Source organism: Streptomyces mayonensis, assembly GCF_018982965.1.
Classification (GTDB): Bacteria; Actinomycetota; Actinomycetes; order Streptomycetales; family Streptomycetaceae; genus Streptomyces; species Streptomyces mayonensis.
In genome coordinates, this window is sequence record NZ_JACBYP010000022.1 from 1 (window position 1) to 88,639 (window position 88,639).

An 88,639-nucleotide genomic window follows, 5' to 3' on the forward strand; every position below is an offset into this window, starting at 1 on the left:
ACGCCGCCCCGCTGAAGAAGGGGACGGGCGGTTCTGGGGGGGGGGGCCCCCCCCACCCCCCCCGGGGCGGGGGGGGGTGGGGGGGCGGGGGGGGGCGGGGGGGGGGCCCCCCCCGCGGTGGGGGGGGGGGCGGGGGGCCGGGGGGGCGGGCCCGCCCCCGGGGGGGGGGGCGGGGGGGGGGTGGGGGCGGGCCCCCCCCCCCCGGGCGGCGCCCACGGCATGTGCCGCGGAACGTCAGCCCTCCCCCGAAGGAGACGTTCCGCGGCACATGCCGTGTCCGCCGCGAGGGGGCGGCGGACACGGCAACTTCCGCGCGCTCAGCGCCCGGCGGGGCGCGTCCCGGCCGCCGGTGACACCGGGCCCCACGTGAACGGCGGGTCGGGCAGGTCCCGCCGCAGGACCGGCGCGACCTCGGACTGGAACAGCTCCAGCGACCGCCGGTGGTCGGTGGCGTCCAGCCCGCCCGCGTCCGCGTGCAGATGGGTCACCGTGTGCCCGAACCGCCGGTGGTAGCGGTGCACCTTGTCGATCACCTGCTGCGGACTGCCGATCAGCGCGGAGCTGCGCGCCACGAAGTCCTCCACGGTCTCGAAGACGACGGGCAGGCCGGTCTCCCGCCGGAAGGCGAGGTCGCTCTCGAAGACCGGCCGGTAGTCGTCCAGGGCCTGCTGCGAGGTGCGGGCCACGTACAGGCCGGCCGTACCCGCGCCGACGGCGAGGTCCGCCGGGTCGTGGCCGTAGTGCGCCCAGCGTTCCCGGTAGTGGTCGATCAGCTCGGCGTACGGTTCGATCGGGTGGGTCACGTTGGCGGAGAAGAGCGGGTCTCCGTAGCGGGCGGCCAGGTCCACGGACTCCCTGCTGGTGGCGCTGCCGTGCCAGACGCGCACCGGCTGCTGGTAGGGCCGCGGCCAGACCTCGGCGTCGGTCAGTTCCGGCCGGAAGCGGGTGCGGGCGGTGACCCTGTCCTCGCGCCACAGGCGCCGGAAGACCTCGTAGCTCTCGGCGTTGCGCTCCCACTGGTCCTCGGGCGTGACGTGGAACAGCTCGCGCTGGGCGGTGCCGTTGCCCTTGCCGATGATCAGCTCCAGGCGCCCGCCGGACAGGTGGTCGAGGGTCGCGTAGTCCTCGTGGGCTCGGACGGGGTCGAGCAGGCTCAGGGTCGTCACGGCCGTGAACAGCCGTATGCGGCGGGTCAGGGCCGCGATGTGGCTCAGGACGACCGGGGGCGAGGACGAGATGAAGGGGCGTTCGTGCCGCTCCCCCACACCGAAGCCGTCAAAGCCCAGCTCCTCGGCGAGCACGGCGTTGTCGAGGACCTCGCGGAACCGCGCCTGTGTGCTCCCCGGTTCACCGGTGGCCGGATCGGGGCGGTGCACGATCAGGGTGATGGCGAGGAACTTCACGACGCCTCCCGCCGCCTTGCGCCCGCGGCGTCGGGGTGGGCGAGGCCGAGGTGGTCGCGCAGGGTCGTGCCCTCGTAGTCGGCGCGGAAGACGCCCTGTTCCTGGAGGATCGGGACGACCGTGTCGGCGAACTCGTCCAGACCGCCCGGGGTGATGTGCGGGACGAGGATGAAGCCGTCGGCGGCGTCGGCCTGGACGAAGTCGTTGATGGTGCGGGCGACGGTGGCCGGGGTGCCGACGAAGGTCTGGCGGTTGCCGGTGTGGATGACGAGGTCGCGGATGGACCAGTTGTTGGCCGCGGCCAGTTCGCGCCACTCGCGGGCGGTGGCGAGCGGGTCGCGGTACATCCGCACCTGGGCCCGGCCGCGGGCGATGTGCTCCCCGCTCACGTCCGGGTCGATGTCGGGGAGCGGGCCCTCCGGGTCGTAGGAGGACAGGTCGCGGTTCCAGACGAACTCCAGGTGTTTGAGGGCGGTGGCCCCGCTCACCTGCTGCCGGCGGACCTCGCGGGCGCGTTCCTGGGCGTCGGCGTCGGTGTCGCCCAGGACGAAGGTCGCGGCGGGCAGGATCAGCAACTCGTCGGGGCCGCGGCCGTACTTGGCCAGGCGCCGCTTGACGTCCCGGTGGAAGGCCCGGCCCTCCTCCAGGGTGGCGTGCCGGCTGAAGATGGCGTCCGCGTCGGCGGCGGCGAACTCGCGGCCCTCCTCGGAGTCCCCCGCCTGGAAGATCACCGGACGGCCCTGCGGTGAGCGCGGGACGTCGAAGCGGCCGTGGATGTCGAAGTGCTGTCCCCGGTGGACGAAGGCGCCCGCCCTCGCGTCGGCGAGGAAGGTTCCGGTGTCCGGGTCGGCCACGATCTCGTCCCCGCGCCAGGAGTCGAAGAGTTCGTTCGCCGTGCCGAGGAACTCGCGGGCGCGGGAGTAGCGTTCGTTCTGCGGCAGGAAGCCGCCGCGCCGGAAGTTCTCGCCGGTGAAGGCGTCCCAGGAGGTGACGACGTTCCAGGCGGAGCGTCCTCCGGAGAGGTGGTCGAGGCTGGCGAACTGGCGGGCGACCTCGTAGGGCTCGTTGAAGGTGGAGTTGATGGTGCCGGTCAGGCCGAGGCGGTCGGTGACGGCGGCGAGTGCGGCGAGGACGGTGAAGGTGTCGGGGCGGCCGACGACGTCGAGGTCGTAGATCTGTCCGCCCTGTTCGCGCAGGCGCAGTCCCTCGGCGAGGAAGAGGAAGTCGAACTTGGCGCGTTCGGCGGTCCGCGCGAAGTGCGCGAAGGAGCTGAACTCGATGTGGCTGCCGGCCCTCGGGTCGCTCCACACGGTGGTGTTGTTGACGCCGGGGAAGTGCGCGGCCAGGTGGATCTGCTTCAGCGGCTTGGTCATGGCGGGGTGCCCTTCCGGCTCAGGCGGCGTAGCGGTTGGCGGGGCGGGACAGGCCGAGCAGTCCGCGCAGGCTGTCGGCCTCGTAGGCGCGGCGGAAGGCACCGCGGCGCTGGAGTTCGGGGACCAGGCCCCGGGTGATCGCCGGGAGGTCGTGGCCGTGGACGGCGGGCCGCAGCCGAAAACCGGTCAGCCCGGCCGACACGAAGTCTTGTATGAGGTCGGCGAGTTGGGCGGGGCTGCCGGTGAAGATCCGGGCGTCGCCGGTGTACGGCTGCCCGGCCCGCTCGTCGAGGCGGTCCCGGCGGGCGGCGGCCCGGGCCGGGTCGTCGTCCAGGAAGACCACCAGGTCGGCGAAGACGTGCAGGGGTTCGGCGGCGCGTCCGGCACGCTCCTGTTCGGCGCGGATCTCGGCGACGATCGCCCGTGCCTGGGCCGTGTCGTGCGGAGTGACGTACCCGACGTCGGCCTGCCGGGCCACGAGCCGGTACGGCACCGTCGCGTGGGCGAGGGCGGTCACCGGCGGCTGGCCCTGCGGCGGGCGGGGCGTGATCGAGGGGCCCCGGACACTGAAGTGCGGTCCCTGGAAGTCGATGTAGTGCAGCTTGTCCCGGTCGACGAAGCGGCCGGTCGCCGCGTCCCGGATCTCCGCGTCGTCCTCCCAGCTGTCCCAGAGCCGGCGGACGACCTCGACGTGGTCGGCGGCCTCGTCGAACAGCTCGGCGACCCGCTCCTGCGAGGCCGGGCTCTCGTAGTCGCCGATGGCCGGCGCGGTGCGGCGGCCGAAGTGGGCGGCCTCGTCGGGACGCGCGGAGATCTTCACCCGCAGTCCGGCCCGGCCGGTACTGACGTAGTCGAGGGTGGCGATCGCCTTGGAGATGTGGAACGGCTCGGTGTGAGTGGCGATCACCGTCGGCACCAGCCCGATGTGCCGGGTCAGGGGCGCGACGCGGGCGGCGACCAGGACGGCGTCCAGCCGGCCGCGCACCTGGTCGACGCGGTCGTCGGGCGCGAGGAGGTGGGAGGACTGCAGGCCGAGCCCGTCCTCGAGGGTCACGAAGTCGAGCAGGCCGCGCTCGGCCTCGGCGACCAGGTCGGCCCAGTGCCCGGCGGTGAACAGGTCCCGGGCGCGGGCCGAGGGCTCCCGCCAGGAGGCGGGGTGCCAGCCGGTGCCGTCGAGCGCGACGGCGAGATGCAGTGGAGGGGGCGAGGTCCTGGACACAGGTGTCCCTTCGTGGTTGTCCGACTTGGTTGGCGTCCCGGGCGTCCCGGGCGTCCGGTTCGGGGGTTCGGCTCGGGGCGTTCGTCTCGGGGGCCGGGTCCCGCTCGGGCGTCCGGCTCGGGCGTCGGCGGGGCTGCCCGTACGGGCGCGTCGCCGCAGGGCGCGGGCCGCACGGCCGCGTTGGCCGCACAGCCGTGTCGGCCGTACGCGAACGCCGGCCGTCACGCGCGACGGCGCACGGCGGTGGGGCGACGGTCAGCGGCGACAGAGCGCGCCGGCCACACGCCCGAGGTCGATGTACGGCCGGGAGTGGAGCCGGACGGGGTGCGGGGCACCTGCCACGCCGGTCACCTCCGTCGTCCGGGCGGGCAGCCTCCGCGGCCCGCCGGTCTGCTCGCCGCTCTGCGCGGTGTTGCTCACAACACCTCCGCCGCTGCGGCTGTTCCTGGCGCGCGCACCTCGCGGAAGTCGGTGTGGCGGCGCAGGGTGAAGCCGAGTGACTCGTAGAGCGCGACGGCACCGGTGTTGCTCGCGGCCGCGTGCAGGAACGGGGTGTCACCGCGTTCGCGGATGCCCGCCGCCACGGCACGGACCAGGCGGGTGGCCAGGCCCCGGCCGCGGTGCGCGGGGTCGGTGCACACGGCGCTGATCTCGGTCCAGCCCGGCGGCCGGAGCCGTTCCCCGGCCAGGGCGACGAGCCTGCCCCGGTGCCGGATGCCGAGGTAGGTGCCGAGCAGCACGGTGCGGGGCAGGAAGGGACCGGGCCGGGTCCGGGCGACCAGGTCCAGGATCTCGGGGACGTCGCCGGGGCCGAGCCGCACCGCCTCGGGGTCGGGTTCGGCGTGCAGCGCGGTGTCGACGAGCTGGACGCCGGGCACGTCGCCGGAGGTCCGCCAGCCCGGCGGGACCGAGCGGACGCCGGGCAGCGCGACGGCCGTGCCGGGACCGAGGAGGCGGTGCAGGTCGGCCCAGGCGGCCGGGTCCGCGGGGTCCTCGACGGCGGCGAAGACGCCGACGTCCGTCGCGTAGCGGGCCGCTCTGCCGACGCGTTCGGCGAGGGCGGCGTGCGGGCCGGTCAGGGCGGCCCACACGGCGTTGTCGAGGGGGTGCAGGGCGAGGTCCACCGGGGTCGCGCTCCTGAGCGGACGGGTCGGCCGGGTCACGTGGGGCGGGCTCCTTTCGTGCGGGTGCTGCGGCTGCACCGTGTCCTCGTGGGTCCCCGAGCCGGGTCCCGCCGGCGGAACTTCCGTGTTCTCGCCCCGGGTTCCGGCCGGGCGGGGACACCGGGGGCGTATGTCCGCCGGTGCCGGCCGTCACGGCAGGGCGGCGGCGCGGCGGTGTGGGGCCGCTTCCGTGGGAGAGGCGACCTCGCAGGGGCCAGGGGCGTGACGGGCCACGGCACACGGGGGCGTGACGGGCCACGCCGCACCGGGCGGTGTTCGGCGTGGCCGGGCAGCCGCCGTGGGCCGGGAAGAAGGTCAGTGCAGGCGGCGGGCCCGGCCGGAGCCGGTACACAGTGCGCTGCTGACGCGGAGCAGGTCGACGGAGCGGTCGGCGACGAGGCGGCTCGGGCACGGGCGTACGCGGCCCTGGGGGCGGCCTGCTGCCGGCCGGCCGGTTGTGCGCATGTCCCTCACCCCTCCCCCGTCACTGTCGAGGTGTGCCGGTCAGCAAGCCGGAGCCGGCCGCTGACGCTCATGACCTTCACCGCGTCCGCAAGTAACGCAGTTGCCCGTACGCCTGTCAACGTCCGTCCGTCAGGCGGGACGGGCCGGCGAGAGCCGGCGGCCGAAGGCCGGGTGGGCACTCAGGCGGCGCACGTGGGACCAGAGGGCGGGGTGCGCGGCCGCCCGCTGCGGGGTGTCGCGTCGGACCAGGGCGACCCACACCTCCACGTCGGCCGCGGTCAGCCGGTCGCCGAGGACGTGGGAATGGGCGCTCAGGCGCCGTTCCAGCACGTCCAGCACCTCGGGCAGGGCGTCGGCGTCGGCGGTGCGCGCGCACAGTTCCTCGACGGCCTCCGTCTCGGCCTCGGTGCCGCACGGGTACAGCTGCGGGCCGGCGGCGGACGGGAAGCACCGGGCGAGGTCGCGCATGATGTCGCGGGCGTGCGTGCTGACGATCCGGCCCGACCAGCCGTCGCTGAGCACCGGCGCGACGGCGGGGCCCCGGTAGTGGTGCGCGCTCGCCTCGTAGAGCGGGCGCAGCACCGAGTGGCCGCCGTCGGGACAGTCGGGGACGGGGTCCAGGACGGTCACCGGACAGGTGTCGTCCAGACCGAGCAGGGCGTGCACGACGGCGATGGCCAGACAGTCGTCGTGGGCGGGCGACAGGTGGAGGCGGTAGCGGCGCGGCACGGCGTAGTGGCCGCTGCGCGGGTCGCGGCCGATCCGCCCCCGGAAGACGGGAGCAGGGGTGAGCGGTGTGACGGACATGGTTCTCCCCGGGTGCGGGACGCGTGGACGTACGCGCGGTGAGGGCGGACGGCGGGCCTGTGCGGGCGCGGGTCCGGGCCGGGTCCGTACGGGGACCTCCACGGGCCGGCGCCGGGCGGGCTCAGCGCGGGGAGCTGATCGCGCTGCTGACGCGGAGGAGGTCGATGTGGCGGCGGGAGGTGAGCAGCGGGGACCGTCCGGGCGTGCGGTGCTCGTCGCCGGTGACCTGGTGGAGGCGCCCCATGTTTCCCTACCTGTTCACTAGGATTACTGGGGAAGTGTCGAACGGCGCGGGGGGCGCGTCAAGGGGGCGTCCGCCCAGCAAGAACCAGCAAGAACCAGCAAGGACAAGAACCAGCAAGCAGGAGAGCCGTCACGATCCTGCGCCGGCGCAGATGTCCGGTGGGGGGCTCGCTCAGCGGTCGGGGCGCGCCTCGCGCGGCGTGAGGGTCCAGGCGGCGAGGAGGTCGAGGGCCTCGCGGGACGCCGATGCGGCTTCGGTGGTGTAGAGGAAGACCGTGGCGTCGCTGTCGCCCGGCAGCGTCAGGGTCTCGAACTCCACGGTGAGCTCGCCGACGAGCGGGTGCAGCAGTCTCTTGGAGCCGTGCGTGCGCTGGTGGACGCGGTGCTGCTGCCACCAGCGGTCGAACTCCTCGCTGCGCTCCCTCAGCTCGGTGACGAGGTCCTGGGTGGGCTGGTCGCCGGGGGTGCGGCCGACGTCCAGGCGGAGGTTCTCCACCGCGGCGCGCGCATGGATCTCCCAGTCCAGGAACAGGGACCGCGCGTCCGGGTCCAGGAAGAGCCACCGGGCGTAGTTGCGCTCGGCCGGCGGGAGCGCCTCGAAGTCGGTGAACAGGGCCTGGGCCATGCGGTTGGCGCCCAGGACGTCGGTGCGGCGGCCCAGCACCAGGGCCGGCGTGCCCGACAGCGACTCCAGCAGCTGGTGGAGTCCGGAACGCAGGCGCTGGACGGTGGGCGGGCGCCGCCGTACCGGTGCGGCGGCGGTGCCGATCAGGTCGCTGAGGTGCGCCCTTCCCGCGGCGTCCAGCTCCAGTGCCTGGCCCAGCGCCTCGACGACCGCGGGCGACGGGGTGATGCGGCGGCCCTGCTCGAGACGGGTGTAGTAGTCGGCGGAGACGCCGGCGAGCCGTGCCACCTCCTCGCGCCGCAGGCCCGGTACCCGGCGTACGCGGCCGTCCGGCGGCAGTCCCGCCCGCGCCGGATCGCACTGGGCGCGGGCCCGTCTGAGGAAGTCGGCGAGTTCGCGGTTGTGGGAGGTCATGCAATCCAGTGTGGCCGATGTGCCGTGCCCGCTGCGGCCACAGGTGGGACGGCCAGTCCTAGGCTGCCCCGACCGAGTCCGGGCAGGGCCGATGATGACCGCTTTCGAGCCGGTGCGGCGGGCCACGCTGGATCCAGCGGCGGATCAGACATCCACCGTGATCGAGCGAACAGCGCCACCGAGAGCGAGAAGTGAGGAACAGGCCATGGGCCGCATTCTGATCGTCATGTCCGCAGCCGACATCTGGGAGCGCACCGACGGTTCCCAGTACCCGACGGGCTACTGGGCCGAGGAGCTGGCCGCCCCGCACGAGCGGTTCACCGCCGCCGGCCACACCGTCGACTTCGCCTCCCCCGGCGGCGTGCTCCAGCCGCTGGACCAGCACAGCGCCGACCCCGAGATCGCCGGCGAGGACTGCGCGCGCCACGTGGCCCACGCCCAGCAGGCGCTCGAGGAGTTCGGGCCGCTGCTGAAGCTCGACGAGGTCTCCGCCGCCGACTACGACGCGATCGTCCTGCCCGGCGGCCACGGCCCCGTCGTCGACCTCTTCCAGGACGGCGACCTCGGCAGGCTCCTGGTCGACGCCGACCGCGCGGGCAAGGTGATCGGTGCCGTCTGCCACGGTCCGGCCGCGCTGCTGAGCGCCGTCGACGAGCGGGGCGACTGGATCTTCGCCGGTCGTCGGATGGCCGCGTTCACCGACGAGGAGGAGCAGATGTTCGGCACCGCCGAGAACGCTCCGTGGCTCCTGGCGAGCCGACTGCGCGAGACGGGCGCCCGTCACGAGCAGGGCGCGCCCTACGAGGCCTTCACCGTCCAGGACCTCAACCTCTTCACCGGCCAGAACCCGGCCTCCAGCGCCCCCATGGCCGACGCCATCAACAACGCGCTGGCCGCGGGCTGACCACCCGCCGTCCCGGCCGCTGCCCGAGGGGACTCCCGCGGTTCCCCGGGCAGCGGCCGGGCAGAGCGTCCCCCTTCCACTCACGACGGGTGAGAACCATGACGGACAACACGACTTCCCTCTACGCGGCCGGCCGGCTCCCGACGGGCCTGCTCGTCGGCGGAGAGTGGCGCACGGCCTCGGCGGCCGCCACCTTCACCGTGGAGAATCCCGCCACGGGCGAACCGGCGGCATCGGTCGCCGACGCCACCGCGGCGGACGCCCTCGACGCCCTCGCGGCGGCGGCGGGCGCGCAGGCCCAGTGGGCCGCGTCGCCACCGGGGCTGCGCAGTCGCATCCTGCGCCGCGCCCATTACCTGCTGATCGGACGCCGGGAGCAGTTCGCCGCGCTCATCACCCTCGAGATGGGCAAGTCCCTCTCCGAGGCCCGCGCGGAAGTGGACTACGCGGCCGGCTACCTGCGGTGGTTCGCGGAGGAGGCCGTCCGGATCGACGGCACCTGGAAGACCAGCGAGGACGGGACGGCCCGGGTCCTCGTCACGCACGAGCCCGTCGGCCCCTGCCTGCTGATCACTCCGTGGAACGCCCCCCTCGCCATGCCGGCCCGCAAGGTCGCGCCCGCGGTGGCCGCCGGCTGCACGATGGTGCTGAAACCGGCCCCGCAGACACCGCTGAGCAGCATCGCCTTCGCCGAGCTCATGATCGAGGCCGGGCTGCCCGACGGCGTCCTGAACGTCGTGCCGACGACGGACGCGGCGGCACTGTCCGATGCCCTGATGCGCGACAGCCGTCTGCGCAAGGTCTCCTTCACCGGATCGACCGCCGTCGGCCGGCTGCTGCTGGCCCAGGCGTCGCGCAATGTGCTGCGCACGTCGATGGAACTGGGCGGCAACGCCCCGTTCGTCGTCTGCGCCGACGCCGACCTGGACGCGGCGGTGGACGGCGCCATGACGGCGAAACTGCGCAACATCGGCGAGGCGTGCATCGCCGCCAACCGGTTCCTCGTCCACGCCGACATCGCGGAGGAGTTCACCGACCGGCTCGTGCGGCGCATGAGCGATCTCGCACTCGGCGACGGCACCGACTCCTGCACCCACCTGGGGCCGCTGATCGACGCCACCCAGCGCGACCGCGTCGCCGAGCTCGTGTACGAGACCGTCGCCGCCGGGGCCGAACTCCACCTGGGTGGACGTGTCCCGGACCGCGCCGGGTACTTCTATCCCCCCACCGTGCTCACCCGCGCGCCCGCCGGCGCCCGCATCAGCCGGGAGGAGATCTTCGGGCCGGTCGCCGTCATCCACACCTTCACCGACGAGGAGGAGGCCCTGGAGATGGCCAACGCGACCGAGTTCGGTCTGGTCTCCTATCTCTACACACGTGACCTCGCGCGCGCCCTGCGGATGAGCGGCCGGCTCGAATCGGGCATGGTCGGGCTCAATCGCGGTTACGTCTCCGACCCCGGTGCCCCGTTCGGCGGGATCAAGCAGTCCGGCCTCGGCCGTGAGGGCGGGAACTCCGGCATCGAGGAGTACCTGGAGCAGAAGTACGTCGCCATCGACAGTACGGGCGTCGTCAGTACGGGCGTCGTCCCGGCGCCGGTCGCCGGGGAACAGCCGTGACCGCGCCGCTCGCCCACCCCACGCCGTTCTCGCTGACGGAGCGGCTCGTCGGCGACCGGGACCAACTGGCCGTCTTCTCCGAGGACTCGGCGATCGAAGGCTGGCTGGCCGCCGAGCGGGCCCTGGCCCGGGCCCAGGCGGAGGCCGGCGTGCTGTCGCCCGCGGAGGCCGAGGCCATCTGCCGTGCGGCCCGTCTTCCGGCCGTCGACCGGGAGGCACTGTGGCGCACGGCGCGCACCGTCGGCTATCCCGTGCTGGGTCTGGTGCGGCAGATCAGCGGCCTGCTGCCGGAGGGGCCCAACGGGCGCGTGCACTACGGCGCGACCACGCAGGACATCATGGACACCGGGCTGGCCCTGCAGATGGCCCGGTCCCTGGCGGCGCTGGACCGGGGCCTGGGCGAGCTCGGCGACGCGCTGGCCGAGCAGGTGACCGAGCACGCCACCACGGTGATGGCGGCGCGCACCCACGGTCAGCAGGCGGTGCCGACCACGTTCGGAGCCACCCTGGCGACGCTGCTGGGCCAGTTCACCCGGCACCGGCGACGGTTGGCCGAGGCCGAGCCGCGTGTCGCCGTGGTCTCGCTGTTCGGCGCCGGCGGAACGGCCGCCGCCCTCGGACCGCAGGCGGCCGCGACGAGGGGCGGCATGGCCCGGCTGCTCGGCCTGCACGACGCCGACACGCCCTGGCACGTGGCCCGGGACGGGGTGGCCGAGTTCGGCTGGCTGTGTTCCCTGGTCACCGCGACCTGCGCCCGCCTCGCCCGCAACGTCGTGGATCTTTCCCGCACCGAAATCGCCGAGGTCCTCGAGCCGGGCGGCGATCACCGGGGCGCGTCCTCGACCATGCCGCAGAAGGCCAACCCGATCACCTCCGAGATCGTCATCGGGCTGACCGGCACCACCGGGGCGCTGGCCTCGGCGCTGCTGCGGATCCAGGAGGCGGGCCACGAACGCGCCGCCGGCGAATGGCAGACCGAGTGGCAGGTCCTGCCGGAACTGGCCGTAGCGGCGGGAACCGCACTGTCGGAGACGACGGCCCTGGTGCGCGGGCTCCGGGTCGACGCCCGGCGCATGCGTGCCAACCTCGACCACGACGGCGGACTGCTCATGGCGGAGTCCCGGATGATCGCGCTGGCCGCCTCGACGGGCCGGGAACGCGCCCACGACCTCGTGCACGAGGCCGCCGCGCGCACCCGGTCGTCCGGCCGGCCCCTGACCGAGACGCTGCGGGAGGTCCTCGTCGACCAGGGCCTCGGCGCTCTGCTGGCAGAGGTGCCCGCCCGGCCGGACGACTATCTGGGACAGGCGCGGCAGACCGCCGAGGCAGCGGTACGGCTCTGGCGGGCGGAGCCCGCCGCGCACACCGAGCCCCTCACTCCCCTGGCGCTCCTCGCGAGCGCGTGAACACCTGGAAAGGGTCAGGGTCCTGCCCCACCGAAGTGGGACAGGACCCTGATCAGGGCCGAAGGCCCTCGTGCACCGTCGGGACGACAGGATTTGAACCTGCGACCCCTTGACCCCCAGTCAAGTGCGCTACCAAGCTGCGCCACGTCCCGGTGGGCGACCCGCGTTCTGCGGTGATCGCGCTGGTCAAGCGTACCCCATCCGGTATGTGGGGCGGCCCACCCCGGGCTCGGACGGATGATCACATCGCGAGACGGTTTTGCGTCCGCCGTCCACGAGGCGTTACCTCGCACGGTGCGAACCGAACGACCCGAACACACCAGCAACGACGTCACCGCCGACCGCAACGCCCGGCGGGCCGTGACCGTCTTCCCGATCCTCGTCCTGGTGGCCGGCGCCCTGGGTCTCCTCCTCCCCGGAAGCTTCAAGGGGTGGGGCGAGTCGGTGCCGTACCTGCTGGGAGTCGTGATGTTCTGCATGGGCATCACCATGACGCCGGAGGACTTCCGCGGGGTGGCCAGGCGTCCGTGGGCGGTGGCCCTGGGACTGGTCGCGCACTACGTCATCATGCCGGGGCTCGGCTGGGCCGTCGCGCACCTGCTCGACCTGCCCCCTCAGCTGGCGGCCGGCGTGATCCTGGTCGGCTGCGCGCCCAGCGGCACGGCGTCCAACGTGGTGACCTACCTGGCCCGCGGGGACGTGGCCCTGTCGGTCTCCGTCGCCACCGTGTCCACGCTGGTCGCCCCGCTGGTGACCCCGCCGCTGACGCTGCTGCTGGCCGGCGAGTACCTCCCGGTGGACGCCGGGTCCATGGTGACCGACATCCTGAAGACGGTGCTGCTGCCGGTGCTGGCCGGTGTCGTCGTGCGGCTGCTCGCCGGGCGGTACGTGCAGCGGGCGCTGCCGGGTCTGCCGTGGCTGTCCGCGCTGACGATCGCCGTGATCGTGGCCGTCGTGGTGGCGGGCAGCGCGGACGCCATCAAGTCGGCCGCCGGGCTCGTCTTCGTCGCCGTGGTGCTGCACAACGGCCTGGGCCTCGCACTCGGTTACGGGGCGGGGCGCCTGGGCAGGCTCGGCGAGCCCGGCAGCCGTGCGATGGCCTTCGAGGTCGGCATGCAGAACTCGGGCCTCGCCGCGTCGCTGGCCACCGCCCACTTCAGCCCGCTGGCGGCGCTCCCGGCCGCGGTCTTCTCGGTCTGGCACAACGTCTCCGGCGCGGTGACGGCCGCGTGGCTGTCCCGTCGGGGGCGGTGACCGGCGGCCGGGCCCGCGCCGCTTCGGAAGCGTTCAGGGGGCCGGGGCAGGCCTGCCCGCGGAGGGGCCGGCGGCGGCCGTACGCAGGGACGCAATGCCGATGAGGACCATGGAGGAGAACCCGGCGAGCGCGAACGCGGTGAAGCCCCAGTCTCCCTTGTCGGCGGCGAGCAGCTGCCCGCCCAGCCAGGGGCCGAAGACCGCGCCGAAGCGGCCCATGCCGGAGGTCCAGCCGACCGCGGTGGCCCGGTTGGCCGGGGTGGAGCCGATGGCTACCGTCGCGTAGATCATGGTCTGGGCGCTGTTGAGGAAGACGCCGGTGAGGAAGACGACCACGAAGGTCAGCACCAGCGGCATGTGGGCGCTCAGCAGGAAGACCCCGGCCGCGGTCAGCGCGAACCAGACCGCCGAGATGCGCGGGGCGCCGAACCGGTCGGAGGCCCGGCCCGCGACCAGCATGCCGACGATGCCGCCGAGGTTGAACAGGACGACGAAGGTCAGCGCGGAGCCCAGTTCGTAGCCCTCGTCGCGCATCAGGGTGGGCAGCCAGGTGGCGACGCCGTAGACGAGGAGGAGTCCGCCGAAGGACGCCAGCCAGTACAGCAGGGTCTGTATCCACTCCCGGCCGCGGAAGAGGCCCGCGAGGTTCTCCCAGCGGGCGGTGGCCGGGCGGTCGGCCGGGGCGGCGGGGAGTTCGACCTCGTGGCGTCCGGCCAGGGTGCGGGCCTCCTCGGCGCGGCCCCGGGCGACGAGGAAGCTCAGTGACTCGGGCAGGAACTTGGCGAGGACCGGGACGAAGAGCAGCGGGACCACGCAGACCCAGAAGGCGGCGCGCCAGCCGAGCGGCTCGACGATCCACAGGGCGACGTAGGCGGAGAGGATGCCGCCGGCGTGGTGGGCGGTCATCAGCAGGCCGATGGTGAGGGCGGCGCGGCCGCGGGGTGCGTAGTCGGAGACCATGCTGATCGCGGTCGGCAGCAGACCGCCGAGGCCGACTCCGGCCAGGGTCCGTCCGAGGCCGAAGAGGGCGACGCCGTTCGCGAGGGCGCAGAGGCCGGAGGCGAGCGAGAAGAGCGTGACGCAGGAGAGCATCAGCTTCCTGCGGCCGATCCGGTCGGCCACCGTCCCTGCCCCCAGCGCGCCGACCAGCATGCCGAAGGTGGCGTAGCTGCCGAGGTCGCCGGCCTGGCCGGAGGTGATGCCGAGGGCCTTCTCCTCGAGCATGTGGGGCAGCACCGAGCCGTAGATGAACATGTCCAGGCCGTCGAAGAGCACGGCCAGCCAGCAGAGGCCGACGACCAGCAGGGCCAGCCTGCTGCCGCGGGCGGACGGCGCGGGTGAGGAGGACATCGTTGTTTCCTCTCGTCCAGAGGGTCCGGAGGCTCGTCCAGGAGGCGATGCCGGGAGGCGGTGCCTGGAGGCGGTGCCCGGCGGGGACGGGTGACGGGGCGACGCTAGAGACCCCCGGCCGCATCGTCAACGCTTTTGTTGACAATCACAGCGACAATTGAGGATCGGCCTGCGGACGAGCGAGGGGTGGGCCGCGCGACGACATGCGCGACCCACCCCTGTGCGGCCCTGTGCGGACGGTGGGAACCCGCCGGAAACCGTCAGTCGACCGGTGGTGTGCCGTGGGTGTGGAAGGACTGGATGGTCTTCAGGCCCCAGGCCTGGCCCTTGGCGCGCTCGGCCTCGGTCCAGGTGACGAGTGGCCAGTCCGGCGCCAGCACCAGCCGGGTCAGCGGGTTGCACAGCTCGATGCGGTTGCCGCCGGGCTCGTAGACGTACAGGAAGAACGTCTGCTGGATGGCGTGCTTGTGCGGTCCCGTCTCGATGAACACGCCGGTGTCGATGGCGAGGTCGGCGGCGCGCAGGATGTCCTCGCGGGTGTCGGTGGCGAACGCGATGTGGTGCAGCCGCCCCGAGGAACCGGTCCAGTCCTCGGTGTAGACGACGTCGTAGGACTTGTTCGTGAAGGTCAGCCAACGGCCCGCGATCCGGCCGGAGTCGAGCCGTATCTGCTCCGTCGGCCTGGCTCCGAGGAGCCCCTCCTGGAACTCGGCGTTGGCCAGTACGTCGGCGGCGAGGAAGTTGACGTGGTCGAGGCGGCGCACGCCCACGCCCCGGTTGGGCTTGGCCTGCGGCTGGTTCTTCAGCGCCGGCCTCAGCTCGTCCGGCGCCCGGTAGTGCTCGCTCTCCCAGTACAGGGCGTGTTCGTGTCCGTCGGGGTCGGCGGTGAGGTAGAGCCTGCCGAGGCCCGGTTCGTCCTCGGCCCACTTTCCGGGCCGCCCGGCCGCCTCCAGGGCCGCCACCCTGCGCGCGAGGGCCTCCTCGCTGGAGGTACGCAGCGCGAGGCGGCCGAGGCCGGGCCGGTCCCGGGCGGTGAGGACCAGGCTGTGGTGTTCGTAGTCGTCGTAGGAGCGCAGGTAGACGGTGCCGCCGTCCCGGCCGCTCACCGTCAGCCCGAGGTAGTCCGTGCAGAAGGCGACGCTCGCGTCCAGGTCGGGGGTGAAGAGCTGGGCGTGGCCGACGTGGGCGATGTCACCGAGCGGCGGGGTCATGGTCGCCTCCGGGGCGGGGTGCGGGGACGGCTGCCGTGGCGGCGGGCCGGGGGAAGACGGTGCCGTCGAAGATCTTGCGCGCGGTGCGTACGACGGCGGTGCGCCGGACCACGGGCGAGCTGGGGTCGACGTCGACGTCGACCTCGAGGAAGCCGGTGGGGTGCTCCACGCGCACCCGGTCGCCGGACTCGGGGAGCAGGGCGATGCCCTCCCCCACCGCGCCGGGCACCCGCAGGCCCGCCGCCACGCTCGCGGCGCCCAGGACGCCGATGGAGGTGTGGCAGCGCACGGGGATGAAGGTGCGGGTGGTGACCGCGCCGCCGTCGCGGGGCGGCGCGAGCAGGGTCAGCTTGGGCACGGTGGTGCCCTCGACGTCGCCGAGGCCCATCAGGTGCCCGGCGGCCAGCCGGATCTCGCGGAGGCGGCCGGCGAGCACGGCGTCCTGCTCCAGTTCGGCGGGCGTCTCGTGGCCGCCGACGCCGAGCGCGGCGGCCGGGACGAGCACGACCGGCATGCCGTTGTCGACGCAGGTCACCTCGGTGCCGGCGACGGTGTCGCGGACGTTGCCCGTGGGCAGCAGCGGGCCGGCGCCCTGCGGGAACTCGATGACGACCGCGGCGGCGGTGCCGGGCACGCCGGATATCGCCGCGTCCCCCGTGTACGCGACGCGCCCGTCCGGGGTGGGGAAGGTGGCGACCGCGAGTTCACCGGTGTTGCGCATGCGGATGCGTACGGAGGTCTCGGCGCCGTCGGCCGGGACGAGTCCGCGTTCGACGGCGAACGGGCCCACCCCGGCGAGGATGTTGCCGCAGTTCTGCCGGTCGGTGACCTCGGGCGCGTCCACGCCGACCTGGAGGAACAGGTAGTCGACGTCCGCCTCCGGGTCGGCGGAGCGGGAGACGACGGCGACTTTGCTGGTCAGCGGGTGCGCGCCGCCCAGGCCGTCGATCTGGCGCGGGTCGGGGCTGCCCATGATCCGCAGGAGCAGGTCGTCGCGGGCACCGGGGTCGGCGGGCAGGTCGCCGGCGAGGAAGTAGGCGCCCTTGGAGGTGCCGCCGCGCATCAGCGTGCAGCGCACCTCCCCGGTGCCGGTCACGACCGCTCCCCTGCGGTGTACTCGTCGTACGACTGGTAGGTGACGCCGAGTTGCGCCAGCTTCTCGCGCAGTCCGTACCGGTCCAGGCCGAGCTGGCCCTCGAGGAAGGCGGCGCGGGTGGCGGCCTCCTTCTGCTCGCGGGCCTCGGACGCCTCGGCGACCTGCCGGGCTTGTTCGCGGGGAACGACCACCACGCCGTCGTCGTCGGCGACGATCACGTCGCCGGGGCGGATCACCCGGCCGTCGACGGCTACCGGCACGTTGACCGAGCCGCCGGTGGCCTTGACCGTGCCCTGCGCGGACACCGCCCTGGACCAGGCGGCGAAGCCCATCTCGCGGAGTTCCTGGGTGTCGCGGATGCCCGTGTTGATGACGATGCCGCGGACGCCGCGCTGCTGGAGCGCGGTGGCGAACAGCTCGCCGAACAGGCCGTCGGTGGACGGGGAGGTGGTCGTGACGACCAGGATGTCGCCCTCGCCGCACTGCTCGACGGCGGCGTGGATCATCAGGTTGTCGCCGGGCCACCCGAGCACCGTGACGGCGGTACCCGCGACCCGTACGCCCTGCTGGACGGGGCGGATCTCCGGCCCGAGCAGGCCGGTGCGGCCCATGGCCTCGCTGACGGTGGCCACGCCGTACGCGGCGAGCGCCTCGACGTCCTCGGCCGCTGCCTTCGGCGGGTTGGTGACGATGACGCCGCTCATGCGAGCTCCTTCGTGATCTGCGGGTAGGGGCGCATGTACGCCTCGGCCATGGTGGTGTGGGCGAGGCCCAGGTTGGGTCCGGCGTTGCGCCTGAGCTGGACGCCGCGGCGCACGGCCAGGTCGGTGTAGTAGTCCCAGAGGTGCTGCTGGGCGGCGAGGCACTCCATGGCCGCGCGCTTGGTCTCCCACACCTCGGTGATGTCGAGCAGCACCTCGGGCCGGAACCCGCTCATCTCGGGCTGGTGCGGTTCGAAGAAGAAGACGGGCGGGGCGCCGATGATCTCGCCCTCGCCGGGGTAGCCGACGGCCTGGGCGAGGACGCGGGCCTGGAGCGCCATGCGGTGGGCGGCCGGGTGGTCGCCGTTGTACGGGTCCTCGGCCGGGTGGGTGAGCACCACGTCGGGCTGGGTGGCGCGGTAGACCTCGACGAGCCGGTCGGTCAGTTCGGCGGTCTCGGTCAGCGGGTAGTCGCCGGCGTCGAAGAAGCGGACCTCGGCCCCGAGGACGGCGGCGGCCTTCTCGGCCTCGTCCCGGCGCAGTGCCTTGACCTCCTCCAGCCGCTTGCCCTCGCGCCAGGCCTTGGCGGACTCGCCGCGCTCGCCGAAAGTCAGGCACGCGAGGGTCACCTTCTCGCCGCGCGAGGCGGCCAGGGCGATGGCACCGCCCGCCCGCCAGACGAAGTCCCCGGCGTGCGCGGTGACGACGAGGGTCGAGCGTGGGACGGCGGCGGGCGCGTTGCCGTGCGTCATGCGTGGAATCTCCTTGGTGGACAGGTGGCGCCCGCCTCGTCGCGCGGGTCAGTCGCGCAGCGCCTCGATCACGCTGGTGAGGTGGGCGCGGACGGCTTCCTCGGCCGCCTGCGGGTCCCTGGCCCCGATCGCCTCGATCATGGCCAGGTGCTCGTTCAGGGACTGCTGCGGACGCCCCGGGCGCAGGGCCAGCTGGAAGCGGTGGCGCACCAGTTGGGCGTTGAGCCGCTCCAGCAGTTCCACGGCCGTGCGCTGGCCGGAGAACTCCCGGATCCTGGTGTGCAGTTCGTGGTTGAGGTCCGAGTAGGTCAGCGGCTCCCCGGCAGCCACCGCCTTGCGCATCGCCGTGCCGAGGTCCTGCAGCCGGGCGACCTGCCCGTCGTCGACCGCCGCGGCGGCCTTGGCCGCGCAGAGCCCTTCGAGGACCAGCCGGCACTCGGTGATGGCGACCGCTTCCTCCACGGTCACCACCCGCACCCGTGAGCCGCGGTTGCGGATGCGCTCGACGAGCCCCTGGGCCTCCAGGTCGATCAGCGCGGCCCGGATGCTGGCCCGGGTCACGCCGAACTGCTCGGCGAGTTCGTTCTCCACCAGCCGCTGCGCGGGGGCCATGTCGCCGCGCAGGATCGCCTGCCGCAGCTGCCCGAGCGCAAGCTGTTTCGCCTGCTCCCCGGTGCCCGGACGGGCCTGGTTCGGCATGGTCGCCCTCCCTGGGTGAGTGCCTGTCGAACGTAAATCTAGCCGGACGAAATTGTCAACAATTTTGTTGGCGACGGCCCTCCGATGAATGGTCCGGGTGAATGGTCCGGGCGGCAAACTTTGTCCTGTCAAAAGGTTGACATGATGCCGTGGCCCGAACAGGGTGGGCTGGACAGATCACGGACCGGTCCGAAGAGGGGCTCTCATGGTCGATGCGCTCGGTGTCGCCGTTGTCGGATTCGGCTGGATGGGCCGGGTGCACACGCAGGCGTACGCCCGCGTCCGGCACCATTACCCGCACCTCGCCCTCCGTCCGGAGCTGGTGACGGTCGCGGAGGAGGTGCCGGGACGGGCCGAGGAGGCCGCCGCGCAGTTCGGTTTCGCCTCGACGACGCGCGACTGGCGCGAGGTGGCCGCCGATCCCCGGGTGGGCGCGGTCAGCATCACCGCGCCCAACTTCCTGCACCGTGAGATCGCCGTGGCGATGGCCGAGGCCGGCAAGCACATCTGGATCGAGAAGCCCGTCGGCCTGAGCGCGGGCGACGCCCGCGCGGTCGCGGACGCGGTGGCCAAGGCCGGCGTCCAGGGCGCGGTCGGCTTCAACTACCGCAACGCGCCCGCCGTCGAGGCGGCCCGCGATCTGATCGCCACCGGTGAGATCGGCACCGTCACGCATGTCCGCATCCGCCTCTTCAGCGACTACGCCGCCCACCCCGAATCCGCTCTGACCTGGCGGTACGAACGTGAACGCGGCGGCAGCGGCGTCCTGGGCGACCTGGCCTCGCACGGCGCCGACCTGGCCCGCTTCCTGCTCGGGGACATCGCCTCGCTCACCGCGGACACGGCGGTCTTCCTGCCCCGGCGGGCCCGCCCCACCACCGCCACGGCAGGCCATTCCCGCGCCACGGGCGGCGAGTTGGGCCCGGTCGAGAACGAGGACTACGTCAACTGCCTCCTGCGCTTCGCCTCCGGCGCCCGCGGTGTCCTGGAGGCCTGCCGGGTCTCGGTCGGCGAGCAGAACAACTACGGTTTCGAGGTGCACGGCACCCGGGGCGCGGTCTCCTGGGACTTCCGCCGGATGAACGAGCTGGGCGTCAGCCGCGGCACGTCGTACCAGGACCAGCCGGTCAGCACGGTGTACGTCGGCCCGGGGCACGGCGAGTTCGCCGCCTTCCAGCCGGGCGCCGCCAACGCCATGGGCTACGACGACCTCAAGGTGGTCGAGGCGCACCGCTTCCTGCGCTCGGTCGCCGAGGGCACCCCGTACGGCGCCACCCTGCCGGACGCCGTGCACAGCGCGGCCGCACTGGACGCGATGGCACGCTCGGCGGAGCGGGGCACCTGGGCCGAGGTCCGGCCGGAGGGGTGAGGGCGCAGCACCCGGCGCAGCACCCGATGCAGCCCCCGGAGGAACGCTCGGAGGAGCACTCCGTGGAGCACCCGGAGGAGCACCGCCCCCCATCCCGGCGCCGTCCGGCGCGACACGTCCCGGGCGCTCGTCGAGCGGCCCCACTCACCAAGGAGCAGAGCACGTATGCGTATCGGAATCCTCGGCCTCGGCCGCATCGGCGCCTTCCACGCCGAGACCCTCTCCGGCGTGGACGCCGTCGGCTCGCTGGTCGTCTCCGACCCGTTCGCGGACGCCGCGCGGGCCGCCGCCGAGCAGTTCGGCGCCGAGATCGCGGACTCCCCGGAGGGGATGCTGGCCGCAGGGGTGGACGGCGTGGTGGTCGCCGCCGCCACCGACGCCCACCCGGACCTGATCGTGGCCGCCGTCGAGGCCGGAGTGCCGGTCTTCTGCGAGAAGCCGGTCGCCCGCACCATGGCCGAGGGCGTGGACGTGCTCAAGGCGGTCGCGGGCCGTGACGTGCCGGTCCAGATCGGCTTCAACCGCCGCTTCGACGCCGGGTTCACCGCCGCGCGGGCGGCGGTGCGGAGCGGCGAGCTGGGCACGCTGCACACCGTACGGGCGACGACGCTGGACCCGGCGCCGCCGCCCGCCGCGTACATCGCCGCCTCCGGGGGCATCTTCCGGGACTGCTCCGTGCACGACTTCGACGTCATCCGCTGGGTGACCGGCCGCGAGGTGCGCGAGGTGTACGCCGTCGGCGGCAACCGGGGCGCCGACTTCATCCGCGAGGCGGGTGACGCGGACACCGCCGGCGCGGTCCTCACCCTGGACGACGGCACGATCGCGGTGGTCTCCAACAGCCGCCACAACGCCCGCGGTTACGACGTCCGCATGGAGATCCACGGCTTCGACGACTCCATCGCCGTCGGACTGGAGGACAAACTGCCGCTGCGCTCCGTCGAGCCCGGCACGGCCTTCCCCGCGGGCACCCCGCACGACTTCTTCATGGACCGCTTCGCGGCCGCCTACCGCGCCGAGCTCACCGCGTTCACCGAGGTCGTGGCGGGCGCCCGGCCCTCGCCCTGCACCATCGAGGACGCGCTGGAGGCGGGCTGGATCGCGGAGGCGTGCACGCTGTCGCTGCACGAGCACCGGCCCGTGACGATCGCGGAGGTACGACGCGGCTGAGCGGGGCGCACCGAGGGGCGGCGGGCTGTGCGGTCAGCCCGCCGGCTCGCTGATGTTCACCATCCAGGGGACGCCGAACCGGTCCCTGCACATGCCGAACACGTCGCCCCACATCTGCTTCTCCAGCGGTACGTCGACCGTGCCGCCGGCGGACAGCTTCTCCCAGTAGCCGCGCAGCTCGGAGGCGTCGTCGCCGCTGAGGCTCACCGAGAAGTTGCTGCCGGTGCTGCGCTCCATGCCGGGCGGGGTGTCGGACGCCATCAGGGTGAAGCCGCCGGAGGTCTCCAGGAGACCGTGCATGATCTTGTCTGTGTACGCGCCGTCGGGCATGCCGGCCGCGCCGAAGGTGTTCAGCGTCAGGGTGCCGCCGAACACCTCCTCGTAGAACTCCATCGCCTGACGGGCGTCGCCGTCGAAGCTGAGGTACGGGTTGAGACGTGAGGTCATGACTGCCTCCCGGAACGGAACGAAGTGCCATTACCGGGAACGCTAGCGCGCGGTACTGACAACGGCCCGCCGAGCGGCGCGCCGGCGGGCCCCGCCCCCGCCGGCGCCGTGGCTCAGGCTCCGCAGGAACGCAGGAACTTCCGGGTGCGCACCGCGATGGGCAGCGGCGTGTCCGGCTCGCAGGGGTACATGTCCTGCTCGACGATGGCGAACAGGTCGACGCCCAGGTCCTGGGCCGCCGTGAGCACCGGGCCCAGCTCCGGCACACCGCCCGGCGGTTCGCACATCACGCCGCGCTGCACGGCCGGGCCGAACGGCACCCCGCCCTCCCGGACCCCGGCGAGGATCTCCGGGTCGACCTGCTTGAGGTGCAGGTAGCCGATGCGCTCGCCGTAGGTCTCGATCAGCTTGACGCTGTCGCCGCCGCAGTAGGCGTAGTGACCGGTGTCCAGGCAGAGGTTCACAAGGTCGGAGTCGGTGGCGTCGAGGAAGCGTTCGACGTGTTCCTCGTTGTCGATGTGGGTGTCGGCGTGCGGGTGTACGACGATGTCCAGGCCGTAGGTGTCCCGCACCTCGCGGCCCAGGCGCTCCATGCCCTCGGTCAGGTGGGTCCACTGCTCGCCGGTCAGCTCCGGCGGCTCCAGGATCTCGGCGGTCTTGTCGTCGCGCCAGAAGGACGGGATGACGACGAGGTGCTTCGCGTCCATGGCCCGGGTGAGGGCGGCGACGCGGCTGACCTGCTCCCAGGTGGCGTCCCACTCGGAGGGACCGCGGTGGAGCCCGCAGAAGATGGTGCCCGCGGAGACCTTGAGACCGCGCCGGGTAACCTCGTCGGTGAGCCGGGCCGGGTCGGTGGGGAGGTAGCCGTAGGGGCCCAGCTCGATCCAGTCGTACCCGGCCTCGGTGACCTCGTCCAGGAACCGTTCCCACGGCACCTGCTGGGGGTCGTCGGGGAACCAGACGCCCCAGGAGTCGGGGGCCGAGCCGACGCGGATGCGATCGAGGGCAGAGGGCATGTCAGGCCTTCCCTTCGGCGGTACCGGATGGTGTGCTGTCGGACTTCTCGGCGCCGGGGGGCTTCCCGGTACCGGCGGGCTTCTCGGGGTCGGTGGTCGTCTCGGGGCCCGTGGACGTCTCCGAATCGGTGATCGTCTCGGGGCCGGTGGCCGTCTCGGGGCCGGCAGTCTCTCCCGCCCCGGCGGCCTCGGCTGCGCCCTCGCTCCTGTCCACGGCGGCGGGCTCGTCCGCGTCGGTCGGCTCCTGCGCGTCGGTCGGCTCCTCCGCGGAGGCGGCCGACGCCGGGCGGGCGGGCGCGTTGACCTCGGGCGTGACCGGCGCGTCGTCCGGGAGCGCGGCCGTGTCGACCCCGCCGACCTGCGCCAGCTCGTGCTTGAGCGCGGCGAGTTCGGCGCCACCCGCCATGTGGTTGGTGAGTTCCTCCAGCGTGATGTCGGCGCGCGGCGCGCTCAGTTCGAGGGTGCCCAGGCGCAGCACACTGAAGTGGTCGCCGACCATGTAGGCGTGGTGCGGGTTGTGGGTGATGAAGACGACGCCGAGTCCGCGTTCGCGGGCCGCGGCGATGTACTTCAGGACCACGCCGGACTGCTTGACGCCGAGCGCGGCGGTGGGCTCGTCCAGGATGAGGACGCGGGCGCCGAAGTAGACGGCGCGGGCGATGGCGACGGACTGGCGCTGGCCGCCGGAGAGGGTGCCGATGGGCTGTTCGAGGTCGTCCAGGACGATGCCCATGTTGCGCAGTTCCTCGTCGGCGGTGCGCTTCATGCGGGCGATGTCGAGGCGGCGGACGGGCCAGGGGCCCTTGGTCATCTCGGAGCCCAGGAAGAAATTCCGCCACACCGGCATCAGCGGGATGGTGGCGAGGTCCTGGTAGACCGTGGCGATGCCGCGGTCCAGGGCGTCGCGCGGGGTGGCGAAGCGCACGGCCTCGCCGTCGACGAGGAACTCTCCCTCGGTGTGCTGGTGCAGCCCCGAAATGATCTTGATGAGGGTGGACTTGCCGGCACCGTTGTCGCCGAGCACGCAGGTCACCCGGCCGGGGCGGACCGCGAGGTCGACACCGTGCAGGGCGCGGATGTTGCCGTAGGCCTTGCCGGCGCCGCGCAGTTCGACGAACGGCCGGTCGTGCTGCTCGGGCGCGGGGTCGGCGAGGACGGCGCCGTGGGTGCCGGTGGTCTTGCTGGTCACTGCGATCACCTCCGGGTCGCGGCGCGGCGGACGTACAGGTTGATGAGGACGGCGCCGAGGAGCATCACACCGAGGAAGGCCTTGAACCAGTCGGGGTTCCAGCCCGCGAAGACGATGCCCTGGTTCACCATGCCGAACATGAAGGCGCCGAACACCGGGCCGACGGCGGAGCCGTAGCCGCCGGTGAGCAGGCAGCCGCCGATCACCGCGGCCGCGATGTAGATGAGCTCCTGGCCCACGCCCTGGCCCGACTGCACGGTGTTGAAGGAGAACAGCTGGTGCATGCCCACGAACCAGGCGCCGAAGCCGACCAGCATGAAGAGCGTGATCTTGGTGAAGGTGACGGGCACGCCGACCGCGCGGGCGGACTCCTTGCTGCCGCCGACGGCGAAGATCCAGTTGCCGTACTTGGTGCGCAGCAGCACCCAGGTGGCGAGGGCGGCGAAGACCAGCCACCACACGACCGTGATCTTCACCTCGACGCCGCCGACGTCGAAGGAGGAGGCGAAGAGGGCCTTGGCCTGGTCGAAGCCGTCCATGTCACTGATGTCGTCGGTGGCGACGTTGCCCGTGACGAGCTTGGTGACGGCGAGGTTGACGCCCTGGAGGATCAGGAAGGTGGCGAGCGTGACCAGGAAGCTCGGCAGGCCGGTCTTCACCAGCACCCAGCCGTTGAAGGCGCCCACGGCGAGGGATACCACGAGGGCGACGATCACGCCCATCCAGGCGTTCAGCGTGAGTTGGTAGCTGAGCATGCCCGCGGTGAGGGCCGAGGTGACCACGGCGACACCCGCCGACAGGTCGAACTCGCCGCCGATCATCAGCAGGGCGACGGGGAGCGCCATGATGCCGATGGTGGACGACTGGTACAGCACCGTCGCCATGGAGCTGCCGTCGCGGACCGTGGGGGCGGCGATCAGGAAGAAGACGAACACCGCGACGGCGCCGAGGAAGACCCCGACCTCGGGCCGGGCGAGCAGCCTGAGCGCCACGGAGCGCTCGCGGGTCCGCCCGTCGGTCTGCCGGGGTCCGGGAGCCGGCGGTGTGGTCACCGCCGGCTCAGCCTGTTGGGTCATGCTCATCACCGGGTGCCCTTCGAGGCGAACTCGGCGACGGCCTTCACGTTGGACTTGTCGACGAAGGCCGGTCCGGTCAGCACCGGCTGCTCACCGCCGCCGCTGTAGTTGCCGTTGTTCTTGTAGAGCCACAGGCCGTCGATCGCGAGGTAGCCCTGGAGGTAGGGCTGCTGGTCGACGGCGAAGGCGATGTCGCCCTTGTCGATGGCGCCGGTCAGCTCCTTGTTGAGGTCGAAGGTGGCGACCTTCGCGTCACTGCCGGACTCGTCCACCGACTGCACGGCCGTCATGGCGAACGGCGCGCCCAGCGTGACGAGGTGGTCGATGTCGGCGTCCTGCTTGAGCTTGGCGGTGATGGTGGACTTCACCGAGGGCATGTCGGTGCCGTCGACGTACAGGTTCTCGATCGAGCCCTCGAAGGTCTTCTTCACGCCGTCGCAGCGCTGGGTGAGGCCGACGTTGCCCTGTTCGTGGAGCACGCAGACCGCGTTCTTCGCGCCGTCCTCGTTGAGCCGCTTGCCGAGCGCCTCGCCGGCCACGGTCTCGTCCTGGCCGAAGAACTCCATCAGGCCGAGCTTCTTCCAGTCCGCCAGACCGGAGTTGAGCCCGACCACGGGTATGCCGGCCTTCTGGGCCTTGCCGAGGACGCTGCGCAGGGCGTCCGGCTTGGCGAGGGTGACGGCGATGCCGTCCACCTTCTGGTCGATCGCGTTCTGCACCAGGTTGGCCTGGTTGCCGGCGCTCGGGTCGGAGGAGTAGACGAGCTTGATGTTGTCCTTGTCGGCGGCGGCCTGGGCGCCCTTGCGGACGATGTCCCAGAAGGTGTCGCCGGCCGCCTGATGGGTGACCAGGGCGACGGTCATGCGCGGGGTGTTCGCCTTGCCCGCGGAGGCACCCGAGTCCCCCTCCTCGTCGGCCTTCTTGCCGCCCGAGCTGCTGGAGCAGCCGGCGAGGGTCAGGGCCGCGGCGGCGGCGAGGGCCACGGCAGGGGCGAATCTGCGGGGGCGGGCGTGCGAAGAGCGGTCCATCTTTTCCTGCACCTCACTGTGCGACTGTGCGACGGGGAAGGCCGTGTGCCAGACCGGAAGAACGGCTGTTGCTGCGCTGGGACCGGATACAAGTCCTTGAGACGCCTGCTGTCAATGCTTTGTCAAGACATCATTTCACTCACAGGTCCGAATGTAAGTACAAAGTATTGACAGCGTCGTCCAGGAGTCATACACCTGGGAGGCGGCAGGCCCCCGCCCAGCCCGAGGAGCGTCGCACATGGCCGAGTCAGTCCAGCATTTCGATCTGATCACGATGGGTCGCATCGGTGTTGATCTCTATCCCTTGCAGACCGGCGTGCCCCTGGGGGAGGTCGAGACCTTCGGCAAGTTCCTCGGTGGTTCGGCCAGCAACGTGGCGGTCGCGGCGGCCCGGCTCGGCCGCGCCTCGGCCGTCGTCACCCGCACGGGCGACGATCCCTTCGCAGCCTATCTGCACACGGCGCTCAAGGAGTTCGGGGTGGACGACCGATGGGTCACCCCGGTCGCCGCGTACCCGACACCCGTGACGTTCTGCGAGATCTTCCCGCCGGACGACTTCCCGCTGTACTTCTACCGCCGCCCCAAGGCACCGGACCTGGAGATCCACCCCGAGGAACTGGACCTCGACGCGATCCGGGCGGCCTCGATCTTCTGGATGACCGGCACCGGGCTCAGCGAGGAGCCGAGCCGCACGGCGACGCTGGCCGCCCTCGCCCACCGCGCGAAGTCCGGCACGACGGTCTTCGACCTCGACTGGCGCCCCATGTTCTGGACCGACCCGGACCAGGCACGCCCGCACTACGCCGAGGCGCTGCGGCACGCGACCGTGGCGGTCGGCAACGTGGCGGAGTGCGAGGTGGCGACGGGCGAGCGCGAACCCCGGGCGTGCGCCGAGGCGTTGCTCGCCGCGGGCGTGGAGCTGGCCGTCGTCAAGCAGGGTCCGAAGGGCGTGCTCGCCGTGCACCGCGACGGCCGGTCGGCCGAGGTGCCGCCGGTCCCGGTCGACGTGGTAAACGGCCTCGGCGCGGGCGACGCGTTCGGCGGCGCCCTGTGTCACGGTCTGCTGTCCGGCTGGGACCTGGAGCGGACCATGCGGTACGCCAACGCGGCCGGCGCCCTCGTCGCCTCCCGTCTCGCCTGTTCCTCCGCGATGCCCACCGGGGCCGAGGTCGACGACCTCCTCGCGCGCACGACTGCCTGAACGGAGCTTTCGTCTTGTCCCCCAGCATCCCCAGCATCGCCGACCTCACCACGGTCAGAGCCCGGCACCCGGAGGCGATCGCCGAGGCCGCCGCCCGACGGGTGCGCCGGCCCCTGATCGGCGACTCCGGCCGCCTGATGATCGTGGCCGCCGACCACCCGGCGCGCGGCTCGCTCGGTGTCGGCGACCGCCGGCTCGCCATGGCCAACCGGGCCGACCTGCTGGAACGCCTGTGCACCGCACTGTCCCGGCCCGGCGTCGACGGAGTGCTCGCCACCGCGGACGTGCTCGAGGACCTGCTGCTGCTCGGGGTGCTGGAGAACAAGGTGGTCATGGGCTCGATGAACCGCGGCGGCCTCGCCGGCGCCGCCTTCGAGATGGACGACCGCTTCACCGGCCACCGCGCCGAGGACATCGAGCGCCTGCGCTTCGACGCGGGCAAACTGCTGCTGCGCATCGACTACGCCGACACGGGCTCGCTGACCACGCTGGAGGCGAGCGCCCGTGCGGTCGACGCGATGGCCGCGCGCGAACTCCCGGTCTTCGTCGAGCCGTTCATCTCCCACCGGGTAGACGGCCGGGTCCGCAACGACCTCTCCGCCGAGGCCGTCACCCGCTCCGTCGCGGTCGCGTCGGGCCTCGGCGGCACGTCCGCCTACACCTGGCTGAAACTGCCCGTCACCCACGACCCGGACGACATGGCCGAGGTCCTGGAGACCTCCACGCTCCCCGCGGTCCTGCTCGGCGGGGACATAGGGGGCTCCCCCGCGGACCAGAACGCCGCCTACGAACGCTGGCGCAAGGCACTGCGGCTGCCCACCGTGCAGGGCATGGTCGTCGGCCGCTCGCTGCTCTACCCGGCCGGGGGCAGCGTGGAGGAGGCCGTGGACACGGCCGTCGGACTGCTGTGACCGGGAAGGGACACGAGCCGTGACCGGTAGACGGACACGGGCTGCGGCCGGGGAACAGACAAGGGCTGCGGCCGGGAACGGACACGACAAGAGGCGCGCAAGGACGCGGAGGAGCAGACGATGACGTACCACCTTCCCGCGGGCGGGGCCGCGGCGGACGGACCGTACGCCGTGGACGTGACGCCCGAGGGCGCCGGCTGGGGCTACAGCAGCCTGCGCGTGGTGAACCTGCCGCCCGGCGGCAGCCACAGTTTCGACAGCGGCGAGAGCGAGTGGATCGTCCTGCCGCTGAGCGGCGGCTGCACGGTCACGGCCGCCGACGACTTCGGCAAGGACACCTTCGAACTCGCCGGACGCGACAGCGTGTTCGCCGGGGTCACCGACTTCGCGTACGTGCCGCGCGAGTCCCGTACGACGGTGACGTCCACCGGCGGCGGCCGGTTCGCCCTGTCCGGGGCCCGCTGCACCCGACGGCTGCCCGCACGGTACGGGCCGGCGTCCTCGGTCCCGGTGGAGCTGCGCGGCACCGGATCCTGCTCGCGGCAGGTCAACAACTTCGGCGCGGCGGGCGTGTTCGAGTGCGACAAGCTCATCGCCGTCGAGGTGCTCACGCCCGGCGGCAACTGGTCCTCCTTCCCACCCCACAAGCACGACGAGCACCGGGCGGGCGAGGAGTCGGTGCTCGAGGAGATCTACTACTTCGAGTTCGCGGACCACGACGGCACCCCCGGCCTGGGCTACCAGCGGGTCTCCCCGTCCGGTCGGGGCCACGGCACCGACGTGCTGGCCGAGGTGCGCGACGGGGACGTCGTGCTGATCCCCGACGGCTGGCACGGCCCGTCGATGGCGGTCCCCGGCCACCACATGTACTACCTCAACGTCATGGCCGGTCCGGAGGCCGAGCGCGCCTGGCTGATCTGCGACCACCCCGACCACGCGTGGATCCGGGACACCTGGTCCGACAGCCCGGTCGACCCCCGACTCCCCCTCTACACCGCACCGGAGAGGTCCGCATGAGCACCGCCGCCACCCGCCGACTGACCACCGCCCAGGCCCTGGTGCGCTTCCTGGCCGCGCAGTACACCGAGCGCGACGGCGTACGACGCCGCCTGATCACCGGCACCTGGGGCATCTTCGGCCACGGCAACGTGGCCGGACTCGGCCAGGCGCTCGTCGAGTACGGCGACGTGATGCCGTTCCACCAGGGCCGCAACGAGCAGGCCATGGTGCACGCGGCCGTCGGCCACGCCCGCCAGCTGGACCGGCTCTCGGCGCAGGCGGTGACGACGTCCATCGGCCCCGGCGCCACCAACCTGGTCACCGGCGCCGCGCTCGCCACCATCAACCGCCTGCCGGTCCTGCTGCTGCCCGGCGACTACTTCGCCTCGCACGCCGCCGACCCGCTGCTCCAGCAACTGGAACACCCGGTCGAGGCCGACGTGTCGGTGAACGACGCCCTGCGGCCCGTCTCCCGCTACTTCGACCGCGTCACCCGCCCCGAGGCCCTCGTCGCCTCCGCGCTGAGGGCCGTACGGGTCCTCACCGACCCGGCGGAGACCGGCGCGGTCACCCTGGCGCTCCCGCAGGACGTGCAGACGGAGGCCCACGACTGGCCCGAGGAGTTCTTCGCCGACCGCGTCTGGCGGGTCCGCCGCCCCGCGCCCGACCCCGACGAACTCACCGAAGCGGTGCGGGCGGTCCGCGCCGCCGAACGCCCGCTGATCGTCGCGGGCGGCGGAGTCCACCACAGCGGGGCCGAGCAGGCCCTGAAGGCACTCGTGGACGCCACCGGCATCCCGGTCGCCTCCACCCAGGCGGGCAAGGGCGCCCTGCGCCACGACCACCCGGCCGACCTCGGCGGGATCGGCCACACCGGCACCGCGGTCAGCGACGACCTCGCCCGCACCGCCGACCTGGTGATCGGCGTCGGCACCCGCTACTCGGACTTCACCACGGCCTCCGGCACCCTCTTCCAGCACCCGGACGTCCGCTTCCTGAACCTCAACATCACCGCCTTCGACGCCCACAAGCTCGCCGCCCGCACCCTGGTCTGCGACGCGCGGGCGGGGCTGGCGGCGCTGACGGAGGCGCTGTCCGGCCACCGCGTGGACGCGGCGTACGAGACGGAGTACCGCGCGGGGAAGGTCCGCCTGGACGAGACGGTCCGGGCGGCCTTCCGGGCCGACGACGACGGCGCGGTGCCGACCCAGACGCAGGTCCTCGGCGCCCTGGACGCGGTGGTCGGCGACGAGGACGTGGTGATCAACGCGGCGGGCTCGCTCCCCGGCGACCTGCACAAGCTGTGGCGGGCCCGGTCCCCGCGCCAGTACCACCTGGAGTACGGCTACTCCTGCATGGGCTACGAGATCCCGGCCGCCCTCGGCGTCCAGCAGGCCGCGCCGGACGCACCGGTGTGGGCCCTGGTCGGCGACGGCACGTATCTGATGAACCCGACGGAGATCGTCACGGCCGTCCAGGAGAAGCTGCCGGTGAAGCTGGTCCTGGTCCAGAACCACGGCTACGCCTCGATCGGCGGCCTGTCCGAGTCGGTGGGCGCCGAACGCTTCGGCACCGACTACCGCCACCGCGCCGCCGACGGCTCCTTCACGGGCGCCCCGCTCCCCGTCGACCTGGCCGCCAACGCGGCCAGCCTCGGCATGGACGTACTGCGCGCCAAGACGGTGCGGGAGCTGCGCGAGGCCCTGGTGACGGCCCGCGCGGCGACCCGCCCGACGTGCGTGTACGTGGAGACGGCACCCGCGTCGGCGGATCTCCCGGCCGAGGCCTGGTGGGACGTGCCGGTGGCCGAGGTGTCGGCCCGCGACGCCGCGACGAACGCCCGGACGGCCTACGAGCGCTCCGTCGCCGACCGCCGCCACCACCTCTGACGTCTCGCGCCCGCCCCACTGCCCGTCGCCTACGCAAGGGAGGTCCGTCCATGGCGAAGACCGGCGGCCCCGCACGTGCCGTGAGCGCCGCCGCGCTCAGCACCCTGGACTTCGCCCTGGACCGGAGCAGTCCGGTGCCGCTCTACTACCAGCTCGCCCAGCAGCTGGAGGCGGCGATCGAGCACGGCGTCCTCGCGCCGGGGAACCTGCTGGGCAACGAGGTGGACCTCTCCGTGCGCCTCGGGCTGTCCCGGCCGACCGTCCGCCAGGCCATCCAGTCGCTCGTCGACAAGGGGCTGCTGGTCCGGCGGCGGGGGGTGGGCACCCAGGTGGTGCACAGCCAGGTCAAGCGCCCGCTGGAGCTGAGCAGCCTCTACGACGACCTGGAGGCGGCCGGGCAGGGCCCCGGCACGCGGGTGATGCGCCACGCGTGCGTCCCGGCACCCGCCGACGCGGCGGCGGCGCTGGGCGTCGCGGAGGACGCCGAGGTCGTCGTCCTGGAACGGGTGCGGCTCACCCACGGCCAGCCGGTGGCGCTGCTGTGCAACTACCTTCCGGCGGGCCTGCTGGAGCTCGACGACGCCCGGCTGGAGTCGACCGGCCTGTACCGGTTGCTGCGCACGTCGGGCATCGTTCTGCACAGCGCCCGCCAGACCGTCGGGGCCCGCACGGCCGGCCGCGAGGAGGCCGCGCGCCTCGACGAACCGGAGGGCGCCGCACTGCTCACCATGCAGCGCACGGCCTACGACGACACGGGCCGGCCGGTCGAGTACGGCACCCACATCTACCGCGCGTCCCGGTACGCGTTCGACTTCCAGCTACTGGTCAGGTCCTGACCACAACCGGTCACTCCCGTCACCCCAGCCACTCGATCGGGTGATTTCACGAGACCCCTCGCAACCGCACAACATCTCCACAAGTCGTACCTGCGAGCGCGCCGGGCGCTCCGTCCGACGCAGGGCTCGGACGGCCGTCGACGGGAAAACGACTCTGTGGCAATCACCACCGGCACCACCGGCACGAAGCGGCGCAACGCCGTGCTGGGCCTGTACGACAGCCCGCTGCACAGGGACTGGGCGTTCTGGATGACGTCCGGCTGGGGTGTCCTCACCGGCCTGGCCATCGGCACGAGCGACGAGCCGAGGACGATGCCCGCGTGGCTCGACACATCACTCGCCGCCCTGACGTTCGCCGGCCTCTTCGGGGTGCTTCCGAGCTGGATCCGGCTGCTGTTCCGACGATGGCGGGCGCGCAGACGCCGCCGCGCACGGCAGGCCTCGGTCGGGACTCACGCCGGTGCGGCCTCCAGCGCCCCCAGGCCGCCCGAGCAGCCCTTCCTGCCGCCGCCCCGGTCCCCGGGCCCGGGTCAGGCACCGCCGGCGGACGGCTCGGGCGGAACCCGGGCGAGGGGCGCGACTGCGGGCGGCGCCGAGGACACGACGCTCTCCGTCTCCACGGTCCTGGCCCGCGCCCGGAGCACCATGCCTCACCCCGTGGCCCGCGCCGTCCGCACGCTGCAGCAGGCGCATTCCAGCAAGGGGCAGTACGAGGCGGTCCTCGACGCGGCCGAAACCCTGGCGATCTGCGTCAGTGTCACATCGGCCGCACTGCTGCGGAAGTACGGTGAGAGCTCAGCGCCGGGGGCCGGGGCGGCCCTGCACCATGTGTCGCTGCTCCGCGGTGCCCTGCTCGGCAGGGACGCCACCTTCGGCACCTGGACCAACTGGCTGCAGGAGGTCAGCCACCTTGCGAACAGCCACCCCACGACGCTGCCGACCGAGCTGGGGCCGCTGAGCGGCGACTCGCACGGTCCTCTTCTGGTCGAACACCTCAACGCCCTGCGCGCGGAGCGGAATCGGGCGGCGCACGGGGACAGACCTCAGAGCACGGGCGAGTCCGCGCTGCGGGTCCGCGAGATGAGGCCTCACCTCGAGCAGGCGCTGGTGAAGGCGGGATTCCTCACCCGGACACCCTGGCTGCTCACCGTCACGTCCTCGTACCGGCCGGCGACACGCACCTTCGACGTGGAAGCACGTGACGCGACGGGCGACCACCCCGACTTCGAACGCCGGAAGTTCAACTGGGCCGAACCCGTGGCCACCAACGTGTTCCACGTGCTGGACGCGGGCGTCCCGGTCATGCTGACGCCCTTCGTGGCCAGCCGGTTCTGTCCGCAGTGCGGGCAGGACGAGGTCTGTTACGCCGTGTGGGCCGACAAGGCCGACGGGCCGGCGAAACTCAAGAGCTTCGCACGGGGCCACACCCTCCACGCAGCCGACCTCGGCGACGAGATCCGCTCGCTTCCCGCCTCCGGACGGGGAACCGGGTGAAACACCGGCAGCCGGAACTGGAGGTTCCGGCGCCCCCGGGGTGCGGACCCCGGCGGTGCGGGACGTGGCGCCCGGTGTGACGGCGGACGGGCCGGTACCGGAACTCGCCGGGGAGGTCCACGCGTTGCGCCGCGGGCCGGGGCCCGGGAAGGGCACCGTCCCGTCCACCACCATGCGGCGACCCGGTGAGCCGTCGGTCGCCCGTCGGCGCTGCCTCCGCACCCGCGCCCCTCGGGCCGCGACACCGCCCGGAGGCGCCGGGCCCGGGGCCCGCTTATGGTGATCGGGTGGCGCCGACCACGGGTCCGCGACGGGCGCCCGGGAGGCATCGATGCAGGTCAAGCTGGAGACGTGGCCTTCGGTCCGGCGCTGCGCGGTCACCGGGGTGCTCGGCCTGACCCTGCTGGGCACGGGGCTGCCCGGCGCCGGACCGTCCCCCGCCGGCGCGAGCGAGACCGACCCCGGCCGCCTCAGCCGGTTCTACGACCAGAAGGTCGCATGGTCGACCTGCGAGGGCCGGGAGATGCCGGAGGACCTCCAGTGCGGCAAGGTCACCGTCCCCCTCGACTACGCGCACCCCGGGGGCAGGACCCTGGACGTCGCCCTGGCCCGCTACCGCGCGACGGGCGACTCGCAGGGCTCGGTGCTGCTGAACTTCGGCGGTCCCGGCGGCTCGGGCATCAACGAACTGGCGGCCGGCGGCAAGGAGTTCATGCATCTCACCAACGGCTACGACGTGGTGACCTTCGATCCCCGCGGCGTGGGCCGGTCCTCCCCGGTGACCTGCGGCCCGGCCAGCCTGAAGATCATGGAGGCGACCGACTCGGACGAGGGGATCGCCGACCCGGCGGACGTGCTGAAGCGGCTGCGGGACGCGGCCGCCGAGTGCGCGAAGTACTCCGGACCGGTGCTGCCGCACATAGGCACGGTGGACGCCGCACGCGACATGGAGGTGATGCGCCGGGCCCTCGGCGAGGACCGGCTCGACTACCTCGGCTTCTCCTACGGGACCCGGCTGGGCGCGGTGTACGCCGCCCAGTTCCCGGACAGCGTCGGCCGGATGGTGCTGGACGGTGTGGACACGCTGACCGAGTCGCTCACCGAGCAGGGACTGGCCGGCGCCCGCGGGCAGCAGACGGCGCTGGAGAACTTCCTCGACTGGTGTGCGCGGGACGTGGCCTGCCCGTTCGGCCGGGACACCAGGGACGCCCGGGACCAGGTGGTGCGGCTCGTCGCCTCGCTGGACTCCGAGCCGGTGCCGTCGGCGTTCGGGGAGCCCTTCACCGGCCAGGACCTGGTCGGTGCCGTCGGTCAGGCGCTCTACAGCCGGGAGCTGTGGCCCTCGCTGGAGCACGCGCTGGCCCAGCTGGTCGAGAACGGGGACCCGAGCGCTCTGCAGGGCTTCTCCCTGGGCGGTGTGACCTTCCCCGTGCGTGAGCGGTTGCGCGCGGCCGACCGGGGGGACGGGGGCGCGGGCCTCACGGCAGAGGAGGACGTCCCGATGGACAACCTCCCGGCCGCCCTGATGGCTGTCAACTGCGCCGACGACCCGGACCGTCCCGGCGCGAAGGAGATCACCGGGTCCCTGGAGCGGCTGCGCGCCCGCTACCGGGAGGCGTCGCCGGTCTTCGGGCGCTACCGGCTCACCCAGGTCCTCATGTGCTACGGGCGCCCCAGGGGAACGGACTACATCCGTGACGAGGTGAAGAACCTCGACACCGCGAAGATGCTGCTCGTCGGCACCCGGGGCGACCCCGCGACGCCGTACCGCTGGACCACGGAGACGGCGAAGCGGCTCGGTTCCCCGGCCGTGGTCCTCGACAACCGCGGCGAGGGCCACACCGGTTACGCCTCCTCCGGCTGCGTGCACCGCAAGGTCGACGACTTCCTGCTCTACGGGTCCCTGCCGCCCGACGGCAGTTCGTGCGGGCCCGACGACTCCGGGAGCGAGTCCGGCTGAGCGGGCACGAACCGGCCCGGGCGGGAGCGAGTCCGACTGAGCGCGAAACGCCCCGAATGCCCCGTACGCCCTTCCGGCCTATCGTGTCGGCATGGAGCACGATCTGAGTCCCGCCGCCCTCGCCGGACTGCGGCGCCCCCGCCCCTACCCGGCCGTGTCCGTACTGGCGCCCACGCACCGCCGCGAACCGGAGGGCGCCCAGGACCGGATCCGGCTGCGCACCATGGTCGCCGAGGCCAAGAAGCGCCTGGAGGAGGACCCGGCGGTCGGCCGGGAGCGGCGCGCGGAGGTGTCCCGGGAACTCGACCGGGCCCTCACCGAGGTGGATCCGGCGCATACCGAGGACGGTCTGGCGATCTTCGCCGCTCCCGGTGAGCACCAGGTCTGGACCCTCTCGCGTGCCGTCCCGGAACGAGTGGTCCTCTCGGACACCTTCCTCACCCGCGGCCTCGTCGCCGCGCAGGCCGCCGAGCGGCCGTTCTGGGTGCTGTCGGTGGCCGCCGACCGCGCCAGGCTGTGGAGCGGCGGCGCCGGCCGGGTCGTCGAGGAGCACGCCGGCGGCTTCCCGATGGACCGGCCGGCGGAGGACTTCGACCCGGAGCGGCAGGAACGGATCGGTGACGCGCCGAGCACCTTCCGGGACGAGGGCACCCGCAGGTTCCTGCGCGACGCCGGCGCCGCGATGGGCGGGGTCCTGCGCGCCCGGCCGCGCCCGCTGTACGTCACCGGCCCCGAGCCCGCGCTGTCCCTGTTCGAAGAGGCGGGCACCCTGGCGCGGGACGCGGTGCCGGTCCCGCACGGCGGCCTGGCGCACGGCACCGCCGAGGACGTCCGGCGGGCGATGCGGCCGGTGCTCGACGCCGAGGCGCGCAGGTCCGTCGAGGCGGTGGCGAGGGAACTCGACGCGGCCCGCGGGCGCAAGGACTTCGCGGCCGGCGTCGACGAGCTGTGGGAGAGCGCCCGTACGGGCCGTGTCCGGTTGCTGGCCGTGGAGGAGAACTTCCGGGTGACGATGCGCGACGACGGCGAGCACCTGATCCCGGCGGACGACGGCGACCTCGACGCCCGGGAGGACGTCGTGGACGAGATCGTCGAGCAGTGTCTGGAGACCGGCGCCGAGGTCCGCTTCGTCCCGGACGGCGCCCTCGGGGACGCGGACGGCATCGCGGGAGTGCTGCGCTACTGACGGCCCGGGCCCGCCCGCCGCGAGGCCCCGCCCCGCTATTGACGACCACGCTCGACGACCGCGTTCTACGACCACGCTTGACGACCATGAAACCCTGATCGCCGGACAGGCACCCGCCGTCGGCGGGTGCGCGGCGGGTGGGGAAGGAGCATGCGGAACGTGAGCGGACTTCTGGGTGTGGCGGTCCTGGGCGCGGGACACATGGGCGCCGACCACGTACGACGCCTCGACCGGGTGGTGAGCGGCGCCAGGGTCGCCGCGGTCGCGGATCCCGACCCCGAGCGCGCCAAGGAGGCCGTGGGCGGGATCGACGGGGTCACCGTGCACACGGAGACCGAGGCCGCCCTGGACGCCCCGGGCGTCGACGCCGTCCTGATCGCCTCGCCCGGCGAGGCGCACGAACAGGCCCTGCTCGCGGCCTTCGCCCGGGGACTGCCGGTGCTGTGCGAGAAGCCGATGGTGCCGGACGCCGCGGGTGCGCTGCGCGTGGTGGAGGCGGAGGCGCGGCTGGGCCGGCGGCTGGCGCAGATCGGTTTCATGCGGCGGTACGACGCCGAGTACCGGCGGCTGAAGGACCTGCTGGACGGCGGTCGGCTGGGCCGGCCCCTGATGCTGCACTGCGTGCACCGCAACGTCTCCTCCCCGCCGCATTTCACCTCCGCGATGCTGGTCACCAGCTCCGTCTCGCACGAGATCGACGCGGCGCGCTGGCTGCTCGGCCAGGAACTGACCGCGGTGACCGTGCTGCGGCCGCGGCCGTCGGCGGCTGCCCCCGAGGGGCTGCTCGATCCGCAGCTCGTGCTCTTCGAGTCCGAGGGCGGCGCCGTGGTGGACGTGGAGATCTTCGTCAACTGCGGCTTCGGCTACGAAGTGCGCTGCGAGGCCGTCTGCGAGGCGGGCAGCGCCCGGATCGGCCAGGCGCACACCATGGTGGTGACGGCGGCGGGCGACGCCCGGGAGGAGGTGCCGCAGGACTACCTGGTGCGGTTCGCCGACGCGTACGACCGCGAGGTGCAGACCTGGGTCGACGCCACCCGCCGGGGGCGGGTCACCGGTCCGGGCACCTGGGACGGGTACGCGGCCGCCGCGGTGGCCGAGGCCGGGGTGCGGGCACTGGAGACGGGCGCACGCACTCCCGTCGAGCTGGCGCCCCGCCCGTCCCGCCGCGAGCCCTGAGCCGGGGGAACGCGGACCCTGAGGGAACACGGGTCCACCGAACGCCGGGGCGACGACGGCAGGGAGCACCCTCCTCCATCAACTCTCGTAGGGTTCCTACGACTTGCCGGTCCGGACACGTACGCCGACCGCGTACAGGAGTCACTCCGGGGAGACGCTGGCATATGCCGCGAGCACCACCGTATCGTGTCTTGCCAAATCCCTTACGGGGCGTGGCGGGCTGTGCAACAGTCGTAACGGTCCTTCCGCCGGCCCCGGCTCCTTCTCGGTCGTACCCTCTGCACATCGGAGTGCGTCATGTCGTCCCCTCTCTCCGCGGACCACCCCGCCGCACAGCCGCCGGGACGCGGCTCCGTCGAGTCCCTCATATCGCAGACGCGGCGGCTGCGGGGCGACGTGGACGCGGTGCGCCGGGACAGCCAGGGCGCCGGGACCGATGCACAGGGGCGCTGGCAGCGCGCGCTGTACGACCTGGCACTGCACCAACTCACCGACCTCGACGCCCACTTGGCACAGCTGAGGGACGGCCCGGCCCCGTCACCGCGCCCGGGTTCGCTGCTCAGCCGGGTCGGCAGCGCCGAGTGGAACCTGCTGACGGACGAGGCCGACTGGTCCGCCGAGCTCTTCGCGATCCTCGGCCGCGACCGGGGGTCCGTCCCCCTCAGCCTCGACGAACTCCCGTCCCTGGTGCTGGCCGAGGACCGCCCGATGCTGACCGCGATGGTCACGGACTGTCTCGTGGACGGCCGCCCCATCGACGGGGAGTTCCGCGTCGTCCACCCCGGGGGCACGGTACGCACCGTGCACATGATGGGCGAGCCCGTCCTCGACACCGACGGCAGCACCGCTTCGATGTGGGCGGTCCTGCGGGACGTCAGCGAACTGCGGCGCTGCCGGCGGGCGGTGAGCGAGTCCCGTGACTCCCTGCACCGCCCGCCACCGCAGACGGACCTCGGGGCACGGGACCCGGACACCACGGGAGAAGCCGCACCACCCCCCTGGCACGGCCTCCTGCGGTTTCCGCACGAGGGACGGCCCGGCCTCGACCTGGCCGCCGCCTACCTGCCTGCCGCCGCGTCCCCCGCCCACGCCCGCCGGCACGGCGCCTGGTACGACGCCTGCCCGCTGGCCGACGGCGAGGAGACCCTGCTCGCCACGGGCCGTCTCCCCGGATCCGGTGCGGCCGGAGGGCCCGCGGTGCTGATCGGCGCCTTGCGCGGCCTGGCCGCAGCGGGCAGCCGGCCCGGGCAGTTCCCGGGCCGGATCACCGGATTCCTCGAGCACACCGCCCTGGACCCGGTGTGCGACGCCGTGTACTGCGGTTACCGGCCCGGCACCCGCGCCCTGAGCTGGGCCCGCACCGGAGACCCGGTCCCGCCCCTGCTGTTCCGCGGCGGGACCGGGCACAGGCTGTCCGGGCACGACGAGGCAACCCTGGAGCCCGGCGACCTGCTGCTCCTGCACACCGGCGCACCGGCACCGCCAGCTGTGGCGCACCTCCTCTCCCTGGCCCTCCGCCTGTCCCGGGCGGGCTCGGCGCAGGACGGCGCGCGGATCGTGGCCCGGGAACTCGCCGACTCCGCCACGGAACGGACGGATGCCTGCGTGCTGCTGGCCCGGGTGACCTCCTGAGCGGCGACGCGATCCGCGCCGTGCCCTACACCGGCGCCGCTCCGCCCCTCCCCCCGCCCTTGGACGGCTTCCCCATGGCCCCCTTGGTTCCCTTCATTCCCTTGGGCAGCGCCAGTTCGATCTCCTCGCGCAGCTCCTGGATCCTCGGGTAGCCGGCGTACTGGGCGGTGAGCCGGTACATCTGGCGCAGCCGGTCCCAGGTCCGCTGGGAGGAGTTGGACCCCATCGACACCAGGGCCAGGCGGGCGTACCGGTCCGCCTGTTCGGGGTCGTCGGCGATGAAGCAGGCGGAGGCCATCGACAGGTAGTCGAAGATCTTCGACCGCTGCCGGCCGTCGATCCTGAGGGCCAGGGCCTTGTCCGCGTAGTGCTGGGCGTGCGCGGCGGCCCCCGGTTCGAACTCGGCGAGCGTCCGGTAGGCCAGGGCCTGCATGCCGTACAGGTCCTCCTCCTTGAACGTCTGCATCCAGTCCGGGGGCGGTGCGTCCGCCTTGTCGGAGACGAAGAGGTCCTCGGCCTGTCCCAGCGTGCGGCGCATCGCCTGGCCCTTGCCCATGGAGGCCTCGGCCCAGGCCTCGACGGTGTACAGCATGGCCCTGGTGCGCGGCAGTACCTGCTCGCCCGAGCCGGACTGGGCGAGTTTCATGAGGTCCAGCGCCTCGTCGGGCCGGCCCAGGTGGACCATCTGGCGGGCGGCGCGGGAGAGCGCCTCCCCCGCCCGGGGCCGGTCGCCGCCCTCGCGTGCGGCGTGCGCGGCGATGACGAAGTACTTCTGGGCCGTGGGCTCCAGGCCGACGTCGTGCGACATCCAGCCCGCGAGGACGGCGAGGTTGGCTGCGACGCCCCACAGGCGCCGCTGGAGATGGGGTGGGTGGTGGTAGGCGAGCATGCCGCCCACCTCGTTGAGCTGGCCCACGACCGCCTTGCGCTGGAGCCCGCCGCCACGGGCGGCGTCCCAGGCGCGGAACACCTCGACCGAGCGCTCCAGTTCCTCCACTTCCTGCGACCCGATGGGGGCGGCCTCGTAGCGGTCGAACCCGGCGGGGTCGGCGTGCAGGGGGTGGTGGAGGTCGGGGGCGTCGGCCGCGAGGGCCGGGTCGGTGTGCAGCCAGTCGTACATGGCACTGCTGAGTGCGGAGCCCGCGGCGAGCGCGGCGCCCGCGCCCACCAAGCCGCGTCGGTTGAGCATGAGGTCCATTCCCGTGAATTCGGTGAGGACCGCCGCAGTCCGCTCGGGCGCCCACGGCACTCCGTCGGGATGCTCCTCGCTCCCGCCGTGTGGCCGCTTCCCCGCACGCCCGTGCCGGACCAGACCGAGGTCCTCGATGGTCACGACACGGCCGAGACGCTCGGTGAACAGGGCTGCCAGCACCCGCGGCACGGGGTCGCGCGGGATCTCTCCCATGTCGATCCACCGCCGCACCCGCGAGGTGTCGGTCGCCAGCTGGGGGTGGCCCATGGCCGCCGCCTGCCGGTTGACCAGCCTCGCGAGTTCGCCCTTGGACCAGCCGGCCAGGCCGAACAGGTCCGACAGACGGGTGTTGGGTTCTCCGCTCACGTCAAGCCCCCAGGTTCTCGGCTGAGTTGACAGTAGCCCCGTGCGGGTTGCCGGGCGACTATTCGCCACCGTTCGCCAGGGTGCGCCACATGGTGTGCCACGGGCGGGCGGGTGTCAGGTAGGAATGCGCCACCCCGACCCGGTCGCCGCGGGGGTACTCCCCAGGGTGTCTTCCGACGGCCGGTCGGGAGGCGCCACGGCTCGGAAGGCGGCCCTCTCCGTACTACGGACGGCAGGGCGCCGGTCTTCACGGCAGGCACAGCAGGCACACGAAGGGATCTGTCTCGCCCATGTACGCAGCATCGTCCTCCGTGTCCGCCCCGCAGCGCTCACTGCACCCCCGCCCGGCGGCGGGCGGCGGCCCCTATCTCGCCCCCGCGCGTCCGGCGGCCCCGGTGCTCGGGGCGGGCAGGGCGCGGCGCGGCACGGGACCCGGCACGCAGCCGCTCAGCGGAAGAATCGACCTGTCCGGCCCCCAGGGGGCCCAACTGCGCACGGCGATCGCCTCCGTGCACCGCATCTGCCCCGAGTTCTCCCCCGTACAGGTACTGCGCCGCAGCGGACGCTCCGTGCTCCTGGTCGGTACGACGGGGCGCAGCACGGCGGTCGCCAAGTGTTTACTGGACCACTCCCCCGCGTGGTCGGAGCGGATCCGGCACGAGATAGGGGCATACCGCTCGTTCGTCCGGCAGCGCCCTCCGGTGCGGGTGCCGAGGCTGATCGCGGCGGATCCGGACAACGGCACACTGGTGATCGAGCGGATGCCGGGGCGGGTGGCGGCGTTGCAGCGCCACCCCTTGGAGACTCCCCCCAGGGCGGACATCAGGGCGGCGCTGGGCGCGGTGTGCCGGCTGAACGCCTGGCGGCCGCCGGCCGGGGCGTTCGACGCCCCGCTGGACTACGCGGCGCGGATCTCGCGGTACCACGAGCTGGGGCTGTTCACCGACCGGGACCTGGGCGACCTGCAGAAGCTGCTGCACGGCATCGCCCACGCGGGCGGCCGGCAGGGCATGGGGCAGTTCTGCCACGGTGACGCCCTGCTCTCCAACGTCCTCATGTCCCCGGCCGGTCCCGTGCTGGTGGACTGGGAGCACGCGGGCTGGTATCTCCCGGGATACGACCTGGCGACGCTCTGGGCGGTGCTCGGCGACGCCCCCGTGGCCCGCCGTCAGATCAGCCAGATCGCCCAGTCGACGGGCACGGCGGCGCGCGACGCCTTCCTGGTGAACCTGATGCTCGTGCTGACCCGGGAGATCCGCACCTACGAGACGGCCGTGCAGCGCACCCTGCACGACACGGTCGCGGCGCCGGCGGTGCCGCTCCCGCCCGGCGCCACGCCGACCGGCGAGGAGCAGCGGCTGCTGCTGCGCCGTCTGCACGACGACTGCCAGACGGCCCGCAAGGCGGTCCGGGCGGCGGTCGGCACGCGCTGACCCGCAGTGCGGAGGTCCGCGGTGTGCCCTTCGGGGCGCACCGCGGACTTTTCGCTCTCCCGGTAGGTGTACGGGCCATTGGTGTACGCCACTGACGCCGCGCAGGCCCGGGGGCCGCCGCCGCGAAACTCGCCGAACCCCTCGTTGACATGGGAAATCGCCGTGCTGACGGCATGATTGACGGATCGTCCGACCGCCGGGTACCACTGATCCACCCCCGGCCCGCACGCCCCGCCATGCCCGACCGTCACAGGAGGCCGCCTTGCGAGGATCCCCCGCCGTGCCCGCCCTGGCCACCGCCGCGCTGCTGCTGCCGCTGCTCGGCGCGGCCCCGTCCGCCGCCGAGTCCGCTGACGCGCCCGCCCCCGACCGTCTCCAGCGGGCCTTCGCCACCGCGGCGGCCGAGTACCACGTGCCGCAGAGCGTCCTGCTGGGCGTCTCATACCTCCAGTCCCGCTGGGACGCGCACGGCGGCGCGCCGAGCGTGACCGGCGGCTACGGCCCGCTGCACCTCACCGACGCCCGTACGGCCCTGGCCGGGGCCGCGCACCACGGCGCGGGCGGCGAGGATCCGCGCGGCGACGACGCCCGCGCCCCGCTCCGTCCGACGGCGGCCCCGGCGCCGCCCGCCGACCTGCCCGACCGGCTGACCACGCTGCCGAGGGCCGCCGAACTGACCGGCCTGAGCCCCGAGGCCCTGCGTACCGACCCGTCGGCGAACGTCTCGGGGGGTGCCGCGCTGCTGGCCGCCGCCCAGCGGGAACTGGGCGAGCCGCTCAGCGAGGACCCGGCCGACTGGTACGGGGCGGTGGCCCGGTTCTCGGGCGCCGAGGACTCCGCGACGGCGGCGGCCTACGCCGACGAGGTGTACGACGTCATCCGCACGGGCGAACGGCGCACCACGGACGCCGGTCAGCGGGTCGCCCTGGCCGCCCGCCCGGGCCTGGCGCCCGACGTCGCGCAGCTCGGCGGCACGGGCCTGCGCACCGCCTCCGCCGCCGGTACGGAGTGCCCCGAGTCGGTGTCGTGCGAGTGGGTCCCGGCGCCGTACGAGGAGTTCGGCGACGGCGACTACGGCAACCACGACCTGGGCGGCCGGCCCGCCTCGCAGCGCATCCGGTACATCGTCGTGCATGACACGGAGGGCACCTGGAACGGCGTCCTCAACATGGTGCAGGACCCCGCCTACGTCTCCTGGAACTACACGCTCCGCTCCACCGACGGCCACATCGCCCAGCACGTGAAGGCGAAGGACGTGGCCTGGCACGCGGGCAACTGGTACGTCAACGCGAACTCGGTCGGGCTGGAGCACGAGGGCTTCCTGGCGGACCCGGACGCCTGGTACACGGAGGCGATGTACCGGTCGTCGGCGCGGCTGGTGAAGTACCTGGCGGCGAAGTACGACATCCCGCTGGACCGGCAGCACGTCCTCGGCCACGACAACGTCCCCGGCGCCACCGCGGAGACGATCCCGGGCATGCACACCGACCCGGGCCCCTACTGGGACTGGAGGCACTACTTCCAGCTGCTCGGCCGCCCCTTCGAGCCGACCGCGGGCAAGGACTCCGGCCTGGTGACGATCCGCCCCGACTACGCCGCCAACCGCCCCGGGTACACCGGCTGCGAGACGGCGGGCGAGCCCTGTGCGGCGCACGGCTCCAGCGCGGTGCGGCTGTACTCCGACCACGACGTGAACGCGCCCCTGATCAAGGACGCCGGCCTCGGCACCGCACCCACGACGGGCGTCAACGACCTGTCCTCACGGGTCTCCACGGGCCAGCAGTACGCGGTGGCCGACCGGTGGGGGGACTGGACGGCCATCTGGTACCTGGGGCAGAAGGCGTGGTTCCACAGTCCCGCGAAGGAGCCGGCGGCGGTCCCCGCCTCGGGCCGGGTGGTCACGCCGAGGAAGGGCCTGGACAGCGTCCCCGTGTACGGCCGCGCGTACCCGGAGAAGGCGGCCTACCCCGCGGACGTGCCCGCCCAGACGGTGTCGGCGCTGCCCTACACCCTGTCCGCGGGGCAGAAGTACGTGGTGGGTGAGAAGGTGCCGGGCGAGTACTACTACGCGGTCACCTTCGACGAGGCCGGGCACCGGGTCGTGACCGGCGAGGACCAGTACTACGAGATCCAGTACGGTCACCGCGTCGCGTACGTGCGCGCCGCCGACGTCACGCTCTCGACCGTGCGGTAGCCGCCGCCTCAGCCCTGCTGGAAAAGCTCCGCCGGGAGCGGCTTCAGCAGGGCGTACAGGTCGTCGGTGATGGGGCGGTCCCAGGCGGCGATGGTGACCAGGACGCCGTCGCTGCGGTCGAACTGCACGCAGGAGATCCGGCCCTCGGAGAGCTTGAGGCGCCGTACGACGAGCAGGTTGTCACCCTGCATCACCGGGACGTCCTCGGCGCCGACGACCGTGACCTCCTCGTCGTTCTCCAGCGCGAGGAGCAGCTGGCCCACCTCGAAGGGGATCTCGCCCTCGGGCACCTCGCGCGCCGGGGAACCTTCCGGCAGATTGCCGATGATCATCGCGGGGCCGCGGCCGCCGAACAGGTCGTAGCGCAGGAAGACGCCCTGGCAGCTGCCGTCGGGCGCGGGCAGCAGGCCGGCGCCCAGATTGCCGGGCCAGTCGCCCGGATCCATGGCCAGAACGTCGAAGTCGGGCCCGGCGGGCGTTGCGCTGCGGCGGCGGAGGAACGACATGCGGCCATGGTACGTGGCCGGGCCCCGCGGACGGTGTGCGGGCGGGGCCCCTGACGGGCTGCCCGGCCCGCCGGTGCGTCCGTGGCGGCGGGCCGCCCTCGCCCGTCACCGCGAAAGGGACCGCCCCACTCCCGACAGGGGTGCGGCCGGGCGCTGCTCGGTGAACCGGCGCCCGCAGCGCGGCGGGTGGCAGGCCCGCGAGGGCTCCCGGCCGGGCCCCGGCGCGGCAGGCGGATCACCCGCTGCCCGGGGGCGGCGGCCGGGTCGGCCGGTGCACCGTGCGCGGGCACGCGAGCGCAGGTTCCGCTCCGGCCCTCCCCCTGCCCTCGCCCTCACTCCGCGGGCGGAGCGGGGGGCACCACCGCGACCGGGGCCACGGCGTGGAGGAGGACGGCGTGGGTGACGGAGCCCATCATGCGGGCGGGGGCCAGCAGGCGCCGCCGGTGGCGGCCGACGACGACCAGGTCGGCGTCGCGGGAGGCCGCGACCAGGTTTCCGGCGGCGTCGCCGGGCACGACGTGTGTCTCGGCCCGGACGCCGGGATGGCGTCCGCGGCAGGGGGCGAGGAAACCGTCGGCCAGGACCCGGGTCTCGCTCTCGACGGAGACCTCGTCGATCACCGCGGGCATCACCTGACCCGCCGCGGCCCAGGTCTGCACCGGCCACGGGTAGGCGGCGACCACCTGGAGGCGGGCGTCGCGCAGGGCGGCCTCCTCGAAGGCGAAGGACAGCGCGGCTTCGTCGGGGCTGTCGACGTGCAGGCCCACGACGACCCGCGGGCCGGGCTCCTCGGGTGCCTCGCCGTGGACCTCGCGCCCGGGGCGGGGCACCACGACGACCGGGCACTCCGCGTCGCGGGCGGCGGCCAGACCGTTGGAACCGAGCAGCAGACTGGCGAAGCCGCCGCGCCCGCGGGAGCCGAGCACCAGGGACTGGGCGTCGCGGCCCAGTTCCGGCAGCACCGCCGCCGGCACCCCCTCCATGCCGACGTACTCCGTGGCGACCGCGTAGGCCCTGCCCTGCAGGTGGTCGCGGGCCTGGTCGAGGACCGGGTCCTCGCCGGTGTCCGGCGGACCCGCGACCAGTACGTCGGCCTGGGCCCAGGCGGCGTACTGGCGCACGTGCACCACCCGCAGGGGTGCCTCGCGCCGGTGTGCGGCCTCCAGCGCCCAGTCCAGGGCGCGCAGGCTGTCGTCGGAACCGTCGACCGCCGCGATGACCGGCAGGGTGCTCATGGGTGCCTCACCTCCGGAGTACGGCCTTCCCCCCGGCGACGGACGGGACACCCCCGGTTCGGCCGGTCGGCGGACCCCGCCCGGTGGCTCAGGTGAGGTCGAACTCCCCTTCCCGGGCCCCCGACACGAACGCGCCCCACTCCGCCGGGGTGAAGATCAGTGACGGGCTCTGCGGACTGCCGCTGTTGCGCATGGCGATGAACCCCTCGACGAAGGCGATCTGGACATCGCCCAGGCCCCGGCTGCTGGACTGCCACTGCGCGTTGCTGAGGTCCAGCTCCGGCTTGTCCCAGCCCATGAGCGGGCGCTGGTGGGTGGTGCTCTCGGCCACGTCCGTGCTCCTCCCGGTCTCGTCGTCCGCGGCCAGCCTAGCGATCGTCCCGGAGCGCCGACAGGCCGTGCGAGGGGTGCCTTCGCACGAGATGCGGGACCGGCCGGCCGGGCACGGCCGCTCCGACGCGGTACCCAAAGCCTGTCCGACGGTCTCTAGGCCCCGGTGAAGCGGTCGCGGAGCTCGCGCTTGAGGATCTTGCCGCTGGCGTTGCGCGGCAGGTCGTCCACGAACCGGACCCGTTTGGGCGCCTTGAAGGCGGCGAGTTTCTCCCGGACGTGGGCGATCAGTTGGTCCTCGGTGACCTGGCCGCGCGGGACGACGACGGCCGTGACGGCCTCGATCCACCGCTCGTCGGGCAGGCCGATCACCGCCGCCTCGGCGACGGCGTCGTGGGTGTAGAGGGCGTCCTCGACCTGGCGGGAGGCGACCAGCACACCGCCGGAGTTGATGACGTCCTTCACGCGGTCGACGATCGTGTAGTAGCCGTCCGCGTCCCGGACGGCGAGGTCGCCGGAGCGGAACCAGCCGTCGCGGAAGGCGGCCTCGGTCTCCTCGGGACTGTCCCAGTAGCCGTCGCACAACTGCGGTGAGCGGTAGACGACTTCGCCGGGTGTGCCGTCGGGCACGTCCTTGCCCTCCTCGTCGACCACACGGGCGTCGACGAACAGCACGGGCCGGCCGCAGGAGTCCATGCGGCCCTCGTGCTCGTCCGGTCCCAGGACCGCGGCGAGGGGGCCGATCTCGCTCTGGCCGAAACAGTTGTAGAAGGCGAGGTCCGGCAGGCGGGCGCGCAGCCGCTCCAGGACGGGCACCGGCATGATCGACGCGCCGTAGTAGGCCTTGCGCAGGCCGGTCAGGTCGCGGGTGGCGAAGTCGGCGCGGTTCGCGAGGCCGATCCACACCGTCGGCGGGGCGAACAGGCTGTCCGCGCGGCCCGCTTCGATCAGGTCGAAGAGCCGGTCGCCGTCCGGTGCGTCCAGGACGATGTTGGTGGCACCGACGGCGAGGTAGGGCAGCAGGAAGACGTGCATCTGCGCGGAGTGGTAGAGCGGCAGCGCGTGCACGGGGCGGTCGCCCGCGCCGAGGTCGAGGGCGGTGATGGCGCTCAGGTACTCGTGCACCAGCGCCCGGTGGGTCATCATCGCCCCCTTGGGCAGGGCGGTGGTGCCCGAGGTGTACAGGAGCTGCACCAGGTCCTCGGCGGCGGGCTCGGGCCCGTCGTGCGGCGACGCGGAGGCGAGGCGGGCGAGGAGCGAGTCGCCGGTGTCGCGCAGGGGCAGGGCGCGGACCTCGCCGGGGAGCCGGCCGGCGAGGCCGGGGTCGGTGAGGACCAGGCTGCTGCCGGACTGGCGGACGATGTGGGCGAGGTCGTCGCCGTCGAGGTTCTGGTTGACGGGGACGTGCACCAGGCCCGCGCGGGCACAGGCCAGGAAGGCGATCAGGTAGGCGTCGGAGTTGTGGCCGTAGGCGCCGACCCGGTCGCCCGGGGACAGCCCCTCGGCCAGCAGGACGCTCGCCGCGCGGGAGACCGCGGCGTCGAGTTCCCCGTACGTCCAGGTGCGGTCGCGGTACTCCACCGCGACGCGGGCCGGAGTGCGCCGGGCGCTGCGCCGCAGCACCCCGTCGACGGTACTGCCGTGTCCGTGTCCGTGTCCGGGCGTCATGCCGGGATCCTCGGCGAGTCGCCGGGGACGGGTCAACCCGTGTGCACCCGCTCCGCCGCACCCCGGCACCCGCTTCCGGACGGGCGGGGCGCACGGGCCGACCCGGCGTCGGCCGGTGGCGGCTTCTGCCGGCTAGCCGTTGAAGACGGCCTTCTGTACTTCGTTCGGGCCGTCGAAGCTGTTCTCCTTCAGGCCGTCGAGCCGGCTCACGACCTTGTCGCCGGCCTTGTTCTTGCGGGCGCAGTCGACGAGCGACTTCTTGTCCGCCGGGTAGTCCATGCCGTTGAGGGCCTTCTGCAGGTCGATGGGGCTGAGGTCCGCCATGACGGGCTCCTTCGTCGTGTTCCCGCGCCGATGTCACGGGCGGAATATCCGTCATGTCGCGGTACCCCGCCCCGTTCCGTGCATGCGCCCGTCAGCCCGCGGCTCCTTCCAGCACCGCAGCCGCCGCGTTGTGCCCGGGTACGCCGCTGACCCCTCCCCCGCGCACGGCGCCCGCGCCGCACAGCAGGACGTTCGCCTGCCCGGTCTCCACGCCCCAGCGGCCGGTGCCCTCCTGGGCGTGGGGCCAGGACAGCTCCCGGTGGAAGATGTTGCCGCCGGGCAGCCGCAGGTCGTGCTCCAGGTCGAGCGGCGACCTGGCCTCGATGCAGGGCCGTCCGTCGGCGTCGGCCGCCAGGCAGTCCGCGAGGGGCTCGGCGAGGTGGGCGTCGAGCTGGGCGAGCGTCGACTCCAGGAGTTGTTCGCGGACGGCCTCGTTGTTCCCGGCGAAGAGGCGGGCGGGGGTGTGCAGCCCGAACAGGGTGAGCGTGTGCATGCCCTTCGCGGCCGGGTCGGGGCCGAGGACGGTGGGGTCGGTCAGCGAGTGGCAGTAGATCTCGGAGGGCGGGACGGCGGGCAGTGAGCCGGCGGCCGCCCGGGCGTGCGCGGCGGCGAGCTGCTCGTACCCCTCGGCGATGTGGAAGGTCCCGGCGAAGGCCTCGCGCGGGTCGGCCGCGGGGTCGCGGAGCGCCGGGAGCCGGGTCAGCAGCATGTTGACCTTGAGCTGGGCGCCCTCGGCGGGCGGGGGCGGCGCCTGTCCGGTGAGGTGCGCCAGTTCCCGTGGTGAGGCGTTCACCAGGACGTGGCGTGCGGCGGTGACGTGCTCGCCGTCCGCCGACCGGTGGGTGACCTCGGCCGTGTGCCCGTCGGCGTCGATCCGCACCGCCTCGTGTCCGGTGGCGAGCGTGGCACCGGCGGCGCGCGCCGCGTCGGCCAGGGCGTCGGTGAGGGCGCCCATGCCGCCGACGGGCACGTCCCAGGCACCGGTGCCGCCGCCGATCACGTGGTAGAGGAAGCAGCGGTTCTGGCTCAGCGAGGGGTCGTGGGCGTCCGCGAAGGTGCCGATCAGGGCGTCGGTGAGGGCGACTCCGCGGACCGTGTCGTCGGCGAAGTGCCGCTCGATCGCGAGGCCGACCGGTTCCTCGAACAGCGCCCGCCAGGCGGCCTCGTCGCCGACCCTGCGGCGCAGTTCGTCCCGGGTGGGGAGGGGTTCGGTGAGGGTGGGGAAGACCTGCCGGGCCACGTGGCCGGTCATCGCGTAGAAGCGCTGCCAGGCCTCGTACTCCCGGTCGGATCCGGTGAGCCGGGCGAACGAGTCGCGGGTGCGCCGTTCGCCCCCGCCGACGAGGAGTCCGGTGGGGCGCCCGTCGCGCTCGACGGGCGTGTACGAGGAAACGGTGCGCCCGCGCACCCGGAAGCGGAGCCCCAGGTCCCGCACGATCTTCCCGGGCAGCAGGCTGACCAGGTACGAGTACCGGGACAGCCGTGCGTCGACGCCGGCGAACGGCCGCGTGGACACGGCCGCTCCACCGGTGTGGTCCAGCCGTTCCAGAACCAGCACGGAGCGGCCGGCGCGGGCCAGGTAGGCGGCGGCGACCAGACCGTTGTGGCCGCCGCCGACGACGACGGCGTCGTAGCTGCGGGCGGTGCGGGGCGGGGGCGTCATGGCTCTTGGTAACACGGGCCGCCCGGACGCGGCCAGGGCGCGATCAGCGCGCCGCGGCCGTTCGGCTCCGTGTCCCGGCCCCTCGGTACAGCGCCGCGGCCTCGCCGGCCCGGCCGAGCTGTGCCAGGCAGTGGGCCTCGTCGTCGCGGGCGGTGCGGGTGTCGGGGTGGTCGGGACCCAGGACCCGTTCGCGGGCCGCGGTGACCAGGCGGTACTCGGTGAGCGCGGCGGCCCAGCGGCCGAGCCGGCACAGGCCGACGGCGACCTCGCGCCTGCTGACCAGGGTGTCCGGGTGCTCGGCGCCGAGCACGCGGGCGCGGATCGCGGACACCTCGCCGGCCTCGGCCAGGGCCTCTGTCCAGCGGCCGAGCCGGCCGAGGCTGACGCCCCGTCCGTGCCGGGCGCGCAGCGTCTGCGGGTGTTCCGGGCCCTGGAGCCGGGTGCGGTCGGCGACCAGTTCCTCGTACACGGTCAGCGCCTGGGCGCTGCGGCCCAGGCGGCCCAGGCCGATGCCGACCTCGTGGCGGGCGGCGAGCGTGTCGGCGTGGTCGGGGCCCAGGGTCCTGGTCCTGGCCTCGGCGACCTCCCGGTGGGTCGCGAGGGCCTCCTGCCGGCGACCGAGCCGGCCCAGCTCGTGGGCCACCTGGCAGCGGGTGGCGAGGGTGTCGGGGTGCTCGGGGCCGAGTACCCGGGCGCGGGCCGCGGCCACCTCGCGGGCCGTGCGGTGGGCGTCCTCGACCCGGCCGAGGCGACCGAGGCTGGAGGCGAGGTTGTGGCGGCAGCGCAGGGTGTCCGGGTGCTCGGGGCCCATGGTGCGCTCGCGGGCGGCCAGGACCGACGTGTACACCTGGTGGGCGTCGGCGTGCCGGCCGAGCCGGCCCAGGGCGTAGGCCATCTCCTGGCGGACGGCGAGGGTGTCGGGGTGGTCGGCGCCCAGCGTCCTGGTCCGGGCCTCGGCGACGCGTGTGTGGGCGCGCAGCGCGTCGGCGGCGTGGCCGGTGCGGCCGAGGGCGAAGGCGGCCTCGTAGCGGCTGGCGAGCGTGTCGGGATGCTCGGGGCCGAGCAGGCGCTCGCGTTCGGCGGCCACCGCCCGGTGCATGTCCGCGGCCTCCGCCCAGCGGCCGAGCCGCCCCAGGCCCAGAGCCGCGGCGTGCCGTGCGGCCAGGGCGGCGAGGGTCCCGGGCGCCGGACCGGTCCGCGCTCCGGCGGGCAGCGCGGCGCCCCGGCCGCCCGGCGGGGTGCCCGGGTCCGCGGGGGTGGAGCGCGCTCCGGTGCCGGACGGGTCGTGGCCGGTGGCCGTGGCCTGCGTCCAGGACGGCGACGCGGCCCGGCCCGCGGCCGGCCGGGGCGTCCCCTGCCGGTCCCCTGGCCGGCCGGCCGCCCGGACCGGGGCCTGCGCCTGCGCGGTACGGCCAGCGGTGATCCGGCGGCCCAGCTCACGGGCGTCGTCCGGACGCAGCTCGGGCCGCTTGGCCAGCAGGTCCAGGATGATCCGGTCCAGGTACCCGGGCAGTGCGGGCCGGTGGGTGCGGGGCGGTTCGGGCTCGGTGTCGCGGTGGCCGACCAGGATCGCCCAGGCGTCGTGGAGGTCGAAGGGCGGGACGCCGGTGGCGATCTCGTACAGCACGCAGCCCAGCGAGTACAGGTCGCTGCGCGGGCCGACCTCGTCGCCGCCGATCTGTTCCGGCGACATGTAGTGCGGGGTGCCCATGGCGATGCCGGTTCCGGTCAGCCGGGTGGTGAACCCGACGTCGTGACCGAGCCGCGCGATGCCGAAGTCGCAGATCTTGACGGTGCCGTCGGCGAGCCGCACAAGGTTCGCCGGCTTCAGGTCGCGGTGCACGATGCCCTGGTCGTGGGTGTAGGCGAGCGCGGAGGCGACCTGCTCGGCGATGTCGACGACCTCGGGCACCGGCAGCGGGTGGTGCCTGTTGTCCTCCAGCCGCCGGCTCAGGTCGCGCCCCTCCAGCAGCTCCATGACCAGGAACAGCACGCCGTCCCATTCGCCGAAGTCGTGGACGACGGTCACCCCCCGGTGCTGGAGGGCGGCGGCCACCCGGGCCTCGCGCCGGAACCTCTCCCGCAGGACGCGGGTGAGGGCGTGGTCGTGCGGTGCGCCCAGCGGTTTGAGGCACTTGACTGCGACGCGCCGGCCCAGTGACTCGTCCCTGGCCCGCCACACCTCGCCGGTGCCGCCGCGCCCGATCCGCTCCAGCAGTCGGTACCGGCCCTGGATCAGCGTGCTGTCCCCCATCGCGCTGCCCGCCCCCGTAGCAGTCCGCACTCCCCCTGGCCGGTCCAGTATGGCGGCTCCCGGCCCGGGTTTGTACGGTGCCGGGCGCGCGGCCGGTCCGGGCCGCGCCACGGCGCGCGGGAGGTGTCCGGGCGCCTGCCGCCGCCGCGGACCTGCGGGAACGTCCCGCCGATGACGCCTTGTGGCGTGCGGCCGGCCGGCGAGGCCGGCGACCGGGGGTGCGGTTTTGCCGTAGAGCCGGTGCGCGTACGGCGGTAGCGGGCCGTACGCAGGACGGACCATCCACCGTCCCAGCGGTGCGCGCACCGGAACCCTCGGGGAGAGGCGGGGGCGGGCGGCACGGGAGTCGTTCTCGTCCCGATCGCACGACGGGGCCCCGGAAGAGGCTCAGCGCAGGGTGGCGAGGAACTCTCCGCAGGCGCGGGCGCAGTCGCGGCAGGCCCGGGCGCTCTCCTCGGCGCCGGGCTGCTCGTCGAACGCGTGGGCGCTCTCCAGGCACACCTGCCGGCACCACTCCAGCTGGACGCGGATGGCGGCCTCGTCCACCTGGTTCTGTTCGGACAGCACCCGGCAGGTCGCGTCGCAGACCTCCGCGCACATGATGCCCCGTCGGCGGACGAGTTCCTGGTTCTCGGTTCCGTCCGGGTCCACGAGGCTCGCCCGCAGCGCGCAGGCCCTGGCGCACTCGGTGCACGCCTGTGCGCACGCGAAGCGGTCCTCGAGGAAGCGGAACAGCTCCTGCTGGGAAGTCGTCGTCGATGTCACACCGGGCGGGTTGCCGCCGAGAGCGGCACCAAACCGCCGGCCCCGGCACGCCCAGCGGGTTGGGACCCGTTTCCGCGGACGGGCCGGAGGGCACCCGTGGACTCTTCCCGAACGCCCATGTGAACCCAGGTGGGCGATGATCCCGACGAGACACGGAGGTGCACTGACATGCCGGGACGACAGGAGCTGCCGTCGACCCTGGAACGCTCGCCCCGCGAGGCCCAGCGCACGTGGATCAAGGCCCACGACTCGGCCGTGGAGGAGTACGGCGAGGGCGAGCGGGCCCACCGGGTGGCGTACGGCGCGCTGAAGCACAAGTACGAGAAGGTCGGCGACCACTGGGAGCGCAAGGAGGGCGGCCGCAAGGGTCCCTCCGACCCGCAGTCCGGACGGCCCCGGCAGCAGGGCGGGCGCAGCGGCGAGGGCGTCGACGAGAAGGCCTCGAAGGAGCACCTGTACGGCGTCGCCCGGCGTCTCGGGGTGGAGGGCCGCTCGCGGATGTCGAAGGCGGACCTGCTCGCGGCCGTCCGCAAGGCCAACCGTTCCCAGACACGGCAGTCGCGGCAGTCGCGGTCGTCGTAGCGGACGGCGGGACAGGTTGGTGAGGTGGACCGGGGGTACCCGCGCTCCATGAACATCGCATGGATGGACCTGGCCGCGGGCTCCGGCGGAGCCGCCGTCTGGCTGATCGTGGCCGCTGTCGTCGTGGTGGCCGTGCTGATCGGCGCGTTCGCCTTCGGCAGTCGGCAGAAGCGGCGGGAGTCCCCGCCGCCGCGTCCGGAGGACCAGCCGCACCTGCCCGACGACGGGCCCGTCCAGGAGGTGCGGGAGCGGCGCGAGCCCGCCGAGATGCCGAAGAGCGACGAACGGACACTGCCGCACGACCTCGGGCACCAGGGCAGCCGCACCGCCTCCGGGCAGGAACGGCCCCGTTGGGACGAGGGCAGCAGCGGTTCGTTCGGCAGCGGCGGACCGGGCGGGCGCTGACCCGTCCGCAGCCGGGGAGCCCCGCGATCAGGGAGGCCCGAGGACGCCGTACCAGGAAGAAGAACGCCGTACGCGCAGAAGCCGTACAGGAAGAAGTGGCCGTACAGGAAGAAGTGAGAGCCATGTCCGACGCCGAGCGCGACGGCCTGCCCCTGCCCGACTACGACCATCTGCCGATCGGCGGGCTGGAGAGCCGGATCCGGTCGCTGGGCGCGCGGGAGGTGGAGGACCTGCTCGCCTACGAGCGCACGCACGCCGACCGGGTGCCCGCCACGGAGGTGCTGACGGCCCGGCTGGACCAGCTGCGGTCCGGAGCCGACCCTTCCGGGGGCGACCCCGGTGCCGTACGTCCCGAGCAGGGCCGGGGCCGTACGGGTTCCCCCGTGTCCCCCGCGACCTCCCCGCAGCCGTTCTCCCCGCCGCCGCACGGGACGCCGGACCAGTGGGGCAAGCCCAAGGGTGACCGTACGTAACGCGTAGTTTCCGGCACGGGCCCGGGGGAACCCATGCGCCGTGCTGTTGCAGAGGAGAAGGGCCCGCGCGGGTGCGCGGGCCCGCCACGCGGCCGAACACACCGTCAACTGGGCCGACGGGCGGCTCCCCGTCTCCGAGGGCGGCGGGCTGCTGCGCAAGAGCTTCCCCGAGCACTGGTCGTTCCTCCTGGGCGAGATCGCCCTGTACAGCTTTGTCGTACTGCTCCTGACGGGTGTCTGGCTGACGCTGTTCTTCAAGCCCTCGATGACGGAGGTCGTCTACGACGGCTCGTACGAGCCCCTGCTCGGGGTGAGCATGTCGGAGGCGTACCGCTCGACGCTGGACATCAGTTTCGACGTGCGCGGCGGGCTGCTGATCCGGCAACTGCACCACTGGGCGGCCCTGGTGTTCCTGTCGGCCATCGGGGTGCATCTGCTGCGGATCTTCTTCACGGGGGCGTTCCGCCGGCCGCGTGAGGTCAACTGGCTCATCGGGGTCACGCTGTTCGTGCTGGCGCTGGCCGAGGGCTTCGCCGGCTACTCGCTCCCCGACGACCTGCTGTCCGGGACGGGGCTGCGCATCGCACAGGGGATCATGCTGTCCATTCCGGTGGTGGGGACGTACGTCAGCATGTTCGTGTTCGGCGGGGAGTATCCCGGCCACGACCTGGTCCCGCGGCTGTACTCGCTGCACATCCTGCTGGTTCCCGGACTGCTGCTCGCGCTGGTGACCGTCCATCTGATCCTGGTCTTCTACCTGAAGCACACCCAGTGGGCGGGGCGCGGCCGCACCAACCGCAACGCCGTGGGCAAGCCGCTGTTCCCGCAGTTCATGACGAACTCGACCGGCCTGTTCTTCATGGTTTTCGGTGTGCTGACGGTGCTCGCGGCGGTGGCCCAGATCAACCCGATCTGGGCGTACGGCCCCTACCGGCCCGACGTCGTCTCCTCCGGGTCGCAGCCGGACTGGTACGTCGGCTTCCTGGAGGGTTCGCTCCGGCTGATGCCGCCCTTCGAGACGGCGGTGGCCGGTCACACCGTCATGTGGAACGTCCTGGTGCCCGCGGTCCTGCTGCCGGGCGCGCTGTTCGCGGTGCTGTACGCCTACCCGTTCTTCGAGCGGTGGGTGACGGGCGACCACGAGGAGTACCACCTGTGCGACCGGCCCCGGGACAAGCCGGTGCGCACCGGGCTGGGCGTGGCGGCGATCTGCTTCTACGGGGTGCTGCTGCTGGCCGGCGGCAACGACATCCTCGCCCACACCTTCCATGTCTCGCTGAACCTGCTCACCTGGGTCTTCCGGGTCTCCCTGGTGCTGCTGCCGCCGCTGTCGTTCATGGTGACCAAGCGGGTCTGCCTGGCCCTGCAGGAACGCGAGCGCGAACAGCTGGCCGAGGGCGAGGAGACGGGCGAGGTCCGGCAGACGCTGGCGGGCGGATACGTCGAGGAGCACGCGCCCCTGGACGCCGGGGAACGGTACGTGCTGCGGTCGCGCAACGAGCCGGAGCCGCTGGCCCCGGTGCCCGCCCGGGACGGAGCCGGGGACCGGGCCGTGGACGCCGGGGGCGCCCCGCAGGTCGGGCGGCTGCGGGCGACGCTCAGCGAGTGGTACTACGGCGACCGGGTCGACGCGGAGGACGCGGGGCCGGAGTCGTCCCCGGGTGTGCGCCCGGGCCCGGACCCGGGCGCGCCGGAGCGCTGATCGCCCCGTCCGGCGTACTGGAAGACGAGGCCGGAGACGGCCGTGGCGAGGACGCCGAAGCCGATCAGGGCCAGCCACAGGCCGTAGACGATGCCGAGGGCGAGGACGAGGGCGCCGAGGGCGATCGTGATCGGCCAGGGGCTGTGCGGCGGGAAGAACTCCAGCGGCCCGGCGGCGTCCTGGACCTCGGCGTCCCCGCGGTCCTGCGCGCGCGGTCCGCGCCTGCGGTGCTGCACGCGCAGGAAGAAGGCGATGAGCGAGGCCATCAGGAAGGCGAGGGTCAGGGCGGCGGTGCCGGCGGGTTCGGCGGACCACCAGCCGTAGCCGGACGCGGTGAGGGCGAAGAAGACGGCCACACCGGTGAACAGACGGGCTTCGGTCCTCACTGCACATGCCTCTGATCGTGTCGGCTGACGTCCGGATGGTGCAGGTCGAACGCCGGGGACTCGGAACGGACCCGCGGCAGCGACGTGAAGTTGTGCCGCGGGGGCGGACAGGTGGTGGTCCATTCGAGGGAGCGTCCGTAGCCCCAGGGGTCGTCGTGCTCGACCCTGCTGCCGTACTGGCGGGTGCGCCACACGTTGTAGAGGAACGGCAGGGTGGACAGGCCGAGGAGGAAGGCACCGATGGAGCTGACGGTGTTCAGCGCGGTGAAGCCGTCCGCGGCGAGGTAGTCGGCGTAGCGGCGGGGCATGCCCTGCTCGCCGAGCCAGTGCTGGACGAGGAAGGTGGTCTGGAAGCCGACGAACAGCGTCCAGAAGTGGATCTTCCCGAGGCGTTCGCCGAGCAGTTTGCCGGTGAACTTCGGCCACCAGAAGTAGAAGCCGGCGAACATCGCGAAGACGACGGTGCCGAACAGCACGTAGTGCAGGTGGGCGACGATGAAGTACGAGTCCGTGAGGTGGAAGTCGAGCGGCGGGGAGGCGATGAGGACGCCGCTCATGCCGCCCAGCAGGAACGTCACCAGGAAGCCGCACGACCACAGCATGGGCGTCTCGAAGGACAGGGAGCCGCGCATCATCGTGCCGATCCAGTTGAAGAACTTCACCCCGGTCGGCACCGCGATGAGGAACGACATGAGGGAGAAGAACGGCAGCAGCACGGCCCCGGTGGCGAACATGTGGTGGGCCCACACCACCGCGGACAGCATGGTGATCGCGATGGTGGCGCCGACGAGGCTCACGTAGCCGAAGATGGGCTTGCGGCTGAAGACCGGGATGATCTCGGAGACGATGCCGAAGAACGGCAGCGCGACGATGTACACCTCGGGATGGCCGAAGAACCAGAACAGGTGCTGCCACAGCAGCGCCCCGCCGTTCGCGGCGTCGAAGACGTGCGCCCCGAACTTCCGGTCGGCCTCCAGCGCGAGCAGCGCCGCGGTGAGCACGGGGAAGGCGGGGAGCACCAGGATCGACGTGAACAGCACGTTCCACGTGAAGATCGGCATCCGGAACATCGTCATGCCGGGGGCGCGCAGGCACAGGATGGTGGTGATGAAATTGACCGCGCCGAGTGTGGTCGACAGACCGGTCAGCACCAGGCCCATGGTCCACAGGTCCCCGCCGGCACCGGGGCTGAACACCGCGCTGTTCAGGGGCGCGTAGGCGAACCAGCCGAAGGCGGCCGCTCCCCCGGGTGTCAGGAACCCGGCCACCACCATCAGTCCGCCGAACAGGTACAGCCAGTACGAGAGCGCGTTCAGCCGCGGGAACGCCACGTCGGGGGCGCCGATCTGCAGCGGCATGACGGCGTTGGCGAAGCCCGCGAACAGCGGCGTCGCGAACAGCAGCATCATGATCGTGCCGTGCACGGTGAAGAGCTGGTTGTACTGCTCGGTGCTGAACAGCTGGAGCCCCGGGCGGGCCAGTTCACTGCGCATCAGCAGCGCGAGGACGCCGCCGAAGAGGAAGAAGCCGAACGACGTCGTCATGTACAGGTTGCCGATCACCTTGTGATCGGCCGTCGTCGCCCATCTCGCCAGCGCCCGCCCGAGAGTCCGGTTCGTCCGCTGTCGCGCCGGTGCCCGACGCGGCGCCCCGGTACTCCTGTCCACCGCCATGCGGCGGAGGGTACCCAGGGCCCCTCACCTCAGTCGCGGGCCACGCCGTGGCGGGCCGGCGGGCCACCCGGTGCGCCGAGCCGGACCGGGCCCGCCGCCGGGCCCGGGTCGCCGGGGCGGGTCACGGGGGCGCGTCACCGGGGCGGCTCACCATCCGAGGTGCCGCAGTCCGGGTTCTTGCAGGTGCCCCGGCGCCAGACCGGGACGTAGATGCCCAGTGACTTGTGCCGGGTGACCTGTGCGGGGACGAGGTGGCCGCAGGTCGGGCAGATGTCCCTGTACTGCGGGTCGACCCGCTGCGGCACGGTCCGTATCGGCTTCTTCTGCTGCCTGTGACTGCTCATGGCTCTCACGTCCAGGCCTGGAGCGGACTTTAAGAGTGCTTTACAGTGCTTTACCCGCGCTTTGCGTTTTCATGCCCGGGCGGGTCCGCGGCTTCTCCGTCGGGGTCCGCCGCCCCCTCGGCGGTGCCGGCGGGGCGGCGCAGGCTGAGGACCACCGAGGCCGCGAGGACCACCACGATGAAGGCCAGGCTCACCAGGGACGGGATCTCCGGCACGGACGTGCTGACCGTCTTGTGGGTCGCCTGCAGGACGAGCTTGACGCCGATGAATCCGAGGATCACCGCCAGCCCCGTGCTCAGGTAGTGGAAGCGGTCCAGCAGCCCCGACAGCATGAAGTACAGGGCCCGCAGGCCGAGGATGGCGAAGGCGTTGCTGGTGTAGACGATGAAGGTGTCGTCGCTGACGGCGAGCACGGCGGGCACGCTGTCCACGGCGAAGACCAGGTCGGCCGCCTCGATGGCGGCGACGACGGCGAGCAGCGGCGTCGCCACGTGCTTGCCCGCCTCCTTGACGAAGAACCTGGGGCCCGCGTAGGTGTCCCGCACCGGGACGACCCTGCGCAGCAGGCGGACGGCCAGGCTGCGCCCCGGGTCAAAGCTGTCGTCCTCGCCCTTGAGGATCTTGTACACGCTGTAGAAGAGAACCGCCGCGAAGGCGAACAGGACGGCCGTGAACCGGTTGACCACCGCCACGCCCGCGGCGAGGAAGAGACCGCGGAACACCAGGGCGCCGATGACGCCGAAGAAGAGGACCCGGTGCTGGTAGGCGCGCGGCACCTTGAAGTAGGCGAAGATCAGGGCGAAGACGAACAGGTTGTCGACCGAGAGGCTCTTCTCCAGCAACCACGCGGTGGTGTACTCCGTCCCCGCCGTGGAGCCGAGGACGAGGAAGACGACCGCGCCGAAGACGAGGGCCAGGCCGACCCACAGGCCGCTCCAGGCGGCGGCCTCCTTGAAGCCGATGACATGGGCGCCGCGGTGGGCGAGCAGGTCGACCGCCAGCGACACGACGACGGTGGCGGCGAAGGCGATCCAGAGCCAGAAGGGCACGTCCAACATGGAAACCTCGCAGTGACCCCTGAGGGCTCGGCGGTCGTCAGTCGGTCGTCGGTCGTCGGTCAGGGGGCCCGGCGCAGCCCTTCCGGTGTCGCGCGGTTGGCCCGGGCCGCGTCGGCGAGGGCCTGGGCCGCCGCCTCCGCGGCCTGCGCCGTGTCGCTGGCCGCCTGGGCGGCGCCCTCGTCCGTGGCCTGCTCGCGGGTGGCGGGCGACTGGGGCAGCGACTCGGTGAAGGCGCGGGAGACGCCCTGGAGCGCGGTGGTGACCTCGCTGGGGATCACGAAGAAGGTGCTGCCCGCGCCCTGGGCGAGCTGCGGCAGCACCTGGAGGTACTGGTAGGCCAGCAGCCCCGGGTCGGGGTCGTTGCGGTGGACGGCCTGGAAGACCTCGTCGATGGCCCGGGACTGGCCCTCTGCCTTGAGGATCTCCGCGGTGCGGTTGCCCTCGGCGCGCAGGACCGCGGCCTGCTTGTCGCCCTCGGCGGTGAGGATCTGCGACTGGCGCTGCCCCTCGGCGCCGAGGATCGCGGCCCGCTTGTCCCGCTCGGCCCGCATCTGCTTCTGCATCGCGTCCTTGATGGTCTGCGGCGGGTCGATGGCCTTGATCTCGACGCGGTTCACCCGCAGTCCCCATTTGCCGGTGGCCTCGTCGAGCACGCCGCGGAGCTGGCTGTTGATGGTGTCGCGGGAGGTGAGGGTCTTCTCGAGGTCCATGGAACCCACGACATTGCGCAGCGTGGTGACGGTGAGCTGCTCGACGGCCTGGAGGAAATTGGCGATCTCGTAGAAGGCCGCGCGCGGATCGGTCACCTGGAAATACAGCACGGTGTCGATCTCGACGACCAGGTTGTCCTCGGTGATGACGGGCTGCGGTTTGAAGGACACGACCTGTTCCCGCAGGTCTATCACCGGATAGACGCGGTCTATGTACGGGATGACGAGACTGAGTCCGGGTTTCAGCGTGCGGTGGTACCGGCCGAGCCGTTCCACGTTGCGGGCGCGGGCCTGGGGAACGATGCGTACCGCCCGCACCACGGTGAACACCGCGAGAAGCGCGACGATCACACCGGCGATGAGGAACGCCGAGGCTTCCATGGTCACTCCCGGGGATAGACGAATGCGGTGGTCCCGCTGATCTCCATGACGTCGACGGTCGAGCCCCGGGGGATCACCAGCGTCTCGTCGTAGGCTCGGGCCGTCCATTCCTCACCGCCGATACGGACCCTGCCCTCCCTGCCCGTCACGTCGGAGACGACGTACGCCGCCTTGCCGACCAGCGCGTCCACACCGAAGCGCTCGGTCGGGGGCTGGAGTACGTGCCGCAGGGCGACGGGGCGCACGAAAAGAAGAGTGACCGTGGAGACGACGGTGAAAACGACGAACTGAAAAGGCGGCGAAAGCCCTGCCGCAGCGGATCCGGCCGTGATCAGGGCGGCCGCGCCCAGCATTCCGAGCGCGGCGGTCAGAGTGAAGATCTCCGCCACGACGAGAACCGCCGAAACGATCAACCAGATCAGCCACGGATCCATGACGACCCCCTTTTGGCTTTGGTAATTACTTTACCGTCACCCGGCGAAAGGGAACCCGTTCTCCGCCGACGATCATTCATCGGCGGAGAAAGAGGAACCGTCCTGAGGGACTGGAAGAACTCAGGAAACCCGTGGGAAGGGCGTCGTCGCGTCGTCGCGGCTTCCCCGGCTGCTTTGCCTCCGTTGCCCGGGCGGCGGGCCCGCCGTCGGGCGGCCGGGGTGTTTCACCGGGCGGTCCGGGGGCGGCCCTGGCACAGGGCCGTCTCGACGGCGGCTTCGATGTCGTCGCTCTGCGCGTCGGAGCCTCCCGGCCCGGCGTTCACCACGACCGTCGCTCCCCCGCCGCCCGGGACGGCACCGCTCGCCGTCTCGAATCCCGGGAAGTCGCCGGTGTGCCCCCAGTAACGGCCGCCGCACGGCAGGGGCTTGCTCTCCAGGCCGAGCCCGTACGCGCGGCCGTCCGTGCCGCCGGTCGGCCGGGTCGCCGTCATCTCCCGCAGCTGGGCGGGGCGCAGCAGTCTTCCGTCCAGCAGTGCGGCCAGGAACCGGTTCATGTCGCCGCCGCTGGAGATGACCTCGCCGGCCGCGCCGCCGACGGAGGGGTTGAGGCGGGTGATGTCCAGCAGCGGTGCGTCCGCGCCGGTGTGGGCGTAGCCGCGCGGGTGCGGCCGGGGAATCCTCGGCGAGTCGCCGGGCACCGAGGTCCCGCGCAGTCGGAGCGGGCGGACGACGCGCCGGTGGATCTCGTCGCCGTAGGGGTGCCCGGTCACCTTTTCGATGATCATGCCGGCCAGCAGGTAGCCCGTGTTGGAGTAGTCCCAGCCGGTGCCGGGTTCGAACACCGGCGGGTGGGCGAGGGCCGTCCTGACGAGCTGCCGGGCGTCGCGGTGGACCAGGGGGTCCCGGACGATCTCCTGCGGTTTCAGGTAATCGAGGAAGTCGGGCAGGCCGCTGGTGTGCTGGAGCAGTTGACGCACGGTGATGCGCCGTCCGTCGTTGCCGTGTCCGCGTACGACGCCGGGCAGGTGGCGCTCCACCGGCGCGTCGAGGTCCACCCGGCCCTCTCCCACCAGTTGGAGCAGGACCGTCGCCGTGAACATCTTGGTCGCGCTGCCGATCCGGAACCTGCTGTCGGGGTGCACCGGTCTGTTGCTGCGCACGTCGGCGACGCCACTGGTCAGCACCGTGGAGCGGCGCCGGTCCCGCAGATCGAGCAGGGCCCCGGGTCCGCCGTCGACCGTGGTCAGACGGTCCAGTATCTCCTGGAGCCGTGCCGTGCCGGGGGCGCGGCCGGCTTCGGCAGTGAGGCCGGCTTCGGCAGCGGGGGCGGTGGGAGCAGCGGCGCCGCCCGTCGTCGCGCCGCCCACGAGACCGGCCGTGACGGCCAGGACGAGGGCGACGGCCCGCACCCGCTTGTGTCTGTTCACGTGTCCGTCCTCGTCGCTCGGAGTCCTCCGGCAGGCTGTCCACGATGCCCGCCGCACGACCGCGGCCACGAGGGGGCAGCCCCCCGAACCGGTGGTGGGGGCTGCCCCCTCCCACCCGGCCGGGCGGCCTCAGGGGATGCCGGCCGCCGCGGCACTCACCGCGGTCCGCACTCGCGCCGTCAGGTCCGCCCGCACGGCCGCCGGGTCGGCGGGCGTCTCGGCGGCGCGGAAGGCGTGGTGCTCGACGGCCGCGCGCAGGGCGGCGTTGAGCATGGCGGCCCAGACGGCGGGCCGGACGTCGTCGGCCGGCAGCCCGGCCCGCTCGGCGAGGGCCCGTGCGAAGACGGGCTCGGCTTCGTCGTGGGTCCGCAACCAGACCGCGCGCAGGGCGGGTTCGGTCCGGGCGAGACGCAGCAGGGCCCCGACGTCCGGACCGGGCAGGGCGTCGTCGGTGGACCACAGGTGGTCGAAGGCGTCCGGCAGGGGCCGGCCGTGTTCCCAGTGCCGCAGCGCTTCGGCGATCGTGTCGACTCCGGTCGACAGCAGCGGGTGTACGCAGCTCTCCTTGGTGGGGAAGTAGCGCCAGACGGTGCGCGCCGAGACGCCGACCGCCTGTCCGATCTGCTCGCCCGTGGTCGCGGCCACGCCCTGGGCGACGAACAGGCCGACCGCGGCCCTGGCGATCCGCAGCCGGACGGCCGCCTTTCGCTCCTCGGTCAACGGCGGCCGCCCCGTCCGTCCGCTGGCTGCGGTCATCTGCTCCTCCGGTCCCGGTGATCAACGCCGCGCCCATTGTCCACCCCTGCCTCTTCCTACTTTATGTCACTCAGAGACATTAATGAGTAGGCTGTCGACGCGGCGGAACACAGGTCCACCGCATTCCACCGCACGGGCACTTCACTGGACGGAGCACTTCATGACCGGCGAGCCGAACGGACGCAGCGTGATCGTCACGGGAGCGGCATCGGGCATCGGCCGCGCTGCCGCCCTCGCCTTCGCCACCCGGGGCGACCGCGTCGTGGCGGCGGACCTCGACTCCGACGGGGCCGCGGCGACCGTCGGAGTGATCGAGCAGTCGGGCGGCACCGCGGTGGCCGTCACGGGCGACCTGAGCGAGCAGGCCGTGGTGGACCGCGTCACGGCGACGGCCGTCGAGCGGTTCGGCGGCGTGGACGTCCTGGTCAACAACGCGGGGATCATGGACAGCATGTCGGCGCTGGCCGACGTGGGCGACGCGGAATGGGAGCGCCTCATCCGGGTCAACCTCACCGCCCCCTTCCTGCTCACCCGTGCCGTACTGCCGCACATGCTGGCCGCGGGCCGGGGCGCCGTGGTGAACACCGCCTCCGAGGCCGCCCTGCGGGGCAGCGCGGCGGGCGCCGCGTACACGGCGTCGAAACACGGCGTGGTGGGGCTGACCAAGTCGCTGGCGGTGATGTATCGCAAGAACGGCATCCGCGCCAACGCGATCTGCCCCGGAGGCACCGCGACGGCCATCGCGGTGGAGGCGGACCGGACGGCACACGGCCCGGCAGCGATCGGTCCGCACTTCGTCAACCTCGGACGGGTGTCCCGGCCGGAGGAGCAGGCGGCCGCGATCGTGTTCCTCGCCTCGGACGCCGCGAGCAACATCAACGGCGCGATCCTGCCGGTCGACGACGGCTGGTCCGCCGTGTGACGGGCCGTTCCGCGAGAGGAGGCACCGCGCGGGGGACGCGACCCGGCCCCGCGACCGGGCGGCGACGGCCTTCACCGTGGCCGCCCGGTCGCACCTCGGCCGCGCGCGGGCCTACTTCCGGGCGGACGACGTCCCGGTCGTGAGGACCTCGTCCATGGACTCCTCCCGCCACCGGCGGAGCAGCCGGTGGAAGGCGAACGCGCCGTGCGGGTAGGCGTGCGGGCCGTTGGGCCGGCCGCGTCCCTCTCCGTTGTAGTAGCCGGGAGTGCACTCGGCATGGAACCACTCGTGGTCCGGGGCACCCTCGGCCAGCACCGCGAGCCAGGCGTCCTCGGCCTCGCGGGACGGTTCGACCACCGCGCCCCGTTCCTCGGCGGCGGCGACGAGCGCCGCGGCGTGCACGGCGTGTTCGTCGAGCACGTGCGTGAAGTTGACGCTGGGGGCACTCTGGGTGCCGCCCAGCTGGATCAGGTTGGGGAAGCCGTTGCCGGTGAACCCGTGCAGGGTCCTCGGCCCCTGCTCGCGCCAGGCGTCCCGCAGTGCGACTCCGCCCCTGCCGTGCACGGGCAGACTGCCGGAGTGGACGCCCGAGTTCCCGACGGAGAACCCGGTGGCGAAGATCAGGCAGTCGAGTTCGTACTCGGTGTCGCCGACCACGACACCGCGTGCGGTCATCCGCTCGATGCCCTGCGTGTCCGCGGTGTCGACCAGGGTGACGTTGTCCCGGTTGAAGGCCTGGAGGTACAGGTCGGAGAAGGTGGGGCGCTTGCACGCGTACCGGTACCAGGGCTTGAGCGCCTCCGCCGTCCGAGGGTCGTTGACGACCCGCTCGACGCGGGAGCGGACCTCGTTCATCTTGGCGGCGTCCGCCACCTCGTAGGCGGCTTCGAGGGCCGCGCGGTCGTCCTGCCTGCGGAAGCTCGACAGCAGCTTCTCCAGCAGGCTCGCCGACGACGTCCAGCGGTCGGCAACGAGGTCGTCCTCGACCTGCTCGCCGGAGACGATGCCCAGGAAGTTGTCGCGGCGTTCGCGCGCCCAGCCGTCGCGGTCGGCGCCGACGTCCCGGGCGGTGGTGCGGCGGTTGCCGCGGACGTCCACCGTGGACGGGGTGCGCTGGAAGACGTAGAGGTGTCCGGCGTCCTCGGCCAGCTCCGGCACGACCTGGACGCCGGTGGCACCGGTGCCGACGACGCCCACGCGCTTGCCCGCAAGGCCGGTCAGGCCGCCCTGCGGGGTCCCTCCCGTGTACGCGTAGTCCCAGCGCGAGGTGTGGAAGGTGTGCCCCTCGAAGTCCTCGATGCCCGGGATGCCGGGCAGCTTCAGCTCGGTCAGCGTGCCGGTGGCGGTGATGACGTACGTGGCCCGGAACTCGTCGCCCCGGTCCGTCGTGACGATCCACGCCCCGACGGTCTCGTCCCAGGTCAGGGACGTCACCGCCGTGGAGAACAACGCGTCCGCCCGGAGGTCGAACTTCTCGGCGATCCGCACCGCGTGCCGGCGGATCTCCTCGCCGGGCGCGTACTTCCACTCCGGCACGTAACCGGTCTCGTCGAGCATCGGCAGGTAGACGTGCGACTCGACGTCGCAGTGGATGCCCGGGTACCGGTTCCAGTACCAGGTGCCGCCGAAGTCGCCTCCCTTCTCGACGACCCGGACGCGACCGATTCCCCGCCGGCGCAGCCGGGCGCCCGCGAGGACGCCGCCGAACCCGCCGCCGACGACCGCGACGTCCACCCGGTCCCGCAACGGCTCGCGCTCGGGCACCTCCCCCGCGTAGGGGTCCTCGGCGTAGTAGCCGAAACGGGCCTCGGCGGCGAGGTACTGCCGGGCGCCGTCGGGCCGTACCCGGCGCTCCCGTTCGAGGCGGTAGCGCAGCCGCAACTCGGACAGTTCCTCGGGGGACAACGCTTCGGGGTTCGTCATGCGGGGGGCCTCGATCCTTCCGGTTCACTGCCAGGGAGCCGCCGCCCCGTCCGCGAAGTCGTCACCAACGCACCGGACTTGAGCAGGCATGCACTACCGTAGCAAGTACCGGACACCGTTGTCCGGTTGCGGTCGAGAACAGCTTCCGCATACCTCGGACAGGAAGAGTGACCCCCATGCGACGACTCCCGATCCGAACCCTGACCGGGCTCACCGCGATCGGCCTGCTGACGCTCACCGGATGCGGCACGGACACCGCGGGTCCCGCCGCGGGCACGGCCGCCGGTACCGGTCCCGGCAGGACACTCCACGCCGAGAAGGTCATGCGGCTGACGGAGCCCCACGAGGAGACCGGCATGACCCTGCTGGAGGGACCCACCTTCGACGAGGACGGCGACCTGCTCGTCGTCGACGTCACCGCGCCCGCGGGCGAGCCCAAGGTGCTGCGCGTCGACGTCCGGAGGAAGACGTCGCGCCAGGCCCACACCGACGACCGCGGCACCTACACCTCGGCGCAGTTCAGCCCCTACGACGGCCGCGTCTACCTGACCGACTTCTCCCACGGCGACATCGTCAGCCTGGCCCCGGACGGCAGCGACCCGCGGACCTTCTTCTCGGGCGAGGTCGAGGGGGCCCGCATGAACCCCGACGACCTCGCCTTCGACCGGGAGGGCAACCTGTACGTCAGCGACTCGCGCGGCATGTCCGAGGGCGAGCCGAAGGGGCGCGTGGTGCGGATCGACCGGACCGGTGAGAAGGCCACCGTCCTGGCGGCCGGGCTGGCGGCACCGAACGGGATCTCCTTCGACGAACGGTACCGGGGGCTGTGGATCAGCGAACTCACCGAGAACCGCATCTCGTACCTGCTCCTGGACGACGAGGGCGGCGTGGCCTCGCGGCACACCGCCGTCCGGGTCGACGGCGGCATCGCCCAGACCGACTCGATCGCCGTGGACGCGGACGGCAACCTCTACCAGGCCCTGCACGGCCGTCCCGCGATGGCCGTGTACGACCGGCACGGTGAACGCCTGGCGACCGTCGAGGTTCCCGCACGCGACGCCGACGGCCTCGAGTCGGCGACCAATGTCGCGATCACGCCCGGCGGCACCCGGGCCTACCTGACCGTCAGCGGTCCCGCAGGCGGCTACCTGTACGCCTTCGACGCACTGGCGCGGGGTACTCGCCAGTCCAACGGGGGCTGACGCCGCGCCCGCCGGTCACTCCTCGAACCAGCCCTCCGGTTCACTCCTCGAAGGGGAGCACCGGCCCCACCTCGACCCCGAGCAGCCGCCACGCCGCCAGCGCCCGGCGTTCCCGGTGCTCACGGGTGGGGCCGGTGACGGCACCGGAGACCATGGCGACGGCGACCATGAGGTCGTCCCGCTCGCCCGCCAGCGGATGTCCTGCGGGCAGGTGTGCCCGCAGGGCCCGCTCGACCCGCCGGGACAGCGCTGAGGCGTACGCGGGAACGCCCGTGGCGCCGCCCGCCCCCTCCGCGTGCAGCAGGCTGATGAACGCGGCCGACTGGGTCTGGTGCCACGTCAGCACCCCCAGCACCCCGACGATGCCCGCTCCCGGCTCCGCCGCGGCCTGCTCGATCTGCCGTACGTTCTCCTCCAGGACGGCCGTCGCCACTGCGGCCCGGTCGGGGAAGTGCCGGTACAGCACGCCCTGGCCGACTCCGGCCCGGCGTGCGATCGCGGACAGGGGGGCGTTCAGCCCGGAGTCGGCGTAGATCTCCCGGGCGGCGGCGATCAGGGCGGCCCGGTTGCGGGCAGCCGCCTTGCGCCCGTCGTTCGCGGGCCGCCGTTCGTCCCGGGTGGGTTGCTGCGTCACCCCGAGAGCGTATCGGGCCGGTGCCCGGGGCAGGTGGGCACGGCTCTGTTCGGGCTGTTGACCACGGGGGCAGCGAGTCTGAGCGAGTCTTCCGCCGGGCGGGGGGGGGAAGCGCCCCGGGGGGTGCCCGCTGCGCGAGGGCCGACCCGGTCCGCCCCCTACCTGGATATGACGGGATACCTGGGTATGACGTGCGGGTTGGCTCTCAGGTACATCGTGGAAGCGGTCGGCCGTCACCTAGCGTAATGACCCATGAGCACTTCACCGCTGCCGTCCTCCCCGTCCGGCCCGACCGGCCCGCAGTTGTCCGGGATCCGGCGCTTCGTCCGGCCGCTGCTCGACGCCCTCGCCCTGCTGCCGCGCGGCGCCCTCGCGTTCGGCGCGGTCGCCGTGGGGCGCGAGAACACCGGGCGCACGCTCCTGCGGGCCGGCGCCGGACCCGCGGAAGAGCGACGGGCACCGCCCCGGCCCGACAGGGTGCGGGTGATGGCGCACGCCGCTCTGGCGGTACTGCTGGGCGCCCTCTCGCTGGTCCTGGCCGCCGTGATCCTCCTGGCCCTGGCCCGGGGCGCGCTGTACGGCCTCGTGGACCGCGGGCCCTACGACGCCTCGTGGGGCGGCCCGAGCCGCGCGGGAGCCTGGCTCGCGCACTTCGCCGCAGCCGTGCCCGCCGGATGCGCGGCGCTGGGCGCGCTCCACGGCATCACGGCCCTGCACCACCGGGTGACGGCACCCCTGCGCGGCGAGCGGAGAGTCCGCTGGGCACTGCCGACGGCCCTCGGGTGCGCGCTGGCCGGGACCCTGTTCGTCGTCGCCTTCGTCCGGCAACTGCCGTGACCCGGTCCGAGTGGCCGACCCGGGGGCGACGTCGAGGAGTTGAAGAGTGCCGGCCGCCAAGGATGCCGGCCGCCACAGCCGCGCACCACAACCGCGCACCGCGGGCGCGGTCAGCCCACCATCAGCGCGGACGCGCGAGGCGCGAGGAAATGGTCCAGCACCAGTTCGGCGGCGCCCTGCGCGACCACCCGGTCGCCCACGGCGGACCCCTCGACCGCGACCCCGTCGCGCGCCGCCACCAGTTCGCGGGCGACCAGGTCGCCGATGACAGGGAGGAACGCCGGGCTCAGCCTGCCCCACAGCGGTCCCCCGATCACCACCCGTGGCACGTCGAGCAGGTTCACCAGTACGCCCAGGCCGACGGCGACCCGCCGTGCGGCGCGCCGCAGGAGGCGGGCGGCGACCGCGTCGCCCGCGGCCGCGCGAGCGCACAACGCGGAGCAGGCGTCGTCCACGGCGACGTAGTCGTTCAGGTTCGGCAGGGGCATCAGGCCCACTCGGGCGGCCTGGAGAACGAGCGCCTCCGGGACACAGGCCGCTGCCAGGCCACCACGGCGACCGCTCCACTCCAGCTGTTCGGCGTCGGAGTCGACGAGCAGGTCGCCGACCTCTCCGATGTTGTTCGTGGTGCCCCGGACGACCTGGTTGTCCAGTACGACCGAGGCGCCCACGCCGGATCCCAGATAGAGGAAGACGAACGTGTTCGACGCCTGCTGCGAGGCCCGGAGTTCCGCGGTGGCGGCGGCGGTGACGTCCTTGTCGAGGAGGACGGGCAGGCCGGTCGCTTCGCGGAGGTCCGCGCCGAGCCGGACGTCGCGCCAGTTGGGGAGTTGGGGCGGATCGAGGAGGACGCCCGCGTCCACGTCGAGTGGCCCCGGGGCCGCGATGCCCAGTCCGAGCACCTGGGTCCGGTCCACGCCCGCCTCGGCGATCAGGCTGTGGACGGTGTCGGCGATGAAGGTGGTCACTTCCGACGGATTGGTGGCTTGCGGCGTGCGTTCCTGGCGTCCGAGCCGGACCTCGCCGGCCAGGTCGAGGAGTACGACGGTCAGGCGCGCGGGGTCGATGTGCACGCCGACCGAGAAGGCCCCGTCGGGTTCGGTGACCAGCGGGATGCTCGGGCGGCCGCGTGCGTTGCCGGCCGGTGCGCTCTCGCGGATCAGCTGCTCGTCGATCAGCCGACGGGTGATGTTGGAGATGGTCTGGGAGCTCAGCCCGGACTCGCGCTGGAGGTCGGCACGGCTGACGCCGCGTGACCTTCGGACCAGGTCGAGCACCACCGCCTGGTTGTAGTCCGCCAGCCGGAGCTGGTTGCTGCCGCGGCGCATGCACGCCCCCCTCGGGCTTGTCGGGTTCAGCCTCTGCCGACGACCGGCGATCGTCGGGGGTCGCCCGGGATCGGTCGAGGATCATCCGGGATCACTCGGCAGTTCGTCAATCGATTGGATGATATACGTCGGCCACGTCTGACCATCAGGTTGTTACAGAGTCATGTAGAGCCTCATGGAAAGCCTTGACGTGGCGCGAAAGAGCTCCTTACGATCGCTGAACTTTATCCGATCCACTGGATAAAAGCATCCGGTGGACCGCAGTCGGGAGAGGTGACGCGATGAGCCGCAATCGTGTCCGGGCAGCTGCCGTCGCCGGAGTACTGCTCGCAGGCGCACTCACGGCCTGCTCGGACTCCGGCGACGGCGACGGTTCGGTGACCATCAAGCTGCTGGAGTACCAGAAGGCCCGCGCCGACGTCATCAAACCCCTGCTACCGGAGTTCGAGAAGGCGATGGCCCGGCAGGGGCAGCAGGTCAAGGTCGAGTTGATCGCCGACACCCTCACCGACGACCAGTTCCGCACCAAGATCACGCAGCAGCTCCACTCCGGTTCCGCACCGGACGTCATCGACATGGGCGGCAGCAACGTGACCGGCCTGGCCGGCGCGGGCTACCTGCTGAAGCTCGACGAGTACCTGGAAGGCTGGGACGGCTGGGACCAGTACTACGCGTCGGCGAAGGACGGTGCGCGCCAGCCCGACGGCGGCTACTACTCGCTGCCGCACGAGGCCAGTGTGCAGGGCCTCTTCTACCGCAAGGACGTCCTGGAGGACCTGGGCGTCGACACGTCCCAGCCGCGCACCTGGGACGAACTGATCGGCAGGATGAAGCAGGTCAAGGCCAAGACCGGGGAGGCACCCATGGTCATCCCCGCGGGGACCGCGTGGGGCGCCGGTTCGTGGTCGGAGGGCCTGCTCCCCATCGTCGCCGGCACCGGCAGCACCCTCTACGACGACGAGTCCCGGAAGTGGACGCTGAAGAGCAAGGGGCTGTCGGCCGCCTTCGACCTGTACGACGAGCTGATCAAGAGCGGTCTGATGCCGGTCCGGGACCTGCAGAACCCGAACCCGTGGGAGCCGACGAAGTACCAGAAGTTCCCCGAGGGGAAGATCACGGTGGCGGCTCAGGGCAGTTGGGGATGGAAGTACGACTGGGGTCCGGAGGGCGCGGCACCGATCGAGAACGTGCGCGAGAAGGTCGGCGTCTGGGACTACCCGGCTCTGGTGCCGGGCACGAAGCCGTACGCGGTCAGCGGTGGCGGCTACGGCTTCAGCATCAGTGCCGACTCCGGGCACCCCGACGCCGCGGCCGAGCTCGTGAAGTGGCTGAGTTCCGGTGAGCCCCTGGCGAAGCAGCTGACCGCGGTGGGCGCGGTGTCGCCGCGCAAGGACCTGGCGGGCACGGCGCCCTACAAGGACGAGCCGACGCTGCTGGAGGCGGAGCGCAAGCTGGGTTCCACCGTCCAGCCGCCGCTGGGAGACGGCCAGGACCAGGTGGCCCAGGCGGTCCAGGCGGCGACGGGCAAGCTGGTGTCGGGCGACGCGGACGGCGCCGAGGCCGCCGACGAATTCGCGGAAGAGGCCGAGGAACTGCTCGGCCGCCCCCGGGTGGCGAAGTGACCGCCGCCAAGGCCCCGGGCCGGCTGGGCCCACGGTGGCGGGAGCGCGGCGCCCTGTCGCTGCTGCTCGGACCGTCCGTCCTCCTCATAGCGGTCTTCGTGATCGCTCCTGCCTGCTACGGCCTCTACCTCTCGTTCACCGACACGCAGTTGACGGGCTGGGCCGCACGCGACCCGCAGTTCGTCGGCCTGGAGAACTTCCGGCACCTGCTCGGCTCCGAGGACTTCCTCGCGTCCCTCGGGCGCACCGGCCAGTTCGTGTTCTGGTCGGCGATCGTCGGACAGACGGTGCTCGGCATGCTCGCCGCGCTCCTGCTGCGCGCGAAGTGGCTGCGCGGCAAGGGTCTGTTCGGGGCGCTGGTGCTGCTGCCGATGGTGGTTCCCGAGGTCGTCGCATCGCTGACCTGGGCGAGCGTGCTCTCCTCCGACGACAGCGGGACCCTCAACCGGCTCCTGGCGCTGTTCGGCTCCGGAGCGGCGGCTCCGCTGCAGGACTCGCCGATGCTGTCGGTGATCATCATCAACGTCTGGCGGGGCATCGCGCTCGCCATGATCATGTTCCAGGCCGCGCTCGAGGACGTCCCCGACGAACTGATCGAGGCGTCCCGGATGGACGGCGCGAACGCCTTCCAGGTGTTCCGGTACGTCACGCTGCCGCTGATCCGCGGTCCGGTCTTCCTCTACCTGCTGCTCACCACGATCACCACGGTCGGCGTCTTCGGACTGGTCTACTTCCTGACCCAGGGCGGCCCCGGACAGGACACGGAGCTGACCTCCATCTACATCTTCCAGCGCGCCTTCCAGTACTCGCAGATCGGCATGGGCAGCGCCGCCTCGGTGATCCTGCTCGTCCTCCTGATGGTCCTGGGCCTGACGTACGCCCGACTGGCGAAGGTGAAGGTCTGATGACACACGCGACCACGGCACCCGCCGAACCCCAGGTCCCCGCCGGCCGGCGCAGCCGCACGCCGGGGTGGAAGCTCGTGCAACGGGCGCTGCAGTACCTCCTGATGGTGCTGCTCGCACTGTTCTGCGTCGCGCCGTTCGCCTGGGTGGTACTGACGGCGGTGGACGCGGACGGGGGGCCCTCGGTCACCGTCCCGACGCTGACGCTGGACAACTTCGTCAGCTTCTTCACCGACGGCGGTACCCCGCGGCTGCTGCTGAACAGCATCATCGTGTCGTTCTCCGCGACCGCGCTGAACCTGGCCTGCGGCGTCTTCGGCGCCTACGGGCTGTCCCGCTACAAGTTCCGCGGCCGGACGGCCTTCATGTTCGCGATCCTGCTGATCCGCGTGATCCCGCCGCCCGCGACGATCGTGGCCCTGTACCTGCTGATGGTGAAGATGCACCTGGACGACGGCTACATCGGCCTGATCCTGGTCGAGGCCGCGGCGGCGCTGCCCATCACCCTGTGGCTGCTGAAGGGGACGATCGACGCCGTTCCCTTCGAGCTGGAGGAGGCGGCCTGGCTCGACGGGAACACCCGCTTCGGCGCGATCCGCCGGGTCGTCCTGCCGCTGGTCGGGCCCGGTCTCGGCGCCGCCGCGATGCTGACGTTCATGGCGGTGTGGGGCGACTTCCTCACCCCGCTGGTACTGCTGCAGTCGCCGGACCTCTATCCGCTCTCGATCGGCCTGTTCCGCTCGTTCACCGCCTTCAACCAGGTCGACTGGGGGGTGCTGGCCGCGAGTGCCGTCGTCTACATGGCGCCGCCGGCCGTGCTGTACCTCTTCCTCCGCCGCCACCTGATGCGTTCGAGTCTCGGCGGCGCCCTGAAGGGCTGACGCGCCCGTCCGTCCGTACCCCCGGTCGGCGAGCTGCCGACGTGCTGTGCCAGAAACACCCAGCAGTGAGTATGAGGAGACGTTCTCTTGGTTGACGACAATCCCCACGGACGATCGCAGCTCGACGCCACCGCGCTGGCGATGCTCCGGGTCCGCCGGTTCACCAAGTTCCGGATAGCGCCCGCCGTCTACCGGGACAGCCGTCCGACACAGATCTCCGCCTGGACCGTGGGCGGAGAACCGGTGCCGTTCGCCGACGCCGTGACGCAGCGGTTCGAGCCGTTCGAGCTCGGCCGCGAGTGGGGGCGTCCGTGGGACACCACCTGGTTCGACGTCCGTGGCGAGGTGCCGGCCGACTGGGCCGAGTCGCAGGGCGCCGAACTCGTCGTGGATCTGGGCTTCACCGGCGACCAGCCGGGGTTCCAGGCCGAGGCGCTGGTGTACCGGCCGGACGGAGAGGTCGTCAAGGCGATCGAGCCGTACAACTCGTGGGTTCCGATGCCCGAGCCCGGCCCGTTCCGGCTGCTGATCGAGGCAGCCGCGAACCCCATCGTCCAGGTGCCCTACGAGTACGAGCCCACGGCGATGGGCCACAAGGCCACCGCGGGCGAACGGCCCCTGTACCGGCTCACGGACCTGTCGGTCGCCCTGCGCGACCGGCAGGTGTGGGAGCTGCTGCAGGACGTGGCCACCCTCGACGGACTGACCGACGTCCTGCCGGAGCACGGGTCGCGGCGTGCCGAGATCGTGCACGCCCTGGAGCGGATGGTCGACGTCATGGATCCCGAGGACGTGGCCGGTACGGCCGCCCGCGGCCGGGAGGTGCTCGCCCCGGTGCTGGCCGGCCGTGCGGCGGACAGCTCCCTGGTCGTGTCGGCGGTCGGCCACGCCCACATCGACTGCGCCTGGCTGTGGCCGACCCGGGAGACCGTGCGCAAGGTGGCGCGGACGTTCGCCAACGTGCTGGACCTCAGCGACCGTCACCCCGACTTCGTGTTCGCCGCCTCGTCGGCGCAGCAGTACGCGTGGCTCAAGGAGACCCAGCCGGGCCTGTTCGAGCGGGTCCGTACGGCGGTGGCCGACGGGGTCATCCGCCCGGTGGGCGGCATGTGGGTCGAGTCCGACACCAACATGCCCGGCGGTGAGGCGCTGGCCCGGCAGTTCGTGCTGGGCAAGCGCTTCTTCCTCGAGGAGTTCGGGGTGGACAGCGACGAGGTGTGGCTGCCCGACTCCTTCGGCTACACCGCGGCGATGCCGCAGATCGCCCGGGCGGCGGGCGCCCGCTACTTCCTCACCCAGAAGCCGTCCTGGAACGAGACCAACCCGATGCCGCACTCCAGCTTCCAGTGGGAAGGCATCGACGGCTCCCGGGTGTTCACCCACTTCCCGCCCGCGGAGACGTACAACTCCGACCTGGGCGCCGCGGACCTCGCACGCACCGAGCGGACGTTCCGGCAGAAGGGCAGGGCGCGGAACGTCCTCGGCCTGTACGGATGGGGCGACGGCGGTGGCGGTCCCACCCGGGAGATGCTGGCCGCGGCGGAGCGCAAGCAGGACCTGGACGGATCGCCGCGGGTGCGGCTGACGGATCCGGACAGCTTCTTCCGCGCCGCCGAGGCGGAGTTGGAAGCACCGCCGGTGTGGGTCGGTGAGATGTACCTGGAGCTGCACCGCGGCACGCTGACGTCCCAGCACCGCGGCAAGCGGGGCAACCGGCGCAGCGAGGCGCTGCTCCGGGAGGCCGAGCTGTGGGCGGCCACCGCCGCAGTCCGCCACGGCACCCCGTACCCGTACGACGCGTTGCGCCGGATCTGGGAGACGGTGCTGCTGCTGCAGTTCCACGACATCCTGCCGGGCACGTCGATCGCGTGGGTCCACGAGGACGCCGAGCGGGACTACGACCGTGTGGCCCGGGAACTGACGGCCCTGGTCGACACCGCGCTGGACGCGCTCGGCGGCGACGGGGACGGGGAGGGCGACCCGCAAGGGGAAGGCCCCCGGGTCGCCGCCAACGCCGGACCGTACCCGCGGCACGGCGTACCGGCGATGGGGATCGGCCCGGTGACCGCGCCGGCGGCGGCCGTGCCGCGGTGGGCGGACGACCGCATCGTGCTCGACGACGGGCAGCTGCACGTCGAGATGGACCGGCGCGGCACACTCGTCTCGGTGGTCGACCTGGCCGCGGACCGCGAGCTGCTCCCGCAGGGCGTCGCGGGCGGTGTCCTCCAGCTCTTCCGCGACACCCCGCGGGAGTGGGACGCGTGGGACATCAACGAGGAGGACAAGCGGAGCTGCCTCGAGCTGGTGGAGCCCGCGTCCGTCGACGTCGTGGGCGACACGGTCGTGGTGCGGCACGAGCGCGGGGACACGTCGATCGCCATGACCGTCCGGCTGGCCGACGGAAGGGTCGACTACGCCTTCGACATCGACTGGCACGAGTCGCAGAAGCTGCTCAAGCTCGCCTTCCCGCTGGACGTCCGGGCGGACCGGTCCACCTCGGAGATCCAGTTCGGTCATCTGCACCGTCCGATCCACCAGAACACCTCGTGGGACGCCGCCCGCTTCGAGACCGTCGCCCACCGGTGGATCCATGTCGGCGAGCCCGGCTACGGGGTGGCCGTCGCCAACGACGTGGTCTACGGCCACGACATCCGCACCGGGCAGGCTCCCGACGGCCGGCCGATGACGACGGCACGGCTGTCCCTGCTGCGCGCGCCGCGCTACCCCGACCCGCACGCGGACCAGGGGCGGCACGACTTCACCGTGAGCCTGCGTCCCGGCTCGATCCCCGACGCCGTCGTGGACGGGTATGCCCAGCACCTCCCGCTGCGCACCGTGCCGGGGTCCGCGACGGAGCCGCTGTTCGAGGTCACGGACCCGGCCGTCGTCGTGGAGAGCGTCAAGCTGGCGGAGGACCGCTCCGGAGACCTCGTCGTACGTCTGTACGAGGCGCACGGCAACCGGTCCCGTGCGGCGGTGCGGACCCGCTTCTCCTGGCGCGCGGCCGAGGCCACCGACCTGCTCGAGCGCGCCACGGACAGCGCGGCGGTCCGGGCGGCGACGCCCGGCAGCGAGGTCGAGGTCGAACTGCGCCCGTTCGAACTGCTCACGCTCCGATTCCGCGACCCGGCGGCCTGACAGAGCCCCCTGGCCCGCAAGAGCCCGACGAAAGGTGACTCCATGTCGGTTGACCACGAGGAACTCCCCCGACCCGAGTATCCGCGCCCGCAGTTCCGCCGTGAGCGTTGGCTGAACCTCAACGGACGGTGGGAGTTCGAGATCGACCGGTCCGACACGGGCCTGGAGCGCGGGCTCGTCGAGCGGGAGCTGGCCGGTGGGATCATGGTCCCCTTCGCCCCCGAGGCCCGGCTCTCGGGGGTCGGGGAGCAGGACTTCATGCGGGCGGTCTGGTACCGGCGCACGCTCACCGTCCCGCGGGAGTGGGACGGCGAGCGGCTGTTGCTGCACTTCGGTGCGGTCGACCACGACGCCACCGTGTGGGTGAACGGCACGGAGGTCGGGCGGCACCGGGGCGGGTTCACCGGGTTCACGGTGGACATCACCGACGCAGCCCCCGCCGGCGTGCCGGTGCCCCTGGTGGTGCGGGCCCGCGACGAGCCCACGGCTCCACAGGCCAGGGGGAAGCAGTCGGTGGCGTTCGCACCGAGTGCGGCCAAGTACAACCGCACGACCGGCATCTGGCAGACCGTCTGGATGGAGCCGGTTCCGGCGGTCGCGCTGCGCCGCCCGCGCATCACCCCGAACGTCGCGGCCGGGGCGTTCGACGTGGAGGTGCCGCTCTCCGCGAACCTGCCCGGCGCCACCGTGCACGTCCGCGTCGGCGACGCCGCCGGCGACGTGCTGAGCGGCACCGTCCGCGCCGATCTCGACCTCAGCCCGCGACTGAGCCTGGTGCTGCCGGCGGACCGCGTCCGGCTGTGGTCGCCCGAGGATCCTCATCTGTACGACGTCCACTTCGAGTTGCGGGACTCCGGCGGGCGGGTCGTCGACAGCGTCGAGTCGTACGCCGGTCTGCGCGGCATCGCCGTCACCGGCAAGCAGATCCGGATCAACGGGGACGTCGTCTTCCAGCGGCTGGTCCTCGACCAGGGCTACTACCCCGACGGACTGATGACCGCGCCCAGCGACGCCGACCTGGTCCGGGACATCGAACTGGGCCTGGCGGCAGGCTTCAACGGGGCGCGGCTGCACCAGAAGGTCTTCGAGGAGCGCTACCTCTACCATGCCGACCGTCTCGGCTACCTGGTCTGGGGCGAGTTCGGCGACTGGGGCTGCAACTCCTGGCAGGGACAGTCCACCAACCAGGAACCGGACGCCTCGTACGTACAGGAGTGGCTGGAGGTGCTGGAGCGGGACCACTCGCACCCGGCGGTCATCGGCTGGTGCCCGATGAACGAGACCTGGCAGGACTACGGCGACCGGATCACCGCGCTCGACGACGTGATGCGCGCGATGTTCCTGGCCACCAAGGCGCACGACACCTCGCGCCCGGTGCTCGACACGTCCGGCTACGCGCACCGGATCCCGGAGTCCGACGTGTTCGACAGCCACGACTACGAACAGGATCCGGCGGCCTTCGCGGAGAACCACCGTCCGCTCAGCGACGGCGACCCGTATGTGAACCGGTCCGACACCACCGGCGAGTCGTGGTCCATCGGCTACCGCGGGCAGCCGTTCTTCGTCAGCGAGTTCGGCGGCATCTGGTGGAATCCGGCCGAGGTCGGCCGCCCGCAGTCGGCCACCGGTTCGTGGGGTTACGGCGAACGGGTGCGCAGTGTCGAGGAGTTCCACGCCCGTTTCGAAGGGCTGGTGAGCGCCCTGCTCGACCACCCGGACATGTTCGGCTACTGCTACACGCAGTTGACCGACGTCTTCCAGGAACAGAACGGGCTGTTCGGCTTCGACCGCTCGCCGAAGTTCGACATCGAGCCCATCCGCCGGGCGCAGCTCCGGCCGGCCGCCATCGAGACGAACGCACGGCGGCAGGACGCGCGGGGGCCTCGCACGGAGGGGCCCTGACCGTCTGCGGCATCACGGGAGAGGCGCGCCGCTCCGCGGCGCGTGGCCGACGGTGACGGCACCGCGGAAGCCGTCCGGCGAGAGTGTCGCCATCGCGTCGAGCGACGCGTCGGGAACGGGCAGCAGGTGGGCATCGACCCAGGTGTCCCCGGCTGACGCGTTGGCCCACGGGTCCTCGACGACGACGGCGCCGGGTACGGTGCCGTGGCACAGCACCCAGTGCGGGACGTCGAAGCCCTGCATCCCGGCGAGCGAGATCAGCAGCAGCACGTGCTCCCGTCGGCCTGCCGCGCTCCGGATCCCGGTCATGGGGAGGTGGTGCGGGTCGACCGGGACACCGATGTGTTCGGCCTGCGTACGCGACGCCCGCTGGAGCAGGGCACGCCATGCCTGTTCGTCCTCGGGGTAGTGGTCGAGCAGGACGGGCCGGTCCACGTCGAGGTGGACCGTGACGGGAGCCGACGGCCACGCCCGGCGCACGGCGACGCCCAGTCCGACGGGCTCGCACGCGGGGAAGTTGGTCGCGTCGCGCCACAGGGTCAGCTCCGCCTCCCGGTCGAGCGCCTCCCGCGGCAGCGTCCCCGCGTGCGCCGCCGCGGCCAGGGCGGTGACGGCGCCGCAGGTGAAGTGTGTCGTCTGCCCGTAGTAGGGAGGCGCGCTCACCGTGCCGCCCCGCAGCCAGCGGACGTAGCCGGTGTCCGGCCCCGCAGCGTGCGCGGTGGGCGTGAGCGGAGGGCTCAGCGGATCGAAGCCCACGGCCGCGGCGTCCTCCGGACTCGCCGTCCATCCTTCCCACTTGACCTGCGCGAGCCCCTGGCGGCGTGCGTGGGCGAGGACGGCCAGGGCGGCTGCCCGGACGTCGCCGCATGCGTCGACGATCTTCAGGTAGGCCGTGTGCGGGCGAGCCGTCACGAGCGCCGCCGCGGTCCACTCCGCGCCGTCGTCACCCGTGACGGCCACGATCCGAGGGGTGTGCGCGGAGCGGTTGACCGCCCGCCAGCGATCCAGCACCTCAGGGTGACGGTGCCCCAGCCGCCCCCACGGGGCCGGAGACGTGCCGGGGGCGAACGGGACGACGGTGCTGCGCACGGGCGCTTCCTTCCGGGGCGGTGTCCGAGTGCTTCTGCGAGTGGGCTGTGGGCCGGTGGCGGACTCGGGCAGGCGCCGTCGGTCGGGCACGGGCGGATCCGGACGGCCGTGCCGGGCGGTGGGCGCGCGGCAGGTCGTCCGTCATGCGCGGGACCGCCTGAGCACCCAGACGAAGTAGGGCGCACCGACCAGCGCGATCATGAGGCCCGCCGGAATCTGGGCCGGTGCGACGAGTGTGCGCCCGAGGGCATCGGCCACGCAGACCAGCACCGCGCCGAGCAGCATGGCGACCGGGACGGCGCGGCCGTGCCGGGCCCCCACCAGTGACCGGGCGAGGTGCGGGGCGACGAGTCCCACGAAACCGACGACGCCGACGGCGACCACGCTGAGCGCCGCGAGCACCGCCGCGATCCCGAGGGCGACGAAGCGCGTGCGGGCGACCCTGACGCCGACGATGCGCGGGGTGTCCTCGTCGACGGCGAGCAGGTCGAGCCGGGCGCGCAGGGCGAACAGCACGGGCAGTGCGAGCAGCAGGGCCACCGCGACCGGGACGACGTCGGGCAGGGTGCGGCCGTAGGTCGTGCCGGAGAGCCAGGTGAAGATGCGGGGGGTGTTGTACGGGTCGGCGCGCAGGAGGAGGAAGGTGGTGACGGAGCTGATTCCGTACCCGCAGCCGATGCCGATCAGTACGAACCGGTCCGGCAGGAAGCCGCCGCGCCACGAGAGCAGGGCGATCATCGCGAACGTGGCGAGCCCCGCCGCGACGGCCACGGCGACGAGGACCGGCCGGCCGCCGGGCATCCCGGCCGTGACGACGCCCGCCGCTCCCAGGCCGGCACCCGCGGTGATGCCGAGCACTCCGGGCTCCGCGAGCGGGTTGCGCACCGCGCCCTGCACGACGCATCCGGCCAGTCCGAGCGCCGCGCCGGCGAGCACCGCGGCGGTCACCCGCGGGACCCGGTCGTCGAGCGCCTGGCCGATCAGGTCCGGCGCGGTGCCCTCCGCCCAGAGCGCGATGTCCCCGTTCCGCAACCAGAGACTGCCCGCCAGCACGGCCGTGACGGCCGCCACGGCCAGGAGTGCCACCGCCCCGCACACCACGAGGAGGAACGCACGGCGGGAGCGTGCGGCGACCCGCGCGTGCGGTGGTCTCGCGACCTGCCCCGTGTCCCGCAGACGCAGCGCGAGGACCACGATCACGACGGAGCCGAGCAGCGCGGTCGGTACACCGGTGGGGATGGAGGCGGCCCCGTCCGCGCCCTGCACCGCGCGCAGGACCGCGTCCGCGAGCAGGATGAGCAGCGCGCCGAGCAGCCCGGCCGCGGGCACCGAGTACAGGTGCCGGCGCAACGCCCGGACCCGTCCCGCGATCAGGCGCACCAGGACGGGGGCCCCGAGGCCGACGAAGGAGATCGGGCCGGCGAGCGTCACCGCCATGCCGGTCAGCAGCACCCCGCAGAGCACCGCGGTCACCCGGGTGGTCCGGACCGGCACGCCGAGACCGGCCGCGGTGTCGTCGCCGAGACTCATCACGTCCAGCCGCCGGGACAGTGCCAGGGCGAGGCACAGCACGGCCACGAGGAGGGGCCAGGCGCGTACCGAGGCGTCGATGTTCAACTGCGCGAGCGAGCCGCTCCCCCAGGCGAAGAGACCGGTCGTGTTCTGGTCGAACAGGATGAGGACCGCTCCGGTCGCCGCGTCCAGGGCCATCGCCGTCGCCGATCCGGCGAGGATCAGCCGGGTGCCCGTGGTGCCCGCGGCCCGGCCCGCCAGCAGCAGCACCAGCGCGGCCGCGACCAGGCCGCCGGCGAAGGCGACGGCGCCCGAGGCCCACAGCGGGACGGCGAGCCCGAGGGCCGCGACGGCGGTCAGGGTGAAGTAGGCCCCGGCCGTGACCGCGAGGGTGTCGGGTGAGGCCAGTGCGTTGCGTGTGACGGACTGCAGCAGCGCCCCCGCCGTGCCGAGGGCGAAACCGACCGCCACGCCCGCGAGCAGGCGCGGCAGGCGCGAGCCGATGAGGATCTCGGCGACCGGCGCCCCGCCGCCGTGCTCGCGTTCCCCGGCGAAATGGCGCACCAGGTCACCGGCGCCGACGTGCGAGGTCCCCTGCGTCAGATGCCACATGCCCACGAGGGCGATGACGACGGTCAGGGCGACGAGGACGGCGACCCCGCCGGGCCCGCTGCCGCCCCCGTGCCGCGACGGCGGGTCCGCCCGGGGCGCCGTCGCCCCGGGCGCGCCCTCTTCTCCCGGCGTGCTCACGTGCTGCGACGTACTCACGTGCTGCGGCGTGCTCACTTCGTGCGACGTGTTCACTTCTTGTCGAGCACGTCGACGTACGCGTCGATCGCCTGCGCGCAGGAGCGCGGTCCGCCGGCGCCCCACACCCGTGCCGGGAACGAGTGCGCGCGGCCCTCCTTCACGGCCGGGAGGGTCTTCCAGATCGGGTTCTTCTGCAACGCCTCGACGTAGCCGCCGGCTCCTTCGTCGTTGGCGTAGAAGAGATTGGCGTCGCCCACCGCGGTGAGTCCTTCGACGTCGGTCTGGGCGAGGCCGTAGGAGGGGTCGACGCCTCCGTCCCCGTGGTCCTTGTTGACGGCGTCGGTCCACGCGGGCTTCATGCCGAGTTCCTTGCCTATCTCGGTGAACAGTGCCCCGTCGCTGTAGGGGCGGACGGTGAGGTTGCCGCCCTGCAGCCATCCGTCGAAGAAGAGGAACTCCTTCGTGGGCAGACCGGCGTCGGCGACCCGCTGCTTCGCGCTCGCGAGGTGCTCGTCGAACTCCTCCAGCACCTGCTCGGCCCGCTCGGTGCGGCCCGTCGCCTTGCCGATCATGCCGAACACGTCCCGCATGTTCCCGATCGGGTCGTCCGGGTCCGCGCCCTTGGTCGCCATCACGGGAACGCCTCGCTTCTCCAGCTGGGCGATGGTCTCGTCGTCGGCGTCGAACGCCTCCACGACGACGAGGTCCGGCTCGGCCGCGTAGAGGGTGTCGAGGTCGGGCTCCTCGCGGGTGCCGATGTCGGTCACCCCGCTGGGGAGTTGCTCCGCGCTGACCCAGGTGCTGTACCCCTTCGCGTCGGAGACGGCGGTGGGGGTGACGCACAGGGTCAGCGCGTCCTCGACCTGCTGCCATTCCAGGACCGCGATCCGCTGGGCGGGCTTGTCGAGCTTCACCTGCCGCCCCACGCCGTCCTTGAAGGAGACCGGAGCCGTGGAGGTGGCCGTGGTGTCCGACGCGCAGTCCTTCGACGCGGGCGACGCGTCGGCGCTGCCGCCGGCCTCGGGCTTGTCGACGTCGGTCGTGCCGCATGCCGCTGCGGCGAGGAGGACGAGCCCCGTGGAGGCTGACGCCGCCAGGCGACGGACACGGTTCATGAAGGGTTCCTCTTTCGTGTGACGTGGTTGCGCATGTGACGTGGCTGCGGTGGTGCGAGGGGGTCCGCGTCAGGCGGGATGCCGGCCGACGGGATCGATGCGGAGCCGGCCGGTGCGGGGATCCACGCCGACCTCGACCCGGATGTCGTACACCTCGCCGATGTTCTCGGCGGTGAGGACATCGGCGGGCGCGCCCGCCGCGTGCACGTGGCCGGAGCGCATCAGGACCAGCGTGTCCGCGACCCGGGACGCCTGGTCGAGGTCGTGCAGCACGATCCCGACCGCGATGCCGTGGTCCTCGACGAGGTCGCGCACCAGGTCGAGGGTTTCGATCTGGTAGCGCAGGTCCAGGTGGTTGGTCGGTTCGTCGAGCAGGACGACGCCGGTGTCCTGGGCCAGGCAGGCGGCGAGCCAGACACGCTGCAGCTCGCCGCCGGAGAGTTCCCCGACGAGGCGGCCGGCCATGTCCCGTACGCCGGTGATCCCCATGGCCCGGTCGACGGCGGTGCGGTCCTCGGTGGCCGGTCCTGCGAAGCCACGGCGGTAGGGGTGGCGGCCGAACGCCACGACCTCCTCGACGGTCAGTCCCTGGGGCGCGGGCCGCGACTGGGAGAACAGCGTGACCTCACGGGCGAACTGGCGGGCGCTGAGCAGAGCCGTGTCGCGCTCGGGCCGGCCGTCGGGGGCACCGAGCGTCACTCGGCCGCCGTCCACCCGGTGCAGTCGGGAGAGTGCGCGCAGGAGTGTGGACTTCCCGCTGCCGTTCGGCCCCACCAGGGCGGTCACCCGTCCGGGCGCCAGGTCGATCGAGACGCCGTGGACGACCGCCCGGCCGTCGTACCGCAGCACCAGGTCGTACCCGTTGAGGGCGGCGGACGGTGCGGCGGGGTCGGCAGGCGGGCGAGCGGCGCGCCGAAGGGGGCGTAGGAACATCGATGAGTCCGGGGTGGGGAGAGGGGCGGGGACTGCGGCACCCTCCGTCCGGTTTCACCGGGCGCGCCGCGTGCTCCTCCGCGCGCGGGCAGCCCCGTTCACGTCGAGCAACAACTAAGGGTTACCTAACTCCGAGAAGGCTATATTCCGCTCGTCGGGTCCACAATCAGGAGTTCTCGACACGCGATACGGGATTCGGGACATCCCCGGAGCCGTAGGCGGCGCCGAGGAACGCGCCGGGCGTGCTGCCCATGACCCGCCGGAAGGCGGCGATGAACGAGCTGGGCTGTGCGTAGCCGAGCACCTCGGAGACCGTCGTCACCTCGAAGCCCTCGGAGAGGAGGGTCAGCGCCCGGTGCACCCGGAGCATCTGGCGCCACTGTGCGAAGGAGAGACCCGTCGCCCGCCGGAACGCGCGGGTGATGGTGCGGTCGCTGATCCCCAGCCGCAGGGCCCACTCCTCCAGCGAACGGCAGTCGGCGGGATCATCCAGCAGGGCTTCGGCGATCGCGTCGATCCGGGTGTCGTTGGGCAGTTGCAGCGCGAACTGGCGCTCGGCCGGCCGGAGTACGTCGAACACGACCGCCTCCGCCCGTGCCCGGGCAGCCGGGTCGAGATCCGTACGGGCCAGATGGGTCAGCAGGGACTCGAGCAACGGCGTCATCGCGATCGCCTTCGGTTCCCCGAACGCGAACGGCATGCGGTCGGGAGCGAAGAAGGCGTCGTGGAAGCGCGCCCCGGCCGTGGCCCGGCCCCCGTGCACCACTCCGGCGGGCATCCACAGCCCGTACCCCTCGGACACGGTGAAGACCCGGTCCGCCACGCGTGACGTCAGCGTTCCCCCGCGTACCCAGACCAGCTCGTGCGAGGGGTGCGAGTGCGGTGCCCACTCGGTCGGGACGCGGGGAATCCGGAACCCGGCGGTGATGACGAACGGGGCAGTCGCCCGTTCCGGAAGCGCCACCGTCCGGCGCACCACGGTGCCCGCCTCGCGTCGCCACGTCCCGGGGCTCGCCTCACCACGGGACGGTCGAACCATGCGGGCGAGTCCATCCGGGGCCGGGGCGGGCCCGTCCGGTACGGCGTCGCGGTCGCGGCCGCCTCCCATCAGGTCAGCAGGTGCCGCGTGTGGGAGAGGCGGCGGGACGCGGCCAGCAGGGCGTGAATCTGCGGGCCGACGTGGTCGATGTGGCGCACGGTCTTGTGGAAGGGCAGCCGGACGTCGCGGTGGCCCGTCGCGTGTTCGAGCCGCAGCGTCAGTCCGTGGCGGTCGATGCCCACCGGGACCACCCGCCGCACCGCCCTGCCCGGCAGGGGGTGCACCAGGCGCAGGAGCAGGGGGACGAGTTCGGGGTGGTCGTCGACGAGGTGGGTGAGCAGGCCCGCCTCGCTGGTCGCCAGGGGGTCGAGGTCGGCCGCCTCGAGTTCCGCGAGGGACACGAAGGTACGCCCGGAGGCGTCCTCGAGAACGCACTGGCCGAACTCCATGCAGGTGCTCTCGGCGGAGTCCGGGTCGTACGGCGCGGCCAGCAGCCCGGTCAGGGTGACGCGGGCGCGCAGGCGGTCGCGTACGGGGGTCGGGGCGATGTCGGTGAGTTCCAGCCGGACCGGCACCCGCCCGGCCGGCGGGGCACCGCGCCCCTCGAACGGGGCGTGCAGATGGACGTGGCCCATCACCCCGGAGCCGTCGAGGTGCTGGACCTCGGTGTGCCGCCCGTCGGTGACCACGGTCATCGAGTGGGCGGCGGCCAGGACCGAACGGGCGCGTTCGGCGACTGTCGGCGTGTCTCCGTGCACGGGGGTGCGACGCATCCGACGTCCTCCCGGAGGTCAGTGGGTTAGGTTTGCCTAACCTAACCCATCTGGCTCTCGTTGTCAGGCCGGGAACGCCGGCGCGACGCGAAAGGCACGGGCGCCCGTCGCCGTCCGTCCGGGAAGCACGGACGTCGGCGATCCCCATGGCGTTCTCCACGTGACCTTCGGTGCCGCAAGGTCGATACTGCCGACAGCGACACTCCGGCCGAGATCCTTCGGACCGTCCGCACCACCGCCCGACCCGTCACCAAAGTCAGCACCACGTCAGCGTCAGCACCGTCGAAGCTCGCTCCGGACCGTCCCGGAACGCCAGGATCAGGAACCGCTCGCCCCACTGTGACCAGCGCATCCGCAGGTCCCGGACTCGCCCGACGCCCTTCCCAGGAGGTACCCATGAGGATGCTCATCAACGTTCCCGAGACCGTCGTCGCGGATGCGTTGCGCGGTATGGCCGCCGCACACCCCGAGCTGACGGTGGACGTCGAGAACAGGGTGGTCGTGCGGGGTGACGCGCCCGTGGCGGGGCAGGTGGCCCTGGTGTCGGGCGGCGGTTCCGGGCACGAGCCCCTGCACGGCGGGTTCGTGGGGCCCGGGATGCTGGCGGCGGCCTGTCCCGGTGAGGTGTTCACCTCCCCGGTGCCGGACCAGATGGTGCGGGCGGCGGCGGCCGTGGACAGCGGGGCCGGGGTACTGTTCGTCGTCAAGAACTACACCGGTGACGTGCTCAACTTCGACATGGCCGCCGAACTGGCCGAGGACGAGGGCATCCGGGTCGCGAAGGTCCTGGTCAACGACGACGTGGCGGTCACCGACAGCCTCTACACGGCCGGCCGGCGCGGGACGGGCGCGACGCTGTTCGTCGAGAAGATCGCCGGCGCCGCGGCGCGGGAGGGGCGTCCGCTGGAGCAGGTCGAGGCGCTCGCCCGCCGGGTCAACGAGAGTTCCCGCAGTTTCGGCGTCGCGCTCAGTGCCGTCACCACGCCCGCCAAGGGCAGTCCCACCTTCGACCTGCCCGCCGGGGAGCTGGAGCTGGGCATCGGCATCCACGGGGAGCCCGGCCGGGAGCGGCGTCCCATGATGACCTCGGGCGAGATCGCCGAGGCCGCCGTGGACGCCGTCCTGACGGACCTCGCCCCGCGCAACCCGGTGCTGGTCCTGGTCAACGGCATGGGAGCGACGCCGCTCCTCGAGCTGTACGGGTTCAACGCGGAGGTGCAGCGCGTGCTCGGCGAGCGCGGTGTCGCCGTCGCCCGCACCCTCGTCGGCAACTACGTCACCTCGCTGGACATGGCGGGTGCCTCGGTCACGCTCTGCGAGATCGACGAGGAGCTGCTCGGGCTGTGGGACGCGCCGGTCCGGACGCCGGGACTGCGGTGGGGCATGTGAGGGCCGTGGACGGGGAGGGAAACGCCGACATACCTACCAGGCAAGGAGATCCCGTGCTCGACGCCGACTTCTTCCGCCGCTGGATGACGGCGGCCGCCGCTTCGGTCGACCGTGAGGCGGACCGGCTCACCGCCCTCGACTCGCCGATCGGCGACGCCGACCACGGCAGCAACCTCCAGCGGGGTTTCGCCGCCGTGGCCGCCACGCTGGAGAAGGAGGCACCCGGCACCCCCGGCGCGGTCCTGGTCCTCGCCGGGCGGCAGCTCATCTCCACGGTCGGCGGTGCCTCGGGACCGCTGTACGGGACGCTCCTGCGCCGTACCGGCAAGGCGCTCGGTGACGGCGCGGAGGTGAGCAGGGAGCAGCTGGCCGAGGCGTTGCGGACGGGTGTGGACGCCGTCCGGACGCTCGGCGGTGCCGCTCCCGGCGACAAGACGATGATCGACGCGCTCGTGCCGGCCGTGGACGCGCTCGGCGACTCCTTCGCAGCGGCGCGCGCGGCGGCCGGGGAAGGAGCCGCCGCGACCACGCCGTTGCAGGCCCGCAAGGGCAGGGCGAGCTACCTCGGCGAGCGCAGCATCGGGCACCAGGACCCCGGGGCCACATCGGCGGCCCTGCTCGTCGCCGCGTTGGAGGAGGCTGCCGGTGAGTGACGGGAAGCTGGTCGGGATCGTGCTGGTGTCGCACAGTGCCGAGGTCGCCGCGTCCGTGGCGGAGCTGGCGAAGGCGCTGTCGGGCGGTGGCGGGGCGGTGCCCGTCGCCCCGGCGGGCGGGACGGCGTCCGGCGAGTTCGGCACCAGCGCCGAACTGGTGGCCCGGGCCGCGGCGTCCGTGGACCGGGGCGCGGGTGTCGCGGTCCTCACCGACCTGGGCAGTGCCGTGCTGACCGTCAAGGCGCTGCTCGCCGAGGGGGACGAACTGCCGGAGCCCACCCGTCTGGTGGACGCGCCCTTCGTCGAGGGAGCGGTGGCCGCGGTCGTCACGGCCTCGACCGGTGCCGACCTCGCGGCGGTGGAGGCGGCGGCCGCGGAGGCGTACTCCTACCGGAAGGTCTGACGCGCGTCCGGGGCCCGGTTCCGGTTCCTCACGGGCGCCGGGTGTGGCAGTACCGCGCCCGGGGCGCCCGCGAGGCGGGGGGTCCGCCCGGGACCGCCGGTCGGCGGATGCGGCCGCCGCCGCGGCGGCGGGGGCGGGATGGGGG

Annotated in this window: 77 protein-coding genes, 1 tRNA gene and 1 pseudogene; 33 read left to right on the forward strand and 46 right to left on the reverse strand. The window is 72.9% G+C overall.

Annotated elements, in window-relative coordinates; all coding sequences use genetic code 11:
• Nucleotides 1–317: 317 nt before the first annotated feature.
• The 8 genes from HZS56_RS11145 to HZS56_RS11175 all read right to left on the reverse strand — a co-directional run bounded on the left by HZS56_RS11145 (nucleotide 318) and on the right by HZS56_RS11175 (nucleotide 7,712).
• Nucleotides 318–1,403, reverse strand: coding sequence for an LLM class flavin-dependent oxidoreductase (locus HZS56_RS11145; protein WP_216720584.1), 1,086 nt, complete (start codon nucleotides 1,401–1,403; stop codon nucleotides 318–320).
• Complete coding sequence (locus tag HZS56_RS11150) at nucleotides 1,400–2,776, reverse strand: NtaA/DmoA family FMN-dependent monooxygenase (protein ID WP_216720585.1); 1,377 nt, start codon at nucleotides 2,774–2,776, stop codon at nucleotides 1,400–1,402. Before HZS56_RS11150 ends, HZS56_RS11145 begins: the two co-directional genes overlap by 4 nt.
• 19 nt (nucleotides 2,777–2,795) lie before the next feature.
• The gene (locus tag HZS56_RS11155) at nucleotides 2,796–3,995 is read right to left on the reverse strand and encodes an LLM class flavin-dependent oxidoreductase (RefSeq protein ID WP_216720586.1); all 1,200 of its coding nucleotides are present in this window, start codon (nucleotides 3,993–3,995) and stop codon (nucleotides 2,796–2,798) included.
• Between the two features lie 255 nt (nucleotides 3,996–4,250).
• Complete coding sequence (locus HZS56_RS11160) at nucleotides 4,251–4,415, reverse strand: putative leader peptide (RefSeq protein WP_216720587.1); 165 nt, start codon at nucleotides 4,413–4,415, stop codon at nucleotides 4,251–4,253.
• Nucleotides 4,412–5,158 (reverse strand): GNAT family N-acetyltransferase, encoded by a 747-nt coding sequence (locus HZS56_RS11165; protein ID WP_216720588.1) that lies wholly within the window; start codon nucleotides 5,156–5,158, stop codon nucleotides 4,412–4,414. Before HZS56_RS11165 ends, HZS56_RS11160 begins: the two co-directional genes overlap by 4 nt.
• A 594-nt stretch (nucleotides 5,159–5,752) precedes the next feature.
• Complete coding sequence (locus HZS56_RS11170; protein WP_216720589.1) at nucleotides 5,753–6,430, reverse strand: glutathione S-transferase C-terminal domain-containing protein; 678 nt, start codon at nucleotides 6,428–6,430, stop codon at nucleotides 5,753–5,755.
• Nucleotides 6,431–6,551: 121 nt separating this feature from the next.
• Complete coding sequence (locus HZS56_RS38715; RefSeq protein WP_301543012.1) at nucleotides 6,552–6,674, reverse strand: putative leader peptide; 123 nt, start codon at nucleotides 6,672–6,674, stop codon at nucleotides 6,552–6,554.
• Between the two features lie 171 nt (nucleotides 6,675–6,845).
• Nucleotides 6,846–7,712 (reverse strand): helix-turn-helix transcriptional regulator, encoded by an 867-nt coding sequence (locus HZS56_RS11175; protein ID WP_216720590.1) that lies wholly within the window; start codon nucleotides 7,710–7,712, stop codon nucleotides 6,846–6,848.
• Nucleotides 7,713–7,917: 205 nt separating this feature from the next.
• Here HZS56_RS11175 and HZS56_RS11180 point away from each other — a divergent pair, with 205 nt between their 5' ends.
• From HZS56_RS11180 to HZS56_RS11190, 3 genes are all read left to right on the forward strand, one after another.
• Entirely contained in the window at nucleotides 7,918–8,616 is a 699-nt protein-coding gene (locus HZS56_RS11180; protein WP_216720591.1) for a type 1 glutamine amidotransferase domain-containing protein, read from the forward strand.
• 98 nt (nucleotides 8,617–8,714) lie between these two features.
• On the forward strand, nucleotides 8,715–10,235 hold the full coding sequence (locus tag HZS56_RS11185) for an NAD-dependent succinate-semialdehyde dehydrogenase (RefSeq protein ID WP_216720592.1): 1,521 nt from the start codon (nucleotides 8,715–8,717) through the stop codon (nucleotides 10,233–10,235).
• Entirely contained in the window at nucleotides 10,232–11,641 is a 1,410-nt protein-coding gene (locus tag HZS56_RS11190) for a lyase family protein (protein WP_216720593.1), read from the forward strand. The genes HZS56_RS11185 and HZS56_RS11190 overlap by 4 nt, the downstream gene beginning before the upstream one ends.
• Before the next feature lie 78 nt (nucleotides 11,642–11,719).
• On the opposite strand, the gene HZS56_RS11195 is transcribed toward HZS56_RS11190, so the two are convergent.
• A tRNA-Pro gene (locus HZS56_RS11195) sits at nucleotides 11,720–11,793 on the reverse strand.
• A gap of 142 nt (nucleotides 11,794–11,935) precedes the next feature.
• On the opposite strand from HZS56_RS11195, the gene HZS56_RS11200 reads away from it, so the two are divergent.
• The gene (locus HZS56_RS11200; RefSeq protein ID WP_308408055.1) at nucleotides 11,936–12,895 is read left to right on the forward strand and encodes a bile acid:sodium symporter family protein; all 960 of its coding nucleotides are present in this window, start codon (nucleotides 11,936–11,938) and stop codon (nucleotides 12,893–12,895) included.
• Nucleotides 12,896–12,928: 33 nt separating this feature from the next.
• Here HZS56_RS11200 and HZS56_RS11205 read toward each other — a convergent pair whose 3' ends face one another.
• The 6 genes from HZS56_RS11205 to HZS56_RS11230 form a co-directional block, all read right to left on the reverse strand.
• Nucleotides 12,929–14,245 carry an MFS transporter gene (locus tag HZS56_RS11205; protein ID WP_216720594.1) on the reverse strand — a complete coding sequence of 439 codons (1,317 nt, stop codon included), beginning with the start codon at nucleotides 14,243–14,245 and terminating at the stop codon, nucleotides 12,929–12,931.
• Between the two features lie 260 nt (nucleotides 14,246–14,505).
• Nucleotides 14,506–15,456, reverse strand: coding sequence for a VOC family protein (locus HZS56_RS11210; RefSeq protein ID WP_216720595.1), 951 nt, complete (start codon nucleotides 15,454–15,456; stop codon nucleotides 14,506–14,508).
• Nucleotides 15,437–16,552: a 4-oxalomesaconate tautomerase gene (locus HZS56_RS11215; protein ID WP_216720596.1), complete on the reverse strand. Its 1,116-nt coding sequence runs from the start codon at nucleotides 16,550–16,552 to the stop codon at nucleotides 15,437–15,439. The genes HZS56_RS11210 and HZS56_RS11215 overlap by 20 nt, the downstream gene beginning before the upstream one ends.
• Nucleotides 16,549–17,256 carry a 4-carboxy-4-hydroxy-2-oxoadipate aldolase/oxaloacetate decarboxylase gene (locus HZS56_RS11220; protein WP_216720597.1) on the reverse strand — a complete coding sequence of 236 codons (708 nt, stop codon included), beginning with the start codon at nucleotides 17,254–17,256 and terminating at the stop codon, nucleotides 16,549–16,551. Before HZS56_RS11220 ends, HZS56_RS11215 begins: the two co-directional genes overlap by 4 nt.
• On the reverse strand, nucleotides 17,253–18,005 hold the full coding sequence (locus HZS56_RS11225) for a PIG-L deacetylase family protein (RefSeq protein WP_216720598.1): 753 nt from the start codon (nucleotides 18,003–18,005) through the stop codon (nucleotides 17,253–17,255). Before HZS56_RS11225 ends, HZS56_RS11220 begins: the two co-directional genes overlap by 4 nt.
• A 48-nt stretch (nucleotides 18,006–18,053) precedes the next feature.
• Nucleotides 18,054–18,704: a GntR family transcriptional regulator gene (locus HZS56_RS11230; protein WP_216720599.1), complete on the reverse strand. Its 651-nt coding sequence runs from the start codon at nucleotides 18,702–18,704 to the stop codon at nucleotides 18,054–18,056.
• Between the two features lie 205 nt (nucleotides 18,705–18,909).
• On the opposite strand from HZS56_RS11230, the gene HZS56_RS11235 reads away from it, so the two are divergent.
• Together HZS56_RS11235 and HZS56_RS11240 are read left to right on the forward strand one after the other, a co-directional pair.
• Entirely contained in the window at nucleotides 18,910–20,073 is a 1,164-nt protein-coding gene (locus HZS56_RS11235) for a Gfo/Idh/MocA family protein (protein WP_216720600.1), read from the forward strand.
• Between the two features lie 165 nt (nucleotides 20,074–20,238).
• On the forward strand, nucleotides 20,239–21,243 hold the full coding sequence (locus tag HZS56_RS11240) for a Gfo/Idh/MocA family protein (RefSeq protein ID WP_216720601.1): 1,005 nt from the start codon (nucleotides 20,239–20,241) through the stop codon (nucleotides 21,241–21,243).
• 33 nt (nucleotides 21,244–21,276) lie between these two features.
• On the opposite strand, the gene HZS56_RS11245 is transcribed toward HZS56_RS11240, so the two are convergent.
• The 5 genes and pseudogenes from HZS56_RS11245 to HZS56_RS11265 all read right to left on the reverse strand — a co-directional run bounded on the left by HZS56_RS11245 (nucleotide 21,277) and on the right by HZS56_RS11265 (nucleotide 25,999).
• On the reverse strand, nucleotides 21,277–21,690 hold the full coding sequence (locus tag HZS56_RS11245; RefSeq protein WP_216720602.1) for a VOC family protein: 414 nt from the start codon (nucleotides 21,688–21,690) through the stop codon (nucleotides 21,277–21,279).
• Between the two features lie 113 nt (nucleotides 21,691–21,803).
• The gene (locus HZS56_RS11250; RefSeq protein ID WP_216720603.1) at nucleotides 21,804–22,706 is read right to left on the reverse strand and encodes a sugar phosphate isomerase/epimerase family protein; all 903 of its coding nucleotides are present in this window, start codon (nucleotides 22,704–22,706) and stop codon (nucleotides 21,804–21,806) included.
• 277 nt (nucleotides 22,707–22,983) lie between these two features.
• Nucleotides 22,984–23,895 (reverse strand): annotated as a pseudogene (locus HZS56_RS11255) (ATP-binding cassette domain-containing protein); the annotation flags it as partial.
• 5 nt (nucleotides 23,896–23,900) lie between these two features.
• Nucleotides 23,901–24,977 (reverse strand): ABC transporter permease, encoded by a 1,077-nt coding sequence (locus HZS56_RS11260; RefSeq protein WP_216720604.1) that lies wholly within the window; start codon nucleotides 24,975–24,977, stop codon nucleotides 23,901–23,903.
• Complete coding sequence (locus tag HZS56_RS11265; protein ID WP_216720605.1) at nucleotides 24,977–25,999, reverse strand: sugar ABC transporter substrate-binding protein; 1,023 nt, start codon at nucleotides 25,997–25,999, stop codon at nucleotides 24,977–24,979. The genes HZS56_RS11260 and HZS56_RS11265 overlap by 1 nt, the downstream gene beginning before the upstream one ends.
• A 238-nt stretch (nucleotides 26,000–26,237) precedes the next feature.
• Here HZS56_RS11265 and iolC point away from each other — a divergent pair, with 238 nt between their 5' ends.
• From iolC to HZS56_RS11315, 10 genes are all read left to right on the forward strand, one after another.
• On the forward strand, nucleotides 26,238–27,200 hold the full coding sequence (gene iolC, locus HZS56_RS11270; RefSeq protein WP_216720606.1) for a 5-dehydro-2-deoxygluconokinase: 963 nt from the start codon (nucleotides 26,238–26,240) through the stop codon (nucleotides 27,198–27,200).
• A gap of 14 nt (nucleotides 27,201–27,214) precedes the next feature.
• On the forward strand, nucleotides 27,215–28,111 hold the full coding sequence (locus HZS56_RS11275; RefSeq protein ID WP_216720607.1) for a Cgl0159 family (beta/alpha)8-fold protein: 897 nt from the start codon (nucleotides 27,215–27,217) through the stop codon (nucleotides 28,109–28,111).
• Between the two features lie 120 nt (nucleotides 28,112–28,231).
• Nucleotides 28,232–29,128: a 5-deoxy-glucuronate isomerase gene (gene iolB / locus HZS56_RS11280; protein ID WP_216720608.1), complete on the forward strand. Its 897-nt coding sequence runs from the start codon at nucleotides 28,232–28,234 to the stop codon at nucleotides 29,126–29,128.
• Nucleotides 29,125–30,999 (forward strand): 3D-(3,5/4)-trihydroxycyclohexane-1,2-dione acylhydrolase (decyclizing), encoded by a 1,875-nt coding sequence (iolD, locus tag HZS56_RS11285; RefSeq protein ID WP_216720609.1) that lies wholly within the window; start codon nucleotides 29,125–29,127, stop codon nucleotides 30,997–30,999. The genes iolB and iolD overlap by 4 nt, the downstream gene beginning before the upstream one ends.
• Nucleotides 31,000–31,049: 50 nt before the next feature.
• Complete coding sequence (locus HZS56_RS11290) at nucleotides 31,050–31,835, forward strand: GntR family transcriptional regulator (RefSeq protein WP_216720610.1); 786 nt, start codon at nucleotides 31,050–31,052, stop codon at nucleotides 31,833–31,835.
• 156 nt (nucleotides 31,836–31,991) lie between these two features.
• Nucleotides 31,992–33,329: a hypothetical protein gene (locus HZS56_RS11295; RefSeq protein ID WP_216720611.1), complete on the forward strand. Its 1,338-nt coding sequence runs from the start codon at nucleotides 31,992–31,994 to the stop codon at nucleotides 33,327–33,329.
• A 331-nt stretch (nucleotides 33,330–33,660) separates the two neighbouring features.
• Entirely contained in the window at nucleotides 33,661–35,289 is a 1,629-nt protein-coding gene (locus HZS56_RS11300; RefSeq protein WP_216720612.1) for an alpha/beta hydrolase, read from the forward strand.
• A 91-nt stretch (nucleotides 35,290–35,380) separates the two neighbouring features.
• Nucleotides 35,381–36,475: a baeRF3 domain-containing protein gene (locus HZS56_RS11305; protein ID WP_216720613.1), complete on the forward strand. Its 1,095-nt coding sequence runs from the start codon at nucleotides 35,381–35,383 to the stop codon at nucleotides 36,473–36,475.
• Between the two features lie 159 nt (nucleotides 36,476–36,634).
• On the forward strand, nucleotides 36,635–37,651 hold the full coding sequence (locus HZS56_RS11310; protein ID WP_216720614.1) for a Gfo/Idh/MocA family protein: 1,017 nt from the start codon (nucleotides 36,635–36,637) through the stop codon (nucleotides 37,649–37,651).
• Nucleotides 37,652–37,948: 297 nt separating this feature from the next.
• Entirely contained in the window at nucleotides 37,949–39,283 is a 1,335-nt protein-coding gene (locus HZS56_RS11315) for a PAS domain-containing protein (RefSeq protein WP_216720615.1), read from the forward strand.
• 25 nt (nucleotides 39,284–39,308) lie between these two features.
• Here the strand turns inward: HZS56_RS11315 and HZS56_RS11320 are convergent, their stop codons facing one another.
• Entirely contained in the window at nucleotides 39,309–40,841 is a 1,533-nt protein-coding gene (locus HZS56_RS11320) for a DNA-binding protein NsdB (RefSeq protein ID WP_216720616.1), read from the reverse strand.
• 290 nt (nucleotides 40,842–41,131) lie between these two features.
• Between HZS56_RS11320 and HZS56_RS11325 the strand changes: the two genes are divergently transcribed.
• Complete coding sequence (locus HZS56_RS11325; RefSeq protein WP_216720617.1) at nucleotides 41,132–42,274, forward strand: aminoglycoside phosphotransferase family protein; 1,143 nt, start codon at nucleotides 41,132–41,134, stop codon at nucleotides 42,272–42,274.
• A 262-nt stretch (nucleotides 42,275–42,536) separates the two neighbouring features.
• Entirely contained in the window at nucleotides 42,537–44,468 is a 1,932-nt protein-coding gene (locus HZS56_RS11330; protein WP_253914077.1) for an N-acetylmuramoyl-L-alanine amidase, read from the forward strand.
• Nucleotides 44,469–44,476: 8 nt separating this feature from the next.
• Here the strand turns inward: HZS56_RS11330 and HZS56_RS11335 are convergent, their stop codons facing one another.
• From HZS56_RS11335 to HZS56_RS11370, 8 genes are all read right to left on the reverse strand, one after another.
• A complete protein-coding gene (locus HZS56_RS11335; RefSeq protein WP_216720618.1) occupies nucleotides 44,477–44,974 on the reverse strand; it encodes a glycosyltransferase family protein in 498 nt (165 codons plus the stop codon).
• A 332-nt stretch (nucleotides 44,975–45,306) separates the two neighbouring features.
• Nucleotides 45,307–46,209 carry a universal stress protein gene (locus HZS56_RS11340; protein WP_216720619.1) on the reverse strand — a complete coding sequence of 301 codons (903 nt, stop codon included), beginning with the start codon at nucleotides 46,207–46,209 and terminating at the stop codon, nucleotides 45,307–45,309.
• Between the two features lie 88 nt (nucleotides 46,210–46,297).
• Complete coding sequence (locus HZS56_RS11345; RefSeq protein ID WP_030182473.1) at nucleotides 46,298–46,540, reverse strand: DUF397 domain-containing protein; 243 nt, start codon at nucleotides 46,538–46,540, stop codon at nucleotides 46,298–46,300.
• Nucleotides 46,541–46,695: 155 nt separating this feature from the next.
• Entirely contained in the window at nucleotides 46,696–48,207 is a 1,512-nt protein-coding gene (locus HZS56_RS11350) for an acyl-CoA synthetase (protein WP_216720620.1), read from the reverse strand.
• Between the two features lie 132 nt (nucleotides 48,208–48,339).
• The gene (locus HZS56_RS11355) at nucleotides 48,340–48,531 is read right to left on the reverse strand and encodes a DUF2795 domain-containing protein (RefSeq protein ID WP_007389857.1); all 192 of its coding nucleotides are present in this window, start codon (nucleotides 48,529–48,531) and stop codon (nucleotides 48,340–48,342) included.
• A gap of 91 nt (nucleotides 48,532–48,622) precedes the next feature.
• The gene (locus tag HZS56_RS11360) at nucleotides 48,623–50,194 is read right to left on the reverse strand and encodes a phytoene desaturase family protein (protein ID WP_216720621.1); all 1,572 of its coding nucleotides are present in this window, start codon (nucleotides 50,192–50,194) and stop codon (nucleotides 48,623–48,625) included.
• A gap of 43 nt (nucleotides 50,195–50,237) precedes the next feature.
• The gene (locus tag HZS56_RS11365) at nucleotides 50,238–52,448 is read right to left on the reverse strand and encodes a serine/threonine-protein kinase (protein WP_216720622.1); all 2,211 of its coding nucleotides are present in this window, start codon (nucleotides 52,446–52,448) and stop codon (nucleotides 50,238–50,240) included.
• A 387-nt stretch (nucleotides 52,449–52,835) separates the two neighbouring features.
• Nucleotides 52,836–53,213 carry a four-helix bundle copper-binding protein gene (locus HZS56_RS11370; protein WP_216720623.1) on the reverse strand — a complete coding sequence of 126 codons (378 nt, stop codon included), beginning with the start codon at nucleotides 53,211–53,213 and terminating at the stop codon, nucleotides 52,836–52,838.
• 168 nt (nucleotides 53,214–53,381) lie between these two features.
• Between HZS56_RS11370 and HZS56_RS11375 the strand changes: the two genes are divergently transcribed.
• From HZS56_RS11375 to qcrB, 4 genes are all read left to right on the forward strand, one after another.
• On the forward strand, nucleotides 53,382–53,795 hold the full coding sequence (locus HZS56_RS11375) for a ChaB family protein (RefSeq protein ID WP_216720624.1): 414 nt from the start codon (nucleotides 53,382–53,384) through the stop codon (nucleotides 53,793–53,795).
• A gap of 48 nt (nucleotides 53,796–53,843) precedes the next feature.
• Complete coding sequence (locus HZS56_RS11380; protein WP_216720625.1) at nucleotides 53,844–54,200, forward strand: DUF6479 family protein; 357 nt, start codon at nucleotides 53,844–53,846, stop codon at nucleotides 54,198–54,200.
• A gap of 122 nt (nucleotides 54,201–54,322) precedes the next feature.
• The gene (locus HZS56_RS11385) at nucleotides 54,323–54,673 is read left to right on the forward strand and encodes a DUF8129 domain-containing protein (protein ID WP_216720626.1); all 351 of its coding nucleotides are present in this window, start codon (nucleotides 54,323–54,325) and stop codon (nucleotides 54,671–54,673) included.
• 40 nt (nucleotides 54,674–54,713) lie between these two features.
• Complete coding sequence (gene qcrB, locus HZS56_RS11390; protein ID WP_216720627.1) at nucleotides 54,714–56,375, forward strand: cytochrome bc1 complex cytochrome b subunit; 1,662 nt, start codon at nucleotides 54,714–54,716, stop codon at nucleotides 56,373–56,375.
• Here the strand turns inward: qcrB and HZS56_RS11395 are convergent.
• From HZS56_RS11395 to HZS56_RS11430, 8 genes are all read right to left on the reverse strand, one after another.
• Nucleotides 56,285–56,761: a cytochrome c oxidase subunit 4 gene (locus tag HZS56_RS11395; RefSeq protein WP_216720628.1), complete on the reverse strand. Its 477-nt coding sequence runs from the start codon at nucleotides 56,759–56,761 to the stop codon at nucleotides 56,285–56,287. The genes qcrB and HZS56_RS11395 overlap by 91 nt on opposite strands.
• Nucleotides 56,758–58,434, reverse strand: coding sequence for an aa3-type cytochrome oxidase subunit I (gene ctaD, locus HZS56_RS11400; RefSeq protein ID WP_216720629.1), 1,677 nt, complete (start codon nucleotides 58,432–58,434; stop codon nucleotides 56,758–56,760). The genes HZS56_RS11395 and ctaD overlap by 4 nt, the downstream gene beginning before the upstream one ends.
• A 134-nt stretch (nucleotides 58,435–58,568) precedes the next feature.
• Nucleotides 58,569–58,778 (reverse strand): hypothetical protein, encoded by a 210-nt coding sequence (locus tag HZS56_RS11405; protein WP_216720657.1) that lies wholly within the window; start codon nucleotides 58,776–58,778, stop codon nucleotides 58,569–58,571.
• A 50-nt stretch (nucleotides 58,779–58,828) separates the two neighbouring features.
• Nucleotides 58,829–59,836: a TerC family protein gene (locus tag HZS56_RS11410; protein ID WP_216720630.1), complete on the reverse strand. Its 1,008-nt coding sequence runs from the start codon at nucleotides 59,834–59,836 to the stop codon at nucleotides 58,829–58,831.
• 59 nt (nucleotides 59,837–59,895) lie between these two features.
• Nucleotides 59,896–60,927: an SPFH domain-containing protein gene (locus HZS56_RS11415; RefSeq protein WP_216720631.1), complete on the reverse strand. Its 1,032-nt coding sequence runs from the start codon at nucleotides 60,925–60,927 to the stop codon at nucleotides 59,896–59,898.
• 2 nt (nucleotides 60,928–60,929) lie between these two features.
• On the reverse strand, nucleotides 60,930–61,361 hold the full coding sequence (locus HZS56_RS11420) for an NfeD family protein (RefSeq protein ID WP_216720632.1): 432 nt from the start codon (nucleotides 61,359–61,361) through the stop codon (nucleotides 60,930–60,932).
• Nucleotides 61,362–61,585: 224 nt separating this feature from the next.
• On the reverse strand, nucleotides 61,586–62,788 hold the full coding sequence (locus HZS56_RS11425) for a serine hydrolase domain-containing protein (RefSeq protein ID WP_216720633.1): 1,203 nt from the start codon (nucleotides 62,786–62,788) through the stop codon (nucleotides 61,586–61,588).
• Between the two features lie 129 nt (nucleotides 62,789–62,917).
• Nucleotides 62,918–63,544 carry a TetR/AcrR family transcriptional regulator gene (locus tag HZS56_RS11430; RefSeq protein ID WP_216720634.1) on the reverse strand — a complete coding sequence of 209 codons (627 nt, stop codon included), beginning with the start codon at nucleotides 63,542–63,544 and terminating at the stop codon, nucleotides 62,918–62,920.
• A gap of 160 nt (nucleotides 63,545–63,704) precedes the next feature.
• Between HZS56_RS11430 and HZS56_RS11435 the strand changes: the two genes are divergently transcribed.
• Complete coding sequence (locus HZS56_RS11435) at nucleotides 63,705–64,466, forward strand: SDR family NAD(P)-dependent oxidoreductase (RefSeq protein WP_216720635.1); 762 nt, start codon at nucleotides 63,705–63,707, stop codon at nucleotides 64,464–64,466.
• A 111-nt stretch (nucleotides 64,467–64,577) separates the two neighbouring features.
• Here HZS56_RS11435 and HZS56_RS11440 read toward each other — a convergent pair whose 3' ends face one another.
• Nucleotides 64,578–66,389, reverse strand: a complete 1,812-nt coding sequence (locus tag HZS56_RS11440) for a flavin-containing monooxygenase (protein ID WP_216720636.1) — start codon at nucleotides 66,387–66,389, stop codon at nucleotides 64,578–64,580.
• A gap of 176 nt (nucleotides 66,390–66,565) precedes the next feature.
• On the opposite strand from HZS56_RS11440, the gene HZS56_RS11445 reads away from it, so the two are divergent.
• Nucleotides 66,566–67,591 carry an SMP-30/gluconolactonase/LRE family protein gene (locus HZS56_RS11445; protein WP_216720637.1) on the forward strand — a complete coding sequence of 342 codons (1,026 nt, stop codon included), beginning with the start codon at nucleotides 66,566–66,568 and terminating at the stop codon, nucleotides 67,589–67,591.
• Nucleotides 67,592–67,631: 40 nt separating this feature from the next.
• Here the strand turns inward: HZS56_RS11445 and HZS56_RS11450 are convergent, their stop codons facing one another.
• Entirely contained in the window at nucleotides 67,632–68,225 is a 594-nt protein-coding gene (locus tag HZS56_RS11450; RefSeq protein ID WP_216720638.1) for a TetR family transcriptional regulator, read from the reverse strand.
• Between the two features lie 252 nt (nucleotides 68,226–68,477).
• Here HZS56_RS11450 and HZS56_RS11455 point away from each other — a divergent pair, with 252 nt between their 5' ends.
• Nucleotides 68,478–69,062: an NUDIX hydrolase gene (locus HZS56_RS11455; protein ID WP_216720639.1), complete on the forward strand. Its 585-nt coding sequence runs from the start codon at nucleotides 68,478–68,480 to the stop codon at nucleotides 69,060–69,062.
• Between the two features lie 110 nt (nucleotides 69,063–69,172).
• Here HZS56_RS11455 and HZS56_RS11460 read toward each other — a convergent pair whose 3' ends face one another.
• The gene (locus tag HZS56_RS11460; protein ID WP_216720640.1) at nucleotides 69,173–70,390 is read right to left on the reverse strand and encodes an ROK family transcriptional regulator; all 1,218 of its coding nucleotides are present in this window, start codon (nucleotides 70,388–70,390) and stop codon (nucleotides 69,173–69,175) included.
• A gap of 281 nt (nucleotides 70,391–70,671) precedes the next feature.
• On the opposite strand from HZS56_RS11460, the gene HZS56_RS11465 reads away from it, so the two are divergent.
• The 5 genes from HZS56_RS11465 (at nucleotide 70,672) to HZS56_RS11485 (ending at nucleotide 78,838) form a co-directional block, all read left to right on the forward strand.
• Nucleotides 70,672–72,012, forward strand: coding sequence for an ABC transporter substrate-binding protein (locus HZS56_RS11465; protein ID WP_216720641.1), 1,341 nt, complete (start codon nucleotides 70,672–70,674; stop codon nucleotides 72,010–72,012).
• On the forward strand, nucleotides 72,009–72,917 hold the full coding sequence (locus tag HZS56_RS11470; RefSeq protein ID WP_216720642.1) for a carbohydrate ABC transporter permease: 909 nt from the start codon (nucleotides 72,009–72,011) through the stop codon (nucleotides 72,915–72,917). Before HZS56_RS11465 ends, HZS56_RS11470 begins: the two co-directional genes overlap by 4 nt.
• Nucleotides 72,917–73,798 (forward strand): carbohydrate ABC transporter permease, encoded by an 882-nt coding sequence (locus tag HZS56_RS11475; RefSeq protein WP_216720643.1) that lies wholly within the window; start codon nucleotides 72,917–72,919, stop codon nucleotides 73,796–73,798. The genes HZS56_RS11470 and HZS56_RS11475 overlap by 1 nt, the downstream gene beginning before the upstream one ends.
• Nucleotides 73,799–73,939: 141 nt before the next feature.
• Nucleotides 73,940–76,936: an alpha-mannosidase gene (locus HZS56_RS11480; RefSeq protein WP_216720656.1), complete on the forward strand. Its 2,997-nt coding sequence runs from the start codon at nucleotides 73,940–73,942 to the stop codon at nucleotides 76,934–76,936.
• 42 nt (nucleotides 76,937–76,978) lie between these two features.
• Nucleotides 76,979–78,838: a glycoside hydrolase family 2 protein gene (locus tag HZS56_RS11485; RefSeq protein WP_216720644.1), complete on the forward strand. Its 1,860-nt coding sequence runs from the start codon at nucleotides 76,979–76,981 to the stop codon at nucleotides 78,836–78,838.
• A 12-nt stretch (nucleotides 78,839–78,850) separates the two neighbouring features.
• Here HZS56_RS11485 and HZS56_RS11490 read toward each other — a convergent pair whose 3' ends face one another.
• From HZS56_RS11490 to HZS56_RS11515, 6 genes are all read right to left on the reverse strand, one after another.
• Entirely contained in the window at nucleotides 78,851–79,927 is a 1,077-nt protein-coding gene (locus HZS56_RS11490) for a peptidase C39 family protein (RefSeq protein ID WP_216720645.1), read from the reverse strand.
• 141 nt (nucleotides 79,928–80,068) lie between these two features.
• Entirely contained in the window at nucleotides 80,069–82,189 is a 2,121-nt protein-coding gene (locus tag HZS56_RS11495; protein ID WP_216720646.1) for an iron ABC transporter permease, read from the reverse strand.
• 50 nt (nucleotides 82,190–82,239) lie between these two features.
• Complete coding sequence (locus HZS56_RS11500) at nucleotides 82,240–83,304, reverse strand: iron-siderophore ABC transporter substrate-binding protein (protein ID WP_216720647.1); 1,065 nt, start codon at nucleotides 83,302–83,304, stop codon at nucleotides 82,240–82,242.
• Nucleotides 83,305–83,373: 69 nt separating this feature from the next.
• The gene (locus HZS56_RS11505; protein WP_216720648.1) at nucleotides 83,374–84,237 is read right to left on the reverse strand and encodes an ABC transporter ATP-binding protein; all 864 of its coding nucleotides are present in this window, start codon (nucleotides 84,235–84,237) and stop codon (nucleotides 83,374–83,376) included.
• A gap of 166 nt (nucleotides 84,238–84,403) precedes the next feature.
• On the reverse strand, nucleotides 84,404–85,276 hold the full coding sequence (locus HZS56_RS11510; protein ID WP_216720649.1) for a helix-turn-helix domain-containing protein: 873 nt from the start codon (nucleotides 85,274–85,276) through the stop codon (nucleotides 84,404–84,406).
• A gap of 68 nt (nucleotides 85,277–85,344) precedes the next feature.
• Nucleotides 85,345–86,049 (reverse strand): DUF2470 domain-containing protein, encoded by a 705-nt coding sequence (locus HZS56_RS11515; protein WP_216720650.1) that lies wholly within the window; start codon nucleotides 86,047–86,049, stop codon nucleotides 85,345–85,347.
• 396 nt (nucleotides 86,050–86,445) lie between these two features.
• Between HZS56_RS11515 and dhaK the strand changes: the two genes are divergently transcribed.
• Genes dhaK through HZS56_RS11530 form a run of 3 tightly spaced genes read left to right on the forward strand, consistent with a single transcriptional unit; the run spans nucleotide 86,446 to nucleotide 88,494 of the window.
• On the forward strand, nucleotides 86,446–87,438 hold the full coding sequence (dhaK, locus tag HZS56_RS11520; RefSeq protein ID WP_216720651.1) for a dihydroxyacetone kinase subunit DhaK: 993 nt from the start codon (nucleotides 86,446–86,448) through the stop codon (nucleotides 87,436–87,438).
• A 53-nt stretch (nucleotides 87,439–87,491) separates the two neighbouring features.
• Nucleotides 87,492–88,091 carry a dihydroxyacetone kinase subunit DhaL gene (dhaL, locus tag HZS56_RS11525; RefSeq protein ID WP_216720652.1) on the forward strand — a complete coding sequence of 200 codons (600 nt, stop codon included), beginning with the start codon at nucleotides 87,492–87,494 and terminating at the stop codon, nucleotides 88,089–88,091.
• On the forward strand, nucleotides 88,084–88,494 hold the full coding sequence (locus HZS56_RS11530; protein WP_216720653.1) for a PTS-dependent dihydroxyacetone kinase phosphotransferase subunit DhaM: 411 nt from the start codon (nucleotides 88,084–88,086) through the stop codon (nucleotides 88,492–88,494). The genes dhaL and HZS56_RS11530 overlap by 8 nt, the downstream gene beginning before the upstream one ends.
• The last annotated feature ends 145 nt before the right edge of the window (nucleotides 88,495–88,639 follow it).

Bases quoted from the DNA above. Each gene is read 5' to 3' on its own strand.
- HZS56_RS11460 (WP_216720640.1), bottom strand. From the start codon at position 70,390: ATGCGCCGCGGCAGCAACCAGCTCCGGCTGGCGGACTACAACCAGGCG.
- HZS56_RS11485 (WP_216720644.1), top strand. From the start codon at position 76,979: ATGTCGGTTGACCACGAGGAACTCCCCCGACCCGAGTATCCGCGCCCG.
- HZS56_RS11360 (WP_216720621.1), bottom strand. From the start codon at position 50,194: ATGACGCCCCCGCCCCGCACCGCCCGCAGCTACGACGCCGTCGTCGTC.
- HZS56_RS11430 (WP_216720634.1), bottom strand. From the start codon at position 63,544: ATGACCGCAGCCAGCGGACGGACGGGGCGGCCGCCGTTGACCGAGGAG.
- HZS56_RS11235 (WP_216720600.1), top strand. From the start codon at position 18,910: ATGGTCGATGCGCTCGGTGTCGCCGTTGTCGGATTCGGCTGGATGGGC.
- HZS56_RS11420 (WP_216720632.1), bottom strand. From the start codon at position 61,361: ATGGATCCGTGGCTGATCTGGTTGATCGTTTCGGCGGTTCTCGTCGTG.
- HZS56_RS11440 (WP_216720636.1), bottom strand. From the start codon at position 66,389: ATGACGAACCCCGAAGCGTTGTCCCCCGAGGAACTGTCCGAGTTGCGG.
- HZS56_RS11515 (WP_216720650.1), bottom strand. From the start codon at position 86,049: ATGCGTCGCACCCCCGTGCACGGAGACACGCCGACAGTCGCCGAACGC.
- HZS56_RS11260 (WP_216720604.1), bottom strand. From the start codon at position 24,977: ATGAGCATGACCCAACAGGCTGAGCCGGCGGTGACCACACCGCCGGCT.
- HZS56_RS11220 (WP_216720597.1), bottom strand. From the start codon at position 17,256: ATGAGCGGCGTCATCGTCACCAACCCGCCGAAGGCAGCGGCCGAGGAC.
- HZS56_RS11315 (WP_216720615.1), top strand. From the start codon at position 37,949: ATGTCGTCCCCTCTCTCCGCGGACCACCCCGCCGCACAGCCGCCGGGA.
- HZS56_RS11510 (WP_216720649.1), bottom strand. From the start codon at position 85,276: ATGGTTCGACCGTCCCGTGGTGAGGCGAGCCCCGGGACGTGGCGACGC.
- HZS56_RS11405 (WP_216720657.1), bottom strand. From the start codon at position 58,778: ATGAGCAGTCACAGGCAGCAGAAGAAGCCGATACGGACCGTGCCGCAG.
- iolB (WP_216720608.1), top strand. From the start codon at position 28,232: ATGACGTACCACCTTCCCGCGGGCGGGGCCGCGGCGGACGGACCGTAC.
- HZS56_RS11205 (WP_216720594.1), bottom strand. From the start codon at position 14,245: ATGTCCTCCTCACCCGCGCCGTCCGCCCGCGGCAGCAGGCTGGCCCTG.
- HZS56_RS11415 (WP_216720631.1), bottom strand. From the start codon at position 60,927: ATGGAAGCCTCGGCGTTCCTCATCGCCGGTGTGATCGTCGCGCTTCTC.
- HZS56_RS11305 (WP_216720613.1), top strand. From the start codon at position 35,381: ATGGAGCACGATCTGAGTCCCGCCGCCCTCGCCGGACTGCGGCGCCCC.
- iolC (WP_216720606.1), top strand. From the start codon at position 26,238: ATGGCCGAGTCAGTCCAGCATTTCGATCTGATCACGATGGGTCGCATC.
- HZS56_RS11210 (WP_216720595.1), bottom strand. From the start codon at position 15,456: ATGACCCCGCCGCTCGGTGACATCGCCCACGTCGGCCACGCCCAGCTC.
- HZS56_RS11325 (WP_216720617.1), top strand. From the start codon at position 41,132: ATGTACGCAGCATCGTCCTCCGTGTCCGCCCCGCAGCGCTCACTGCAC.
- HZS56_RS11355 (WP_007389857.1), bottom strand. From the start codon at position 48,531: ATGGCGGACCTCAGCCCCATCGACCTGCAGAAGGCCCTCAACGGCATG.
- HZS56_RS11455 (WP_216720639.1), top strand. From the start codon at position 68,478: ATGAGCACTTCACCGCTGCCGTCCTCCCCGTCCGGCCCGACCGGCCCG.
- HZS56_RS11250 (WP_216720603.1), bottom strand. From the start codon at position 22,706: ATGCCCTCTGCCCTCGATCGCATCCGCGTCGGCTCGGCCCCCGACTCC.
- HZS56_RS11225 (WP_216720598.1), bottom strand. From the start codon at position 18,005: ATGACGCACGGCAACGCGCCCGCCGCCGTCCCACGCTCGACCCTCGTC.
- HZS56_RS11300 (WP_216720612.1), top strand. From the start codon at position 33,661: ATGCAGGTCAAGCTGGAGACGTGGCCTTCGGTCCGGCGCTGCGCGGTC.
- HZS56_RS11350 (WP_216720620.1), bottom strand. From the start codon at position 48,207: ATGACGCCCGGACACGGACACGGACACGGCAGTACCGTCGACGGGGTG.
- HZS56_RS11245 (WP_216720602.1), bottom strand. From the start codon at position 21,690: ATGACCTCACGTCTCAACCCGTACCTCAGCTTCGACGGCGACGCCCGT.
- HZS56_RS11175 (WP_216720590.1), bottom strand. From the start codon at position 7,712: ATGACCTCCCACAACCGCGAACTCGCCGACTTCCTCAGACGGGCCCGC.
- HZS56_RS11335 (WP_216720618.1), bottom strand. From the start codon at position 44,974: ATGTCGTTCCTCCGCCGCCGCAGCGCAACGCCCGCCGGGCCCGACTTC.
- HZS56_RS11445 (WP_216720637.1), top strand. From the start codon at position 66,566: ATGCGACGACTCCCGATCCGAACCCTGACCGGGCTCACCGCGATCGGC.
- HZS56_RS11380 (WP_216720625.1), top strand. From the start codon at position 53,844: ATGAACATCGCATGGATGGACCTGGCCGCGGGCTCCGGCGGAGCCGCC.
- HZS56_RS11185 (WP_216720592.1), top strand. From the start codon at position 8,715: ATGACGGACAACACGACTTCCCTCTACGCGGCCGGCCGGCTCCCGACG.
- HZS56_RS11170 (WP_216720589.1), bottom strand. From the start codon at position 6,430: ATGTCCGTCACACCGCTCACCCCTGCTCCCGTCTTCCGGGGGCGGATC.
- HZS56_RS11240 (WP_216720601.1), top strand. From the start codon at position 20,239: ATGCGTATCGGAATCCTCGGCCTCGGCCGCATCGGCGCCTTCCACGCC.
- HZS56_RS11475 (WP_216720643.1), top strand. From the start codon at position 72,917: ATGACACACGCGACCACGGCACCCGCCGAACCCCAGGTCCCCGCCGGC.
- HZS56_RS11505 (WP_216720648.1), bottom strand. From the start codon at position 84,237: ATGTTCCTACGCCCCCTTCGGCGCGCCGCTCGCCCGCCTGCCGACCCC.
- iolD (WP_216720609.1), top strand. From the start codon at position 29,125: ATGAGCACCGCCGCCACCCGCCGACTGACCACCGCCCAGGCCCTGGTG.
- HZS56_RS11265 (WP_216720605.1), bottom strand. From the start codon at position 25,999: ATGGACCGCTCTTCGCACGCCCGCCCCCGCAGATTCGCCCCTGCCGTG.
- HZS56_RS11230 (WP_216720599.1), bottom strand. From the start codon at position 18,704: ATGCCGAACCAGGCCCGTCCGGGCACCGGGGAGCAGGCGAAACAGCTT.
- HZS56_RS38715 (WP_301543012.1), bottom strand. From the start codon at position 6,674: ATGGGGCGCCTCCACCAGGTCACCGGCGACGAGCACCGCACGCCCGGA.
- HZS56_RS11150 (WP_216720585.1), bottom strand. From the start codon at position 2,776: ATGACCAAGCCGCTGAAGCAGATCCACCTGGCCGCGCACTTCCCCGGC.
- HZS56_RS11365 (WP_216720622.1), bottom strand. From the start codon at position 52,448: ATGGGGGACAGCACGCTGATCCAGGGCCGGTACCGACTGCTGGAGCGG.
- HZS56_RS11465 (WP_216720641.1), top strand. From the start codon at position 70,672: ATGAGCCGCAATCGTGTCCGGGCAGCTGCCGTCGCCGGAGTACTGCTC.
- HZS56_RS11500 (WP_216720647.1), bottom strand. From the start codon at position 83,304: ATGAACCGTGTCCGTCGCCTGGCGGCGTCAGCCTCCACGGGGCTCGTC.
- HZS56_RS11340 (WP_216720619.1), bottom strand. From the start codon at position 46,209: ATGAGCACCCTGCCGGTCATCGCGGCGGTCGACGGTTCCGACGACAGC.
- HZS56_RS11410 (WP_216720630.1), bottom strand. From the start codon at position 59,836: ATGTTGGACGTGCCCTTCTGGCTCTGGATCGCCTTCGCCGCCACCGTC.
- HZS56_RS11435 (WP_216720635.1), top strand. From the start codon at position 63,705: ATGACCGGCGAGCCGAACGGACGCAGCGTGATCGTCACGGGAGCGGCA.
- dhaK (WP_216720651.1), top strand. From the start codon at position 86,446: ATGAGGATGCTCATCAACGTTCCCGAGACCGTCGTCGCGGATGCGTTG.
- HZS56_RS11375 (WP_216720624.1), top strand. From the start codon at position 53,382: ATGCCGGGACGACAGGAGCTGCCGTCGACCCTGGAACGCTCGCCCCGC.
- HZS56_RS11290 (WP_216720610.1), top strand. From the start codon at position 31,050: ATGGCGAAGACCGGCGGCCCCGCACGTGCCGTGAGCGCCGCCGCGCTC.
- ctaD (WP_216720629.1), bottom strand. From the start codon at position 58,434: ATGGCGGTGGACAGGAGTACCGGGGCGCCGCGTCGGGCACCGGCGCGA.
- HZS56_RS11180 (WP_216720591.1), top strand. From the start codon at position 7,918: ATGGGCCGCATTCTGATCGTCATGTCCGCAGCCGACATCTGGGAGCGC.
- HZS56_RS11480 (WP_216720656.1), top strand. From the start codon at position 73,940: ATGCTCCGGGTCCGCCGGTTCACCAAGTTCCGGATAGCGCCCGCCGTC.
- HZS56_RS11385 (WP_216720626.1), top strand. From the start codon at position 54,323: ATGTCCGACGCCGAGCGCGACGGCCTGCCCCTGCCCGACTACGACCAT.